Raw genomic sequence first — 115,343 nt, 5'->3', positions numbered from 1 at the left:
CGCCGATTTCCCGTCGCCTGACGCTGACGGAACTGACCGAGCGCACCTGCAAGTGGCCGGTTGGCGATCCGCTGAAGGACGACTTCCATTTCTGCGGTTGTGAAGCGCTGGAATCTTCGCCCTATTGCAAGTTCCATGCGAAACTCGCCTACCAGCCGGTGAGCGAGCGCCGTAAGGCTTGAGTGTTGCGGCACGCATTTCAACACTCAAAATTACGGGCCTTCGGGCCCGTTTTTTTATGACGAAAAACAGGCCGGCTCCGCGGTCAGCTTGATGACAGCGCGCCGAACCCTTGCCACTCCCTCGTGATTGGGCGTCACCCTTCGATTTTGGTTTCAACTGGCTGCCGATCCTCCGTCAAGACGGAGAATGGCATCGAGTTTTGTGGATGTTGATATAGAAAAAGCCCGAAACCGTTTCCGATTTCGGGCCTGCTTTTTTGCGGCACCATGTTGCCAGCGAAACTATCGGCTCCGCTTCGCTCAGGCTTCCATCGAATATCCGGCACCACGCACGGTGCGGATAACATCCTGCATGTGCGAAAAATTCAGAGCCTTGCGCAGACGGCCGACATGCACATCGACAGTGCGCTCATCGACATAGATATCGTGACCCCAGACGCCATCCAGCAATTGCGAGCGGGAAAACACCCGGCCCGGCGATGTCATCAGGAACTCCAGCAGGCGGAATTCCGTCGGGCCGAGGCGAACTTCGCGGCTTTTGCGGTGAACGCGATGGGTTTCGCGATCGAGTTCGATATCGCCGCATTTCAGCACCGATGACAGAACCTCGGGCCGGGCCCGGCGCAGCATGGCCTTGACGCGGGCCATGAGTTCCGGCGTCGAAAACGGCTTGACGACATAATCATCGGCACCGGTGGCAAGACCGCGAACCCGCTCACTTTCCTCTCCGCGCGCCGTCAGCATGATGATGGGCAGGCGTTCGGTTTCCGGCCGCATTCTCAATCGCCTGCAGAGTTCGATACCGGACACACCGGGCAGCATCCAATCCAGGATGAGAAGATCCGGAATACGCTCCTGCAGCCTGATTTCCGCCTCGTCGCCACGGGGTATCGTGTCGACGTCGTATCCCTCAGCCTCGAGATTGTAACGAAGCAGGACGCTCAACGCTTCCTCGTCTTCCACAACTGCAATCTTGGGCACCATATATTGAACTCCGCAAGCTTCTGCTTGTCTGTTACTCGGTCACCGAACCGAGGGTGTTGGAACTGTCGTCCTTCGGACGCTCGCCCTCCGGCTGGCTGCCGGTGGTCATGTAATAGATCGTCTCGGCAATATTCGTGGCGTGGTCGCCGATGCGCTCGATGTTCTTGGCGCAGAACAGAAGATGCGTGCAGGTGGTGATGTTGCGCGGATCTTCCATCATGTAGGTCAGAAGCTCCCGGAAGAGCGACGTGTACATCGCGTCGATTTCCTCGTCGCGCTCGCGAATGGCATTGGCCTTCTCGGCGGAACGGGTGGAATAGACGTCGAGGACTTCCTTGAGCTGCACCAGCGCCAGCTCCGACAGATGTTCGATGCCGCGGGCGAGCTTGCGCGGCACGCCGGTTCCGGCAACCGCGATGACGCGCTTTGCGGTGTTCTTGCCGAGATCGCCGACGCGTTCCAGATCGGCGGCGATGCGCAGGGTGCCGATGATCTCGCGAAGGTCGGCCGCCACAGGTTGGCGTCTGGCGATGGTGACGATGGCCTTGTCGCCGATTTCGCGTTCGGCATGGTCGAGAATTGTATCGTCGGAAATGACCTTCTGCGCGAGTGCCGCATCGGAATTGACGAGGGCACGCACGGCGTCGCCGCACATCTGCTCGGCAAGACCGCCCATTTCGGCGATGCGGCGCGTCAGAAACTTCAATTCGTCGTCATAGGCGGACAGGATATGCGAATGGGTCGTTGTCTGTGTCACGGTCTAGTCCTCCGGCTTGGCCTGCATGCGCGTACCCGGAAGCGGGCACGGCAGAGGCACCAGTCTTGTTCGGTTTCGAGAAAGCGCCGGCCGGGGATCAGCCGAAGCGGCCCATGATGTAATCCTGCGTGCGCTGGTCGTCCGGATTGGTGAACATCTTGTCCGTTTCATTTTCTTCGACAAGATGACCAAGATGGAACATGGCCGTACGCTGCGAAACACGCGCCGCCTGCTGCATGGAGTGCGTGACGATGACGATCGTGTAGTTGGTGCGCAGTTCGTGGATCAGTTCCTCGACCTTTGCGGTCGCGATCGGATCGAGCGCCGAGCAGGGTTCGTCCATCAGGATGACTTCCGGGCTGACGGCAACCGCGCGCGCGATGCACAGACGCTGCTGCTGACCACCGGAGAGACCCGTGCCGGACTCCAGCAGGCGATCCTTCACCTCGTTCCAGAGACCCGCCTTCTGCAGGCTCTGCTCGACGATCTGGTCCATATCCGCCTTGTTGCGGGCGAGACCATGGATGCGCGGGCCGTAGGCGATGTTTTCATAGATGGTCTTGGGAAACGGGTTCGGCTTCTGGAACACCATGCCGACGCGGGCGCGCAATTCGACGACGTCGATCGCCTGATCGTAGATATCGTCCGTGTCGAGCGTGATCTTGCCGGTGACCCGGCAACCGTCGATCGTGTCGTTCATGCGGTTCAAGGTGCGCAGGAAAGTGGATTTACCGCAACCGGACGGGCCGATAAGCGCAGTCACCGTGTTTTCACGGACGTTGAGGTTCACGTCGTAAAGCGCGCGCTTTTCGCCGTAATAAACCGAAACGTCCTTGCCGATCATCTTGTATGAGACTTCATTCATTTTCTTGTCCAGCGCCTTTTCAACTGCTGCTTCCGACAACATGTTCATTGCTCTAGCTCCCTCTACCAGCGCCGCTCAAAGCGGCGACGCAACAGGATTGCGCCAACATTCATGACGATGAGGAACAGAAGCAGGATGATGATAGCGCCAGATGTCCTCTCGACAAAGGCGCGTTCGGCTTCGTTCGCCCACATGTAAATCTGCACCGGCAGAGCCGTGGACGGATCCATTGGCGTTGTCGGATAATTCGCAACGAATGCCACCATGCCGATCAGAAGCAGCGGCGCCGTTTCGCCCAATGCGTGGGCGAGGCCGATGATGGTGCCGGTCAGAATGCCGGGCATGGCGAGCGGCAGGACGTGGTGGAAGATCGTCTGCATCTTGGATGCGCCCAGACCGAGTGCGGCAGCGCGGATCGACGGCGGCACGGCCTTCAATGCGGCACGGGTCGCGATGATGATCGTCGGCAGCGTCATCAGCGTCAGGACAAGGCCGCCAACCAGAGAGGCGGAGCGCGGAAAGCCCATGAAGTTGATGAAAACGGAAAGGCCGAGCAGACCGTAGACGATCGAAGGAACTGCCGCCAGATTGTTGATGTTCACCTCGATGAGATCCGTCAGGCGGTTCTTAGGGGCAAATTCTTCAAGATAGATGGAGGCTGCGACGCCGATCGGCAGCGACAGCACAAGCACGATCAGCATCATGTAAAAGGAGCCGATCAGCGCCACGCCGACACCCGCCGCTTCCGGACGGCTCGAATTGCCGTTGACGAAGATGCCGGTATTGAAATGCTTGCCGAGCTGGCCGCTTTCGGCGAGCTGGTTCATCCAGCCGAGCTGCTGGTTCGAGATACGGCGGTTGGCTTCATCCACCGTCATGTCCACCTGGCCCTTGAAGGCACTGTCGACATCACCAGACGCCAGAAGCGTGACGGTGCGCGTGGTGCCGATAATGGCCGGATCGGCAACGACGATATCGCGCAGCTGTGTGCGAACGCTGTCCGAGATCATGGTGTTGACGGCGCGAAGACCGGCACGGTCCGTCGGCGCAACGCCAAGAACCTTGGCGACGGCATCGCGAGCGAGGACGGGATAATTGGCCGTCATCAGCTTGGCAGGATTTGCGGCCCGCTCATTCTTCGGATCGATGATCAGTTCGGAAAACTCGACCGGAACGGTGATCATCGTCTGCTGGAAGGCGGTGTAACCCTTGGAGACGACCGACCAGAGCAGCAGGAAGAGGAACAGGAGGCCAAAGGAAATCGCTGCCATGCCATAGGCACGGAAACGGCGTTCGGCGGCGTAGCGGCGCTTGATGCCGATATCACGACGTGCGGCCTTGTTGGTGCCGGCAGCGCCGGCTGCGGGAGAAACGATGTCGGTCATTCATATTGCTCCCGGTATTTGCGCACGATGTAAAGCGCGTAGATATTCAGGCAAAGCGTGATGGCAAAAAGCGTGATGCCCAGCGCGAAGGCAACCAGCGTTTGCGGCGAGGTGAATTCAAGGTCGCCGGTCAGCTGACTGACGATCTTGACCGTTACGGTGGTCATCGGTTCGAAGGGGTTGAGTTGCAGGCGGGCGGCAACGCCGGCCGCGAGAACCACGATCATGGTTTCGCCGATCGCACGCGATGCCGTCATCAGCACGGCGCCGACGATGCCGGGAAGAGCGGCGGGAACGATGACCTTCTTGATGGTTTCAGACCGCGTGGCGCCGAGACCGAGCGAACCGTCACGCAGAGAGCGCGGCACGGCGGTGATGATGTCATCCGACAGCGACGAGACATAGGGGATCAGCATGATGCCCATGACGAAGCCGGCGGTGATGACGCTCTGCGCCTGGATGAAGTTGGCGTAATTACCCGTCGCCAGACCGTTGATCTGCGTGGAAATGTCTCTGAGGAACGGACCAACCGTCGTCAGCGCGAAGAAGCCGTAGACGATGGTGGGAATGCCGGCGAGCACCTCGAGCAGCGGCTTTGCCACGGAGCGAAGGCGTGGCGAGGCGTATTCCGACATGTAGATCGCCGAAAACAGGCCGACCGGGACCGCCACCAGCATGGCGACGAAACCGATGTAAAGCGTGCCGGCGAGCAGCGGGATCAGGCCGAACTGGCCGGACGAGTCCGTTGCACCCGCCGCCGCGAAACGCGGATCCCATACCGTTCCGAAGAAGAACTGGTGTGCCGGAACCATGGTGAAGAACTGGATGGCTTCCGTCAGCATCGACAGGACGATGCCGATGGTCGTCAGAATGGCAATGGAGGAGGCAACGAGCAGGGCCGCGAGAATGACCTTCTCGACCCTGTTGCGCGCCCGGAAGCGCGGAGCGATCGAACGCAGCGCATAAGCTGCACCGCCGAAAGCGGCCAGCAGCACGATTGCGATCATCGCAATACGGCTGGTGGACGTCATCGCGTTCAGCGTCTGGGCGGCATCGACCATGTAGCGCTCGGGATCGCCGGCGATGGCAACGCCCTTCGACGCCAGAAGCGGCCGCACTGTGGCGGCATCCGCATCAACCTGCGCCGTTTCCTCCGCCGTCAGCCGCTGCAGACCTCGGGCGATCGACGTTACCATACCATATGTCAGGCTCTGCTGCGCTTCGGATTGAGCGCGCACATCTTCAGGAAATTCAGCGCGCACGGAAGACGTAATGATCAGCGGGCTGATGACAAGCCAGGCGCAGAGAATGAGCGCCGCGGGCAGCACCGCCCAGACCACCGCGTAGGAACCGTGATAACCGGCACGGGAATGCATGGTGGCGGGGCGCCCGCCAGACAGGGCAACGGCACGGCGGCTGCCGAGCAGATAGCTGCCGATGCCGATCAGCGCCAGTATCAGCAAAAGGATCGATGTGTTCATTAGAGTTCCCTCGGCGTGCCCCAAGAGCACGATGCGATATCGGGCAAATCAAAAAGTCATCAAAACGAGACTGCTGGACCATCCAGAAATGCTTGCCGCCTGACTGTATCAAAGTCCGGCAAGCGTCAAGGTTGATACATCCTATCCATCTGTAATCGATCAACAATTATGTGGACGACGATGAATTGGAACTGTCAACCGGAGACCGTCGCCGAGGCGGAAAGGCAGCGGAGTGGAATGAGGGGCGCGGCAGGCCGCACCCCTCTTTCTGTATTACATCGAAGCGCCGGCAGCGAACTTGGCGCGGATTTCTTCGCGTTCTTTGTCCGGAGCGGCAACGAGGCCGTAGTTGGCGAGCGGGGAATCCGGGCCGATCATTTCGTCAGAAACGAAGAACTCGACATATTCCTTGAGGCCCGGGATAACGCCCAGGTGAGCCTTCTTCACGTAGAAGAACAGCGGGCGAGAAACCGGGTACTTGCCGCTGGCAACGGTTTCGGTGGACGGAACAACGCCCGAAACAGTCGCAACCTTCAGACGGTCAGCATTGTTTTCATAGAATGCGAGGCCGAAAACGCCGAGGCCGGTCTTGTTGGCATCGATACGGGCAAGCGTCTCGGTGTAGTCGCCGTCGATGTCGACTGCGGCGCCGTCCTTACGGACTGCGATGCACTTTGCAGCAGCCTGCTTGGCATCGGGAACCAGCGTCTTGATGGCGTCGGTGGCGCCTGCTTCCTTGCAGCCGTCAGCCATGATCTTCTCTTCGAAGACTTCGCGCGTGCCGTGCTTGGAACCCGGGATGTAAGCAGCGATTGCTACATCAGGAAGTTCCTTGTTGACTTCCGACCACTTCTTGTAGGGGTTGGCAACGAGCTTGCCGTCCTTGACGACTTCAGCGGCGAGAGCGAGGTAGAGATCCTTCGGCTCAAGCTTGATGTCCTTGTTGGATGCGTCCATTGCGAAGACGATACCGTCGTAACCGATCTTCACTTCCTGAACGTCGGCAACGCCAGCAGCCTTACAGGCGGCCAGTTCGTCGGCCTTGATCTTGCGCGAAGCGTTGGCGATGTCGATGGTGCCTTCACCAACGCCGGAGCAGAACGCCTTCAGACCGCCGCCCGTGCCGCCGGACTCAACAACCGGAGCCTTAAAGTTCGGGAAGGTTTCAGCAAAGGTCTCGGCAACGATCTTGGCATAGGGCAGAACAGTGGAAGAACCGGCAACCTGAATCTGGTCGCGAGCAGCGGCGGCGCCAGCGAAGGCGACAGAAGCCACCAGAGCTGCTGCGGAAAATTTTACGATGTTCATTTGTCTCTCCCGTCGTGGGCTTGTTTGTGGACGCAGCCGATTGCGGCAATCGCTCTTAGCATGCGCTCGGCGACCTTTTCTTAACCACCGTAGCCACATCCTTTTATGTCACTTCGGTGAAAGATTTGTGACAATCTAAATTACTGATTTTGCTTATAGAATTTTTCGAAATTAAAGGCCTTATGCCTTTTATGTTAAAATCTGACGGTAAAGTCCGTGCCGTTGCCCAGTTCCGATTTAATGATGAGGCGGGCGCGGTGGCGGGTGAGGATGTGCTTGACGATGGCAAGCCCCAGGCCCGTTCCCTTTTTGGACCGGCTGTCGGCGACGCTGACGCGATAGAACCGCTCCGTCAGGCGCGGCACATGTTCGGCTGGAATGCCCGGGCCCTTGTCGATGACGCTCACCTCCACCGGCTTGCCGGGTTCGGCGCGCAGCCAGACATCCACGACCTTGCCTTCCTGCCCATATTTGCAAGCATTTTCAACGAGGTTCTGGAATACCTGCACCAGCTCGTCACGATCGCCCTGCACTTCCGCCGGCCGGTCGGGCAGATGCAGGATGATATCGACATCGAGCTCGTCGGCGAGCGGCAGCAGCGCATCGCGCACATGGCCGATGACGGGCACGAGATCGACCTTCTGGTCCGGAGCGATATTCGCCCGCAATTCCAGCCTTGAAAGCGACATGAGGTCGTCCACCAGCCTGCTCATGCGGGTTGCCTGATCCAGCATGATGGCGAGGAACCGTTCCTGCGCTTTCGGATCGTTGCGCGCCGGCCCCTGCATTGTCTCGATGAAACCGCGAAGGGAGGCGAGCGGCGTGCGCAATTCATGGCTGGCATTGGCGACGAAGTCGCTGCGCATACGGTCGATGCGGCGAAGCTCTGAAACGTCGCGGAACGACAGGATGTAGAATGGCGGTCCCGCAACTTCCCCCGCATCGGCACGGGCGATACGGACGATGAAGACCCGCTCGGATGGAAACCGCTCGGAATGCTCGACCTGGTTGGGCTGGCCGGTGGTGATGGTTTCGCGAATGACATCCAGCAGACCCGGCGAACGCAGCCGGGCGGAAATATGCGCGCCGGCCGGAAGCTGGCCGAAGGCGCGCTCCGCTGCGCCGTTCTGATACAGCACGCTGGCATTCTTATCGAGGATGAAGACCGGCGTATCCAGGACGGCAAGGCCCGCGCGGACGCCGGAAATGACGTTTTCACCGGGCACTTCCGGCTCATCCGTTTCTACAGCCGCGTTTTCGTCCCTCGCACCCGCCGACCTTTCCCGAACGGCCAGAATGGCGATGATGGCGCAGAGCCACAGGACAGCGGGCATATAGGGTGTGTGAAGCTCCGAGACGGCCACGACGGCAAGCATGCTGACGACCAGAACGGGCAACCAGTTTCGGCGAAGCTTTTTTGCCAAAAGCCTTAATCCGCTATCGCCTTCCATGACTGCCATTTCAGCCCACTTTCCACTTCCACCTGACAGCGCACCGAAACCTCATAGGCCAGCTTCATGACAGAGATTCATCGCCGCGCATTTTCCACAACGTATATGCGCAAAATAGGTGCCGCAATCGCTTGCGCCGTCGCACCCAGGCCAACCCACCCTCTTTCACTTGAATTCTGCCGGTGGATATGAACTCATTGGCGGCGAGTTGCCTTTACACAACAACAGCCGGAGGAAAATATGGACGCGGAAACGAAGAAGCGCTCGGTGGAGCTGACCATTGGCGGCAAGCTGCGCAGCTTCGATATAGACGATCCGGTTCTTCCCGACTGGGTGGAGGAAAACAAGCTTTCCGCCGGTGATTTTCCTTACGACAAAAAGATGAAGCGCGAGGAATACGACGCCGCCCTCGAAGCGCTGCAGGTGGAGCTGGTCAAGGTGCAGTTCTGGCTGCAGGCAACCGGCAAACGGGTGATGGCCGTCTTCGAGGGGCGCGATGCGGCCGGCAAGGGCGGCGCGATCTTTGCGGCCCGCGCTTATCTCAACCCCCGTTATGCCCGTGTCGTGGCGCTGACCAAACCAACGGAAACCGAGCGTGGGCAATGGTATTTCCAGCGTTATATCTCGCATTTTCCGACAGCCGGCGAATTCGTTCTATTTGACCGTTCCTGGTACAACCGCGCCGGGGTGGAGCCGGTCATGGGTTTTTGCACCCCGGAAGAGCACAAGCGCTTCCTCAAGGAAACACCGCGCCTCGAAAAGATGCTGGTCCACGAGGACGTTCACCTGTTCAAGTTCTGGCTCGATATCGGCCGCGAAACGCAGATCGAGCGTTTTCACGATCGTCGCCACAGCCCGCTGAAATGCTGGAAGCTTTCCGACATGGATATAGCCGCATTGACGAAATGGGATGACTATACAGACAAGCGTGACGAGATGCTGGAAAAGACCCACACCGACGCCGCCCCGTGGACGGTGGTGCGGGCCAACGACAAACGCCGGGCGCGGGTGAACCTTATCCGCCACATTCTCAATGCGCTCGACTATGACGGCAAGGACAAGAAGGCGATCGGCGAGATCGATGGCAAGATTTTGGGATCAGGACCCGGATTTCTCAAATAAGATCGGACACGGTGACAAGCGCCCCGAGGCGGCGGCGCTTGTCTCTCTTCTGACTGGCTTCTTACTGGCCGGGCAAAATGCGCACGGAGTAAAGATTGACCGGGCGGCTGTCGCCGTCGATGTCGCTGTTGATGAAGACCTTGCCTGGCGCATTGGGGGCGAGCGAGCGCTCGAAGGTGGCATTCAGCAGCATATCAGCACGCTCGGCCGTGGCCGTGAAGCGGTGGCGCGAGCAATCGCCGAGGGTGGCGAAATCGCAGGCGACGGAAACCTGCGTCTGCCGGTCGCTGGATGATTGCAGCGTGATCGATATGGTTGAGGACTTGCCCGCCATATCCCGCATCACCTCCACGGGAACCTCGATGCTGACCGCGCCATCTTGCGAGACGCTTCTCGACGTCATCTTTATCGCCTTGCCGGCGGGTGTGGCGATATTTTCGACAGTCGCGCGCGGGCCTGCCGATATTCCGGAACTGCCACGCTCCGCATTGAATATCTCGACCCAGTCATCGGAAAAACCACGGCCGGCGGACAGGCTCGGCGCGGGCTCAGCCCCATTGAAGTCCTCTGCCTGCACTTGGGCCGGCGGGTTGGGCACGCTGGTATCGCGCTGCTCCGGCGAGAGCAGCAGGCCGGAGGAATAGACCCACCAGGCACCGAAACCGATAAAGGCCAGAAGCGTCACATATATGAAAAGCCGGGCAAAGAGGCCGCGGCGCTTGCGGCGGCCAACGGCACCTTCCGGACGAAAGGCGAGCGAGGCATCGCCTGCGCTAGAGCCCCGCTTCGTCGGTTTTGCACTGCGCCGACCGGCATTCAGGCTCTCCGCAGCAACGGGAGCGCCCGGCCGCACGTCGCGCGTTTCGCCGCGCAATTCCGGTTCGATAGCCATCTCGCCGTGGTGCTGAGGTTGCGAAACGGGATCGACTGAAGGCTCATCATGGGCCGCACTTTCCGGCAGAGGCGGCCGCAATTGCTGCTCCACCCTGTCCAGAAGACGGTTGCGCTCTTCATTCTCGATGACGTGGATCAGGCCTTCCAGCCGCTGGCGCTGCTGGGCGACAACCTGCGGATCGTCTATGCCCTGCTTGCGCAGACCCGCTTCCAGCGCCTGACGGGATGATTGGTAAATCCGTGCACGAACTTCGGCGTTCGATCTGTCCGATTTTTCCAGAGCATTTCTGATTGCCGTTTCCAGTCCGCTCACGACCGATCCTTGTTCTAGTGCGCCTTGCAAAAAATATGCGGCGTTGCGCCATACATTCACGATTCGGTAACGGCTATGCCGCGCCTCCGCAAGCACCGTTTGTTATAAAGACCGGATTGCTTTGGGGAAAATCAATCCATTGTGGCGCTGCGAACGCAGATTTGAGAGCCCGGCACCGCGCTGTTTTCGCTTTCAATCCGCCGCCGAACGCGATAATGACTTACGTGCGCGTAAACGTAAATCCATGGGAGGAGACATGCTACCGTCCGTGCTGAAAGACAATCTGCGTCTTCCGGTCATAGCGTCACCGCTATTCATTATTTCGCATCCGCAATTGACGCTGGCCCAATGCAAGGCGGGCGTTATCGGCGCTTTTCCGGCCCTGAATGCGCGGCCTGAAAGCCAGCTGGATGAATGGCTGGCAATGATCACCGAGGAGCTGGCCGCCCACAACAAGGCCAACCCCGATCGCCCGGCCGCTCCCTTCGCGGTCAATCAGATCGTGCATATGTCCAACCGGCGGCTGGAACACGATCTCGGCCTCTGCGTCAAATACAAGGTGCCGGTGGTGATTTCCTCGCTCGGTGCGGTACCGGAGGTGAATGCGGCAGTACATTCCTACGGCGGTATCGTGCTGCATGACGTCATCAACGATCGCCACGCCCGCTCCGCCATCCGCAAGGGTGCGGACGGGCTGATCGCGGTGGCAACGGGTGCAGGCGGACATGCAGGCACGCTTTCGCCCTTCGCGCTCGTTCAGGAAATCCGCGAATGGTTCGATGGCCCCCTGCTGCTCGCCGGCGCCATCGCCAATGGCGGCTCCATCCTTGCCACACAGGCCATGGGCGCGGATATGGCTTATATCGGTTCCCCTTTCATCGCGACGCAGGAGGCCCGCGCCTCCGATGGTTACAAGCAGGCGATCGTGGAAGCGCAAGCCAAGGACATCGTCTATTCGAATTATTTCACGGGCGTGCACGGCAACTACCTGAAAAGCTCGATCGTCGCCTCCGGCATGGACCCGGACAACCTGCCCGAAGCCGACCCTTCGAAAATGGATTTTGAAACCGCCACTGGCGGTGCAAAGGCCTGGAAGGATATCTGGGGCGCAGGCCAGGGCATCGGCGCGGTCAAGTCCATCGAGCCGGTGGCAAATCTCGTCGATCGTCTGGCCAATGAATATGAGGACGCCAAAAAGCGCATATGCGGCAAAGCCTGAGGCCGCAGGTAAACAATGGACAGGCAAAGCTTTTTGCGGAATTTTCAAAACCTGCACATTCAAGGCTTGAAATCCATCGGCATTGCCTGTATCAGCCCGCCATGAAGCTGATCCGTAACAAACGGGTCACAATCGGGCCGCTTTAGCTCAGTTGGTAGAGCACGTCATTCGTAATGACGGGGTCACGTGTTCGAGTCACGTAAGCGGCACCATTTTATCTCCCTAAATGACAATTTATACCTCAAGCGGATTTCAGCCGGCGCTGTCGGCTTGTCTGCCGTTATCAGGCGGCCTTCGATCGCAGATGCATTTGAAACCAAACGCTCCGCCACACGTTGACCGGCAAGTTATGGTCAAAAGGAAAGCCTGTTATCGTGGATGTCATTCGTATTCTTATCGCCATCATTCTTCCCCCGGTCGGCGTGTTCCTTCAGGTTGGACTTGGCCTGCATTTCTGGCTGAATATTCTCCTGACGCTGTGCGGCTACGTGCCGGGCATCATTCACGCCATCTGGGTGATCTTGCGCAGGTAACGGTCATGGCAATTGTCTGTGCGCGGCGTCACGGCCGCGCACAAAGGGACGTCCGCAATATTTTAGTACGTGATTAAATTCTTTCGGAGCTGGAACCTCGTCTTCTCCCTCACGTTATGGTGATGACACCAGCCAAGGAGAAAATCATGAACCAGATCATCTACATCGTCGGCCTCGTCGTTATCGTTCTGGCGATCCTGTCGTTTTTCGGCTTCCGCTGATCACCGTTGTCAATTCGATCGCTTGCGCTTATCCTAAGCGGCAGTAACACACGACTGCGTTCATGGGTTGCTCCGCTGTCGAGTGTATTTCGGGATCGCGTTGCTCTGGGAGGTGCACGATGAAGAACGAGAGATGGACAGAACCTGTCGAGGTCAATCTCGAGGCGAACGGCAAGAGTGTCGTCGCCGGCCCCTTTGAGGCCCTGATATTATTGACCGAAGGCTGGCCTAATAAAATACGCGGATTGAGTTTCGTGAGAGCCAGAAGCGCCTGTCGCGCCGCCCTTGATGGACGAAAGTCACCCGAGGAAGCCCGCAAGTGCTTTACCGATGCGGTTTCAGAGATGCAGAAAAATCCGCATTGACGTGCGGCCACGCGAAAAACGGCTCCTGCACGGGAGCCGTTTTTGTATGCGGCATTTCCGGGACTGAAGGAAACCGGAAATGCCTGCTCTATGGTGCTACCAAGCCTTACATCCAGTAGGGCGCGACGCCGTAATAGTCGTAGACCTTGCGGTCCTTGGCGTTCAGCAGGTCGTCGTCATCAAGATTGGCGAAGTGCGGCGCGTTTTCGATCTCTTCCTTGGTGAGATCGATGCGATAGCCGTCCAGCTCGTCGTCGTAATGAAGCTTTTCCCACGGCAGCGGATAATAGTCATCGCCGATGCCCAGAAAGCCGCCGAAGCTCAATACCGCATAGGCGACACGGCCGCCACGCTTCTCCAGAATGATGCGCTGGATCGAGCCGATGTGTTTGCTATCCGCGCCATAAACGCGCGTTCCTTCAACCTTGTCGCTGGCGATAAGGCTCGGCGTGTCCTTGACATAGGGGTCCTGTCCGGCACGGGGTTCCTGATGCAACATGACATCTTCCTCCTTGGTTTTCCTCGTAAATGGTACGTCTGGTAAACCACCGCAGGGACAATTCGTTCCGAAGCTTTTTAAGCCCCGAAACAGGAATTTTTTCGCATAAACATGGAACGAATGGGCACTATTGCCTGATCTTTTGCCAGACCGAAGGGGAAACGCCGACCATCTTGCGGAAGACGCGCGAGAAATGCGCCTGGTCCGAAAAGCCGGCTGCAATGGCGATGTCGGTGAGCGCCATATCCGTTCGCATCATCAGATCCTTGACGCGATCGATGCGAGCCTGCATCTGCCATTGGTGCGGCGGCACGCCTGTCGACGCCTTGAAGGCGTGGCTGAAATGGGATTGCGACAGGTTGGTGAGTTCCGCGAGTTCCTCCAGCCTTATCGAGCGCAGGCAATGTTCGCGAATGTAATCGGTCGCCACCCTCAATTGCCAGGAGGCAAGCTTGCTGCGTTTCCTGACGGGCTCGCGCTTCACCTTGAGGAAATCCGTCAACAGCGCCAGCACGAGGCTTTCGCCGTAAAGATCATGCAAAGGGTCTGGATTATCGCATTCGGCGGCGATCAGCCGCGCTAGCGCAAGCAGGCGTTCATCCTCGAACATCAGATGCGGATCAAGCAGCCCGTGCGGATCGAACCCCTGCACCAGCCGCGCACCCAGCAACCCCGCATCAAAGTGCAGATCGAGATGGCGCACGAAGGAAACATTGCTGAGTTCCGCATGCACATCCAGATCGGCGGGTACGAAGGAAATCCGGTTCGCTTCGGACGAGCCGTAATTGTCTCGGCGGCAGCGGTTCATCATGAACCGGCCACCATCCGCCCCATCCATATCGAGCAGGAAAACGAAACGCGGGTCCTTGCCGACATAACGGCCACCCGCCCTCGGCGCGCAATGCACGTCCCAGAGATCGGCGACGATGCCGTTCCACACCCTTGAGCGCGGGCCGCCGATGACGGCAAAGCCCTCGATCTCGTTTTCCATCCGAACGCGGAAAGCCATGGCCTCTTGATCCCGCAAGGCGCAAGGGCGCCACTATAAACATGATAATATTATTCATGTTTATAGTGGCAAACTATTTTTCCCGCAACTGCCGGCCGCCCATTACCACTTCTTGGCAAGCTTGAAGGTTATCGTGCGGCTGTCACCCCAGCCGCAAACGGAGACCCCGGCGCAGCTCTTGACATATTCCCTGTCGAAAACATTCGCGACATTGACGGAGGCCGTCCAGTCGTTCTTCTCGTAGCGGATCGCGGCATCGAAGACCGCAGCATCCGGCACACGCAGCGTGTTTGCCGCATCCGCCCAGGACTTGCCCTGGTAACGTACGCCGCCGCCAATGCTGAGGCCTTCAAACGTATCATCGGTAAAGGCGTAATCCACCCAAAGCGACGCGGTGTGAGCGGGCACGATCCACGGCGATTTGCCGATCAGGTTGGGATTGGCATCCTTGGTGATATCGAGATCGGTATAGGAATAGGAGGCGATGGTCTTCCAGTTGTCGCTGAGATTGGCCTTTGCCTCCAGCTCGAAACCGGTGGACTCCACCTGTCCGAACTGCCCGCTCGTTGTCACGCCGCCGGCCGTATAGGAAACAATGGCGTTGTCCTTCACCAGCTTGAAGACAGAGGCGGTGATGCTGCCGTCAAAGAAGGTCGGCTCATATTTGATACCGGCCTCGAACTGATGTCCCTCCTCCGGTACGGCGGAGCTGCCATCCGCAAGCGTATCGATGAGCGGATTGAAGAAGGTGGCGGCCGAGACATAGGGCGTCAGGCCGTTGTCGAATTCATAGGCAAGACCGGCGCGACCGCTCAGCGCATCGTCATTGGAGCGGCGCGATACGCCAGCCGGCAGCCTGTTGTTCAGTTCCGTATCGACATAGTCATAGCGGCCGTTCAGCGTGACCAGCCAGCCATCACCGAAACGCAGCTGGTCCTGCGCATAGATGCCGATCTGCTGTTGCGTCACGACGTTGTTGGCGTAGACGAAATTCGTTCCCTGCGTCGAACCGTAGACCGGGTTGAGCGCGCCGATCGCATTCGATCCGCAGCAGGCCTGCACCTGATCCAGCTTGTAATATTTATAGTCGAGGCCAAAGAGCAGAGAATGGCTGACCGCGCCGGTATCGAACTGGCCTTCGACACGATTGTCGACGCCGAAACTGTCCACCTTGGACAGGCCATCATAACCAAAGCGGGTCAGCATATAGTCATTGGTGGTGGCATCGAGGATCGGCTGGCCATTGGCGTCGGCATTCGCCCAACCGCCCGGATAGGGCCCGGTTTCATGCTTGTAGAGGTGGCCGTAGCGGGCATTCTGGCTGATCTTCCAGCCATTGTCGAATTCATGGCTGACTTCGTAACCCACCATTGACTGGTAGACGCGGCCATTATCAAGGTCGGGCTCGCCGTAAAACGCCTTGCGGTCAAGCTTGCCGAACGGTGCGTCAACCACGGTGCCGACATAGGGCAGGAAGCCATTGCCGACATGAACCTGATCCAGCGCCGAGAAATATCCGTACAGCGTGGCGCTCGTCTGCGCATCCGGCTCGAAGGTGATCTGCGGCATGATGAAGCCGCGCAGATCCTCGGAATAGTCGGTGTAATTATCGCCGCCCGAGACCTTGCCGGTGATGCGGTATTTCCACACACCCTCACCGTCGACCTTATCGCCAAGATCAAAACCGAAGAAGGCGTTGCCGAAATTATTGATGCCGATTTCCGTTTCGCGGACCGGCTCGTCCTGCGGACGCTTGCGAACCATCTGCACGATGCCGCCGGGATTGGCACCGCCATAAAGCACCGAAGCCGGTCCCTTCAGCACCTCCACCCGCTCCAGACCGTAGGCGTCCATCTGGAAACCGCCGAAACCGTAGCTGAACAGGTTCAGCCCATCCAGAAACACGCCGGTCTGGGTTGCCTGGAAACCGCGAATGTAAAACCAGTCCGTATCCGGATCCGTGCCAAAAGGCTCCGCCGTCACGCCGGGCGTGTAGCGCAGAACCTCGTCGATTTTGGTCACAGCGCCGCGATCGTCCATTTCCCTGCGACCGATGACCGACACGGATTGTGGAATATCCTTCGTTTCCGTATCGGTTTTCGATCCCGTCGCGCTTTTTTTCGCGACATATCCCCGGACCGGACCCGTGGCGTTTTCCGTGCCCTGCCCCTCGACTGTGATCTCACGCAGAACCGTCGTCTGCTGCGCTTGACCCACCACCGGCGCCATCAAAACAATGGCAGCCGTTCCCAGAGCCAGGCGGCCCAAAAACATCTCATGCAAATTTTTCAAGATATGCCCCGAAACAGATCACGGCCGACGTTTATATACGGCAGGCCGCAGCACCTCAATTAAGCTGAGTATTTACATCATGATTAAGGCGGGATGCTTGTCGTTTTCTGGGGGGATTTGAAGCTTATTGGCTTCTCGCTCAGTTTTGCGCCCGTCATTTATGGGGTCAGGCGTAGATGTCAGCCCTTGCGCCGCCCAATCCTTGCAAGCTGCATGACCGGAAGGATGCCGATGACGACGATCGCCAGTGCCGCGATTGCCGCTTCCTCGTAAGTACCGCGCGCCGCTTCACCATAAAGATGGGTTGCGAAAGTCTCGAAATTAAGCGGCCGCAACAGGAGCGTGGCCGGAAGTTCCTTGACGCAATCAACGAAGATCAGCAAAGCGGCGGCCGCCAGCGATGCCTTTGAAAGCGGCAGATGGATCTGTCGGAATGTCTGTGTTGCCGATCGTCCAAGCGTTCGCGAAGCGTGATCGAAGGATTGCGGGATGCGGCTCAGACCGGCATCGACGCTGCCCGCCGCAATGGTGAGGAAACGCGCCGAATAGGCGTAAATCAGGGCGGCACCACTGCCGATGAAAATGAGGCCGGTGGATATGCCGAACCACTCGCGCATGGTCTGGTCAACGAATCTGTCAAAGCCGCCAAGCGCGATCAGCACGCCAATGGCAATGACCGTGCCGGGAGCAGCGTAACCCACCGTGGAAAGCCGATAGGACCAGAGCGAGAGGCGTCCCGGAGCAAGGCGCATCGCGTAAGCCACCGCAAGACCGAGGACGAGGGTGATCGCCGTCGCCAGTCCTGCGAAGAGGATGGTATTCAGAGCCTCCTCAGTGAAACGGGACGACAGGCCGCTGAACCGGAACCGCTTCCATGCCTCGATCACCAGATAGCTCGCCGGCGCCACGAAACCGATCACGACCGGCAGGCTGCCGAGAGCAAGAGCGCCAAAGGCTTTCAGGCCGGTAAGCCGCACCGGCTCCAGCTCCCTGCTTTTCTGCGCCGAGACCGCATAACGCTGCTTGCGCCGCGCCCATCGCTCGAACGCCACAAGCGCGACCACGATGAACAGCATGGAAAGCGCGATCTGCGCCGCACCCGGCAAGTCTGATTTCGTGACCCAGGTGGTGTAGACCGAAACGGTGAGCGTGCGGACACCGAGAAATTCCGATGCGCCGATATCGTTCAGCGCCTCCATCAACGCAAGGCTGATGCCGACCGCGATCGCAGGGCGCGCCAGCGGCACGGCGACCTTGAAGAAAGCCGCACGTCTGGAAACACCCAGCGTGCGGGCCGCCTCGAGCAGGTTGCCCGCCTGCGTCAGGAACATGGCGCGGACTGGAATATAGACATAGGGAAACAGCACGAAGCCGAGCAGGACGATGCAGCCCGTCATCGACCTTATATCCGGCAGGCGGAATTCGCGCGGGCTGGAATAACCGAGCAGCCAACGGAGCGCGCCCTGTACGGGCCCGATCGGATGCAGAATATCGAGATAGGCGTAAGCGACGATATAGGTCGGCATCGCCAGCGGCAGCAGCAGCGCCCATTCGAGTATTTTCCGTCCGGGAAAATCATAGGCGGTGACAAGCCAGGCCGCATATGTGCCGACAATACCAGCCAGCAGCCCGACGCCTGCAAGAAGGGTCACGGTGTCCGGCAAAGCCGTCAGAATGACGCTTGCGCCGAGATGCGCCCACAGGCCCCGAGAACCCTGCACGGCCTGCGAGACAAGCGCCAGAACCGGCACCATGGCGCCACAGACCGCAGCCAGGGACAGGCACAGCCACCAGAAGGAGGATGAAAACCGTGTTCCTGCGCGGGACGTCAAAGGCTGGGCGGCGTCTGGATTCATGAGCTTCTTGAAAATACAGGGAAAGGCGCCCGCGGCTGCGAGCGCCTTTCACCTCTGTTGCCAATTGGCCTTTACTTGTCGAAACCGACCTTGTCGACCAGTTCGCTCGCCTGCTTGCGATGCGATACGATTTCCGTCAGCGACTTGTTGTCGACCTTCAGGTCACCGAAGGAAGCGACGATCTCATTGAGAGCCGCACCCTGCTTGACCGGATATTCATAGTTGGCTTCGGCGTAGATCTTCTGGGCTTCGTCCGAGACGAGGTATTCGAGAAGCTTGACGGCTTCTGCCTTGTTCGGAGCGTTCTTGGCCACGGCAGCGCCAGTGATGTTGACCTGCGTGCCACCGTTCTTGAATGTCGGCAGAACGACCTTGATGGCATCGCCCCACTTCACCTGCTCCTCGCCGCCCTTGCCCGAGCGCATCAGGCCGACGTAATAGGAGTTGGCAATGCCGATATCGCAAATGCCGCCGAGGATGTCCTTGGCAACGTCACGGTCGCCACCGCCTGCCTTGCGGGCCAGGTTTTCCTTGACGCCGGCAAGCCATTTTTCAGTGTCGGCGGCGCCATAGTGGGCGATGTAGTCAGCAAAAAGCGCGGTGTTGTAAGGATGCTGGCCGGCGCGAATGCAGACCTTGCCCTTCCACTTCGCATCCGCCAGATCTTCATAGTTGAAGGAGGCGAGGTCGAGATCCTTCGCCGCATAAAGAACGCGGGCGCGCATGGAAAGCGCGAACCAATGGCCCTTGGCGTCGCGAAGTTCAGCCGGGATGGACTTGCTAAGGGTTTCGGATTCGACCGGCTGGGTAACGCCCTTTTCGGCGAGATCGACAAGGTTGCCGGCATCCACGGTCATCAGAACGTCGGCCGGCGAGCTTGCGCCTTCGCTCAGAACGCGCTCGGCAAGACCATCCTTGAGGAACACGGTGTTGACCTTAACGCCGCTCGAAGCCGTGAAGGATTCCAGCAGAGGCTGGATAAGGCCCGGTTCTCGGGTGGTGTAGATGTTCAGTTCCGCAGCGCTGACCGATCCGGCTGCAAAAGCAACGGTGCTGGCAAGCAGGGCAATTTTGGAAAATTTCGTCATATGTCGTCTCCCTCTCCGATGGCGGCAATATGGGGGAGCAAACATCATACCTGATGGAGTAAATCAAGTTTTATTTGGCCGTTTTCAGACGGAACTTGATCACCAAGAGTTGAAAATGGGGCGTAAACAAACATGCAAATCCGCTCATTCAACCTCAAGTAAATATCAGAACGCCCTTCGGATCAATGCCGAAACGCACGGCCGTGGTCTTGGTCGGCGTACGCTGCATCGTTCTGACGCGCAAATCCGCCGGCAGGCCGGGCACGGCTATACCAAGCTGCTCGATCTCACCGAGAAAAACACGGCTCGATATTTCGCCGGCGATCCCCTCTTTCGCGGTGCTGTCCTCAATGATCGAAATCGCGTTGGGACGCACATAGGCGACGGCGGCAAGGCCTTCCGGCAGATCGGAAGCATCGCCCAGGGGCCCGAGCGGTGTTTCGACGCGCCCGTGCCTGACGTGGCCTTCGATCTTGTTGAAGGCGCAGAAAAAATCGGCGGCGTAGCGGGTTTTGGGATTATCGTGAATTTCGTAACCCGTACCGCTCTGCACGATCCGCCCACGCTGCATCAGCACCACACGGTCACCCGCCGAAAGCGCCTCTTCCGGATCGTGGGTGACCATGATCGCCGTCGTGCCGAGTTCCCGCAGAAGACCAAGCGTTTCCTCACGGACATTGTCTCGCAGACCCCGGTCCAGATTGGAAAAGGGCTCGTCCATCAACAACAGGCCCGGTTGCGGTGCAAGGGCGCGGGCAAGTGCCACACGCTGCTGCTCACCGCCCGAAAGCGTATGCGGATAGCGCTTCGCAAGCTCCTGCAGGTGGACATGTTCGATCATTTCGCCAGCGCGGCGACGCGCCTCCGCCTTTGGCAGCGACCTCAGGCCGAACATTACATTCTGTTCGACGGTAAGATGCGGGAAAAGCGCATAATCCTGAAAGACAAAGCCGATATTGCGCTTTTCCGGCTCGACGAAAACACCCGAACCGGCAACGAGAGAGCCGTTCAGGGAAACGTTGCCGTGGTCCGGCGTCTCCACGCCCGCAACAATGCGCAGCAAGGTCGATTTTCCACAGCCGGACCGTCCCACCAGACAAATGATTTCGCCGCGTTCGACGGACAGATCGATATCGGACAAAACGTCCGTATCACCGAATCTTTTGCCCACCGATTTCAGTTCAAGCGCTGCGCTGCCTGCCATTTCCAATCCTGCCCTGCTCTACGAATTATGTTGATCGCTCAAATCAGGATTAAAGTCAAAAAACCGGGGCAAAATGCGGTTTCCTTTCACGAGGCCGCGAGATGTTGGGCAGCAATATTGACGTTTACGTTAGAGTTAAATAGGCTTTGCCAACACGATGGACGTCACGGGATTACGCGTCTATCATTCGTCACCGGGGAGCGGGAGGAGCGGTCGATCCGGTGACGCCATACGTGGTTCCCTCAATCCGGCCCTAGTGCCGGCAGATGCGGGAACCTCGTGACGATCAAGGCAGCCTAAAGCGCCCTTCACGCGTTCCGTCGAACGCCCGGCGCATAGAAGACTCTGGGAGGAGAAGCATGAGTGAATTGTCCCTGGGACAACCGGAAAATGTCAGCGTCCAGAAGCGCTGGCTGTCATCCTATCCGCAGGGCGTCCCTGCCGAAATCCCCGCATCCGCCTATTCCTCCCTTGTCGAACTTCTCGAAAAGAGCTGCTTGCAGTTTGCCGACCGCAAAGCCTTTTCCAGCATGGGAAAATCCCTGACTTATAGGGAACTGGATATTGAAACCCGCGCCGTTGCCGCATGGCTGCAATCCAGAGGACTGGAAAAAGGCGACCGCGTTGCCGTGATGATGCCGAATATCCTGCAGAACCCCGTCGCCGTTTACGGGATCTTGCGCGCGGGCATGATCGTGGTGAACGTCAATCCGCTCTATACGCCGCGCGAACTGGAACATCAGCTGAAGGACTCCGGCGCGAAGGCACTTTTCGTGCTGGAGAATTTTGCGCATGTGGCGCAGCAGGCGGTGCCGAAAACCGCTGTCCGTCACGTGGTTGTTGCCGCCATGGGCGATCTGCTAGGCCTCAAGGGACATATCGTCAATCTTGTGGTCCGCAAGGTGAAGAAGCTCGTGCCCGCCTATGCCATCCCCGGCTCCATCAGTTTTAAGGCCGTGCTGAAGGAAGGGCAGGAACTTCCGCTGAAGCCCGCCAGCCTCAACGCGCAGGACATCGCCTTCCTGCAATATACCGGCGGAACCACCGGCATTTCCAAAGGCGCTATCCTTACCCATGCCAATCTTCTGGCCAACAAAGCCCAGATCAGCCTCTGGCTGGACGCCGCCTTCAGCGGCAAGGACCGGCCCGAGGTTCTCAATTTCATCTGCGCGCTGCCGCTCTGCCATATCTTCGCGCTGACGGTGAATTCGCTGATGGGCATTGCGCTGGGTGGCCATAATCTGCTGATCGCCAATCCGCGCGACATTCCCGGCTTCGTCAAGGAGCTGTCGCACTATCGCCCGCATATTTTCCCCGGCATCAACACGCTGTTCAACGCGATGATGAACAATGAGGATTTTCGCAAGCTCGACCTGTCGTCACTGATCCTCGTGCTTGGCGGCGGCATGGCTGTGCAACGGCCAGTGGCCGAACGCTGGCTCTCCATGGTCGGTTGCCCGATTGCGGAAGGTTACGGTCTTTCCGAAACCTCGCCCGTCGCCACCGTCAACCGCCTCGACGCCACGGAATTCAGCGGCACCATCGGCCTGCCGATCTCCTCGACCGAAATCGACATTCGCGATGAAGAGGGTAACAGCCTGCCTTCCGGCGAAGTCGGCGAAATCTGCATTCGCGGGCCGCAGGTCATGGCCGGGTACTGGCAGAGGCCGGATGAAACCGCCAAAGCGATGACAACAGACGGCTTCTTCCGCTCCGGCGACATGGGTTTCATGGATGATCGCGGTTACACCAAGATCGTCGACCGCAAGAAGGACATGATCCTCGTTTCCGGTTTCAACGTCTATCCGAACGAGGTCGAGGAAGTGGCCGCCAGCCACCCCGGCGTCCTGGAATGCGCCGCAATCGGCGTTCCGGACGAACATTCCGGCGAAACCGTCAAGCTCTTCGTCGTCAAGAAGGACCAGTCGCTGACGGAGGCAGAACTCAAGGCCTTCTGCGCCAAGAACCTTACAAACTACAAACGGCCGAAGATCATCGAGTTCCGCACCGAACTGCCGAAATCCAATGTCGGCAAGATTTTACGGCGCGAACTGCGCAATCTGAACTGAAGGACAAGAGCCGGGCGACCGGCTCTTTTCTTTTGTCCAGGCCATTTTCTTTTATCGAAGTCGCCTTGATTTGGCCGCCTGAAAAAGAATAGTTTCCTCATCCTTCCACGGAAGCCGAGGAGCACAAGATGCAGGCCACCATCGAAAAACTGAAAGCAACGGCGAGCAGCACAGCCGCAACCGATCTTCGCGCCGCGTTTGCGGCCGACGACAAGAGATTCAGCCGTTTCAGCGCCAAATTCGATGACCTGCTGATGGATTATTCCAAATGCGCTGTTAACGAGGAGATCGTGACGCTTCTCGAACAGCTCGCGCGCGACGGCGGCGTCGCAGCCAAGCGCGAGGAGATGTTTTCCGGCAAGGCGATCAACTTCACCGAAGATCGCGCCGTGCTGCACACCGCCCTGCGCAACCGCTCCAACACGCCGGTTCTCGTTGATGGCAAGGACGTGATGCCGGATGTAAATGCCGTGCTTGCGGCAATGGGCAAATTTGCCGATGCCATTCGCTCCGGTTCTCTGAAAGGTGCGACCGGCAAAAAGATTACTGATGTCATCAATATCGGCATCGGCGGCTCCGATCTCGGCCCGGTCATGGCGACGCTGGCCCTTGCTCCCTTCCATGACGGTCCGCGTGCGCATTTCGTCTCCAACATCGACGGCGCGCATATTGCCGACACGCTGAAGCTCGTTGATCCCGAGACCTCGCTCTTCATCGTCGCGTCGAAGACATTCACCACCATCGAAACCATGACGAATGCCGCCACCGCGCGCCGCTTCATCGCCGAAAAGCTGGGTGAAGAGGCGGTAAAGCACCATTTCGCCGCCGTTTCGACCGCGCTGGATAAGGTCGCCGCCTTCGGCATTGAAAGCGACCGCATCTTCGGTTTCTGGGACTGGGTCGGCGGACGTTATTCGATCTGGTCGGCCATCGGCCTGCCGCTGATGATCGCCATCGGACCGGACAATTTCGGCAAGTTCCTGGATGGCGCGCACGCCATGGACAGGCACTTCCGCGAAGCGCCGATCCGCGAAAACCTGCCGATGATGCTCGGCCTCATCGGTTTTTATCACCGCAACGTGCTGAAATATCCAACGCGGGCGATCCTGCCCTATGACCAGCGCCTGTCGCGTTTCCCCGCTTATCTGCAGCAGCTGGACATGGAATCGAACGGCAAGGGCGTCACCATCGACGGCACGCCCGTCGAAGGCCAGTCCGGCCCGGTTGTCTGGGGCGAGCCCGGCACCAACGGCCAGCACGCCTTCTACCAGCTCATCCACCAGGGCACGAGCGTCATTCCGGCAGAATTCATGATCGCCGCCAACGGTTTTGAGCCCGAACTGCGCCATCAGCACCAACTTCTCATCGCCAATTGCCTGGCGCAGTCGGAAGCTCTGATGAAGGGCCGCACGCTGGCCGAGGCGAAAGCTCAGCTCACCTCCAAGGGCATGGAAGACAAACTCGCCGATTTCATCGCGCCGCACCGCGTTTTCACCGGCAACCGTCCGTCCATCACCTTCGTCTACGACAAGCTGACGCCCTTTGCGCTTGGCCGCCTGATCGCGCTTTACGAACACCGCGTCTTCGTGGAAGGCGTGCTGTTCCGCATCAACTCCTTCGACCAGTGGGGCGTGGAGCTTGGCAAGGAACTGGCGACCGGCCTGCTTCCCGTCGTTGAAGGCAAGGAAAGTGCTGCCAGCCATGACAGCTCGACACAGGGTCTGGTGAAGGCGCTGGCGGGACTGGCGGGGTAACATCTTCGCGCCAGCCACCTTCTCCGGCTGAGAATAAAGCCAAAACAGCCACTTCCGTCATCCTCGGGCTTGACCCGAGGATGACGTCGCGTTTGAGGCGAAGTCATCAATACACGCGCTTGGACTTAAACCAGCGACCTAGAAGCAAAGCGTGCGCTCAAATATAAAGCGCCGCCATCTTGCGCCACGCCCCTGCCCGATGCGCACGCCCGTCCCAGATATGCATCTGATGGCCCACCTGCTTGTCCGCAAGCACCCGGCTCAGATGATGATTATTGTCGAGAAACGGGTCGGCATCGCCGATGGTGAAGACCATATCCATACGACGCAGGTGATCAAGCCGCCATGGGCAGGCAAGGCCGGGCAGGAAATGGCTCGGCATGTGGAAATAGACATCGTCATCGTAATAACCGTCGAACAGATCACCGAAGGATTCCACCTTCATCGTCAGATCATAACGACCGGAAAAGGCGACGAGCTTGCGGAAAAGATGCGGATGGCGAAAGACGAGGCTGGCGGCCTGAAAGGCACCGAGGCTGCAACCCTGCACGATCGTGTCACTATTCGGGTTTTTCTCGGCCATCAGCGGCAGCACTTCGTTCAGAATATACTCTTCGAAAGCGGCATGCCGGCGAATGCGATCGGCGGGATGATGCCCGGCCGCATAGAAGGTCTCTCTGGCCAGCCCCTCTATACAATAGAGCTGAAGTCGACCCGCCTCCAACTTGTCGGCCAGACTACCGACAAGGCCCAGTTCCTCATATTCGAAGAAGCGCCCGTCCCGGGTGGGAAACATCAGCACCTTGGCGCCAGAGTGTCCGAATATTAACAGCTCCATGTCGCGATGGAGCCTTTGACTATACCAGCGGAGATATTCGCGTTTCATGGCACCTTGAAAAACCGTCTGACCTTGTCCTTATGGACCGCATCTTGCGATGCGCTGTCAGGGTAATCGAAATGGCCGGCGTCGAGGATGAAGATTTCATTAAATTTTGATTGCGGCACCGCATTGGCCACCGCAAACTGGCAGGGCGGCGCCACTGCCGGATCGAAAAGAGCGGGTACGACCAGCATCGGCACTTTTATGCGCGACGCGGCACAGGCGGCGTCGAACAGGCGCAGCGTCTCGAGCACATTGGCATGGGTCTTCTGATAGGTCTGGACCGCATCCGCGCTGCCGACGGTGGGCAGCGTCAGCCAGAACGGCCGGTGTCCGAATGTCGGCACCACCAGATGGCCCCGGTCAATGCGCTCGTCATATGGGATCGCCAGGGCACCAATGCCGCCGCCGAAGCTGATGCCGCTATATCCCACCTGCCCTTCCAGCCAGGGATAAAGCGTGACAAGAATGGAAACGGCGATCCACAGATCATCGACACAGCCGCCGATGATATAGTCGTCTTTCCTGTCGATGTTGTAGAGGACATGAAGGGCGGGATCGGACGAAATCGGCGGGCAGGCGCTCAGGGAAATGCCGCGAAAGCAGGGAAACAGCACGGCAGTTTCTTCCACCGGCACATCGAAATCGGGCTCTCCGCGCCCGCCATAACCGTGGCCGACGACGAGGCCGCGACGCACCTGCCCCTCACGCGGCAGAAGCATCCATCCGCCGATGCGGAAGCCACCAGTCGAGGTGTAGGTAATATCGAGAACATGCCAGCGGGGATGGCTGAGCCTGCTCTTGCGCAGCACCGGCCGCGGATCCGTGGCGAGTGCACGGCGATAGCGCTTCTTCCAGAAATCATCGAAGCCGGGCGGCGCTTCAGGCGGGGTAATCGCCAGCAGCTGCTCGCGCTGCATGCCATAGGTCGGGTCGAAATCGAAAGGATGGGTTGTCGGAACGCTCATGCGATGCTTGTTTCGTGAAAAACCGGCGGACACAAGCTTCTTGATATCCAAATAACGGTTTTTTACGGCCCTTGCGCCGCCAAGAGTGTTGAACCACCTTTTCAAAGCGGTTCAACCCTGCCCTTTACAATCCGATTTCATGCGCGAAAGGCGGGTTCGCGCCTGCTCGCGACACGGTGACCGCAGCAGCCTTTGCGCCAAGCGCCAAAGCCTTTCTGATCTGCTCTTCCGTCAGCGAAGCGACCTGCGCCTTCGTCAGAAGCCCCTGCATTTTCAGCGAAGCGAGAATGCCGGCGTCGAAGGTGTCGCCAGCACCCACCGTATCGACCACTTCCACCCGCTCGGAAGCCACTTCCACCTTGAAATTGGCGGAATAACCAACGGCACCCTTGGCTCCACGGGTGACGACGACGAGTTTTGCGCCATGATGCAACCAGTGGCGTGCGAGCGTCTCCTCGTCGCCTTCCACTCCAAACCATTCAAGGTCTTCATCGGAGAATTTTACGATGTCAGACTTCGCCGCCATACGCAGGATGCGGGCCATATGCGCCTGCTTGTCCTTGATGAAACCGGGGCGGATATTCGGATCGAGCGAAATGACGCGGCTTTGATGCTCGCGCATCAGCAGCGCCTCATAGGTACTGCCGCAGGGTTCCGGAATGAGGCTGATGGCGCCGAAATGCAACGCTTCGCAATCCGCACCCAGTGCCGGAAGCTCGGCCTCGGTGATCATCCGGCCGGCGGTGTTCTCGTCATAAAAGGCGTAGGTCGCGTGGCCATCGATGAGCTTGACGAAAGCGATGGTGGTCGGCCGCGAAAGCGTTGCGCAATAGCTGAAGTCGACATTGCTCGCGCGCAGGGTTTCCCGCAGGATATCGCCCATCATGTCGTCGGAAAGACCCGTGAAGAATGCGGACGGGACGCCGAGACGGCCGAGTGCAATTGCCGTGTTGAAGACCGCTCCACCTGCATAGGGGGCAAAACCCGCCTCACCCAGCGTCGTCTGCCGGGGCAGCATGTCGATCAGGGCTTCACCACAACACAGGATCATTACGGTCCTCCTCAAACAGCAAATCAAATGGACTTAAATCGATTTAGACGAAGATCGATCGGAAGGCCAGCCACAAAGCCGGGCTGGCCGCATCCGAAATCAGGATTGCGGCAATTCGCTGACACCGCCGTGTTTCGCCGACCATGGCAACGGGTTATCGAGGAAGGCCTCTACGCCAGATAGCGTCTTTTCATCGAACAGTTTTTCAGCGCGGGCGACAGCCAGAACATCGCGCCAGGTGGTCAGGTAATGCAGCTTGACATTGCCGTTGGCGAAGCGCGCTTCAGCCTCTTCGAAGATGCCGTAATAAAACAGTGCGATGCCGTGATCGACGATACCGCCTGCCGCGCGGATGGCGTCGATAAAGGTAAACATCGAGCCGCCGGCCGTCGTCAGATCCTCGATGACGAGAACGCGCGCGCCTTCCGGCATATGACCTTCGATCTGGGCGTTGCGGCCATGGCCCTTCGGCTTCTTGCGGCAATAGATCATCGGCAGGCCAAGGCGCTCGGCGAGGAAAGCGGCGAAAGGAATGCCAGCTGTTTCCCCCCCTGCCACACAGTCGAATTTCTCGAAGCCGGCCTCGCGCATCACCGCCGCTGCGGCAAAATCCATCGCAGCGGAGCGAATGCGCGGGAAGGAGATGAGCTTGCGCATGTCGATATAAACAGGGCTCTTCATGCCGGACGCGAAGGTGTAGGGGCTTTCGGAATTGAAATGGACCGCCTTGATTTCCCACAACATCTTCGCAACCAGCTCTGCAACAACGGCGCGGTCAGTGAATGTGAAATGGTTCATAGGCGTTCTCCTTTTTCGGCCTTGGTTTATCGCTCCGAAAACCGGGGCCGGTTTTCGGAAAGCACAACATCTCGGTTCAGCATTGCAGGCATCCGCAGGCGGCACCGTAATTTATGGGCGGATGCCTGTGGATCATAACAAAACCGCCGGCATTGCCGGCGGTCAAAAAAATCAGCTCACGTCCCAATGAAGCGGGAACATCGGATCAAATACGGTCACCGGCCCGGCGCCCGTCTCGATCTTCTCGGGAAACGACACCGACTCCTCGCGCTTCACCAGCGTGATCGTCTCCTCGTTCGGCGCCAGCCCGTACCAGGCGGGACCGTTGAGGGAAGCGAAGGCTTCCAGCTTGTCGAGGGCGTTTTCCTGCTCGAAGACATGGGCAAGACAGCTCATGGTATTGATCGAGGTATAGATGCCGGCGCAGCCGCAGGCGCATTCCTTCAGCGGATCCACATGCGGGGCGGAATCCGTGCCGAGGAAGAAGCGGGCATCGCCCGAAGTCGCGGCCGCCCGCAGCGCCAGCCGGTGCTCTTCGCGCTTGGCGACGGGCAGGCAATAATAATGCGGCTTGATACCGCCGACCAGAATGGCGTTGCGGTTGATGATGAGATGATGGGTGGTGATGGAACCGGCCAGATTGGCCCTGGACGACCTGATGTAGTCGACGCCATCGCGGGTGGTGATGTGCTCCATCGTCACCTTGAGCTCAGGCAGACGCTGGCGCAGAGGCTCCAGAACCGTATCGATGAACGCCTTCTCGCGGTCGAAAATATCGACTTCCGGCGTCGTCACCTCACCATGCACGCAAAGCGGCAGGCCGATCTTCGCCATGCGTTCCAGCACCGGCATGGCCTTGTTGAAATCGCGCACGCCGCCATGCGAATTAGTGGTCGCGCCGGCCGGATAGAGCTTGACGGCGGTGATGAGGCCACTTTTTTTGCCCTCTTCCACGTCGTCAGCCTGCGTGTCCTCCGTTAGATAAAGCGTCATCAGCGGCTCAAAGCGATCGCCCGCCGGGATGGCCTTGACGATGCGGTCGCGATAGGCGCGGGCATCGGCCGTGGTGACGACGGGCGGCACGAGGTTCGGCATGATGATGGCGCGGGCGAAATGGCGGCTCGTATCCCCGATCACGCCTTCCAGCATGGCGCCATCACGCAGGTGCAGATGCCAGTCATCAGGGCGGCGAAGGGTGAGCGACTTCATCGGGATACCTCGGAGCATGACGGAATTGGCGCCCGCTTAGCATCTTTCGTCACAGGAAAACAGCCGCCGAGGGGCATCGGGCGGCTGTAAATGTCATTTTTTTGAAGCGAACCTCAGATGCCGCCCGCTTCCGGGCCCCACACATCCGTCATGGCAAAGCCATCGGCAAAGGGATCGAAGGGATCAAGACCCACCTGGTGCAGGCCGAAGGTGAAACCACGCCCGGCAATGGTGGGAATGACTGCCGGACGGCCCGCGACTTCCGTTACGGCGGAAAGGCCGACATCGAATTCCGAACCGATAATCGAACGAGACTTGTACTCGTCTCCCACCTTTACCTTGCCGCGCGCGTAAAGCGTTGCAAGATTGGCGGAATTGCCGGTGCCGCAGGGCGAGCGATCCGCCCGGCCCGGCCACATGGTCGTGCAAGTGCGGATGGAACCGTCCGCATCCACATCGCGGAACATCACATAGGCCACACCGGAAATGGCAGGGATTTCGGGGTGGACGACGGCCATTTCGCGGTTGACCAGGTCTTTCAGGATCATGCCCGCCGCCACCAGCTTCGCGGCATTGGCCTTGTCGATGGTCAAGCCAATCTGACGCACATCGACCAGCGCGTAAAAGATTCCGCCATAGGAAATGTCCATCGTCACCTTGCCCCATTCGGGCGTGTCGATAGTCACATCCAGCTCATGCACGAAGGACGGCACCATGGTCAGCCTGACCTTTTCGCAACGCCCGTCGCGGCAGGTGGCAGTGGCTTTCACCAGACCGGCGGCCGTCTCCAGGATGATGACGGTTTCCGGCTCCTGCATCTCCACCATGCCGCTTTCCAGAAGCGCTGTCGTGGCGCAGATGGAATTGGAACCGGAGCTGGCATGCGCCTGATCAGGCTGGAGAATGACGAAAGCGGCATGCGCATCCGGATGCTTCGGCGGCAGGAGAAGATTGACCGACCCCATGGGTGTGCCACGCGGCTCCAGCGTCAGGAAGCGGCGCAAGGCCTCGCCTTTCGGATCGGTGTTCATCCAGTGAAGCTGCTCTGCGACGGTATTGCCGGGAATTTTCGGCGCACCACCGGTAACAACACGGCCGATTTCGCCTTCGCAATGGACATCGAGAAGCTGCAGGGTGCGTTTCCAACGCATGGGATATTACTCCGGAAGTTGAGCTGTTAACCGGACCATACAGATAAAAATACAAGCTGTATACAAATCTGAGGAGGTGAGATGGCGAAAACCCTAGGCGTTTTTCGCAATCCCATTCTTAGTCACGATCTAGCGGTTACGGCATTCCGACCGGTTGCGATTGGCGGCGGCTTCGCAATTCACTCGCGATGACTGAAGCGCCTGATCGTCCACCACGGAACCGGCCGTATCTCCCACCGACCCGACGGTGTTTTCAACGGAGCGGCCGAGCCTTTCCACCTGCCTGCTGTAATTCTCACGCGTGCGCGGATCGAACACCGCAATCGGTGCGCTGACCACGACACTCGCGGCCGTTCCAACCGTTTGCGCAGCGCCGATGCTAACGGCACCCAGCGCCTCGCCCAGACCGACATCGGAATCCGTCACCGTCTGCCCGGCGATGAGGCGGTCGCCGATCAGGCGCACAACCTCCGGGCTTTCGGCAAATTTGCCATGGTTCAACCGGTCGCCGGATTGCAGCTTGGTCAAATCCAGAACGGTAATCCCGGCTTTTTCAAGCTGGCTGCGATAGGGCTCGACCGATGGGTCGATCTGGCCCAGCCGGTCGACATTGCCGGAGATGCGCCGCGACAGGCTGAGTGCGCGGTCATCCTGCGAAACGAACAGAGTGAATTTCGGCGGCGTCTTGCCAAGGCTTGTAAATTGCCGGCTGAACACGTCCACATCGAGATCCGGTGCGGCCAGAATGACATTGCTGATCTTCGGATCGACCCGACCGTTGCGGATTGCCATCTGGCGCAGCGCTTCCACCGCAAGCCATGTGCCCATCGAGTGCGCCATGACGGTGACTTCGCTGATGGACCTGTCCTTCGCAAGCCGGGTCAGCATTTCCTCAAGCGCATCGCGCGAGTAATTGGTGCTTTCCTTGTCGTAATTATAGTCGAAAATGCTCGCCCGCGATGGCCAGGTGAAGACGACCGGGACGACATCCGTGCCGGAATCATGGACGATCTGGGCAAAGCGATAGACGGATTCTTCGTAACGATTATTGAAACCGTGCACGAAAACCAGCACCCGCCGGTCCTTCTGGATGTGTTTGCTGATCCAGCTTCTTGTTTCGGCTTCGGAGCGAATTGGCTCCACCGCCACCGTGGTGAAATCCTTCAGCGGGTTGGGCGGCAGCTTTTTGGGCCATTGCACCTGTCCGACCTTGCGGTTTGCATTGGGCGGAATGGAGATGGTGACGGCATCGACCTTCAGGCCCGTTCCGCGCTCGCCGCCGAAAAGCACGGCGGCGTTTTCCGATGGAGCGCGCGTCGTGGCAACCAGCAGATTGACAGGCGTTGTTCCCGCCACGGTCTGCCCGGTCGGCGTCATGACCCCGATGGGACGCCCGCCGCACCCGGCAAGCAGGGCGACAATGGCGATTACGGCCACGAAGCGGATGGGCATCACGTCACTCTCCTACAACCCAGAGGCAGCCCGATAACAGCCGGGGGAGACGTTTTTCTACCGAAGGCGGAACCGCTGCGCCAGCAACCATCGCGTAATCATTGCCAGTTTCCGCCCCGGTGTGTCCAAACGGACCCAATCCGCCCTCTCACGGTAAACAGACAAGCATCGCGATGGAAATGCACGGGCCTTATCGCTGCGGCAGCATTGTGCCCTTCTCACGAAGGGCATTGTGCCATGACAGCGCCTCTTCGATGAGGTGCGGCGTATGACCGCCGCGTGCTACCGCACGCTGGTAATAATCCGTCAGCGCATCGCGATAATGCGGATGCACGCAATTGGCGATGATGACAGCCGCGCGTTCGCGTGGAGCGAGACCGCGCAGATCAGCCAGCCCGATTTCCGTGACGAGAATATCCACATCGTGCTCTGTATGGTCGACATGGCTGACCATGGGCACGACGCTGGAAATGGCGCCGCCCTTGGCGATCGACTTGGTGACGAAGATGGACATATAGGCGTTGCGGGCAAAATCGCCCGAACCGCCGATGCCGTTCATCATATGCGTGCCGCCGACATGGGTGGAATTGACGTTTCCGTAAATATCGAATTCCAGCGCCGTATTGATGCCGATGATACCGAGGCGGCGGATGACTTCCGGATGGTTGCTGACCTCCTGCGGACGCAGGATCAGCCTGCTCTTGTAATCTGCCAGTCGCGGCATGACCCGTTCATTCATGGCGGAGGAGAGCGTGATCGACGAACCGGAGGCGAAAACCAGCTTGCCTGCGTCAAAAAGCTCAAAGGTCGAGTCCTGCAGGACCTCGGAATACATTTTGAGATCGTGAAACGGCGTATCGATGAAACCATGCATCACGGCATTGGCGATGGTGCCAATGCCGGCCTGGAGCGGCTGGAGTTCATGGGTCATGCGGCCATGACGCACCTCATTCAGCAGAAATTCGGTGAGATGACCGGCAATGGCCTTGGTCTCGTCATCCGGCGGCAGCACCGTTGAAAAACTGTCGCTCTTGTCGCTCAGGACGATGGCGGCGATTTTTTCCGGCGGCACCGAGATGAACGGCAGGCCAACACGGCTATCCGTCGCCACCACCGGAATGGGCATGCGGGTCGGGCGTTTGGCGGGAATGAAAATGTCGTGCAACCCCTCCAGCACCTCAGGCTGCGACAGGTTGATCTCGACGATGACCTTGTCGGCCAGAATGGCGAAGCTTGCCGAATTGCCGACGGATGTCGTGGGCACGATGCCGCCATCCGCCGTAATCGCCACCGCTTCGACGATGGCGATATCCACCCCGTGGATCTGGCCGCCGCGCAATTGCTCGACCGTTTCGGAAAGATGCTGGTCGATGAACATCACCCTGCCGTCATTGATCGCCTTGCGCAAAGCCGGATCGGACTGGAACGGCATGCGGCGCGCCAGCATACCGGCCTCGACCATGGTCTTGTCGAGATCGTTGCCGAGGGAAGCGCCGGTCATCAGGGTGATTTTCATGGGGTTCGTCTTGGCGCGTTCGGCCAGCGCCAGCGGCACCGCCTTCGCTTCGCCGGCCCGCGTAAAACCGCTCATGCCCACCGTCATGCCATCCTGAATGAGACTGGCGGCCTCTTCGGCGCTCACGATCCTGTTCAAGAGGGATGCGTTGCGGATACGCTTTTCAAGCATGCACTTCTCCATGATCTGCACTCACGATGGCACGTCACCAGACTTGCCACATCTCCGGTGACTATGGCGCGTACTTTCAACGATGAAACTGACATAGATCAAGGGTGCGACAGGGACTATGCCCTTGACGCATCAAATCCTGCTCAACAGACCGCAAGTGGCGCATCGGCGCGACAGGCTGCGGGATATTGACAGCATTCACAGCATTCTGGACGAACGATGCCTGCCAAGCGTCGCCGCCGACAATAGGTGATGAGGCGCATTGACCGCCTCATCACATCGGGGAGAACTGTCTCGGCTATTGCCCGGTTTCAGGGGCCTTCACAGACGAGGGCCTGACCGAGCACAATCTGCCCTACCTCGGCATCATAGGCACGCAAGCCAAAAGCACCTAGATTGATGACCCGATAACAGGGGTTGCCGCCCGTCCACAGCGGTTCGAGAGCTTCAACATCGGTGATGAACCGATGTGAACAGGCCTGACCGGAACTATAGGCAATGCCTTCCGCGCTGGTGCCCGCCATCGGGACGTGAATGTGACCAAAAACAATATGACGCACGCCGGCCTGATGGGCGGCGAGGCGACGCATGACCACGCCGTCGTCATGCATGCCGATGTTTTCGAAATGCCTGATGCCGCAATCCATGGGTGGGTGATGGATAAAAACCGTCACCGGCAGCTCGCCAGCGCTCTCAAGCGTATTGTCCAGCCATGTCAGACGATCCGCGCCATACATCCCGCCGATCACATCGGGCTCATGGCTGTCAAGAAACAGCAGGCGGCCGAAGTCCGTATCGATGAAGGATTGGATATAGCCGTTGTCATCCCGGGGTTGTTCCGGAAAGGCCGCCGTAAATTCCGGACGGCGATCGTGGTTGCCGAGCATCAACAGCACCGGCAAGGATACGGGCGCGAGAATGTCACGCAGCAGTTCATAGGCCTCGGGTTCACCGTGATTGCAGAGATCGCCCGTCATGACCAGAAGGTCGGCATTGGCGTGTTTTTCGACAATATCGGCAATCGCCGCGCGCAGCTGCTTTTCAGGGTCCACGCCGTTCACCGCAATGCCCGGCGGCACAAGATGGGTATCAGTGATCTGGATGATCTTCATCGTCGGTCTTTCTGCGCAAAATGGCTGCGGGAACGAATTTCCCCGCAGCCTCTTCGATGGTTTTTCTTATTTCATCAGGGCGTTGGTCTGCTCGACGATCTGCTTGAGCCCGGCTTCCGGCGTCACTTCGCCGCGCATTACGGTGCCGATGATGTCGCGCTGTGTGCGCCAGATGCGGACGGATTCACCACCCGGATAAGCGCCCCAGGGCAAGGACCGGTCAGCCTGCAGCGAAGCGGTCTTTACGTTCGGGTTCTCGGCGTAATAAGGAGCCAGGAAGTCAGGGCCGGTTGCGAGCTTGTTCGTCGGCAGGTAGCCAGTGATGCGAACGATGGTGTTCTGCGCCTCGGGACCGGTGATCCACTTCAGGTATTTCCAGGCAGCATCCTGCTTGGCCTTTTCCTGCGTCAGGATGACGGCAGAGTTGCCGCCCGTCGGAACGCCGCCCTTTTCCTTGTTGTCGAGCGGGAAGGTCGCCGTCTTCAGCTTGAAGCGGTCGCCAACCAGGCCCTGGATCGTCTGCACGTGAGCCGGGGTCGAGAAGATGAAGCCGGTGAGACCTGCACCGAACTGCTGGCGGGACTGGTCCCAGTCGAGCAGGTTCTGGCCGCCTTCGGTCACGAACTGGCGCGCCATCTTCAGAGCGTTGAGGCCGATTTCATTGTCGAAGGCAACAGTCTTCGTCTTGTCATCAACGAGCTTGCCGCCCTGTTCGAAGACGAGCGCCTGCCACAACCAGTCGTCACCCCAGCCATTGATGTCATAGCTCATGCCGGCCAGCTTCGGGTCGAGAGCCTTGATCTTCTTGGCAAGAGCAATGAGTTCCGGGAAGGTCGTCGGCATCTTGTCCGGGTCGCCACCAGCCTTGGTCACGAGTTCGGAGTTGATGTAGATGATCGGCGAGGACGCGTTGACCGGCAGACCATACTGCTTGCCGTCGATCTGGCCGAGTGCCGCCATCTTCGGGCTGTAGTTCTTGTCGAGGAAAGCCTGACCGCCTTCAGCCTGGATGAACGGGCCGAGATCGGTGATCTGGTTGCGGGGCGCCAGCGCGTGAACGAGTTCCGCCGTCAGGTTGTAGCCCGAGAAATAAACGTCCGGCAGATTGCCGGTGACGGCTGAGCGCAGCACCTGCTGCTGGCCCTGGTTGTAACCTTCTGCCGGAGCGAGGAAATTGATCTTCACATCAGGGTTCTTCTTCATGAATTCATCGGCCAGCGGCTGATGGAACTTCGTGAAGCCCGGCAGGTTGTAGAGAACGTTGAGCGTGATTTCGTTGGCCAGAACCGGCTTTGCGAAGCCCGCAAAAGCCATGCCGAGTGCCAGACCGCTCATCACAGCGCGTCGGTTGATTTTCATGTCAGTCTCCAAAAATGGGTTGGGAGTAGGAGGAGGGTGAACGGCGTCACTTGACGCCGGTCATGGTAATACCGGCGATGAAATGCCGCCGTGCGAGGAGGAAGCACAGCACCATCGGCGCGGTAATGAGTGTGGCGCCCGCCATCAGCGCGCCGTAGTTCGCGCCGGATTCGATATCCGCGAAGAACATCATGCCGAGAGGCGGAGGGGCCAATCTGGTGTCCGAAATAACGATCATCGGCCAATAGAGATCGTTCCAGTGCGCCACCAGCGAAAAGACTGAAAATGCAGCCAGCGAGGGAAGAGAGCCGCGCAGAACCAGTCCCCAGCAGATTTCCATCTCGGAGAAGCCATCCATGCGCGCCGCCTCGATGATTTCATCGGGATAGCTGCGGAAAGACTGGTTGAACATGAAGATGGCAAAGACCGACAGGAAGAACGGCATCATCATCGCGAAGTAGGTATTCAGCAACTGCGCCTTCGCCAGACCGACGAACAGCGGCAGCGCCAGCGCCTGGATGGGCACGGAGAGCGCGGCGACGATCAGCGCCAGCAACAGCTTGCGCCCTGGAAAACGAAGCTTCGCCAGCGCATAGGCCGCAGGAACCGACGTCAGGATCTGCACGAACAGGATGCCGAAACATACGATGACGCCGTTCAGCATGAAGCGTGCCATGGGCACCTGGCCCGCTGCACGGGAGTAACTCTCAACGGCGTCGAACTTCTCGGGGATCGGCCAGAATGAGACGCTGAAAATCTCAGACGGTGAGCGGATGGAGGTCAATAGCATCCAGTAGAACGGCAGAAGCATGACGAAAGCACCGAGCGCGAGCACAAGATGCGGGAAGTATTTGCGGAACCCGAACATCAGTAGTGCACCTTCCGGTCCATATGCAGCGTCTGGCCGATCGACAGGATCAACACGATCGCGAGAAAAATCAGGGTCAGCGCTGCGGCATAACCCGTGTTCGAATATTCAAAACCTTCAAGATAAAGAACATAAAGCAGGGTTTCCGAACCGAAGCGGCCCTTGGTCAGCACGGCGACCGTCTCGAACACCTTGAAGGCCGAAATGGAGGTGGTGACCACCACGAACATCGTCGTCGGTCCGAGCATCGGCCAGGTCACCGTCAGGAACCGGTCTAGCGGATTCTTGGCGCCGTCGAGCCGTGCGGCCTCATGCAGATCCTTCGAGATGGCGGTGAGGCCTGCAAGGAAAAGCACCATGTTGAAACCCAGAACCTGCCAGACGCCTATCAACGCCATGGTGGGAATGAGCAGAACGGGATTGGAGAGGAAGGCGACGGGTTCAAAACCCAGCCATTTGATCGCCGCATTCACCGGGCCAAGCGAAGGATGCAGCAGGAACTGCCACACGGTCGCCATGGCGACCAGCGTTGCGGTGACGGGAAGAAAATAGGCCACTTCCCAGAAAGCCCGGCTGCGTTTGCGATTGTAAACGAGAAGGGCGACGCCGAGCGCCAGAAACACGCCGAAGGGAATGACGATGATGGCGTAGATGGCGGTATTCATCAGTGCGCGCAGGAAGACCGGGTCCCCAAACGCCTTGATGAAATTTCCAAGACCAACGAATTGCGTGGAAAGCGCACCAAGCTGGTAATCGGTAACGGAAAAACCGGCCAGAACAAGCATCGGAATGATATAGATCGCCAACAGCAGCAGGCTTGCCGGCGCTGCAAACATCAGGCCGCGCCAGATCATGCGCCGCTCCGCCTTTGACAGGCGGGACCGGGCCTTTGCAGGCGCGGGCGTGGAGAAATCGGCCGCCGTCATGCCGGCACCCGTTCACGCACCGTCGTTTTGCGGCGCAGGCCGTCGGCGGCGAAGAGATGGACACGTTCCGGCGCAAAACCGAGGTTCATCACGCCATCCGCGTCGGCACCCAGCGCCTCTCCCGCGCCCTGGCGCAAGGTGACGGCCACTGTCTCATCGCTCAGAAGGCGGCAGTTAACGAAACGGTCAGCCCCGTGAGTTTCGGTGCGCACCACACGCACCGAGAAACCTTCGGCACCCGGACGCAAATCTTCGGCGCGAAGGCCAAGCGTCGCCGGACCGGCATCGCGGCCCGACGCATCCACGCCAAGATCGCGTCCGAAAGCCGTTACCTTGCCCTGCGCATCGATTTCGACCGGCAGCAGATTGATCGACGGCGTGCCGATAAAGCGCGCGACCGTCAGTGTCGCCGGCTTGCGGTAAAGCTCATCCGGCGTGCCGAGCTGTTCGATGCGGCCTTCCGACATCAGCGCGATGCGGTCGGACATGGTCATGGCCTCGATCTGGTCATGCGTGACGTAGATGAAGGTCGCCCCCAGCCGGCGGTGCAGCCCCGCGAGTTCCTCACGCATATGGGCGCGAAGCTTGGCATCAAGGTTGGAGAGCGGCTCGTCCATCAGGAAGGCGGCCGGGGAGCGCACCAGCGCCCGGGCAAGCGCCACGCGCTGGCGCTGGCCACCGGAAAGCTGCGCCGGCTTGCGGTCCAGCAGATGCGCGATCTGCAGGGTCTCTGCCGCCTGTTCGACGGCGGCATCGATCTGCCTGAGCGTTTCGGCCGGGGCCACAAACCGCCCGATCAACGGCAGGCGCGCTGCAAAGGGCAGACGTCGCATCCTGAGCGGCGTTGCGATGTTCTGGCGGACATTCATGTGCGGATAAAGCGCGTAGGACTGGAATACCATTGCCAGATTGCGGTCGCTCGGATCGAGCTCCGTCACATCCTGACCACCGATCGAAACCGAGCCGCGATCTGGCGTTTCCAGTCCTGCGATGATGCGCAGAAGTGTTGACTTGCCGCAGCCCGACATGCCGACGAGGGATAAAAACTCTCCGGGACGGATGGAGAGTTCGATCTCTTTCAGAACATCGTCAGCCCCGAAGCCTTTGCCGATACCCGAAAGTTCAAGAGATTGTGGCGTCATTCTGCGCTCCTTTTCTGGAGCGCATATGCTTATATTGTATGACAATATGACGAAGGTTTGCGGAAAGTTCGGTGACACCGGAAGGCCCGGCAATCTCGGCTCGTCGGCAAGCCCCGCGATATCGACCTTCATAAAAAACCACTAATATGAGGGGGTGGTCTCTCATGTCCGGATATGAGGCCTATTCACCGGCCTTCGCTGCGCCCGCGGCGCCGTTGTTTCAAGCGGCAGCCAGAATCACATGGGCCTGAATTTTGGCGGCAACCTCACCGCTGCCATGCCTTGCTTCAATCGCAGATGCGGCGCAGTCTGTCGCCGCGTCGAGCTTTCCCGGCGCTCTCGTTTCGATTTCAGTTCGAAGAACAGTTCCGCGACAATAGGCGACGGCGGGAATGCGCGGTGACGATGCACGGCTTTGTGCTGCTATCGTCTCAATCACCACGCGGGAAAAACCGGCACTTTCCAGCTCGCTGCAAATCAAGGCCGTATCGTGATAGCCGTGCGGGGTGCGGGCCATGAAGCGTGGCGGATCGTCTGGAAACAGGCGCGCAAGGGCATTCGTTACGTCATCTGCGAAGTGATTTTCTTCGATGCGATCCCACACGTTGAATAAATAATGTCCGCCGGGTTTCAGCACTCTCCTTGCTTCGCGGTAGGCGGCAAGGCGGTCGGTGAAAAACATCGCGCCGAACTGGCAGAAGACAAGGTCGAACGCCGCATTCTCAAATGGCAGCACCTGGGCATCTGCCTGACGCCAATGAATGCGATTGTCAGGCGTCTGTCGCGCCGCGGCGAAATCAAGCATCGGCTGGTTGAGGTCGGTCACGACATAGTGTGCGGCGGGCGGCAGTTTAGGTGCCAGCTCACGGGTGACGACCCCGGTGCCTGCGGCGATCTCCAGAACATCGATCGGCATCAATGACGCCGCACGCCGTGCCAGATCACGGGCGAACGGCTCGAAAATCAACGGCACCATGTAGCGGTCGTAGTTTTCCGGAATGGAGCCGGCAAATACCTTGTCCGTTTCCAGCATGGCTTTCACCTGAGGTCATCCAATGACCCGGGGACTTTAACACATATTGGGGAGGTTCGGGAATCTGTTCCGCCTTGCCGGCTTTCAAGACAGCGACAAGGATGCCGGTCTCAAGCGCATGATAAAATCATGGAGCGCACGGAGCGTATCATTTTATTTTTAAGGGAAGAGAAATGGCGCACCCGAAGAGCGTTTCGCATCAAACTTACGCCCATTAGAAATCCGTAAATTACCAAGATATTTCAATTGCTTAATAAGCTTCCAGTCTTTGGTTCGATGTGTTTGTGTGGACCTCATGCAGCCCTGAATGTGGACCGCAGCGACCAATGCTAATGTGCAATTCTATTAAGCGCAACAGTTGATAGATCGTATGCGGCTTGACAGTTTACCGTCCTCACTCTCATTCGACTTTGAAGTGGGAGAGATTGATGAAATTTGCGATGGTTGACGGGGACCGACACGAAGCTAAGCCGGGGCTTAAAGGGCTATGTCAGGCATGTGGTCTGCCTATGACACCGAAATGCGGTCAGCAGCGAGTTCATCACTGGGCTCATCGAACTGCCAACTGCGACCCGTGGTGGGAGAGGGAAACCCAGTGGCATCGTGATTGGAAAAACGCGTTCCCACAAGATTGCCAAGAAGTGAGGTTCGTGAGCAGTGATGGGGAGGTCCATATTGCTGACGTAAGGACGCCGAGCGGGACCGTGCTGGAGTTCCAGCACTCACACCTCCCTTTCCACGAAAGGCGGTCCCGAGAAATCTTCTATGGGGATATGGTGTGGATAGTAGACGGATCGAAAAACGGGAAAGACTTGGGACGGTTCATGGGGTTGCTCGCCGCAAACATTCCAGACTATGGGGATGCAATCGGCTGGCGTCTTCCTCTACGCCGTTTCGGATTGGTGGATGACTGGGTATCTTCCCCGTGCCCGGTCTATCTCGACTTCGGCAATGCAGAATTTCCGGGAAAGGGCCTCCCGCCCGTCGCATTGCTTTGGCGCCTTAAGAAAGCACCTAGCGGACGCATTATTGTCACACCGTTCTCCCGACAGAATATTATCGGCCATTACGCGCTTTCCACGCCGCTGGAAGGCTTCGATCCCCATCCTCGCCCTGCCTATTGGTCGCGGGACTATCGCACAATGGATTAGTTTAGTGGTTACGCACGAAGCCGCAAGGTATCCCATCATGTGCGCAACTCCGAAAGCAGTTTTTACGACGAGCGCAACTTAGCTGGATCATGCTGCATTAAAAAGTTCAGGACCAACCGCTCGCAATAGATTTCCGCTAAGTCGGATTGGGGCAGGACGGCCAAGGCGGCGCTGTTGGGGTCGCCTGACATAAAGTCTAGCAGCTTTTCCTTCGGCGTCTTTGAGTAGGTTTTCAGTAGCCATTCAAAGAATTCTAGGGGGTCTTCTATGCCGCTCCCGTTGCGGTTTTCCTCACCAAGAAACAACGAACCGTACCGTTTATAGTCCTCTAGTTGTTCCGGGGTAAGCGGTTGCCGCAGGATCAAATTTTTACCGTCAAGTGTCGTTACTCCTATCATTGCCTCACCTGCAACTTCATCCACTGCACCAGCGGTCACGGTTGCGATGGTCCCGCCGTTGTCTCCTATGTCAGTAAACTGATACGTTTCACCCACTTTGATGTTTAGGCCGCTCGCGTCCGACCGGAGCGAACCGTCGAAAGTGTCAGGAAAGACCGGATACTCGCGAAGGGCATCCATGATCTCGTAGCCGTCGATATGCTTTCGCTTTAGGCGATACGCTTCTCTTAGGGTGCGCGGTGTCGGCTTGCTGAAATCTGGAATGCCGAGGCCATAAGCTAGGGCGTGACGAGCGATATGCGTTTCATCCAGATAGCGGTGGAATGGGAGATTTGTCACAAAGACATATGCCGTCTCATGTGCCTTCAAATCTCTTTCCCGTGCGTCCAACCGTTTTATTGCTTTTTCGAACCAATCGGGCATCGCGTCCCCGTCGCGTATCTCCGCGTTCAGATCGATGAATATTAACCTCTTGTCTGCCGCTGGCTTGCTTAGAGCGCCGTTCAAATGGGCCGTTAGGTTGCGCGTGGCATCGCGGTCGGAGGGCTTTGCGCCGTCGTGATTGGTCTTGCCCAAGACACCCTCAACGGCCCGCATCTTTGCCTCTACCCAGTATTTTTGCCCCGTGGTTTTCGAGATCGCAGAGAACTCACAATGCTTTGTGGTGTTGTCGGCCTCATCTTCCAGCTCTAGCCGGAAACCCGCACGAAGAAGCGCACCCGCGACGATCAGTTCGTAATATGTGATTAGGCATGGAATAAGGACCCCGCACATGGGGTGATCGGCGTCCAAACGGGACCCCCATCTGCAATGGGGTTACAACAGCCTCCGGTTTCATCGGAGGCTTTTTGTTCGGATGCTTATTGTGGAAACAATTCTGAAGATACGGCGGCTAGCCCATGTTCAGGGCAAGTCGATCAAGGCGATCTGCCGGGAGTTGGGCATATCGCGGAAAGTGGTGCGGAAGGTTTTGCGCACCGATGAGACGGAGTTCAAATACGAACGGACCCGTCAACCTCAGCCGAAGCTCGGCCCCTGGCGCGGTCAGCTCGATGGAATGCTCCTCGCCAATGAGGCCAAATCTTCTCGCGAACGGCTGACACTGATCCGGATATTCGAGGACTTGCGCGACCTCGGCTACGAGGGCGGTTACGACACAGTCCGGCGTTACGCCCGAACATGGGCGAAGGAGCGCGGGTCCGTGACGGCGCAAGCCTATGTGCCGCTCTATTACGCGCCGGGCGAGGCCTACCAGTTCGACTGGAGCCACGAGATTGTCGTGCTGAACGGCGTGACGACGACGGTGAAGGTTGCGCATATCCGGCTCTGCCACAGCCGGATGATGTATGTGAGAGCCTATCCGCGCGAGACGCAAGAGATGGTCTTCGACGCCCATGACAGGGCGTTCGCTTTCTTCGGCGGGGCCTGCACGCGCGGCATCTATGATAATATGAAGACCGCGGTGGAGACGGTCTTCGTCGGCAAGGAACGGCAATACAATCGCCGCTTCCTACAGATGTGCAGCCATTACCTGATCGAACCGGTGGCCTGCACGCCGGCGTCGGGGTGGGAGAAAGGCCAGGTCGAGAACCAGGTCAATCTGGTGCGCGAACGCTTCTTCACGCCGCGACTGCGCTTCAAATCCTACGATGAACTGAATGGCTGGTTGCTGGACAAGTGCATCAGTTACGCCCGCGCTCATAAGCACGTCGATCAGACGGAGCGCACGATCTGGGAGGTGTTCGATGCGGAGCGGCCGCACCTGGTCGGCTATCCCGGCAAATTCGACGGCTTCCACGCTGTGCAGGCCTCGATCGGCAAGACCTGCCTCGTGCGTTTCGACAACAACAAATACTCGGTACTGTCTACGGCAGTCGGCCGCCCTGCCGAGATACATGCCTATGCAGATCGCATCGTCATCCGGCAGGATGGCGTGGAAATCGGCCAACACGATCGCTGCTTCGGCCGTGGCGAGACGATCTATAATCCCTGGCATTACGTGCCGGTCCTGACCCGCAAACCGGGAGCACTGCGCAACGGTGCGCCGTTCCACGACTGGGTTTTGCCCGCCGCCATGGAGAAGGTGCGCCGCCGGCTGAAGGCAATGCATGACGGCGACCGGCAGATGGTGTCGATCCTCGAATGCGTGGGCCTGGACGGGCTCCCCGCCGTCGAAGCGGCCTGCCAGGAGGCGATCGATCAGGGCGTGTTCTCGGCCGCCGTCATCATCAACATTCTGGCCCGCAAGCGTGATCCGCAGCCGGCCGCCATCCTTTCCATCCCCGATGCGCTTCGCCTGACCCATGAGCCTCTGGCCGACTGCGCCCGTTACGACAGCCTGAGGAGGGCAAGCTGATATGGAACGATCCCAAATCCTCGACATGATGGGCACGCTGAAGCTGTTCGGCATGCGTAGCGCCTATGACGAGATCATGGCCTCCGGCATCAAGCGACAGCACGAACCGCCGCGCATCGTCGGTGACCTGCTTCAGTCGGAGATCGCCGAGAAGCAAGCGCGCTCCATCAAATACCAAATCACCGTCGCCAAACTGCCGCTGGCCAAGGACATCGACGACTTCGACTTCACCGACACGCCGGTCAACGAAGGCCTGGTGCGCCAACTCGCAACCGGGGCCTTCCTCGCCGAGCAGCACAATATCGTTCTGGTCGGCGGAACCGGCACGGGAAAGTCTCACCTGTCCATCGCCCTTGCTCGTGCTCTGATCCGCAATGGCGCACGCGGCCGCTTCTTCAACGTCGTCGACCTCGTCAATCGGCTCGAGACGGAGGCACGTAGCGGCAAACAGGGACGGCTGGCCGACTTCATCACCAGGCTCGACTTCGTCATCATGGACGAACTGGGCTATCTCCCATTTGCCCAGGCGGGCGGCCAGCTCCTCTTCCACCTCATCAGCAGGCTCTACGAGCGGACGTCCATCATCGTCACGACGAACCTGGCCTTCGGCGAGTGGCCGGCCGTATTCGGCGACGCCAAGATGACCGCCGCTCTGCTCGACAGGCTCACCCACCATTGCGAGATCGTGGAAACCGGGAACGAATCCTGGCGCTTTAAAAACCGCTCTCAAAGCTCACATGAGGATTTCGTCGTCAAGATCAATCATCGTTTCATAGCGTGCCCCTTCGATTTCGTATCGAACCCATGGTCTGAGCCACCTTGCTTGACGCGGCACGTTTCCTTCACCGGTTCAAACTCACATACGGTCGCCGTTTTGTCCGGCAGCACCATTATCCCGCTTGCGTAGCGGCAAGGCTCAGGAGAACGGGACCAATCTAAAGCGCGGCATTTGAAGCCCGACTTCGAGGCGGTTCGCTCACCTGGATCCGCCAGGAGTGATCAGTCCTGGAAGATTGTGTGTTCGGCAATTTTTTGGTTGTCAGGCGGTCTTCATGACAGCCCCCTCGATGAGAACACCCGCAGTGACAAATTTCCACAGTGCGATAAGGAGTTTGCGCGCCAAGGCAACTATCGCGGCTTTCTTTAAGCGTCCACCATTCGACTGAACCCGATCCACAAACCAACGGCTGAGCGCTGATGCTGGCTGATTGCGTAGCCACAGCCACGATAGTTGGATCATCGTAGTGCGCAGCCGAGGGTTCCCTGCCTTTGAGACACCCTGCTCGTGGTCGATGGTCCCGCTCATCCATGGGGTTGGTGTCAAACCGGCATAGGCGGCAATCTGCCGCCTATTATCAAAATGCCGGGACAGGGCTTCGGTCCAAAGAACGGCGGCAAATTCAGCGCCAACACCCTTCAAGGACAGCAGCATCGCTGCGGGCGAGGTTGCCTCAACCGCTGGCTGGTCCTCCATCGATAGAAGAGAATTACGCTCGCTCTCCACTGCAGCGATCTGCTCTAGCAGCAACTCGAGACGGTCGAGTTCCCGATTGATTTGAGCCTTCAAGTGTTTCGGTAACTCACGCCCATCTCCAGTCTGAAGCTCCTCCAGCCGCTGACGGCGATCTTTACGGAGCGGCTGATAGCCGCTGACGCCTTGAGTAAAGAGTAGCCCCTTCACGCGATTGACATGCCTGACCCGCTCAGCAATCAAAACTTTGCGTTCCCGGCAAATCCGACGCCGATCTTCGTCACTCGGATCTGGCGCTCTGACCATCGCACATACGCGTGGCTCGCCGCGCTTGAACGCGAGCAATGTGCGCGTCAGAGCCTCTCCATCGATCTTGTCGGTCTTAGCACGCCGACGTCGACGGGAAGTCGCGATCGAAGCTGCGTCGACGACGTAACTCTCGATGCCGTGAGCCTCCAGCACGCGGTGTATCCAGAAGCCGTCCAATCCTGCCTCCTGGATCGTTACGATGGGAAATAATTTCCCTGTTCTCAATCGCGCCTTCTGCTGTAGCTGCTCAAATCGTTCCAGCAACTCGGCTACATTGCCACCGGCCACTACATGCTTCGACATCTTCTCGCCGCTGCCTGGCGACAACGAAGTGATCAACCAGGTCGATCGGCTCAGTTCCAATGACACAAAAATTGCGCCAAGATCGATGCGGACAGCGGTCGGTTGAATGGATGCAGGTTCCATAAACTGCTCCTCCTGAGCGAGTGTTTAGATGCAACCTCACTCTGCCAGAGCGGCGGCCGCTGTTCACTCCTCATGGGATCTAAAGCCGAAAAGACAAACAACCCGCGCCCGCAGGCCCTTGCGCTAAATGGAGAGCCCCGGGCCTACGCGCGCTGACCCGATGCAACTAGAGGCAGGGGTCCCTTTTGGGAGCCGATAAGGGGTCCCGTTACGACGCCGATTGACACCTTGAAGGGTAACGACGAGGTAGCAAGGGCGTTGCTTGAGGGGACGAGAACGGGTGCAGATGGACGCACGATGCCGCCCCTAGTCAAGATTGCGGGTTATACCGACAAGGCGATCCGCCTCATGGATCAGGCCAGCGACATGCGCCGGAAAGAGGCCCGGAAGAATGGACTCGACAGCTTCGTTGCGGATGACGCCTTGGTCGCACAGGGCGCATTTACCCAAGCCGAAGCAGACAAGCGGAAGGGCTCCGGTCTATATACCGATGTCGAGCTTTCGAACATGGTCAGCACGTCCACCAACAATCGCGTTTCAGCGGAGGCGAAGTGGCAAGCCGCTCAGCAAAAGCGTCAGGTCCGGGCCGCGTCCGAACAGGAAGAAGATCGCGTCTATGCTCAAGCTTATGGGGCAATGTCCCGGATGGGCGGCATCAACAAGCTTCGGGATATAGAGATTTCTAGCGCATCCGGGGAAGGAACGAGGACCGTGACCCGGCAGCAGCAAATTGATGCGGTCATTGAAATGAGGGAAAGCGATTTCGAAACGATGCAGGAAGAGCTTGTCTCTAAGGGCACCGATCCAGAAGCCGCTCGGGCGCAAGTCAACCGCCTCCGGGTGGATTGGTATGCTGGCAACAAGATCGACAATCGGGCGTGGATCAACACCCTGAACGGGATCGCGGGTCGCGCCACCGCCGACACGTTGCTCCAGAAAGGAGAGGTTACAGCCTATCTCAAGGACAGTGCAAAGCTCTATCGCGACCTCAAAGCCGTCAATCCGGCTTACCTGTCCACGTTCCTGACCGATGCGAAGTCAAGGGAGTTCTTGGAAACTTACGACAACGCGGTGTCCAATCGCAGGATGACGGAAGACGATGCACTGCTTTATGCCGCGCATGTCACGGCTCAGCCGGAAAACTTGAAGGCAAGAAACATGATCCCGATAGCCGACGCCGACCGGCTTGCGGATAAGACCTTGCGAGGGCTTGGATTGGATGCCCGGTCATGGAACCGACAGCCAATCCTGTCCCGCATCGCCAGCATGTCCGCGAATGGGGCCACGGAACGGGAGATAAAAGACACCCTTGAGGCCGACATTCTCGACTCAGCGGTGCCGATCAATGGGGTTCTTGTTCCTGATCACCGCGATCTACCCGACGATTTTCCAGAGCTAATGCGACAGGAGCTTTCCAAACGGTTCCCGGAGATAGCAAAGCGGTACGGCATCAGGGACGAAAGCGACTTGTTCATCTTCGCGGACGGCAGCGAGGGCCGTTGGTATATCGGCAGCAAGTCGCATGGGGGTATGCCGGTCAATGTCGACAGCCCGATCACTCCTCAGTCTTTGGAGGCGCATCGAGAACAGCGCCGTGCAGAGCAGGAGGAGCAGGTTAGAAAGCTTGCCCTGTCGCGAGACGCCGAACGGGCCGAACTCAGGGCTCAATACGACGCCTCGATCACGGAAGACCGAGATCGCATTCAGTGGTGGAGGGATCAAGTCCCCAAGCGTCAGAAGCTGTCGAAATCTCTTGCCGAAGGTATTGCGGACAGGCTCCAGCGAAACCTTGATGAGCGACTGGCGAGGGATGCCGAGAAGATCAGGTTGACGCCCGCCGAACGAGCCGAGAAGCGGAACCGGGCACTTCGGAAGCAAGCCGAGGACAATGCCCGCAATCTCGGGTTCTCTGGTGATATGATCCGCTGATAGAAAGGGGCCTCGCCGGGAGACTGGCGGGGCGTCGCGCTTTCGCTCTCAAAAGGAGCCTACTTCGACCGCCGATTTGCAAGGCGTATCGAGGTCAGGCCCGCAAGCGATCTTCATCGTTGAGTTTAGGGCCCTGTCGGAAGACCCATAGCCGCCTTGAGCGCCGCTAGGGAAGCCTCAAGTCTCGCGTCCGGGCCCCCATACCGCTCACTCATGCCGCCGCTGGAATGGCCGAGGACAAGATTGCGGTCGAACTCATCAACCCGCGCCCGGATCAACCTATCCTCCATCGTATGCCGCAAGGAATGGACAGTGATCTTGGGATCGGTCGTCACCTTGCGAATATGCTTCATCAGCGCATTGGAGGCGTGAGTTGCATCCTTCTTTCCTCTGCCCTTGCCGCCCTTGGTTTTCAGGACACCGGCGTATTGTTCAAAGAGATAAGGGCCCTCTCCAGCGGCCTCCACTGCTTCTCTGGCAGCTTTCAAGGCGTCACCTATCAACGGCACCCGACGAGCCGACCCTTGGTTCTTGACCCGCCTATGCTCCCGGAAACCAACGTCTAGGTACGGTATAGCGGCGTCCAGCTTCACGTCGTCAACCAACAGCGCGGCGACTTCCGCCAACCTGCATCCAGTCCCCTCAAGCATCCGCCATAGTTGCCACAGGTCAGGCCCCGCATGGGTTGCCATCGCGCCATTGAGTGCGGGAAGCATGTCCTCCGGGATCGGATGCCGCTCATCCACGGCCAACGTCTCCTTCTTGACGGTAAGGCCGTTGAATGGGTTTCCGACATTGCTCATGTCGTTCTCGCGGAGGCCGAGGTTCACCATAGAGCGAATATCAGCGATGTATCTCTTCACTGTATTCGGCTTCATGTCGAGGTCGCGGAGCATGTGGTCCCGAACTTCACGGGCTTCATCGCGTGTCAGCTTGTCAAGCGGCCTATTTGCCTCGACAGCATGAGACAGGATGCCCATGACACGCTCAAGCCGGAGCGTTCGCTTGTCTTCGTTTATGTCGTCCTTGACCTTCTCTTTGAGGTAGAGCCTCTTAGCGTCTTCAATAGTCGGGACAGGACGAGGAAGTTTCCCCTTGTTCGCCAGCAGATTTACGGCCTGACGCTCAACAGGATCGCTGACACCCCGAGACAACGCGCTCTCACGAACCACATCAGCGGCTTCCTGATCGGCTCCGGTCAACTCCCGCCCCCCGATATAAACCCGCATGTCAGCCAGTTCAGCGGCCCTCAGTTCCGCTAGACGGTGCGCCTCAAGTGCTGTCATGTCTCCAGCGGAACCGGGCGCACTCTTCCGCGCCTCGATGACCACCCGCTCAAATTCGGCATTGACCTTGGGATAGTTTCGCAGGGCTTCGCGTTGAGTTTCACCTAAAAGACGCTTGAACTCACTCTTCCCGACGACCGCCGAAACATCCTTCGGCATCCTGCGTCGATAGTGGAACGTCCCCGCTTTGGTGATGACGATATGCTTCAAGGCAAGCCCCATTGTGTACCTTCCGTGGATCCGTTTGTGGACCGGAAAGATTATGAAAGCCTTGAAACTATTGGGACTTAACGGTTTTCAGAAGAGAAATGGCGCACCCGAAGAGATTCGAACTCCTGACCCCCAGATTCGTAGTCTGGTGCTCTATCCAGCTGAGCTACGGGTGCGTGCCGTTCCGGTCGTTTCCGGTGGCGTGGCGATCCTCTAAAACGTCCTCATTCCGATTGCAAGCGATTTCGTTTCGAAATTGTCATTTTTCCGCAGCAATTCACGTATCATATTGATTATAAAAGAAATTCCATGGAGCCTGTTTTAATGGCGCTCCTGCTCGTCCATATTCACGCTGATGCGGCGATCGCATCAGCCTGCCCCGGAGTGCGATGTTCAGGCGGTTCTTGCCGCGTGTACGGAGGCTGCACGGTCGGCGATCTCTATGCGGAACTGGGTCCCCGGACCGGGCTTCTCAACAAGCGCGATCGTGCCGCCATGGGCAAGCACCAGTTCCCGCGCAATGACGAGGCCGAGGCCGGTGCCGCCGGAACGGGCCGAGCCCCTGAAAGCGGAGAACAGGTTCTCTTTTGCCTTGCGCGGCATTCCCGGTCCGTTGTCATCTATGACGATGCTGACAACGCTGCCGGCCCTCTGGGCCGAGATCGAAAGATAGCGGGGTGCCGCGTTGGCGACATCCGATTGCAGAGCCTGAACGGCATTGCGACAGAGATTGTGGATCACCCGGAACAGCTGCTCGGCATCCGCATCGACCGTCAGATCGGTGGGCACGCTGTCCTGAAACTCGATACCGCTTTCCGGCTCGAGCGCCAGAATGTCACGCACATCCCGCACCAGAAGGCTTAAATGCACCGTCTTGCGTTTCGGCGCGCCCTCCGTCGCCTGCCCATAGGCCAGAACTTCGCCCGTATAGGCCACTGCGCGGTCGATGGTGCGCAGCAGTTTTGGCGCGAAACTTCTGACCATCGGGTCCTTTGCGTCCACCAGGCGGTCAGACATCAGCTGCGCGGATGACAGGATGTTGCGCATGTCATGGTTGATCTTCGAGACGGCGAGGCCGAGATCCACGAGGTTCTTCTGCTGCCTGAGCGTTTTCTGCAATTCGGTCTGCATGTCGGCCAGGTGCCGGCCCGCAACCGCCAGTTCATCGGTTCCGTCCTCGGCCACGAAAATCCGCTCCGGATTGCCGGGGTCTTCGGAGAAATGCTGCATGCCGAGTGTCAGGCGACGGATGGGCCGGATCATGATGCGGTTGATGGAGACGAAAATGAGCCCGGCGGTGATCAGCGACAGGACGATGGAAATCAGGAAAACGTTTCGGGCATAGGCAAGCATAGCTGCCCGCAGCTTGTTTTCGCCCAGCACCAGTTCGATGATGGTGTCGCTGTCACCGACAACGTCGAAAACCCGGATGACGCGGTTGCCGCCGAACAGCAATGTGGAGAAGGCATCCCGCACCGCCGCCAGCTGCGAGACATCGGAAAGATCATATTGCTCATCCACCCCAGGCGGCGTTTCGGCCACGGCGAGGAGGCGCGAGGTGCCGTCCTTGCGCAGTGCAATGAGCTTCGCGCCGGTCGCCATCAGCGTGTCGTTCTGCACGCTTCGCGGCAATTCCGCCTGCAGGCCGTCAATCACCGCGCCGGCAGCGGCGGCCGTGTTCAGCCGATCGCGCAGCCAGGAAAGGCGCATGTTGGCGACCGAGGGCACGAAGATCAGCACCTCGGCGATCATCACGAAAATGACCGTCAGCAACAGCAGGCGCCCCGAAAGACCTGCGGTCAATCCCGGCATGCAGTGCACCGGATTGTCCTCCGTGCGGTCCAAGCTGTCTACGCCTTTAGAAAACACCGGGCCCTGATCCTGTATGCGCGCCGCCGCTTCGGTTGAACGGCTCGGTTTATATGCACGTATAATAATAGGACCTAACTGATTTTTTTCCAATGCGCTGCAAAACAAACGTTTTCATCGCACGAAAAACAAACGCCGCCCGGGCGGGCGGCGTTCGAAACGGAGCTAGTCTGGCGAGAACCGGTGAACCGGGTCCACTCAGAACTCCTGCCAGTCTCCCTGTGCCGGTGCGGCGGCCGACTGGGCATTGAGGGCGCGGCCAACGCTGTTCATCAATTTGCGCGCCGGGGAGGTCACCGGCGCTGTTCTGGCGGAAACCGCCATGGGCCGCATCGGCTGTTCCGTGCGGGGCCGGACGTGAACGTCTTCAACGCCCACCTTGAAGCGCGAGACCAGCGTCACAAGATGCTCCGCCTCGCCGCTCAGCTTGTGGGTTGCGGCCGATGTCTCCTCGACCATGGCGGCATTACGCTGCGTCACCTGGTCCATCTGGTTGATTGCCGTGTTTACTTCGTGCAGCCCGGTGGACTGTTCCCGCGCAGCAGTAGCGATCGAATGGATGTGATCGTTGATTGCCAGAACACGCGTCTCGATCTCGCTCAACGCGCTGCCGGTTCTTTGCACCAGCGATACGCCCCGGCCGACTTCTTCACCGGATTTGGTGATCAGCGCCTTGATGTCCTTGGCGGCCGTCGCCGAGCGTTGCGCCAGTTCACGCACTTCCTGCGCGACGACAGCAAAACCTTTGCCCGCCTCGCCCGCACGGGCCGCCTCGACGCCCGCATTCAGCGCCAGAAGGTTGGTCTGGAAGGCGATCTCGTCAATGACATTGATGATCTGGCTGATTTCGCGCGACGCATGCTCGATGCGATCCATGGCGGAGACGGCATCGCGCACGACATTGGCGGATTCCTCCGTCTTCTGCTTGGTCTCGGCCACCATGGTGCTGGCTTCCTGCGCGCGATCGGTCGAATTGCGAACGACGGCGGTGATCTCGTCCAGCGCAGCGGAGGTTTCCTCGAGCGCAGCCGCCTGTTGTTCCGTCCGCTTGGACAGGTCATCGGCCGCCGAGCGCAGTTCGTTGGCGTTGCCGCTGATGCCTTCCGTGCTGCTGCGCACTTCCCGCATCGTTTCGCGCAGCTTGGCCAGCGTCTCGTTCACGTTCGCCTGGAGTTCGGCAAAGACACCGCGGAAATCGCCGTCCATCTTTTCAGTCAGATCGCCCCGCGCCAGACCTTCGATGACGCGGCTGGTCTCGGAGACGCCATTGTCCACCCCGGTGAGCAGGGCATTGATGGTCGCCGCGAAACGATTGAGGTTTTCGTCACCATAATCCTTGCTGATGCGGCGGCTGAAATCGCCCCCCGCTGCCGCGTCGACGACGACGGCCATGCCGGCCTGCAGGTCATCGCTCTTGGCGCGCATGGCGGCTTCCTGGGCATTCATGCGGCGAACTTCGCGGCCATTCTTCTTGAAGACCTCGACTGCCGCTGCCATTTCGCCGATTTCATCATTCTGGCCGAGATAAGGCACATCTGCGTCCAGATTTCCGTCCGCAACGGCGTTCATAACCTCTGAAACCTTGCGGATCGGCGCGCTCAGCTGCCGCGTTCCGATATAGAGACCAAACGCCGCACCGGCCAATATGCCGCTGCCCGTGACGATGATGACAAGCCAGAAGGTGGTTGTTACAAAATCGTCTATGCCGGCTCTGACGGCCTCAAGCCCGGCGATGTCATTCTTCACGACGGCATCGATTTCGGCCTGATAGGCTTTGCGGTTGGCCCGGTTCGCCTCGTTGTTGCCCTGCTGGTTGGCGGCCTGCGGGCCGGCTTCGCGGGCAAGCCGCGCGGTTTCCAGGCGGAAGGCCTTGAACTCCTTGAAGCGACTGGAAAGATTGTCGAAGGCCGCCTTCTGTTCCGCCGGAACGAGAGGTGTCCATGTCGCGATCAGCTTTTCCATGGCGTCGAGGTTTTTCACGATGCCGTCGGCAAAAGGCGCCGCCTTTTCGATATCGGGCGCAGCGTAGACACCGCGCGCCTCCATAACGACCGCGGTGACAAGACGGTTGAGCGCCTCGCCCTTATAGGCGCGTTCCGCTGCCTTTTCGTATCCGATCGTGCGCACCTGAAATTCGCTGACCGCGTATATGGACAGCCCGCCAATGGTACAGGCCACAAGGCTCATCAGCCCGACAAGAAGATTAATACGACCGCGAATTCTCAACTTCGTTCCCCCAACAAAAGCCAGCCGCGTGATAAAAATGGGAAGCTGGCATAACTTTTCGCATCACAACATTTATCAATGCCGCGTTAAGAAAGAATTTCGGATTTTACCGATTGCGCGTAGGAATCGCCCCCTATTGGCGGCCAGCGAGGGACATGGCCGTGCGTTTTCCGCAAAAGGTGAAGCGCGAAAACCCCTTCGGCAATTGACTTTGTTCGGCCTATGCCCTTATAAGCCGCGCACGCTCGGCCATTGAAAGCTCGCCCAGGCGGGGTTAGCCGTGCAAAAAACGAAACGCTCTTGCAAATAGTTGCAAATTCAAGAAGGGCCGCACACCGCGGTATTAAATAAATGTCGAAGCGTACCTACCAACCGTCCAAGCTTGTTCGCAAGCGTCGTCATGGTTTCCGTGCCCGCATGGCTACCGCCGGCGGCCGCAAGGTTCTCGCAGCCCGCCGTGCGCGCGGCCGCGCACGTCTGTCGGCTTAATTGCCGCCTCTGTGGCCCGATGAAAGTCGCGGGCACGTGAGTGAGACAAAAAAACGACCCGGCCGGCTTAAAAACCGGTCGGAGTTCCTTGCCGTTCAGGCGGGGGAAAAACGGCGGGGGAGCACCTTTCTTCTGGAAGTGCTTGACCGGAAGACCCCGGAGGCCGAACCTCGGGTCGGTTTTACCGTAACGAAAAGACAAGGCAACGCGGTCGAGCGAAATCGCATGCGCCGCCGTCTCAGGGAAGCCGTCAGGCTTTCTGCCGGGGCCGCAATGAAGCCCGGCCATGACTATGTGATTGTCGCCCGCAGGGATGTGCTCGATACGGCCTTCCCGAAAATTCAGTCTCTCCTTATCGAGCGAATTGAAGGAACGGCGAAACCGAAACGGTCCCAGGAGACCCGCTCCAGGAAAGAATGATGGAAAAGAACCGCAATTACTTCATCGCGATAGCCCTATCGGTTGTCATCGTCCTAGCCTGGCAATTCCTGTACATGAATCCGCGCATCGAGCAGCAGCGTCGCGCCGAAGAGGCCCGCCAGGCGCAGCAGCAGCAGACGACGCAGCAACAGCCGGCACCGGGTGCAGCACCCGGCGTGGCCGTGGAAGGCGCACCGCCCGCATCCTCCCCGCAGGCCGCCGCTACGGCGACGCGGGAAGAAGCGATCGCAAAGACCCAGCGCGTTGCCATCGACACCAACGCCATTGCCGGCTCGATCAATCTGACCGGCGCCCGCTTCGACGACATCCGGCTCAAGGACTACCATGAGACCGTCGATGACTCGAGCCCGATCATCACACTGTTCTCGCCCTCCGACACCAAGGACGGTTACTTCACCGAACTCGGTTATGTCGCTGCACAGGAAGTCGGCGGCGTTCCCGGTCCGACGACCGTCTGGACGCTGGCAAGCGGTGACAAGCTGACGGAAACCACGCCGGTTACCCTCACCTATACCAATGCCAAGGGCGTGATTTTCTCCCGTACGGTTTCGATCGACGATCACTACATGATCTCGGTCGCCGACAAGGTCGAGAACCCCGGGCAGGCGGCGATCTCGTTCGCCACCTATGGCCGCGTGACACGCAACAACAAGCCGGCGGTTCCCCCGGTCTTCGTCATCCATGAAGGTTTTCTCGGCGTCTCGGGCAGCGATGGCAGCCTGACGGAAGAGAAGTACAAGGATGTCGAGGAAGCACCGGTAACGGTTGCCAAGGCGACCGGCGGCTGGCTCGGCATCACCGACAAATATTGGGCAGCGGCCATCGTTCCGCCGCAGACGACGCCGTTCGAAACACGCTATTCGCATATACAGGGCAATCAGCCGAGCTATCAGGCCGATTTCAAGAGCGATCCGATGACGGTCGAACCCGGCCAGTCCATCGAGATGAAGAGCCTTGTCTTCGCCGGTGCGAAGGAAGTGCCGCTGGTTGACCGCTACGAGACCGAATATTCCATTCCGAAGTTCGACCTTCTCATCGACTGGGGCTGGTTCTACTTCATCACCAAGCCGATGTTCAAAATGATGGATTTCTTCTTCCGTTATTTTGGCAATTTCGGCGTGGCCATCCTGCTCACCACCATCGTCGTCAAGGCTCTCTTCTTCCCGCTCGCCAGCAAGCAATATGCTTCCATGGCGAACATGAAGCGCGTGCAGCCGAAGATGGAGGAGCTGAAGGCCAAGCATGGCGATGACCGCATGGCCATGCAGCAGGCGATGATGCAGCTCTACAAGGAAGAGAAGATCAACCCGGTTGCCGGCTGCTGGCCGATGCTGCTCCAGATTCCGGTCTTCTTCGCGCTCTACAAGGTCATCTACGTCACCATCGAAATGCGGCATGCACCGTTCTTCGGCTGGATTCACGACCTTTCCGCGCCCGATCCGACGTCGCTGTTCAACCTGTTCGGCCTTCTGCCCTATGACGTGCCGCACTTCCTGATGATCGGTGTCTGGCCGCTGGTCATGGGCATCACGATGTTCCTGCAGATGCGCATGAACCCGACGCCGCCCGATCCGACACAGGCGATGATTTTCACCTGGATGCCGCTGATCTTCACCTTCATGCTGGCTTCCTTCCCGGCCGGTCTGGTTATCTACTGGGCATGGAACAACACGCTGTCGATCTCGCAGCAGGCCCTCATCATGAAGCGTCACGGTGCCAAGATCGAACTGTTCGATAATCTCAAAGGGCTGTTCAAGCGAAAGCCGGTGCAATCGAAATGAGTGACACCGGCACGGCAACCGAAAAGCCCCTTTTCGGGCGACCCTGGATATTCATTCGCGGCGTTCCCGCAATGAAGTTCCTGCCGCCCGAAGGCCCGCCGGAGATTGCCTTCGCTGGACGTTCGAATGTTGGCAAGTCCTCGCTCATCAATGCGCTGGTGGGCCACAAGGGACTTGCCCGCACGTCCAACACGCCCGGACGCACGCAGGAACTGAACTACTTCGTTCCCGAAGGTTATTCCGGTGAAGCAGGCGACCTGCCCCCGATGGCGCTGGTCGACATGCCGGGCTACGGTTATGCGCAGGCGCCCAAGGATCATGTCGATGCCTGGACGAAGCTCGTCTTCGATTATCTGCGCGGCCGTGCGACGCTGAAACGCGTTTATGTGCTGATCGATTCCCGCCACGGCATAAAAAAGAACGACGAGGAGGTTCTGAGCCTGCTCGACAAGGCGGCCGTTTCCTATCAGGTCGTGCTGACGAAGACAGACAAGATCAAGGATGTCGGCGTTCCCCGGCTGATCAACGAAACGTTGGAGAAAATCCGCAAGCGCCCTGCCGCCTATCCGGAAGTTCTCGCCACGTCCTCGGAAAAATCCTTCGGGCTCGATAGCCTGCGCGCGGAAATCGTACGAACGGTTTCTCTCTAAAAGGCCGCAGGCCTTCAGGCGATCGTGAAAAGCAGGACGGCGGTCCAGAGCATCGCCGTCAATGCCAGAAGACGCCAGAAGCGCACGGAATGCCAGACCTCAGACACCATGGCGGTGAACATGCTGCCATTGCGCAGCGGCTGGGCCTTGAAGGGCAGACCGGATCGGGCCGGATCCCGATCAAGCAGCGCGGCGACGGTCGCCCTTTCGCGATATTCGGTTTCCGCCAGATTGTCGCGCCAGCGCCTGACCATGGCAGCGAACTGACGGTCGCGCTTGATCCGCTTTGCAAGCTCCGCCATGCTTTCCGGCGGCAGGGCACCCAGCACATATTCGCCAGCGAGCACTTCGTCCCGCAAACCGCTTTGCTTGTCTCGATCCGGTGCCGTCATAGGTCTTCAAACTCCTCGGTCGTTCAGGCCAGAATCGCTTTCGCGACGCATCACGACTTTGCAGTCGCCCTGCTGAATAACCCCTCCCCTGCTCCCCACAAGGCTGGTCCGATTGCTGCTTTATGTCAATCTTATTACGCGCTCTGAAGCGGCCAAAAGCGGAATTTTACTACGGGCCGACACAATATGGCCCGGAGGTTATTTCATTCGTCGAAAGCTGACATTCACCTGTCCTTGCCAACGCTTGGACATGGCCAATCCGTGCATCCTGCACTGCAAAAATCGATTCCGATTTTTGCGCCGATGCTGTAGAGCGATGAAAGGCTCTTCAGGGCCGCAACCACAGACCGAGGTTTTTAGATGACTGCTTCCGAAAGCGAAACTCAGGCGCGGCTGCTCGCACAGGCTCTGCCCTTCATGCAGAAATACGAGAACAAGACCATCGTTGTAAAATACGGTGGCCACGCCATGGGGGATTCGACACTCGGAAAGGCTTTCGCGGAAGATATCGCCCTGTTGAAGCAGTCCGGCATCAATCCCATCGTCGTGCACGGCGGCGGCCCGCAGATCGGTGCGATGCTGACGAAGATGGGCATCGAATCGAAGTTCGAAAGCGGCCTGCGCGTCACCGACGCCAAGACCGTCGAGATCGTCGAGATGGTTCTGGCCGGCTCCATCAACAAGGAGATCGTCGCGCTCATCAACCAGACGGGCGAATGGGCCATCGGCCTTTGCGGCAAGGACGGCAACATGGTCTTCGCCGAAAAGGCGAAAAAGACCGTGATCGATCCAGACAGCAATATCGAGCGTGTTCTCGATCTCGGCTTTGTCGGTGAAGTGGTCGAAGTCGACCGGACCCTGCTCGACCTGCTCGCCAAGTCGGAGATGATCCCGGTCATCGCTCCCGTCGCTCCCGGTCGCGACGGTGCCACCTACAATATCAATGCCGACACCTTTGCCGGCGCCATTGCCGGTGCGCTCAACGCCACCCGCCTCCTGTTCCTCACCGATGTGCCCGGTGTGCTCGACAAGAACAAGGAACTCATCAAGGAGCTGACGGTCTCCCAGGCGCGCGCGCTTATCAAGGACGGCACAATTTCCGGCGGCATGATCCCGAAGGTCGAGACCTGCATCGAGGCCATCAAGGCCGGCGTTCAGGGCGTGGTGATCCTCAATGGCAAGACCGCCCATTCCGTCCTTCTGGAAATCTTCACGGAAGGCGCCGGCACGCTTATCGTGCCCTGATAGAGCTCATGTGGCGGATGGGCGAGCCTGTCCGCCACAGGCGGCTTTTTCAGCCGAATGCCAGAAGCGACAATACGCCGACGACGATCAGCAGGCAGCCGGCGATTTCAAGCCGGTTGATCTTCTCCTTGAAGAACAAAACGGTCGAGGCGAAGGCGAAAAGCATTTCCACCTGCGCCAGCGCCTTGACCACGGCGGCCTGTTGCAAGGTCATCGCCGTGAACCAGCCGAATGACGCCGTGGCGCCGACGAAACCGACCGCAAGCGACGGTTTCCACGCCCTGGCGATGCGGGGCAGCTCATCCCTCTGCCGCCAGACAATCCACAGGAACATCGACAGGGTCTGCGTCACGATGACGACGACGAGGGTAAAGCCGGCCTGCATCATGGCATCCGGGGCGGGCAGGCTGGGTGCCAGCGCCAGCGAGGCGGAGCGATAGGCCACCGATGAGAGGCCGAAGAACGCGCCCGAGGCGAGGCCGATGCCCGCCGTGCGGCTGAAGATCGAGGTCAGAATGGAAGCGGGCGTCACTTCCGTGCGCGCCACCGAAATCAGCATGACGCCGGCCACCGAAACTGCGATTGCCGCCAATGTTCCGCCATTGACACTTTCACCGACGAAAATCAGCGCAAACAATGCCGCCTGCGCCGGCTCAGTCCGGGAATAGGCCGTGCCGACCGCAAAATTGCGGAAGGAAAACAGGTGCACCAGCAGGAAGGTGGCGGCAATCTGCGCCATGGCCCCGACCATCGCCCAGATTGCAAAGGACATGTTCGGCACCGGCAGCGGCCGGCCAAGCACGCCATAGAGAAAGCCGAGATAGGCGAGAGCAAAAGGCATACCGAACACGAAGCGCACGAAGGTTGCGCCCGTGGTCCCCATCATGCCCTTGAGGTGCTTTTGCAGGGTCGAGCGCAGGTTCTGCAAGAACGCGCTTGCGAAGGTTATGCCTATCCAGAGTTCCATGCCTTGGCGGTATCATGCGCTGGAGGCTGAGGCCAAGCCCGATTTTCCCGTCTGTCGTCGTCTTTTCGATTTTCTTCGCCATTCGAAACGGGCATAAAGCAGCCCATGGACACAAAGCCGAAAAACCTGCCCGAGACCGCCGATTTCGCCCATGTGAGCGAATGGGTCTTCGATCTCGACAACACGCTCTATCCGCATCACGTCAATCTGTTTTCCCAGATCGACCGCAACATGACGGCCTATGTGGCGGAGCTTCTAAAGCTCGACCACGATGAGGCACGCGCCTTGCAGAAGCGCTATTACCATGAGCATGGCACCACGCTTCAGGGCCTTATGATCCACTACGGCATCAGTCCGGACGAGTTCCTGGAACGCGCGCACGCCATCGATTATTCGGCGCTGAAGCCGCATCCGGAACTCGGTGAGGCGATCAAGGCGCTGCCGGGCCGCAAATTCATCCTGACCAATGGCAGCGTCAAACATGCGCAGGCCGCCGCCGGTGCACTTGGCATTCTCGATCATTTCGAGGACATCTTCGATATCGTCGCCGCCGGCTACCTGCCAAAGCCGGCAAGTGCGACCTATGAGAAGTTCGCGGCGCTGGCAAAACTCGACACCAAAAAAGCCGCCATGTTCGAGGACCTGCCGCGCAATCTTGCGGCACCCAAGGCTCTCGGCATGAAGACCGTGCTCCTCGTGCCGTCGAACCTCGAAGGCGTCATCATGGAACGCTGGGAAATTCCCGTCGAGACGGATGCGCATATCGATTACATCACCGACGATCTGACGGGCTTCCTGACGAGAACCATCGCCGGCTGAACCTCATTACGGAATACGGGCAGCAAACATTACCGAAGCTTCATCCACCTTACGGATCTTTAAGTGGTGAGGCACGGTGGAGGTCACTATCTTTTCTTCAGGGACACCAAAGAAAGGTAATGACGATGACCACACGAAAAATCGCCCTCTCTGCTCTTGGCGCAGCCCTTGTGCTCAGCACGGCCGCGACGGCCAGTTTTGCCGCACCCGGCAAAGGCGCCAAGGATCGCATGCCGATCCGCCAGGAGGCTGCTTTCGTCCACCTGCTGAAGGTTGCCGACACGAACAAGGACGGCAAGATTTCCAAGGAGGAATTCGCCGCCCGTCAGGACGCGCTTTTCACCGAGATCGACAAGGACAAGGACGGTTCGATCACGCCGAAGGAGATGCGCGAGTATCGCCAGGCGAAAATGGAGGCTTTCCGCGCCGCCAATCCACGTCCCGAGCGTGAGGATGCCAAGGCTGAAGACGGCAAGGCCCCCGAAGGCAAGCGCGCCGAAAGACACGCTGACCGTGAACATGGCGGCCGTCCCGGCCATCAGGGCTGGGGCAAGCATGGCGGCAAGGGTGCGGGCTTGGGGATGCTTCGCTGGGCCGATACCGACGAGAACGGTCAGGTCAGCAAGGCCGAATTCACCGCAGCCGGTGAAAAAATGTTCGAACGGCTGGACAAGAACAAGGACGGCGTCATCTCGATCGACGACATGCCCGACCGCCCATTCCTTTGATCCGCTAAAGAAAAAGCCCGCTCAAAAGCGGGCTTTTTTCTTCAATGCAGGCTGACGGTCTTGAGATCGTCTTCAGCAGCCTTGAAAAACGTACTGGAGCGGTTGTCCGTCAGGAGGATTGGCGTACCATCCGCGCCAAACAGCGCCCAGAGATCCAGTTGCGGATCGAGATCAGGCGCTTCCGGGAAACATCGGCTGACGTCTTCCGCACGGATCTTGCGGATATATCCCACTTCTCCCTCGCCAATATGAGCGAGCTGGGACCGGGTGAGACGCGCATGCGCTTCTTTCAAAAGCATATTTCAGCCTCCTTCTTCACGCCGAGCGATTCATGTCCGATTCCGGCGTTCACGTTCTACTCTGAGACGGAAATATTAATTTTCTTCACCACGTTTGAAATTTCAGGCCGCACCAGATCGATGGAAAGAAGGCCGTTGCGCATGCGCGCTTCCCGGACCTGCATGCCATCTGCAAGCACGAAGACCCGCTGGAATTGCCGGGCAGCGATACCCCGGTAGAGAAAATCCCGCTTTTCCTGCTCCTGCTGGCGACCACGAATGACAAGCTGGTTGTCAGCCGTCGTCACATCCAGATCATCCTCCGAAAAACCCGCAACTGCAATGGTAATACGCAGGCGTTCCGGCACCTCTTGCCCGCCGGGCAGGCGCTCAATATTGTAGGGAGGATAGCCGTCATTGGCCTTCGCCATACGCTCCAGCGTTTTTTCCATGGCATCAAAACCCAGCAAAAGCGGGTGGGTGAATGGCGTCATGCGGCTCATATCGTCTCTGTCCTTGCAACCAAGCGACGTTTCGCGGTCCCGCTTCCGGCAACCTCACCGGTTAATTCTACCGGCTCAAGCAATATGGGAAGCGAAACCGCAATGCGCAAGGCGGAAGCACCCGGCAAAGGGGCGCACAGGAATGAGGCTTGACAAGTGAGCGTCCGCCGCTCGAAAAAAGCGCTCATCTCAACGGCGGGCAAGACATGGCAGAACGCAGAAAAATCATCATCGACACCGATCCGGGCCAGGACGACGCGGCGGCAATCATGCTTGCTTTCGCAAGCCCGGAGGAAATCGACATCCTCGGACTGTGCGCCGTTGCCGGCAACGTTCCGCTGAAACTGACCAGCCGCAACATCCGCATCATCTGCGAATTGTGCGGACGCACCGAAATTCCCGTCTATGAGGGTGCCGAGCGGCCGCTGGTGCGCAAACCCATCACCGCCGAGCATGTTCACGGCAGCACCGGCCTCGACGGTCCGGTTCTCGATGAGCCGACGATGGAGGCGCAAAAGCAGCATGCGGTCGATTTCATCATCGAAACGCTGTTGCGGGAGCCTGCCGGCACCGTGACGCTCTGCACGCTCGGCGCGCTGACCAATGTGGCGCTGGCATTGCAGAAAGCCCCCGAAATCGCCGGACGCGTCAAGGAACTGGTGATGATGGGTGGCGGCTTCTTCGAAGGCGGCAACATCACGCCAGCCGCGGAATTCAACATCTATGTCGATCCGCAGGCTGCCGATATCGTCTTCCGTTCCGGCATGCCCATCGTGGTGATGCCGCTCGACGTGACCCACCAGTTGCTGACGACCAAGGCACGTGTCAGCCGCATTCGCGATATCGGCACACGCCCGGCAATCGCCATGGCGGAAATGCTGGAATTCTTCGAACGCTTCGACATCGAGAAATACGGTTCGGACGGCGGGCCGCTGCATGACCCATCCGTCATTGCCTATCTCGTCAAGCCCGAGCTGTTTCAGGGTCGCGACTGCAATGTCGAAATCGAGGTCAATTCCGAACTGACCATGGGCATGACCGTGGTGGACTGGTGGCACGTGACGGAACGTCCCGCCAATGCCCGCGTGATGCGCAATGTGGATGCGGACGGCTTCTTCGAATTGCTGACCGAGCGTTTTGCCCGGCTCTGACCAGAACCCAGACAGGGGAAAAGGGCCGCTGGAAAAACCAGCGGCCCTTTTCATTTAAAGCGGAAGGTACCCGTCAGAATTCAGTCCAGTCATCCTGCGCCAGCGCGTTTGCGCCGCTGGTTCTTGCACGGGAACGCGGTGCGGCAGCGGGCGCCGGAGCGACGGGTGCGCGCATTGCCGCTGCAGTGGCGCGCAATTGCTGGGTTGAATGACCGCCGGACACGGAAAAGCCCGCGACGAGCGATTTCAGCGTTCCGGCCTCACCATTCAGCGTCACGCTGGCCGCCGTGGTTTCTTCCACCATTGCCGCATTCTGCTGGGTGACCTGATCCATCTGGGTGACGGCGGAATTGATTTCCTTCAGACCGACGGCCTGCTCGCTGGCGGAAGCGGAAATCTGCCTGATCAGCTGGTTGATCTGCAAAACCTGATCGGCGATCTTTTTCATCGTCTCGCCGGCCTTGCCGACCAGCTGGACGCCTTCGCCCACCTGACGCGCGGAGGTATTGATCAGGCCCTTGATTTCCTTCGCCGCATTGGCGGAGCGTTGCGCCAGTTCACGCACTTCCTGTGCGACGACGGCGAAGCCCTTGCCGGCATCACCCGCGCGGGCGGCTTCCACGCCGGCATTCAGCGCCAGAAGATTGGTCTGGAAGGCGATCTCGTCGATGACACCGATGATGCGGGAGATTTCCGCCGAGGATTGCGCGATGCCTTCCATGGAATTCACCGCCTGCTGCACGACCTCGCCAGACTTGCCGGCGTCATCACAGGCATGGCTGACGGCGCCAGCCGCCTGTGCCGCATTTTCCGCGCTGGAATTGACCTGCGCGGTCAGCTGGTTGAGAGCGGCTGCGGTTTCTTCCAGGCTTGCGGCCTGCTGTTCGGTACGGTGCGAAAGATCGCTCGCCGCGCGGGTAATCTCGCCGGTGCCGTTGCCGATGCTGACAACCGTTGCATTGACCGTGGAGACGGTTTCCTCAAGGCTTGCGAGCGCCGAGTTGAAGTCACTACGCAGCTTTGCGTATTCACCGGGGAACTCGTCGTTGATCCGGTAAGTCAGGTTGCCCTGCGAGAGTGCATTGAGGCCGGCGCCGAGAACGCCTACGATGTGCTGCTGCATGCGGCTGTTCTCAGTGCGCTCGAACTCGGACCGCTGACGCTCCGTTTCCGCATTGCCGCGCTGGACAGCAGCTTCCGCTTCCATTTCGCGGATACCGGCGAGCTTTGCCCTGAAACCTTCCAGTGCGGTTGCGACGGCGCCCGTTTCATCCCTGCGGTCCTGACCGGAAACCGGAACGTCGTAGCGACCTTCACTCAGCGTCCTGACGTCGGAGACGAGCGAGGCGAGCGGGTTGCCGACGAAATAGCGGACAGCAAAATAAAGTGCGGTGATGACGGCAGCGAGAATGACGATTGCGCCGATGATCATCAGATAGGTCTGTTCCTCAACCGGCGCGTTCAGCGCCTGATGGGGAATATCCACCAGAACCACCCAGGTGGCATTCAGGCCCGGAACCGTGAATGGGTAGACGAGGCGGTTATAGGGCGCATCGCTATCAAGACCGAGATTTTCAATGAGACCCTGCTTGCCGGAGGTGATCGCCGCCTGAACGGTGCTCGCACCATCTCCGTCATAGGCCTTCATGTTCTGCTCGGGCGTCGGCGGCACCAGCCACTGACCGCCCTGGGACACCAGCGTCACACGGCCGGTCTCGAAGGGACGCAGCGCCTGCAGCTTCTGCGACAGCGAGGCGAGCGAAATATCGACGCCCGCCACGCCAATCATCTTGCCATCCGACATGACGGGATAGGCAAGCGAGGTCATGGTCGTGGGCACTTCGGTGCCTTCGGCGAGATAGGGCTGGGTAATGGCGCCCTTGCCGGACTTGGCGGCAAGCGAATACCATTCAGCAGCATAGTCGTTCTTGAAGGTCGAGAACTGGATGTCGCCCTTCTGGGTCTTCGACCAGTAGGGTGCGAAGGCGCCGTTTTCATTGGTGCCGAGATCGAGCCTGCCGGCGATCTCCGTGCTCTGTCCGTCGAAAAGGCCGAGCTGCTCGCAGAACCAGCTTCCGAAAGCGAAGGCATTCTGTTCGACATTGGCCTTGAGAATATTGACGATGCCGGGGCGATCCATCGACTTGGCCTGATGCGCGCGGCCAATGACACCGGCCATGGAGCGCGCGGCGCTGCCGAGTTCACCCACATCGGCGGCGATGACGTTGGCGATGGCGCGCGCCTCGGTATTGGCCTGATCCATGGTCAGCGCGTGGACGCGTTCGCTGGTCTTGGAAATGAGGAAGGAATTCGATGCGACGAGAACCGTGGTGATTGCACAGCCGGTTACGAGGATCAGCTTGGTCGCAAGCGACTTCACTTTGAGATTGAACATTTTGGCCTCGATCAAATCGCCAGCCAGAACGACTGACGTCAACGGATGAAAAATCTCCGTCATGGAGGCCCGCCCGCATGGGCAGTGCGCTGCAGCGCGACGAGGGAAAACTAGAATATCTTTGCTAATTAAGCCCTAAAACCGCCGCGCCGCATCAAGCTAAAATTCAATGTTCATAATGTTCGGAAATGACCCGCCAGGCATCATCAGCCGTTTCAGCGAAATGCAGCAGATTCATATCCTCTGGCGCGATGGTGCCGAAATCCGCCAGAAACTCGAAATTGATCACGGATCGCCAGAATTTCTCGCCGAACAGGATGAGCGGAATGGGCTCCATGCGCTTCGTCTGGATCAGGGTCAGCGCTTCGAAAAGTTCATCGAGCGTGCCGAAGCCGCCGGGGAAGATCACCACGGCCTTTGCCCGCATCAGGAAATGCATCTTGCGGATGGCGAAATAGTGGAAGTTGAAGCTCAATTCCGGCGTGACATAGGGGTTCGGCGCCTGCTCGTGCGGCAGGACGATGTTAAGGCCGATTGACGGGCCTCCGACATCGGCAGCGCCGCGGTTGCCCGCTTCCATGACACCGGGACCGCCACCGGTGACCACGACATATTCGAGGTGATCTGATTTGGCGGCATATTCGGTGCAAAGCCGGGCGAACTTGCGAGCCTCGTCATAATAGACCGAGGATTGCTCCAGATTGCGCTTCTGCGTCTCGTTGCGCGCCGCCCAGGCCTCGCCGCCCGGTTCGGGAATGCGGGCGCCGCCGAACATGACGACGGTGGATTTGATCCCGCGTTCGGTGAGCGCCATTTCCGTCTTCAGAAGTTCCAATTGAAGTCTGACGGGGCGCAACTCCTCGCGGCAGAGGAAATCCATATCCACATAGGCAAGCCGGTAGGACGGGGAATCCGACTGCGGCGTCTTTTCAACGACTTCGGCCTGCTGCTTGTCGACAGCACTACGCTTCAACGGGTCCCAGACCCCGTCCTTGCGCCGCAATTTGCCGTTTTTCGGTCGTGTCATTTCCATGCCTTTCGTCTGACGCGCCAAATCACCCAAATCACATTGACGCCTTTCCAACACTCCCTTAGATCAAATGGCCAAAGCCTTCCAGCGGCGCGGGACCATCCGTGACCATGAACACACGCGACATTCAAGGAATTTTCCATGAGCCTTACGGATCTCACCTCCCTCGAAACCATCATCGAAACCGCCTTCGACAACCGCGACGGTGTGAATGTATCGACGAAGGGCGAGGTTCGCGACGCGGTGAACACATCTCTTCAACTTCTCGACAGCGGCAAGGTTCGCGTCGCCGAAAAGCAGGCGGATGGAAACTGGAAGGTGAACCAGTGGCTGAAAAAGGCCGTGCTCCTCTCCTTCCGTCTGAATGACATGGAGATCGTTACCGGCGGACCGGGCGAATCCACCTGGTGGGACAAGGTGCCGTCGAAATTCGAAAACTGGGGTGAAAACCAGTTCCGCGCCGCCGGCTTCCGTGCCGTGCCGAACGCCGTGGTGCGCCGCTCCGCCTATGTCGCCAAGAACGTGGTGCTGATGCCGTCCTTCGTCAATCTCGGCGCTTATGTCGATGAAGGCACGATGGTCGACACCTGGGCAACCGTCGGTTCCTGCGCGCAGATCGGCAAGAACGTCCATCTTTCGGGCGGTGTCGGTATTGGCGGCGTTCTGGAGCCGCTCCAGGCCGGCCCGACCATCATCGAGGATAATTGCTTCATAGGCGCCCGTTCGGAAGTCGTCGAAGGCTGCATCGTGCGCGAGGGCGCCGTTCTCGGCATGGGCGTCTTCATCGGCAAGTCGACCAAGATCGTCGACCGCGCCACCGGCGAGATCACCTATGGCGAAGTGCCGCCCTATTCCGTCGTCGTTGCCGGCACCATGCCGGGCAAGCCTTTCCCGAACGGCGAGCCGGGCCCGAGCCTCTATTGCGCCGTCATCGTCAAGCGCGTCGATGAAAAGACCCGCTCCAAGACCGGCATCAACGAGCTTCTGCGCGACTGATAAAAAGCTGCTGACATGACCACGACCGATCCCGTTGCCAATCTCGCCGCCCTCATCCGTTGCCCTTCGGTGACGCCCGCCGAAGGTGGCGCGCTGTCGCTGCTCGACACCCTGCTTTCGCCGCTCGGCTTTGCGGTGGAAAAAATGGTGGCTAGTGAAGCGGGGACCCCGGACGTGGAAAACCTCTACGCCCGGCTCGGCACGGAAGGTCCGCATCTGATGTTTGCAGGCCATACGGACGTCGTACCGGTGGGCGACGAGGCCGCGTGGAGCCATCCGCCCTTTGCGGCTGAAATCGCCGGCGGTGAAATGTTTGGCCGTGGTGCTGTTGATATGAAGGGCGGCATCGCCTGTTTCGTTGCCGCCATTGCCCGCCACATCGAAAAACATGGAAAGCCTGAGGGCTCCGTTTCCTTTCTGATCACCGGCGATGAGGAAGGCCCGTCGATCAACGGCACCTCCAAGCTTCTGGAATGGGCCGCCGCCAGGGGCGAGCAATGGGATGCCTGCGTGGTAGGTGAGCCCACCAATCCCGACCAGCTGGGCGACATGATCAAGATCGGCCGCCGGGGATCACTGTCCGGCCGCATCACGGTGCACGGCGTGCAGGGGCATGCCGCCTACCCGCATCTCGCCGACAATCCCATTCGCGGGCTGTTGCAACTGACGCACGCGCTGATGCATCCGCCTTTCGATCGTGGCACGGATGATTTTCAGCCTTCCAATCTGGAAGTGACAACTGTCGATACCGGCAACGCCGCCACCAATGTCATTCCGGCACGGGCGACGGCCGCCTTCAATATCCGCTTCAACGACAGCTGGACGGTGGAAAGCCTGCGCGCGGAAATCATCCGCCGCCTCGATGCAGCCGCAGCCGAAGGCGAGCTTCGTCCCGACCGCGCACCGGTCAAATACGACATCGTCTGGGCAGACCGCCCGGCCCATGTTTTCCTGACGCGGAACAATGCTCTCATCTCGTCGCTCTCCGGCGCCGTGGAAGCCGTGACAGCCAGGGAACCCAGGCTTTCGACCACAGGCGGCACATCGGATGCCCGCTTCATCAAGGATTATTGCCCGGTGGTGGAATTCGGCCTCGTCGGACAGACCATGCACATGGTCGATGAGCGCGTGGCTGTCGCCGATCTCGAGACGCTGACGCGCATCTACGAAACCTTTATCGAACGCTGGTTCGCCCATGCCGACGGCAAGTGAAATAAGGCTCTATCTGAAGGGCCTCTGGCTGTTGCTGCTCGGCGACCATACCGGCGCGCGTTATCTGGACCTGTCCGAGCGCGGCATGTGGCGATCCTTCTATTCCGCGCTGTGGTGCCTGCCCGCCATGCTGGTATCCTGGCTATGGCTGCGGGCCGCATTTCTCGCCAGCTATCCGCCTGGCACCGGGACGGGGTTCATATTTTTCTTCCGCCTCGCCATGGTCGAGGCCATCTGCTGGATCGTGCCGCTGCTTTTGATCGGTATGCTGCTGTTCGCCTTCGGCGCACGGGAAAAATTCGTGCCCCTCGTCACCACCATGAACTGGCTGTCGCTGCCGTTTTCCTATGCCTATGCAGCTCTGATCCTGATCGCATTTTTCCTGCCGCCTTTGCAGGGGCTGATCGCCGTCCTCTGGCTGGCACTGCTTTTGTCGCTGGTCTTCGCCTTTTCGCGGATCGTGAGGTTCTTCATTCGCGACCAGTCGCTGCTCGTCTCGGCGATCGTCATGACCCTGCTGGTGCCGGGCATGCTTCTTTCCGAAGCGCTGCAGCGTTTTCTCGGCGTTTATCCGGCCTGAGAAGCGAGAAACACCTCTTTTCAGTCCGTGTCTTCGACTGTTTCGACTTTTGAATATACACGCGGCGGAATGACGTCGGGATAATCGACCTGCATGAAATAAAGACCGTCCGGTGGCGCCACGGGGCCGCAAGCCTTGCGATCCCGCGCCTCCAGCGCCGCGCGCACGTCCTCCGGCGTCATGGTGCCCTCGCCCGCGAGTTTCAGCGTACCCGCAAAAGAACGGATCTGGTTGTGCAGAAAACTCTGGGCAGTGGCGCGTATCTCGATGAGATCACCGTTGCGCGTGACATCCAGCCGGTCGAGCGTTCTGACCGGGCTGTTCGCCTGACAATGGACCGAGCGGAAGGTGGTGAAATCGTGCCGGCCGACGAGCATCTGGGCCGCTTCATGCATGCGCTCGTGATCCATGTCCTTCGACACCCACCATGCGCGCTTGTGCTCCAGCGCCAGCCGGGATTTGCGGCAAATGATGCGGTAGAGATAATGGCGGCGCAGCGCGGAGAAGCGGGCGTCGAAATCCTCGGTTACCGCTGCTACATCCAGCACTGACACGGCCTCTTTCGCCATGGCCAGATGCGCGTTCAATGCATTGCGCAGCTTGTACGGGTCCCACGCCCGGGAAAGATCGGCATGGATGACCTGCCCCACGGCATGCACGCCGGAATCGGTGCGGCCCGCGCCGCGAATGGAGATGCTCTCTCCTGTCAGCGACCGGACAGCGGCTTCAAGCGCACCCTGAACAGAGGGGCCGTTATCCTGTCTCTGCCAGCCGAAGTAAGGCGTGCCGTCATATTCGACGGTCATGCGGAAACGCGGCATCAGCCGAGCCTCGTTGTGGCCGGAACGGGTGTGCCGCGAACGAAATCGGCAGCGGACAGCGGTTTGCCACCTGCCTTCTGGAGGCGGGTGAGCCGCACGGCGCCACTGCCGCAGGCGACGGTCAGGGCGTCATCGAGCACCGCGCCCGCCTCCCCCATGCCGCTCGCCAGTTCGGACGCCAGAACCTTCACGCGCTCCGCCTTGCCGCCAATTTCCATTTCGAGCCATGCGCCGGGAAAAGGCGAAAGGCCGCGAATGTGGTTATGCACATCCTGTGCGGGCCGGGAAAAATCAATCCGGGTCTCACCCTTGTCGATCTTGGAAGCGTATACCACGCCCTCTTCCGCCTGAGTGGTGAGAGGAAGGTCGTCTGCTTCCAGTTTGTCCATCGCCTGCCGCATCAGCCGCGCGCCGGCAAGCATCAGGCTGTCATGCAACTCGCCGGCGGTCATATTCTCGCCGATCTGGATCTTTGCGGTCAGCGCGACAGGGCCGGTATCCAGCCCCTTTTCCATTTTCATGACCATCATGCCGGTCTCGGTATCGCCGGCCATGATTGCCCGTTGAATGGGGGCCGCACCGCGCCAGCGCGGCAGCAACGAGGCGTGACCGTTATAACAGCCAAGACGCGTGCCGGAGAGGATCGCCTCGGGCAATAGCAGCCCATAAGCGACAACAACCGCCACATCGGCGTTGAACTCCCGGAATTCCTGCCGGTCTTCCTCAGCCTTGAAATTCACCGGCGTCAGCACGGGCAGGCCCAGCAGTTCAGCCGCCTGATGCACCGGCGATTTCTGCAGATCAAGGCCACGGCGGCCGCCGGGACGCGGCGGCTGCGTATAAACGGCAACGACCTCGTGACCCGCTTCCACCAGTGCGCGCAACGTGGGGACGGAAAACTCCGGTGTGCCCATGAAGATGATGCGAAGAGCCATCGTCGCCCCCTGTCCTTTTTGCCGTTTCGTCTCCAAACAGGGAGGGATCAGACCTTTGCGCGGGCCGCTTTCGTGAATTTCTTGATGACCATGTCGCGCTTCAGCCGCGAAATATGGTCGATGAACAGAATGCCGTTCAGGTGGTCGATCTCGTGCTGCAGACACGTCGCCAGAAGCCCGTCCGCATCGACGGTCTGCTGTTTGCCGTCGCGGTCCACATATCTCACCGTCAGGGACGCGGGACGCTCCACCTCGGCATAATAATCGGGAATGGACAGGCACCCTTCCTCATAGGTCGAAATATCGTCCGACACTTTGAGGATTTCCGGATTGATGAAGACAACCGGCTTTTTTTCTTCGTCCTCGCGCGAAACATCGATCACCAGCATCCGGCGCGGCACGCCGACCTGAATGGCGGCAAGGCCGATACCCGGCGCATCATACATGGTTTCGAGCATATCGTCGGCAAGGCGCAACACTTCGGCATCCACCTGTTCGATGGGCCTGGATTGCTGGCGCAGCACGGGATCGGGCAAAATGATAAGCGGTTTGATAGTCATGGCTTCCCATAACGTATCTCTTGCGCGGAGGAAATAAAAAACACGCAGGTGAAATCAGCACCTGTCGCCGGTTAGATCGGACTCATTTCCGCCGCAGGAATGTTCTTGTTTTGATCTTACGAATCACTGGAAATCTGATAGATTTAGCCATGAGCATAGATTTCTCCGTTCTCCTCGCTCCAGCATTGCGGGCCGGTTCCGTCGACATCAGCTTCGGCGCGCTTCTCGCGGCTCTGGTTTTCGGCCTGTCCGCCGTCTGGATGACCACGAAAAGCCGTGGAAAAAAAGCGGAGGCCGACGGTGAAATCTCCGATCTCCTGAAAACACAGTCGGAGTTGCACGGCCGGATCGCCGCCATGGCGGAAACGCTCGGCACACGCCAGAACGAGATGGGCCAGACGATAAACCAGCGTCTCGACGGCATGTCGCAGCGGCTGGGCGAAACGCTGACGGAACAGACCCGGTCGACGCACGAAAATCTGAGCCGCCTGCAGGAGCGCTTGGCCGTCATCGATGCCGCGCAGGGCAATATTCAGGATCTGGCGAAGGACGTCGTCGGACTTCAGGCAATCCTTTCCAACAAGCAGACGCGCGGAGCCTTCGGACAGGCGCGCATGGAAACGCTGATCGCCGATGCCCTGCCCGCTGGCGCCTTTCAGCTGCAGCCGACGCTTTCGAACGGCTACCGGCCGGACTGCATCATCAGGATGCCCAACAACGCGCCGTCGCTTGTCATCGACGCCAAATTTCCGCTGGAGGCCTGGAACGCGATCAAGGCTGACGAGTCTCCGGAAGCGAAGCGGGCGGCCACACAGCAATTTCGTCGGGATATGGAAGTCCACATCCGCGATGTGGCGGAAAAATATCTGATCCGTGGTGAAACACAGGATACGGCCTTCATCTTCGTGCCTTCCGAATCGATCTTCGCTGACATCCATCAGCATTTCGAATATCTGGTGCAGCGCGCCCACCGCGCCCGCGTCGTTATCGTGTCACCATCGTTGTTGATGCTGTCGGTTCAGGTCATCCAGTCCGTGCTGAAGGACCAGCGCATGCGCGAGCAGGCGCATCTCATCCAGGGCGAAGTCGCTCTCCTGATGGACGATGTGCGGCGGCTGGACGACCGGACGCGCAAGCTGCAAGCACATTTCGGGCTGGCGCAGAAAGACATCGACATGATGCTGATCTCCTCCGACAAGGTGCTGGCGCGTGGCCAGAAAATCGAGGGTCTCGATTTTTCGCCAACGGAAAAAGAGACCTCGCATGGGGAAATCGAGCAGGCGCGGCGCTTTGCGGAGAACAGGGCGGGAACGACCAAGTTGCGGGTGGTTGACGACGAGTGATCCCCTCGGGCAAAGTCGCCGCCTTATTTACATTGTATACGGACATGCCCCCATGATTACTGTTTTCGGCTCCATCAACATGGATCTCGTCGCCACCGCCAAACGTCTTCCCAAGCCCGGTGAAACCGTGACGGGGGAGAGCTTCGCCACCGCGGCGGGCGGAAAGGGAGCCAATCAGGCGCTTGCCGCACGACGCGCGGGCGCGACAGTCAAAATGGCGGGCGCTGCGGGCGACGATACATTTGCCGCACCGGCACTGACATTGCTGCGTGAGGCCGGCACCGACCTGTCGCTCGTCAAGACTGCACCGGGTCCGACCGGAACGGCCATGATCCTGATCGGTGAAGGCGGGGAAAACATGATCTCGGTCATTCCGGCCGCCAATGGTGAAGTCTCCGCAGCCGATGCCGCAAAGGCGGTGGCGGAGATGTCGGCAGGTGATATTCTGATGCTTCAGTTCGAAGTGCCTGCGCCCGCCATTGAAGCGGCGCTTACGGCCGCCAAGGCGAAACGCATCACCACCGTCATCAATACCGCACCGCTGACCGCCGACGGCCCGCGCCTTGCCGGCCTTGCCGATATCGTCATCGCCAACGAAACCGAGTTCGAACTGCTGATCGGCAAGAGCGGGCTTTCAGGCTCCGAGCGGGAAAACGAAATCAAGGCCCTGCATGATAAGACCGGCCAGACATTGATCGTCACACTTGGCGCGGACGGCGTGGTCGCCATTCGCAACGGCAAGATCTTCAAGGCCTCCGGCCTCAAGATCGAGCCCGTCGACACCGTTGGCGCTGGCGATACCTTCTGCGGTTATCTTGCCGCGAGCCTCGATCAGGGGATGGATTTCGAAAAGGCGCTGAAGCGCGCCGCTGTGGCAGGCTCACTCGCCTGTACGCGCGCCGGCGCCCAGCCTTCCATTCCGGTTGCCGCCGAAGTGGACGCCAACATCTGACGGTTCTAGCCGTTAAGTGCGAATGAAAGTGAGGTAGGCCGAACTGCGGCCTTCTCTTTTCGCCTTGTTCTCATAGCGCGTGCCCGGCCAGGTGGCATAGGGTGTGCGCCAGTCCTCGGCGCTTTGCGCTGTCCACTCGAAACCGCCATGGCGCGCGCAGTGCTGCAGCGTCCAGTTGATGTAGGTATCGATATCGGAGGCGAAGCAGAACTTGCCGCCGGGTTTCAGCACGCGATGGAAACGGGCAAGGTTGACGTCGGAAACGAAGCGTCGCTTCCAGTGCTTCTTCTTGGGCCAGGGATCGGGATAGAGAAGATCGATGTGATCGATCGATCCATCCGGCAGCCAGTCGAGCAATTGCGTCGCGTCATCGTCGTAAAGGCGGATATTCATCAACTCGCCTTCACGCACGGTCGCCAGCAGCTTGGCCATGGAATTGACGAAGGGTTCGACGCCGATGAAGCCGGTCTCGGGGTTTTCGACAGCACGATGGGCGAGATGTTCGCCGCCGCCGAAACCGATCTCCAGACGGACCGATTTCACATCCGCCGGAAAGAGGGCGACGAGATTTTTGGGCGGGGCGCTTTCCAGGTCGATTTTCAGCAAGGGCAGCAGATTTTCTATCGTGTCGACTTGCTGATTGCGCAGGGGCTTGCCCTTGCGTCTGCCAAAAAACGCTTCCGTCGCGCGCGAACGCCGTTCTTCCGTCATGTCATACTCTCAAGAACAAATAGACTTAACCCGCACAGCGCCACATGAGGCGCTGTGCGGGTTACAAAAGGTTGGTGACGGTATCTCTCAATCGCCGTCAAATGACAAGGGTTAGGCGCTCAAAGCTTCCTTGAGCGGCTTCACCAGATCGAGCTTCTCCCAGGAGAAGGAGCCGTCACGGCCAGCCTTGCGGCCGAAATGGCCGTAGGAGGACGTCTTGGCATAGATCGGCTTGTTGAGATCGAGATGACGGCGAATGCCCGACGGCGACAGGTCCATGACCTTGCGGATGGCGCCTTCGACCTGATCTTCGCTGACCTTGCCGGTGCCGTGCAGATCGACATAGATCGACAAAGGCTGGGCGATACCGATCGCGTAAGCGATCTGGATGGTGCAACGATCGGCAAAGCCGGCGGCCACAACGTTCTTGGCGAGATAGCGCGCAGCATAGGCAGCGGAACGGTCGACCTTGGTCGTGTCCTTGCCGGAGAATGCACCGCCACCGTGGGGGGCAGCACCGCCATAGGTGTCGACAATGATCTTGCGGCCGGTCAGGCCTGCATCGCCGTCGGGACCACCGATGACGAACTTGCCGGTCGGGTTGATGTACCACTGGCAATCGTCAGCGATCTTCAGGTCGCCCAGAGCCTCGCGGATATAGGGCTCGACGACGGCGCGCACCTTCTTCGAGTCCCAGCTTGCATCGAGATGCTGCGTGGACAGAACGATGGATACGGCTTCCGAAGCCTTGCCGTCGACGTAACGAACAGTCACCTGGCTCTTGGCGTCCGGTCCGAGTTTAGCAGCTTCGCCTTCACCGCTTTTGCGGGCGGTTGCGAGCAACTGCAGGATACGGTGAGAATAATAGATCGGCGCCGGCATCAGGTCCGGCGTTTCCTTGCAGGCGTAACCGAACATGATGCCCTGGTCGCCTGCACCTTCGTCGCCCTGCTTGTCGGAAGCATTGTCCACGCCCTGCGCGATGTCCGCCGACTGCGGATGCAGGAGAACGTCGATCTTGGCCGTCTTCCAGTGAAAACCATCCTGCTCGTAGCCGATGTCACGGATCGCCTTGCGGGCGGCGGACTTGAATTTCGAAGGGTTGATGACCGGATGGCCAGCGGCGTCCTTCAGGACCTTGCCGTCCTTGTCCTTCTTCAGCAGGGTGTCGGGAACCCGCACCTCACCGGCGATAACGACGCGGTTGGTGGTCGCAAGCGTTTCGCATGCGATGCGCACGGTCCAGGGGTCAACACCCGTCTTGGTCGCTTCACGGTAAATGAGATCCACGATTTCATCGGAAATACGATCACAAACCTTGTCCGGATGACCCTCGGCCACGGACTCGCTGGTGAACAGATAATTGGCACGCATGCGGGATTCCCCTCAAAGAACGGTCTTGGAGTTTGTTAGTCATTTCGGCCATGAAAAACAAGGACACAACCACATAAATATATCTTTATGTGAGAATTCCTTTCCAATTCGGCACAAAAAAACGGCCCTTGCGGACCGTTGAGTGCCCGGCATCCCGTGCCGGAAATTTACTGCGCAGCGCGGCCTACTCCGCATCTCCCTCGGCGGCGAGCGCCTTGACGAGATCGACGAGACGACGGCGAACCTTTGGGTCGGCAATCTTCACAAATGCGCGGTTCAGCTGCAGACCTTCCGCCGACGACAGGAAATCCACCACGTAGTTGGAGCTGGATGCTTCCGCCATGCCGGGCGCGCCGCCAACCTGATCGCCAGGTGCGTCTTCGAAGAAGAAGGAAACGGGTACGTTCAAAATCCCCGATATGTTCTGCAGGCGGCTGGCGCCGACACGGTTCGTGCCCTTTTCGTACTTCTGGATTTGCTGAAAGGTAATTCCGAGACTTTCACCCAGCTTTTCCTGGCTCATGCCAAGCATGGTTCTGCGAAGGCGAATTCGGCTTCCGACATGAATGTCGATGGGGTTAGGCTTTTTCTTATTCTCGGTCATCATGCGGTCCTGACACTCGGAAAGGGTTGATATCTCGCTTCATTACTCATTCGAAAAAATGAGCCGGCATTTCGACAGCGTCCAAACTTGTTTTACGACTGACGTATTCACTATGCAATTGTGGGGGTTGCTGGTCAATTCTGGCGCCGCGCAAAACTCCAGGCAGTCGATACCGCAACCATCAAAAGGATTGAAAAAATCAACCAGAAATACGTCCGATGTGTGTCGTAAGTAAATGCGTCGTTTGACCCACCACTCAAAGTGGCGTCAACAATTCCGATCCGGCCGTAGTCCAACCCGGCAATAATGCGGCCATAGGGGTCAATGACGGCGGAAATCCCGGTATTTGCCCCGCGAATCACCGGCACTCCCGTCTCAACGGCGCGCACTCTGGCCTGTAGGAAATGCTGGTAAGGGCCGGGTGTATCGCCGAACCAGCCATCATTCGTCACGTTCAGGATGGCTGCCGACCCTGCCAGACCCGGCGTCATCTCGCCCGGAAAAATGATCTCGTAACAGATCAGCGGATAGAAGGTCTTACCGGAAGGAAGGGTCAGAGGCGTGCGTGAAGAGGCGGCCGAGAAGCCTCCGGGCAGGCTGATGACATTGTCGATGCCGAATTCCCGCAGGATGCCTTCAAAGGGAACGTACTCGCCAAAGGGTGTCAGATGGACCTTGTCGGTCGCCCCGATGATCTCGCCCTGACTGTCGATCGCATAGACCGAATTATAATAGCGCGGCGGCCGGCCGGCTCCCTGATCTTCCATTCTGACGGCGCCGGTGAACAGCACCTGCCCATCTTCGAGTGTCTTGGCGATTTCCGCCAGAGCATCCGGGTTCTGTGTCAGGATAAAAGGCACGGAGGTTTCCGGCCAGACGACGATGTCCGGTCGTTTTTTTCCTTCACTTGGCGGCAGAGCTGTCAGCCGCAGATGCTCTGCGAAAATCTCCGCCCGGTCATCATTCAGCATTTTGCGGGACTGGTCGATCGACGGCTGCACGATCCTGACAGTCAGCGCATCCGCCGGCGGTTCGGCCGGTGCCTGAAGGCGGTAGAAGCCATAACCGAAATGACCGGCAAGCAGCAGACCCGCCAGGACCAGGCCGGGCCACATGCCTTTTTTCGTACCAATCAGGGCGGGGGCCGCAAAGATGAAGACGGCAAGCGTGGTCACTGCAAAAAGGCCGAGCAGATGCGCCGACTGCATCATGATCGGCACGGGCATGATGCCGTAACCGATGGCATTCCAGGGAAAGCCCGTCGCAAGAAAGCTGCGCAGCCATTCCGAAAAGCCGAATGCGGCGGCGAGTGCAGCAATGCGACCGACACCATCCGACCAGAAGACATTGGCGGCTGCGACCGCAAAACCGTAAAACAGTGCCAGAAAAGCCGGGAGGCCGAGGATGGCGAGCGGCAGCGCCCAGGCGAACTCATCGGCTTCCAGCAGAAGCGCATTGCCCAGCCACCACAGGCCCGCCACGAAATAGCCCAGCCCAAAACACCAGCCGATGCCGAACGCCGGCATGACACGGCTGAAAATGCCGCCGCCCGGCTTGCCGGTGCAGCCATCCACAAGCCAGACAAGCAGGGTAAAAGACAAAAACAGTGCCGCGAAAAAGCCGAACGGAGGCAAGGCCAGTGCCCCGACCGCGCCTGCGGCAACCGCCATTGCTGCGCGGCTCATGCCACCGGCCAGCATTACCCTGCCTGCAAGACGCTCCATACAATCTCCGTTTTATGCGCGTCCGGAAAAGCCCGTTCCGGCAAGGCCGCACAAAGGAATTTTCCCTCAAATTCGACGTAAAGGAAAAAAGATTCGCAGTCCACAGGGGGGATGGCGGCCAAAGCATCTCGTGGCGTTTTCGCCAGTCATCAAGGGCTTTCAAACCTGTTTGATTGAGGCATTCAAAGGTGGCGGCGACGGGGACCCTCCCCGTCGGCCCTCCTCAGTCGGCGTTCTGCTGGTGCGTGATGAGGCGGACATCCGGCGCCGGCAGCGCAATCACCTCATTGGCTTCGCCAGGCGCACGGTCATCCTGACCTTCCGAACCGTGATCACGGACAATCCTGACACCCTTGATACGCCTTGTATCCGCATCGAGGATCTGGAATTCGAAACCGGGCACGGCCCTGACAACCTCGCCCTTGGCCGGAATGCGGCCGAGCGCGAAGAAGATAAGACCGCCGAGTGTATCGATTTCTTCCAGATGCTCACGCACATCGAATTCGGGGCCAATTGCCTCGGCAAGTTCCGTGAGTTCGGCGCGGGCATCGGCCACGAGCACATCGGCAGAGACACGCGAAAACATCGCTTCGTCCTTGTCATGCTCGTCATCGATATCGCCCACGACCATCTCGACGATGTCCTCATGGCTGACGAGGCCGTCCGTGCCGCCATATTCGTCGATCACGAGGGCGAGCTGCGTCCGCTGCGCCTGCATGGTCTTCAAGAGATCGGAGGCCAGCATCGAGGGTGGCGCAAAAAGAATTTTACGCACCAGCCCGGCATCGGCAACCGTCTGTTCCAGATCGACCCGCGCAAGGTCGAAATTCGGTCGCGGCGAACGCGGTGCCTTCGTCTCGCCATAGGCGACGCTTCGCGATCCGGCGCGGCGTTTGTTGCGGGCCTGCTTGGCCACATAGGCCAGGAGATCGCGGATATGGATCATGCCCTTGGGGTCATCCAGCGTCTCTTCGTAGACCGGCATGCGGGAACGCCCCGTTTCTTCGAAGAGGATCAGCGCATCGCCGATCGTCATATTCTGATCGAGACCGTCAATATCGACCCGCGGGATCATGATATCTTCGACCCGAACCTCCCGGAAACGCAGGATATTGTTCAGCATCGCCCGCTCTTCGGGCGAAAAGGCGGCACCGATTTCAGTGTCGGCCATCAGCGCGTCGGTCAAATCTTCGCGCAGGCGCTCGCCCTGTGACGGTTTCAGCAACCGTCCGATGCGCGACCAGATCGTCGATCTCGGCTTTGCAGTGAGGTCTTGACGTAAGTGACTACTGCCCTCTTCCGAGGAGGACTGCTCGCCGTTTTCTCTGCCCTCATTGGCAGGTCGTGCAGAATGTTCGTTCATGGCTCCAGACAATATTTAAAGCGGTTCCTGTCCCGCGTAAGGATCAGATAGGCCAAGCACCGCCAAAATGCGAGTCTCAAGCGACTCCATTTCTTCCGCTTCCTCCTCGTCCATGTGGTCATAACCGAACAAATGCAGGAACCCATGAACGAGAAGATGGGTCAGATGATCCCCGAAACTCTTCTCAAGTTCAAGAGCCTCGCGTTCAACCGTCTCACGGGCAATGACGATATCACCCAGCATCGGGCCGGGCATTCCACCCGGTTCCAGCGGAAAAGCAGGAAAAGACAAGACGTTGGTTGCCTTGTCCTTGTCGCGCCACTCGGCGTTGATTTCCCGAATATTTTCGTCGTCGGTAAACACCAGCGACAGTTCCACCGGTATTTTCGGGAAGGGTTGCTCCTCTTCCCGCTTCAGAACATCAACCGCCGCATCCAGCGCCTTGGTGGCGAAGGCATGAAGGTCCTCTTCCGAGGACCAACCTTCGGTCTCGACGCTGATTTGAATATCCAGAACTGTCATTGTTTTGCGTCAGCTGCCCTTCGCGAGGCTTTCATCCGGCACCGCCGTGTGGGATTCGTAAGCCCTGACGATCCGCGCCACCATCGGATGACGCACGACGTCGACATCCTTGAAGCGGACGACGGACACGCCTTCCACATCGGTGAGGATTTGCAGGGCTTCGACAAGGCCGGACTTCACGCCGCGCGGAAGGTCCACCTGGCTTGGGTCACCGGTCACGATCATGCGGCCGTTCTCGCCGAGACGGGTCAGGAACATTTTCATCTGCATCGTCGTCGTATTCTGGGCTTCGTCCAGAATAACGGCGGCGTTGGCAAGTGTGCGGCCGCGCATGAAGGCGAGCGGGGCAATTTCGATGACGCCCGCCTGAATGGCGCGCTCCACCTTGTCACCCGGCATCATGTCATAAAGCGCGTCGTAAAGCGGGCGCAGATAGGGATCGACCTTTTCCTTCATGTCGCCTGGCAGGAAGCCCAGGCGTTCGCCCGCTTCCACCGCCGGACGCGACAGGATGATACGGTCGACCGCGCCGCGCTCCAGCAGCTGCGCCGCATGCGCCACAGCCAGATAGGTCTTGCCGGTGCCGGCAGGGCCGACGCCGAAAACAAGCTCGGACTGTTCCAGCGCCCGCATATACACATCCTGCGTCGGCGTGCGGGCAGCGATGGTCTTCTTGCGGGTGGAAATCTGCGCCATGGAAATCTTCGCCTTGCGTTCCATGGTCGGCAAGGTCAGCTGGTCGTCTGCGGCCATGGCCATGCGGATCGCGCCTTCCACGTCGGAAACCTCGGCGGTTCCGCCCTTGAGCAGGCGCTCATAAAGGAAATCAAGCGCGCGGCGGGCCTGATTGGTGGCAACGACATCGCCGGTGATGGCAACGGAATTGCCGCGCGGACGTGCATCGATGTTGAGGCGTTGTTCCAAGAGCTTCAGGTTCTGATCGAACTGACCGAATAGCTCTCCCGCTATCCTGTTATTCTCGAACGTGAGGACGAAGTGATTGGCGTCGGTCGCGGCTTGGCGTGGCTGGCGCGATGAAGGTGATACCAATTCATGTGCGTTCAAGCGGTCAGGCTCCTGTCCCAATCAGTGTCGGCTCCTCACTCTAACTCTCTGCCACCTCGGCAAACAAGCTGTTTGGACCCGTTGCGGTGATTCGTACATTAACAATGTCACCGATTTTCAAAGTCTTTGCATCAAGATTCACGGATTGCAGCCAGGGAGAGCGACCTATCAACTGTTCAGGCATGCGGCCGGGCTTTTCCAGCAACACATCCATGGTTTTTCCGACCAGCGATTCCGCAAATTCCTTCTGCTGCCGCAGCAGCAGGGCCTGCAATCTTTCCAGCCGCTCGGCCTTCACCTCTTCCGCAACCTGATCCGTGAGATCGGCGCCCGGCGTGCCGGGACGGGTGGAATATTTGAAGGAGAAGGCCTGTGCGTATTTCACCTGCTCGACAATCGCCATCGTATCTTCGAAATCACGATCCGTCTCGCCGGGGAAGCCGACAATAAAATCCCCCGACATGGCGATATCAGGGCGGGCGGCGCGGATTTTTTCGATAAGCTGGATATATTCCTCGCCCGTATGGCGGCGGTTCATCGCCTTCAGGATGCGGTCCGAGCCTGATTGCACCGGCAGATGCAGATAGGGCATCAGGATCCGCAGATCGCGATGGGCGCCAATCAGGCGATCATCCATGTCTCGCGGGTGGCTGGTGGTATAACGCAGCCGCGCGAGGCCGGAGATTTCCGCCAGCCGGTAAAGCAGTTCGGCGAGGCCCCATTTTTCGCCCTTCGGGCCTTCGCCCTGCCAGGCGTTGACGTTCTGGCCAAGCAGCGTGATCTCGCGCACGCCGGCATCCACCAGCTTCATCGCCTCATCGACGATCTGGCGCACGGGACGGGAAACTTCCGAACCACGCGTATAGGGCACAACACAGAAGGTGCAGAACTTGTCGCAGCCTTCCTGCACCGTCAGAAACGCGGTCACGCCGCGCGTGCGCAGCGTCGCCTTCTCGGCCACCGGCAGATGCTCGAACTTGTCCTCGACGGCATATTCGGTCTCGATGACGCGTTCACCACCGCGCACCCGCTTCAAGGCGTCCGGTAGGCGGTGATAGGTCTGGGGGCCGATGACGACATCGACAGCGGGCGCACGGCGAAGGATTTCCTCGCCTTCCGCCTGCGCCACACAGCCGGCAACACCGATCATGAATTCGCGGCCCTGCTCTTCGCGCGATTTTTTCATGTCGCGCAGGCGTCCAAGCGCCGAATAGACCTTTTCAGCCGCCTTTTCACGGATGTGACAGGTATTCAGCAGAACCAGATCCGCCTCGCCCATATCCTCGGTCTGAACGTAACCATCCTTCGCCAGCGCATCGCTCATGCGGACGGAATCGTAAACGTTCATCTGACAGCCATAGGTCTTGATAAAAACCTTGCGGGTGTTCGAACCCTCGCGGGTGATCATTTCGGGAGCGTCGAGGCTGATGGTTTCCTGGGTCATGGCGGCTATCTAGTGTTTTTCCCGGCCAGATTAAACAGAAAAATGCCGGAAAAGCTATGCTCCCGCTATTTCCGCCAGCCACCGCGCAGGCTGAAGGCCAGCATGGAACGGATTGAAGCGGCGATATCGGTCGCAAGGCGCTTGCGGTTATCCGTGTTGTGAAACGGAACGCTGTCACCGAATGTCACGTCGACGTCGATGGCGCCCGCTTTGATGATGCCGAGCAGATGCGGCACCAGGGTTATGCTGCCCGGCCAGGCCGCAATGACCCGGTGATAACGTCCCATGGCCATGCCGTGCACCCGCGTATAGGCGATCGCGACCGGCTGCACGTAAACAAGCTTGCCCGGAACCTGCTCGGCCGCGGTGGAGGCGGCGCCGAACAGCGAGGATTTGACGGCAAGCATGCGGTTGCCATCCGAGGTGGTGCCTTCGGGAAACAGGACAACGATCTCGCCATCGGCCATGCGGGCGGCAATCTCGCCCACCTGCTCGCCCGTGCTGCGCTTCTGTTCACGCTGGACGAAGATGCTTTTCTGCAGCCTGGCAAGCCAGCCGAAAACCGGCCAGTCCCTCACCTCCGTCTTGGCGATGAACACGACATCGGCAATGCCGCCGAGAACGAGAATGTCTTTCCAGGAGGCGTGGTTGACCGCCAGCATCAGCGGTTTTGCCCGTTCCACCTCTCCGTGGACATGGACGCGGATGCCGAGAACATGGCAGGCGATGCGGTGCCAGACGCGCGGAATGCGGCGGCGAAGCCGCCAGTCGAAGGCGAGGCCCAGGAGTTGCAGCGGCAGCAATATGAGCGTGACGATCAGGAGAACGACCGCAATATAGGCTGTCCGGAGCCACATCATGATTGAAACGCCCGTCTGTTCACCGGCGTCTCAGCGTTCGCCGGGCTTCAACGGCACGCCGTAAAGTTCCAGCCGATGATCGACGAGCTTGAAGCCGTGTTCCCGGGCGATCTTTTCCTGAAGGGCCTCGATCTCAGGCGAATGAAACTCGATGACGACGCCGTTTTTCAGGTCGATCAGATGATCGTGGTGTTCCTCGGGCACCGTCTCGTAACGCGAGCGGCCATCACGAAAATCGTGACGCTCGATGATGCCGGCATCCTCGAACAGCTTCACCGTTCTGTAGACGGTGGAAATTGATATGCGCGGATCCACGGCGGAGGAGCGGCGGTAAAGCTCCTCGACATCGGGATGGTCGGCGGATTCCTGCAGGACACGGGCGATGACGCGGCGTTGATCCGTCATCCGCATGCCGCGCTCGGCACAAAGCTCCTCCAGCGTTTTCGAAAGGTCTATCACGTCTTCTGGCCTTTTGAGTCTTCCGGTTGGTTTCTGCGGCTTTCGCCGAAAAATGCCTGTCGAACGGGAACTAGCGAAGATCGCGGCGCATGACAAGCGCCGTCGACTTCGTTCCATCCTTGGCCGTGTAATAGGCCTTGCGCTCCGCAACCGTTTTAAAGCCGAGCTTTTTGTAGAGCCCGAGCGCGGAGGCGTTGCTGTTGTCCACCTCGAGGAACATGGTTTCCGCGCCACGCATCATCGCCTCACGGACGGCCGATTGCATCAGACGCCAGCCGAGACCGGAGCGCGCAAACTTGTCGGCCACGGCAACGGTCAGGATTTCCGCCTCGCCCGCCACTTCACGCGCGAGCACGAAACCGCCGAGCGGCCTGCTGAAAAACGCGTTCGTCTGACGGGCGACAGCACCGAAAACCGACCCTTGCGTCAAAAGCCCGGAAAACTCCCCATCATTCCAGGGACGCGGAAAGCGCAGCGCATGCAGTTCCGCCACGCCGGCGCAATCCTCATGCTGCATCGGCACGATCTCGAAATAGGGCTTCCAGCTCAGGTATTCGTCAAACATAACAGCAATCGGGCATCACAGGAATCATTGGCACGTATTGACGAATGCCCTATCAGGCAACGTCCTGGCGTGCCAGCGCAAAACCGGTTTGCGGCCGGGCATCCGGCCCCCGCAGATAAAGCGGTGCGGGTTTCTTCTGGCCCGCCGGCTTGCGTGCGCCGACGCGCGCAACGGTGGCGATCGGGAAGTGATCCGGCCCGGAGCCCGCCTCGGATCCTGCAAAAAGAGGGGCGGCGGAACCGATAATGACGCCGCCGAAACCCGAGAGAACCGATTTGGCATCGTCCAGCGACAGGAGTACCGCCTCGCCAAGCGGCGATCCATCCACTGCAAATGTCTGGAGATAGGTTTCGCCGCGTTTGGCATCCAGCCCGACAGCGACAGGCCGACCGGGATTTTCCAACAGATGGTGCAAGGCGAGTGTCTCAAGCGTGGTCACGCCGACGGCCTCAATGCCGAGCGACAATGCAAAGCCGCGCGCGGCGGCAACGCCGACGCGGATACCGGTGAAGGAGCCTGGACCGATCGTCACCGCTATGCGCTCCACCTTTTGCAGCGGCAGATGCGCTTGGTGCAAGGCACCGTCGATCACGGCCATCAGCCGCTCGGCATGTCCCTTGCCGATCGTTTCGCATATTTCTCCAAGCACCGTGTCGGAGGCACTGTCATAAACGCAGGCAGAACAGTCCACGCCTGATGTGTCGAGTGAAAGAACAATCATGGCGTGGCCTGGCTTAGAAATGTCATACCGCTTCGACTTCGCGCACTTCCGGCACGAAATGGCGAAGCAGGTTCTGAACGCCATGCTTCAGCGTGGCCGTGGAGGACGGGCAACCCGAGCAGGCACCCTTCATGTTCAGGAACACCGTGCCGTCGCGGAAGCCGCGGAAGGTGATGTCGCCGCCATCCTGCGCAACGGCGGGGCGAACGCGGGTATCCAGCAGTTCCTTGATGGTGGCGACGATGGTTTCGTCACCCTCTTCGAAGAACTCACCTTCTTCATCCGACACTTCGGCGGCAATCGCGGTGCCCATGATCGGGCGGCCGGACATGAAATGTTCCATGATCGAGCCCAGAATGGCGGGCTTCAGGTGCTGCCATTCAGCGCCATCCTTGGTGACGGTGATGAAATCGAAGCCGAAATAAACGCCGGTGACACCTGGAATGGTGAAAAGGCGCTCTGCCAGCGGCGAGGCCTGCGCCTGCGCGGGGTTGAGGAACTCCGCCGTGCCGCTTTCCAGCACCACCTTTCCGGGCAGGAACTTCAGCGTCGTGGGGTTCGGCGTGGCTTCCGTCTGAATGAACATCGTCTTCTCCTTCGAGGTCGCCGTTCACGCCCCGTAATTTAGAATTCTTCCAAAAAATACGCCCGGCGAAGCTTCACTTCAAGCCCTGACATGATAATTACATTCAAGAAATCGTCAGCCCCTAGATCTTGCCCCAAGATCAGATCAGCAGAGTGCGTCGATTTCCTCATCCGTCAGCGTATCCGGCAACACGGTGACGGGAATCGGGAAGGCTGCACCGCGCCCGGCGATAGAGGAAACGAGCGGTCCCGGCCCTTCCTTCGTCGAACCCGCCGCCAGCACCAGAATCGCGATATCGCGGTCTTCCTCGATCAGCCCATGGATCTGCTCGGTGGCGCTACCTTCGCGGATCACGGCTTCCGGCTCGATGCCGATTGTTTCACGCACCTTCTGGGCGATCTTGGCGAGGGTGGCTTCCGCTTCCTCGCGCGCTTCTGCCCGCATGATCTGCTCGACACCCAGCCATTGCTGGAAATCGCCTTCCGGTATCACATAGAGCAGAACCAGCCCGCCATTGGAGTTCTTGGCGCGACGACCGGCGTAGTGCACGGCCCTTTCGCATTCCGGTGTGTCATCGATAACAGCGAGAAACTTGCGACGATGCCCTTCCAGACGCGACAGCCGTGTTGAAACCATTCCGCACTCCCTCAATCCGCCGTGATCCGAGAAACCGCCCGACGGTTCGGGCGGAGATTATATCAAATCAAGGCAGGCGCAAACCGCCTGCCGTCGTTCGCAGGCGGTGCGTGGTCAGCGCAGGAAGCCGATGATGTCGCGCACCTCGTTCATCGTCTTCTCAGCGATCGCGCGAGCCCGTTCGCCACCCTGGCTGAGGATGGCATCGATATGGGTCGGGTCGTCGAGAAGGCGACGCATCTCATTGTTCACAGGCGCCAGCACATTGACGGCAAGCTCAACGAGAGCCGGCTTGAAGGCAGAAAACTGCTGCCCGCCGAATTCGGAAAGAACATCCCCCTTCGTCTTGTCGGAGAGCGCGGCATAGATGCCAACGAGGTTTTCAGCCTCGGGCCGTCCCTTCAGGCCTTCGACTTCGCTCGGCAACGCATCCGGATCTGTCTTTGCCTTCTTGATCTTTCTGGAGATGGCATCGACATCGTCCATCAGGTTGATGCGCGACAGGTCGGATGGATCGGACTTCGACATCTTTTTGGTGCCGTCCTTCAACGACATCACGCGCGGGGCCGGACCGCCGATCAGCGGCTCCACCATCGGGAAATAGGCATGCACCGGCTCGTCGCCCACCGTGATGTCGAGCCCGAGACCCGCCTTGCGGATATGATCGCCGAAATCGATGTTGAATTTCTGGGCGATGTCGCGGGCGAGTTCCAGATGCTGTTTCTGGTCGTCGCCAACGGGCACGTGGGTAGCGCGATAAACGAGAATGTCGGCGGCCATCAGGCTTGGATAGGCCAGCAGTCCAAGCGAGACCTGCTCGGCATTCTTGCCGGACTTGTCCTTGAACTGGGTCATGCGCTCCATCCAGCCGATGCGCGCCACGCAGTTGAACACCCATGCCAGTTCCGCATGCTGCGGCACGGCCGACTGGTTGAAGACGATATGCTTTACGGGGTCGATGCCCGACGCAATGAAGGCGGCGGCGATGGAGCGGGTCTGCGCCTTCAGGTCGGAGTGAACGAGCTGGGCGGTGATGGCGTGCATATCGACCACGCAATAGATGCAGTCGTTATCTTCCTGCAGCGCCACGAACTTGCGGATCGCGCCGAGATAATTGCCGAGATGCAGATTGCCGGTCGGCTGGACGCCCGAGAAAACCAGCGGCTTGAATGCGTTCATTGTCGTCCTCGAAAAGGCTTGTGGAGGGCCCCGCCCCATGGTTGGATTTGCACGCGCGCTTATGCACCCGCAGCCCCTCGCAATCAAGCGGTTTCAGGGCATCTTAGCCGCGCGGTTCCAGAAGATCCCAGCGATTTCCATAAGGGTCGGAAAAGACTGCGACAGAACCGTAAGCCTCATGGCGCGGTTCTTCCAGAAAGCGCACGCCGCGCGCAAGCATGGTCTCATAGTCGCTTTGGAAATTGTCGGTGTGGAGGAAAAATCCGACCCTTCCACCCGTCTGGTTGCCGACGGCAAACCGCTGTGGTTCACCATCCGCCTGGGCAAGCAGCAGGGCGCCGCCTTCAGTCCCTTGCGGCTTCACCACCACCCACCGCTTGCCATCGCCAAGCGGTTGATCGGAAAGGCACTCGAACCCGAGAGCCTCGCAATAAAATGCCTTTGCCCGATCGTAATCATCCACAACAAGGGTGACGAGAGCGATGCGCCGGTTTTCAGCAAAGGACATCAGCCAGCCTCCGTTTCGACGCTCTTCTTGCCGCGCTTGCGGATGGCTCTCTTCACCATGCCGATATCAGCGCCGCCGGACACGAAGGCGAGCGCGAAATAGACCAGCATGGCTGCGAAGACGAGAGCCATGATCGTTCCTGCCCGCACAAAAATCGACGAGGCGGAAGACAGCTCGAAGCTCAGATAGGTCAGCGCATAGTGCACGAAGCCGGCCATGAGGGCAGAGGCCAGAAGCAATCGCGGAATGCGGGTCAGCAGCGGAATATCCACCTGCCAGTGCCCGCGCCACAGGAGCATGCCGAACAGCAGGGCGGCATTCACCCAGCCGGCGGTTATTTCAGCGATGGCGATGCCCGGACCGCCAAGGCGCGGGAAGAGCGTCAGCGCGAGCGAGACGTTTACCACCACGGAAATTGCCGCAAAGATCATCGGCGTGCGGGTATCCTCGCGGGCGAAGAAACCGGGAATAAATGCTTTGATCAGCACGAAAGCCGGCAAGCCAAGACCGTAGATGCCGAGGATCTGCGCAACGGTGATGGTGGCCGAAGGCGAGAAATTGCCGCGCTCGTAGAGAAAACGTACGATGGGCTCGGCCATGACGAGAAGGGCGGCCGCTGCGGGCAATGTCAGGAACAGCACGAATTCGACCGAACGGTTCTGCAGGCTTCCCGCCTCGACCATATGTCCGCCGCGCAAAGCCCGCGCCAGTTCCGGCAGAAGCACGGTAGCGACGGCGATGCCGACGACACCGAGCGGTAGCTGGTAAATCCGGTCCGCATAGGCGAGCGAGGAGATCACACCTTCGCCGGCAGAGGCGATATTGGTGTTGATCAGCAGATTGATCTGGGTGATGCCACCGGTTATCGCCGCCGGCAGGGCGAGGACCAGAAGCCGCTGGACGTTCTTCGTCAGCCTGGGCCTGCGCAAACCGATCCGCATGCCGGCATTGCGCACCGCGATCCAGACGATGGCAAGCTGCACCAGACCCGCAACCATCACTCCCCAAGACAGGGCAAAGCCCACCTGCAGAGGGTCGTAGTTCTTCCACCATGCCAAGGCGAGCACGCCGATGAGGATGATATTGAGGAAAACCGGCGCGATCGCGGCGGCGAAATAACGGTGCAGCGAATTCAGCATGCCGCCCATCATCGCCGCCAGCGACATGCAGGCGAGATAGGGGAACATGATGGTGGCGAGACGGACGGTGTTGTCGAACTTCACCGGGTCTTCCAGAAAGCCCGGCGCAATCACGGTACGTACGATGAACGGCATCGACAGTTCCATCAGGATCGTCAGGGCCAGAAGCACGGTAAAGAGAACGCCGAAAACCTCTTCGGAAAAGCGTCTTGCGCCTTCCATGCCATTCGCCTCGATTTCCTTGGCGAAAAGCGGCACGAAGGCCGAGTTGAACGCGCCTTCGGCAAAGAGACGCCGGAAGGTGTTCGGGAAACGGAAGGCGGCGTTGAAGGCATCGGCCACCGGGCCTGTGCCAACGGCGGCCGCCATCAGGGTCTCGCGGACAAAACCGAAGATGCGGCTGCCGAGCGTGGCCGTGCCGACGGTGGCGAACTTGCCGATCAGGCTCATGATCTCAAGCCTTTGCCGTGCGCGCAGCCGGCAGCGCCGCCACGTCTGGGTGGGCGATGATGCCGTTCGGCATGCGGTCGCGCAATTCGTCTTCCTGCTCGCTCATCACGGCCTTGAGGCGCGTGGCAATGCTGGCCTGCCGGTTGTCGTTCGTCACCTTCTGGCCGAAGAGATCCGTCACATAGAAGGTGTCGATGACCTTTTCGCCGAAGGTGGTGATGCGGGCGGAATGAATATCCAGCGACAGATCGGCGATCACTGCCGTCATATCCGCAAGAAGTCCGGGCCGGTCGAGGCACTCGACCTCTATGACGGTGAACTTGTTCGAAAGCCCGTTGGAAATGATGACGGAGGGCGGAATGGTGAAGGCGCTTTTCTTCCTGCGACTCTTGGTGCGGGTAGCGATCATTTCCGGCAGGCGCTGCTTGCCGGACAGAACCTCCTCGATGAGCTTGCCGACATTGTTGCCGCGTCGTGTCTCATCCTCGTCGATCGGGAACTCGCGGTTGATCAGGATCGTATCCAATGCACGCCCGTCGGATGTGGTGAAGATCTGCGCGTCGGCGATGTTGGCGCCGGCCGCCGCACAAGCGCCAGTGATGATCGAGAGCAGGCGCGGATGGTCTGGCGCCAGCACGGTGATTTCGGTGATGGCGTGGAAGGAATGGGTGCGCACCATGGTCGACAGCGCCTTTTCCTGCTTGTCGGCCTCGCGGATGAAGCGGGTGTGGCGCACCTGATCTTCCAGCGCGACCGTCAGCAGATAGGGCTCATAATGCAGCTTGGTGTATTTGCGCCGCGCCTTCTGACCCCAGTCGTCAAGCGCATCGTAAAGCGCCTGGCGGGCAATCTGCGCGCGCTCCTTGCGGGAGACTTCCGAAAAACCGCCTGACAGCAGCAGCTCGGTCTCGTAATAAAGCGAACGCAGCAGCTGCCCCTTCCAGCCGTTCCAGACGCCCGGACCAACCGCGCGGATATCGCAGACCGTGAGGATCAGCAGCATCTTCAGCCGCTCCATGGACTGCACCTTGTCGGCGAAATCGGTGATGGTCTTGCGGTCATGCAGATCGCGCGTCTGAGCGACCATGGACATCAGAAGGTGCTGCTCGATCAGCCAGACGACGGTTTCCGTCTGCTTGCCGGTCAGCCGAAAACGCTGGCAGAGCTTGCGAGCCACGCGCGCGCCGGCAATCGAGTGGTCTTCCTGCCGACCTTTGGCGACATCGTGCAGCAGGACGGCGACATAAAGCGCCTCGCGCTCCTCAACGCTCGGCATCAGCTGGTTGGCGAGCGGATGGGCATCGACGGCCGTGCCCTTGTCCACTTCCGAGAGCACGCCGACGGAGCGGATCAGATGTTCATCCACGGTATAGTGATGATACATGTTGAACTGCATCATCGCGACGATCTTGCCGAATTCGGGGATGAACTTGCCGAGCACACCGGCCTCGTTCATGCGTCTCAGCGTCAAGGCCGGGTCGCGCCGCGAGGTGAGGATCGACAGGAAAAGCCGGTTCGCCTCATCGTTTTCGCGTAGCTCGTCATTGATGAGCGACAGCGAGCGGGTGACCACACGCAGCGCATCCGGATGCAGTTCGAGATTGTTGATATCCGCGATATGGAAAAGCCGGATCAGGTTAACCGGATCGTTCTTGAACACATCCGGCTTGGCAAGCGCAATGCGCCCCCGATCTTCCACGAATTCCACCGAACCTGGAATCTTGCGGACGCGATGGGCGAAGCGGCTGAGAACCCCCGACAGGCCCGGCACGTCCTTCGCCTGCCGATCTTCCAGCGCGGCGCAGACGATGCGCGTCAGGTCGCCAACATCCTTCGCCACGAGGAAATAGTGCTTCATGAAACGCTCGACGGCGGAAAGGCCCGGGCGCGGCTGATAATTCAGGGCATCGGCAATCTCACGCTGGATGTCGAAGGAAAGACGTTCCTCCGCCTTGCCGGTGATGAAATGCATCTGGCAGCGTACGGCCCAGAGAAAATCATCGGCCTTTTCGAACAGCCTGAGCTCACGCCGCGACAGGACGCCAAGCTTGACGAGATCGGCGGTATCGCGGACGTGGTAATAATATTTGGCGATCCAGAACAGCGTGTGCAGGTCGCGCAGACCACCCTTGCCTTCCTTGACGTTCGGCTCCACCAGATAGCGCGTATCGCCCGCCTTGCGGTGGCGCTGGTCACGCTCGGCGAGCTTGGCGGCGATGAATTCCGGGCCGGTGCCGGTGACGACTTCCGACTCGAAACGTTTCTCGAGATCGTCGGTCAGAGATTTCTTGCCGCAGATCGCCCTCACTTCCAGAATGGCGGTGCGGATCGTCATATCGGATTTGGACAGGCGGATAGACTCATCCACCGTGCGGGTGGCGTGGCCGACCTTGAAGCCGAGATCCCAGAGGAGATAAAGCACGAACTCCACGGCCTTGTGCATATCCGGCGTATTCTTGGCCGGCAGCAGGAACAGGAGGTCGATATCCGATCCCGGCGCCAGCGTGCCACGACCATAACCGCCGACCGCCGCGACGGCGATCTGCGGCGCGTCTTTCGGATAGACATATTGGCAGGTCAGATCATAAAGCGTCTCGATCAGCCGGTCCTGAAGCCAGGAGATGCGTCTGGCGCAATCGATGCCGCCACCCTCGGATTTCAGCAGCTCGCGTGCTTTTTCCCGGCCTTCCGTGCTGGCCTTGCGAAAGATCGGCAGCAGATCGGATCTGACATCGGCGATGCGCTTGCCGTCTTCCTTGAAGATGATGTCGCATTCGCGCTTCAGCGCCGATACATCGAGAATTGCGGAAAAATCCAGGTCCTTGATGGCCATCTATGCCGGTATCCATGTCCTGTGGGAAATCCCACCGCTTGCGATGGGAGTGTCCTATAGCGAGTTTCAAAGGCGATGGACAGGCAGTCTATCCTCTTAAGCCTTGCCAAGTTCTTTCTTTAACGCATAGAGCGCGTCCAATGCCTCACGCGGCGTCATTTCGTCCGGGTTGAACCCCTTTAGAGCTTCTTCCACCTTCGATGGTCCAGCCTTGCGGGTTTCCTCACGGCGAACCGCGATCTGGAACAGCGGCAGATCGTCGATCAGCTGGCTGGCCGGGTTCTTGCGGTCGGCATCTTCGAGCTTCGTCAGCACTTCGCGGGCACGCTCGACCACCGATGCCGGCAAGCCCGCAAGCCGTGCCACCTGGATGCCGTAAGAGCGGTCCGCAGCACCCGGTCCGACTTCGTGCAGGAAGATGACGTCACCTTCCCACTCCTTCACCCGCATCGTGGCATTGGAAAGGCGGCCGAGTTTTTCCGACAGCACGGTGAGCTCGTGGAAATGGGTGGCGAAGAGACCACGGCAGCGATTGACCTCATGGAGATGCTCGACCGCCGCCCAGGCGATGGAAAGACCGTCAAACGTCGCCGTGCCACGGCCGATCTCATCCAGAATGACCAGCGAGCGATCCGTCGCCTGATTGAGAATGGCGGCGGTTTCCACCATTTCCACCATGAAGGTCGAGCGACCGCGCGCCAGATCGTCCGATGCGCCAACACGGGAAAACAGCCGGTCGACGACACCGATATGCGCGGCTTCTGCCGGGACGAAGGAGCCGATCTGCGCAAGGATGGCGATCAGCGCATTCTGGCGCAGGAAGGTCGATTTACCGCCCATGTTCGGGCCGGTGAGCAACCAGATCGCGCCGTTTTTGCCGCCCTCGGTAGCCGACAGATCGCAATTATTGGCGATGAACGGTCCCGCCGACTGGCGTCGCAGGGCCTGTTCCACCACCGGATGACGCCCGCCGCGGATCGCAAAGGTCATGGAGGCATCGACGATCGGTCGGCAATAGGCCTGCTCCGTGGCCAGATAGGCAAGGCTGGAGGCGACATCGATGGTGGCAAGTGCCGCCGCGCCGGCCTTGATCGCTTCCGCCTGCTGCACCACGGCCTCGACCATGCGCGCGAAGGCCTCCAGCTCCATCGTCAAAGCCTGTGCGGCGGCATTGGCGATGCGGCTTTCGAGATCGGCAAGCTCGGTGGTGGTGAAGCGCATGGCGCCCGCCATGGTCTGGCGGTGGATGAAGCGTGCCTTGGCTTCATCGGTCGCCATCATTACATCGGCGTTGCCCGCCGTCACCTCGATGAAATAACCCAGCACGTTGTTGTGCTTGATCTTCAGCGACTTGATGCCGGTCTCATCGGCGTATTTCAATTGCAGACCGGCGATCACACGACGCGACTGGTCGCGTAGCGCCCGCACCTCGTCGAGTTCAGGGTTGGCGCCTTCGCGCAGAAAACCGCCATCGCGCTTCAGAAGCGGCAGATCGTCAGCCAGCATCGAGCCGAGCATCGCCTCAAGAGCGCCCGGCAGGGCTTTCAAATCCTTGAGAGCCATCGCCAGCTCATCCGGCAGCAGCCCATCATCAAGAATGGCTGCAATTTTTTCGGCCGAAACCAGCCCCTGCCGGATAGCGCCGAGATCACGCGGGCCACCGCGTTCCAGCGCAAGGCGGGAAAGTGCGCGCGGCATATCCGCGACATGTTTCAGGGCGTCGCGCAGGCCATCGCAGAGGGAGACGTCATCGATGAGATAGGCGACGGCGTCGAGCCGGGCGTTTATTTTTTCCGGGTCGGTCAAGGGCGACATCAGGCGCTCGGCCAGAAGTCGCGCGCCGCCGCCGGTTACCGTGCGGTTCAAGGCATGCAGCAGCGATCCGTCTCTTTCGCCTGATAGCGTCTTCACCAGTTCAAGATTGGCGCGGGTGGCGGGGTCGATGAAAAGGGTCGAAGCCGCACTTTCACGCTCCGGTGCGCCGAGAGGCGGGCGCTCGGCGATCTGGGTCTTTTCGACATAGGCCACGGCCGCAGCGGCAGCCGCCATTTCCACGCGTGAAAACGTGCCGAAACCATCCAGCGTCGAGACGTTGAAATAACGCGCGATGCGCCCTTCCGCCGTGGCGCTGTCGAAGAGGATGGCCGGTTGCGGCACGGCCACACGGCCCAGCACGTCGAAGACCGGTCTCAGCTCTTCGTCGTGAAACAGGCTGTCGGCGACGATCAGCTCGCGCGGGTCGATACGCCAGATATCGGCGAGAAGCCGTGTCAGCGTTGTCTCCGCCAGACGGAAGACACCGGTGGAAATATCGATCCAGGCCAGCGCGAACTGCGCCTCGGCGCTGCCGCGAATACGGGCAAGCGCCATCAGATAGTTGGATTCCGTCGGTGAGAGCAGTTTTTCTTCGGTCAGGGTGCCGGGCGTGACAAGCCGCACCACATCACGCCTGACCACGGATTTCGAACCGCGCTTCTTTGCCTCGGCGGGGTCTTCCACCTGCTCGCAGACAGCGACGCGATAACCGCGCAGGATGAGCTTCTGCAGATAATCATCGGCCGCATGAACCGGAACACCGCACATCGGGATATCGTGCCCCATATGCTGGCCGCGTTTCGTCAGCGTAATGCCCAGTGAACGGGAGGCTTCGACCGCATCGTCAAAGAACAATTCGTAAAAATCGCCCATGCGGTAGAACAGCAGCGAACCGGGATTGTTCGCCTTGATCTCGATATATTGCTCCATCATCGGAGTGGCCGAAGCGCGGCTCTCCTCCGTAATCAGGGAAGCGGTGGTCAAAACGTCCGTCAATGGCTTGCCGATGTCATGTCGTGTTGCGGAAAAGGAGCGCCGACACTAGCGGTAATGGCAGCCCCGACACAACACGCGCGGGACCGCTGCCCACAGGAACATCCCGCCCCGCCCGCGTCAAAACCCGGTCAGCCGTTGATGCGCTCGGGCTCGCCGCCATAATAACTGATGTAACGGCCGGCGATGGACGATACCGGCAGGACCACCAGGACGTCGGTGGTGTTGAAGGCATGATCAACGACCGCGCCGGAGCCGAACATGGCGCCGAGACGCATATAGCCCTTGATCAGTGGCGGCATGGCATTCAGCGCCTTGCGGGCGTTGAGCGCCTCTGCCGGCACGAGGTCCATCTCATGGTAAAGCTCGGGAAGCGCAGACGCCGCCCACTCGCCCTTCGCGACGCAATTATGGTGCAGGAAGGACAGCGCAAGCGCGTGGGCTTCCGGCTGCACGCCGGGGAAGGAGGCGCAACCGATCATCGCGTCCATGCGGTGTTTCACGGCATAGGCCCAGTTGCCCTGCCACAGAAGCTCGACCGTGCGCTTGGTGCGATATTCCGGCAGCACGCAGGAGCGGCCAAGCTCCATGAAACGCTTGCCCGGATGGCGTGCGACCAGTCCCGCGATATCGAATTCGCTTGCGGAATAAAAACCGTTATTGGCGAGTGCCGTTTCCTGACGCAGCAGACGGTAGGTGCCGACGATCTGGTCTTCGCTGTCGCCTTCAATCGCCTTGTCGAGCACGAGCAGATGGTCGCAGACACTGTCCCAGGCATCGATATCGCGCTTGCGGCGCATCGCTTCTGCCGGAAGGCGCGCCTTCATTTCCTCGACAAAGACCCGGTAACGCACGGATTGTGCGGCATCGATCTCACGCTCATTTCTTGCGAGCCGTGTTTCAAGTGTGCCGATACGACCGAAAAGACCCTCATTATCCTGCACAGTCTCAGGACGGGGGTGAATGACAACATTGTTTTCACAAATGTCGTGATTGAGTATTTCGGCAACCATGGGGAATCGCTCCGCCACCAAAGAATTTTCCTGTCATAAATCACTAATTGACGACAGAATAGTGACAAAATGCAGCCAGATCGAGTCTGTTAAATTATGATGGCAACAGGCGTTTCGCCTCCAGCAGGCGGCGGATTTCCTCGACCAGCCGCCTTGGGTCGGCAGGCTTGGTCAAAACCTTCGCCGCACCGGCCTTCAGCAGGATTTCGGCGGTCGCGGCGCTTGCATCGCCGCTCAGCACGATAACGGGAATATTTCCCTCAGCCTTCAGCGTCAGGAGAAGGTCAGGCAACACCTCGAGCCCCTCGCCACCCGGCATATTGAGATCGGAGATGATGAGATGTGGCAGGTGGGGAACCCCCGGCGCCACCGACTGAAGCAATGCCTGAAAATCGTCAACGGTGCGGACGATAAAACCGCTTTTTTCCAGAACGGCACGGATGATGCGCGCATTGACGGCGTCGTCCTCGGCCACGAGGATATCAATGCCGCTTGCCCCTTCGCTCACCCGCGACGAAAATCCCACATCGGGGTGGTTGTCGTTGATGGCATCGCGCCGCTCTATTCCACGCAGGCGACCGCACAGGACGTCGATCAGTGACTTTTCCCGCAGCGGCCGGATCAGCCACGCATCAAAGGACACATGCATCGTCGAAGGCCGCTCTTCGGGACTGACCATAAGCGTGCGACGAACATTCTGTTGCGGCCAATCCTTCAAATCGTCCCTGAACAGAGCCGAAATGCGCTGATCGACGATGATATCGGTGAGGCCGGCGGTTGCGCCGTCCATTTTGTCCTGCAGCCTTTGCAGATCCTCCGGCTGATGGATGAGAGTACATTTGCCGCCGAAAGCCTCTATCGCCTCCATCGTCACCGCTGCCGCGACGCCCTTCGGGGCGATGAGCAGGACATTCGTGTGCTGAAGGCAATGACGCCGGCCCTGGTCCGGCATTCCGGCAGGCGCGCTGCCGGGGCGGAAAGCAAGCTTGAAGGTGCTGCCTTTGCCCTTTCGGCTCGACACCGTGAGGCTGCCGCCGAATTCCCGCACGATGCGGGCTGAAATGGCAAGACCGAGCCCGGTGCCTGCACTTCTCTGAGACATCGGGCCTGCCTGCTCGAACTCACCGAAAATACGGGCCTGTTCCGCCGCACTCATACCGGGGCCGGTATCTTCGACGGTGATCAGCAATTCACCCTCGACCATATGCGCCCGGATGACCACTCCACCTTCCCGGGTGAATTTGACGGCGTTTCCGAGGAGGTTGAACAGGACCTGGCGCAGCCTTGCCGGATCGAAATCCAGATAATCGGGCACATCGGGCGTGACGAAAGAGGTGATTTCGATGCCTTTTTCATGGGCGCGATGCGCCAGCATTTCCACGATGCTCTCGATCAGCCGCCGCAGGTTTTCCGCACGCGGATTGAGCTTGAAACGGCCCGCCTCCATGGTCGAATAGTCCAGCAGGTCCTCGACCAGCTGCACAAGCGACTGGCCGGACTGTTTCATGCCATCGAGATAATTCCGCTGCTCTTCATTGAGCTTCGTCTGCGACAGAAGATGGTTCATGCCAAGCATGCCTGACAGCGGCAGGCGGATTTCGTGGCTTACGGTGGCCAGCAGCCGCGCTTTTTCGGCATCGGCCTTTTCGGCGCGCAACCGGGCGTCCTCCCTTTCGCCAAGCGCCAGACGCTCTTCGGTCACGTCCCTTGCGATGCTGCTGATGAGAAGACGGCTGCTTGCGAGATCGCGGGTCACGGCATCATGCCAGGAGAAAATCCGCTGCCCGAAAGGGGTCGCGATTTCCACGTCATAAACGTGAGCCTTGCCGCCCGGCCGGAAAGCGATGCCTATTTCCTCGCAGCTCAGCCCTTCGGGAGCAAAACACCCCGTCATTTCACGAAAGACGGTGTTCGCCTCGACGATACGCCGGTCCATATTGCGGATCACGACTATATCGCCCATGGCTTCCTGCATCCCGGCAATCAGCGAACGGTTCTGCGTTTGCCGCAGACGGACATCCGAGGAATCGGCTGGCAGTTCGTCGGGAAGAGGTGAAGATTTGCTGAACAGCGCGTAGAACAGAAGACCGACGAGCACGGCGGCGAAGAAGGATGCCAGCGCGACGGTGACAGCATAGGGCACCGCAAGCGCAATCAGGGCCGCAGAGAACGCACCCACCGACAATGAAACGGCGACATGGAGGGCGATCGACCTGGCGTCGACCTCATGGCGCTCAACGGCTTTGTGAGATGTGGTGTCGGCACGATCCGCCGGCTGCGCTGCCGGGGCAGCCAGGCCGAGGCCATCTGAAACTCTTTCCCGAAGTCTTGCCGGTTCGCTCATAGACAACCGCTACCACGGCAGCGGTTTTGATATGTTTGGCTGAAACCCTAAAATTTTACTTTTTAGCTGCCCGAGCGTGCAGAAACTCATCCAGAATGACGCAACCCGCTCCGATGGTTATGAAAGTGTCGGCAAGATTGAAGACCGCGAAGGACCATGTGTCTGTGTGAAACAGGATATAGTCGATGACGTGACCGTAGAAAAAGCGGTCGAGAAGATTGCCGGCCGCGCCCGCGATGATGAAGGCGAAGCCGAGATGGGCGAAGGTTCGGTCCGCCGCCGTCTTGCGCCAGAGCCACAGGACGAAGACCACGATGACGAGCCGCATGCTGACGATGAACCAGCCATGCATGTCCGACAGCATCGAAAATGCGACGCCGAGATTATAGGTGCGATAAAGCGCCAGAAACGGAACGACCGGCACCATCTCCTGCAGCGGCAGATAGGCTTCGACCAGTTGCTTGACGATCTGGTCCAGCACAAGGGCAGCAACGATCAGCGCGAAAGCCGGGCCAAATTTCGAAAACAACGCCGCTTTGGCCATTACTTCACCGGTGTCAGTTCGAGGAGATGTCGCCGCGCCTCGAAAAGCATGACGGCGGTTGCGATGGCGAGATTGAGGCTGTCGGCACGGCCCTGCTGCGGAATGCGCGCCAGCTGATCGGCCTTGCCTGCCAGTTCCGGCGGCAGGCCCGATTGTTCGTTGCCCATCAAAAGCACGACCGGCTTTCCGGCATAGTCGATCTTTCGATAATCGACCGAGCCGGCGAGATGGGTGGCGACGACGCTGACATTGGCCGATTTTTTCCAGGAGAGGAATTCCTCGACCGAAGCGCGGGCAACAGGCGTGGCGAAAACCGAACCCATGGTGGCGCGAACCGTTTCCAGCGAAAAGGGATCGGTGCAATCGCCAACCAGAATGACGCCCGAAGCGCCTGCCGCATCAGCCGTGCGGATGATGGTGCCGAGATTACCGGGATCGCGGACCCGGTCGAGCGCGATATAGGTCTCTCCCTTTTCCGGGCGAATATCCTTCAGCGGTTTCCATTTCTGCTCGAAAATGCCGACGACCATCTGCGGATTGTCGCGGCGGGTGATCGAGGCGATAACCTTTTCGCTGACTTCCAGCACCAGACCGCCAGAGGCGACCGTCTTCACCGCCGCCTGCTCCACCAGCGGCTTGCCTTTGGCGGCCTTGGCATAAACCAGCGTCTTGATCGTCCAGCCCAGTTCAAGCGCGTCGATGACCAGCTTTAAGCCTTCCGCCATGAAGGTGCCGGTCTCTTCCCTGCCCTTTTTCTGGGTGAGCGCCTTGATATCCTTGATGATGGGATTGGCAAGGCTGGTCACTTCCTTGACCTGGCCAACCCGGCGCGTGGTGTTTTCGCGCATGTCGTTCGTCATTTCGGCTCCCAGCGGCTGAACAGCGATGTGGAAAGCACCCGTCCCGGCGTCTTGCCGTCAAGCCCGGCCTCGCGAATGACGAGTTCGCCGGATGCCACGACGCCACCGGCGCCACGCATGGTTTCGCGCATCAACTCATGCATCGAATAGAAGCTTGCACGGATGGAATAGGCCGTCAGCACCAGGCCGAGCGCCCTGGGCGACAGGATTTCGCGGCAGATATCCAGCATCAGCGGCAGATGATCGAACAATTGCCAGATCTCACCATGAGTGCCGCGACCGAATTTCGGCGGGTCGGTGAGGATGATGTCGTAGGTGCTGCCGCGGCGCTCCTCACGCTGGATGAATTTCATCGCGTCTTCGCAAATCCAACGGATCGGCGCCTGTTCGAGCCCGGCAAGCGCCTGGTTCTCCTTCGCCCAGCCGATCGCCTTCTTGGAGGCGTCGACATGGGTGACTTCAGCCCCCGCAGCCGCCGCAACCAAGGAGGCGACGCCGGTGTAACCAAACAGGTTCAGCACCTTCAGCGGCCGGTCGGCGGTCTCGACGGCATTTTTCAGCCATTCCCAATGGACGATCTGTTCCGGGAAGACGCCGACGTGACGGAAGGCCGTGAAACGACCAAGAAAATCGACCCCAAGAAGGGAGAGAGGCCAGGTCTCACCGAGCGCTTCCTTTGGAAAACGCCAGCGGCCCATGCCGTCCTCATCGGTATCGCCGGTGAAAATGGCGTCGGCATTCTGCCATACGCGGTCGGGAACCGACGGTTGCCACAGCGCCTGCGCCTCGGGACGAACGACGCGGTAATCGCCATATTGTTCGAGCTTCAGGCCGTTGCCGCTGTCGATCAGGTGAAAATCGCCGGCACCACTCGATTCCAGAATGACCGGAACCTGTTCTGCGGGACGTTCGCCGGTGCGAGGCTTGAGAGGCCGCTCGGGCGCCTGCTCAACGGCTGTCGCCGGAATGGCCTTTCTCTTCGGCGCAGGTTTCGGCACGCTGCGCACCGCATCCGGCTCGCGCTTTTTCGGTGCCGTATCCGCCCGCCGTGCCGGCTTTGCGGCATGAACCTGTTTTTTTTCGCTCCCGGCACGCGCACGATTGCCCGGCCGGCTGTCTTTTTTCTTCAATGGAAATCTTTCCGCTTCTGCCCGCGTCTTATCGCGCAGCAAATAGCATTCCACGCGCCGCTCGCCTAGAGCCGGAACGAATGTCGGCTACATCACTTTGCCGGGAGTTGGCCCGCATTTGGAACATGTCCGGTCGCGGCGGCTTTCTGCCGGTTCGCCTCGTCATGCCAGCGAACGGCCTCTTTCGCCTCGATACGGGCGCGCTTGCGGTGCTTGCCCTGCGCAAACCACGTGGCCGAAGATCCCAGAAGCACGCCGAAAATGACCGCCAGAAACAGGAATACGAAAAACGGCGCGGTGAAGGACAGAACACCGTCTTCGGGCCTGAACGGATTGAGCGCCAACGTCACGGCCTGACGATTGGCCACGCACAGGATGACGAGGATAATCGCCAGCGGAAGCAGGATGATGAGGTTGATGATTTTTTTCGACATCCGAGAATACTCCATCGCTGCGGGGTTCCGCCGGCTCCGTTTCCGTCGCCAAACGGCAAGAACGATCAATCGTCCTCTTCGTCACCCATTCCAGGGTTCAGGCGCTCGCGCAGTTCCTTGCCCGTCTTGAAGAAAGGCACCCATTTTTCCTCGACGAAAACCGACTCACCCGTGCGCGGGTTCCGGCCGGATCGCGAAGGACGGTTTTTCACCGAAAATGCGCCGAAACCACGAAGCTCGACACGATTTCCTGCCGCCAGGGCATCGGTGATTTCATCCAGCACCGCATTGACGATGTTTTCCACGTCGCGGTGATAAAGGTGCGGGTTACGCGCAGCAACGATCTGCACCAGTTCAGACTTGATCACGGTTGCCCCCTGAAAGAATTGGATTTTTAACGCGGATCAACCTGCCAAACGGAAACAAGACCGTCAAGAAACAACTTGTCCGCACCGAGCTGGCCGGAGCCCGCAAAGGGAATTAAATCGTCATATCCCAGAAACTTCGCTATTTGCGCAACACTGAAAAGCGAAAAAGGCGAACGGGACGATGGCGCGCGCCATTCGACGATCGGCAAATCCTTGGCGACGCCGCGTGTTTCGAAATAGCCGCGAATTTCCTTCTCGCCACCCAGCGTGTCGACCAGCTTGTTGGCGAGCGCCTGCCTGCCGGTGAAAATCGATCCGTCCGCGAGTTTCAGCACATCCTCGCGCGGCAGCTTGCGACGATCGGCCACAAGGTCGACGAACCAGCCGTAGCTGTCCATCACCATGGCGCGGATCATCGTCTTTGCCTCTTCGGGCGCCTCATGGAAGGGCGAAGGTTCGGCCTTCAATGGAGAAGACTTGATTTCCTGCAGCGAGACGCCCAGCTTTTCCATCAGCTGGCCAACCTGCGGATATTGAAAGATCACGCCGATCGAGCCGGTGATCGAGGTTTCCCCGGCGACGATGGTATCGCCGGCCGACGCGATCATATATCCGGCGGAAGCCGCCAGCGTGCGGACATCCGACACGACCGGCTTCTTTTCCGCAACGCCGCGAATGGCCTTGAAGATGCGCTCACCGCCATAGGTGGTGCCGCCGGGCGAGGAAATAGAAACGATCAGGCCTTTGACATTGTCGCTCTTGGCAATCTTGTCGAGCCGCTCCAGAAGTTCGGTATTGTCCTGGATCAGACCGGAAATCTCGACACGGGCAATATGGGGCTTGGCGCTTTGCTGCGGCTCGGTCCATAAAAACCGGTAAAGGCCGAAAATGCCGGCGACGAGCAGGAGAACGGCGGCAATCCGCCAGAAAGTCAGCTTGCGGCGCAAACGCCTGCGATCCGCTATCGCCATATTATCCATCGAGAACCTCTGCCATCCGGCCTTTGAAGCGACATAAGCATCACGGCCATATGGTTCTTCTAACGCGAAGCCGCAAGGAAACAATAAGGAAACCAGAATTACGATAAAATTCGCATTTCCCTTGCACCTTTCCAGACAAAAACCATATTGGCAGGACAAAGCACTCATGCCAAAGACATTAAGATAAACATATAAGCTTCAGTTGCGCGCCAAAATGGTGCCCAGGAAGTTTTCCGGATCCACTCTTATGCTTGAAAGACTCCGCGAACCAGCGCCAGCATTTCCGCTGCCCAATGACCAGAACGGCGCTTACGAGCGCGCGCTCAGGCATTCTGCGCGCGTGAAACGGCTGAAAATCATCCTGCCGCTCGGCGCAGCGGTCATTTCGCTTGCCTTCATCGCTGTTTCGCTGATCCGAACCTGGGCGCCTGACGAGGTTTCGCTGGAAAGTGCAAGGATCGAGGACGGCAAGATCGTAATGGAAAAACCCGCCGTTGCGGGCCGCAACGAGAAGGGGATCGACTATTCCATGAACGCCGACCGTGCGTTGCAGGACATCGCCAACCCCAACCTGATGACGCTTGAGAAGGTTCTGGCCGCCGTGCCGGTGAACGATGGTATCGCCCAGGTGATCGCCCAGGAAGGCATCTTCGACCGGGCCACCAATAAGCTGAAGATGACCGCACCTTTTGACATCAATCTCAGCAATGGCATACAAGCGAAGTTCCAGTCTGCGGACGTCGATCTGAAAGCCGGAAAAATGAGCAGCCAGGAGCCCGTTTCAATCAAAACAAACGACGGCTCGATTGTTGCGCAATCGATTGATATCGCCGATAATGGCAAGACGATTACATTTTCGGGGCAGGTACGGGCACGTATCGCTGCATCCAATATCAAAAATGAAGGCAAGTGAGAGCCCGGTCCAGATGATGCAAATTTCCCGTCCCGTTTCCATTGGCAGATCCGCCGGCCTTACAGCTGCTGGTCTTTTTTTCTCGTGTCTTGCAACTGTGGCTTTTGCCCAGAACACCACCAGCAATATGCAGGGCGTGAAGCTTTCCGGCGATCAGCCGATCGCGATTGAAAGCGATCAGCTCGAAATCCGGGATCAGGAGCGCAAGGCCTATTTCACCGGCAATGTGAAAGTGGTGCAGGGCACGACTACCCTTCAGGCCGGCAAGATGACCGTGAACTACAAGGGGCAAGGTTCGTCGCTCACCAGCGGTGATGCCAACATCGAAAAAATCTTCGTGGACAATAACGTCTATCTGACGTCCGAAACCCAGAAGGCCACGGCCGATCACGGCGAGTTCGACATGGCGGCGCAGACCTTCATCCTCACGGGCAAGCAGGTCGTGCTGTCCGAGGGCACGAATGTGTTCACCGGCTGCAAGCTGACTGTGTTGATGAATACGGGACAGGCCAAGCTCGAAAGCTGCGGCGGTCCCGTCCGGATCATGCTCGATCCAAAATCGCAGAAAAAACAGTAGTCTCACCTCGTGAAGATACCCTCGATCTCAAAAATATTTGGCGGTGGACGCGACCGGTCCGCGGACGCGCCCTCACCGGCCGACAAGGCTCGCTATGAAGGCACGCTCATCGCGCATGGTCTGACCAAGACCTACAATACGCGCCGGGTCGTCAATGGCGTGTCATTGGTCGTGCGCCGCGGCGAGGCAGTTGGGCTGCTCGGTCCGAACGGCGCGGGCAAAACCACCTGTTTTTACATGATCACAGGCCTCGTGCCGGTGGATTCCGGCAAGATCGCCATCAATGGTAACGATGTGACCGGCATGCCGATGTACAGGCGCGCGCGCCTCGGCGTCGGTTATCTGCCGCAGGAAGCCTCTATCTTCCGTGGACTGACGGTCGAGGAAAACATCCGCGCCGTACTGGAAGTACACGAGCCTGACAGCGCCAAGCGCAACCGCAAGCTTGATGAATTGCTGGAAGAGTTCCACATTGCGCAGCTGCGCAAGTCGCCCGCTGTCGCGCTGTCGGGTGGTGAACGCCGCCGTCTGGAAATCGCCCGCGCTCTGGCGACTGATCCGACCTTCATGCTTCTGGACGAACCCTTTGCGGGCGTCGATCCGATTTCCGTCAGCGACATCCAGAATCTCGTCCGGCATTTGACCGCACGCGGGATCGGCGTTCTCATTACGGACCACAATGTTCGCGAAACGCTCGGCCTCATCGACCGCGCCTACATCATCCATGCCGGTGAGGTTCTGACCCATGGCCGCGCAGACGATATCGTCAACAATCCGGACGTGCGTCGGCTCTATCTCGGCAATAATTTTAGCCTGTAAGCTTCGGGCGCGAAAGATTCTTCATCGCGCCCCGCCCTGACGCTTGACCAAACATAATAAAAAAGCAATTTTTGGGCCAAGTTCTCTTGCCCTCGCAAAATTTATGAAAACTGTGGCAATGGAGAAGCTGTAAGGGGAGTTTCGCGTCCGCCATGGCATTATCTGCCAGCCTTTTGCTGCGTCAAAACCAGTCTCTCGTGATGACACCGCAACTGATGCAGTCCATCCAGCTGCTTCAGATGACGCATTTCGAACTGACGCAGTTTATCGCGCAGGAGGTTGAACGCAATCCGCTGCTCGAAATTGCGGCAAACGATGGCGATTTGGGCGGCGACAGCCCTGCGGATGCAGAGAATTTCGGCGATGCCGACAGCGAGGCCTCCGACAAATCCGCAACGGTAACGGCCGATAGCGACGACTGGTATGGCGAGCGCGCCGCCAATCTTGGCGAACAGCTCGATACCAGCTTCGAAAACGTCTTTCCCGACGATGGCGAACCCCGAAAGGCCGATGCCCCCGAGCTGGCAAGCCAATGGAAATCCATGCCCGGGCAGGAGTCCGGCGAAAGTTACGATCTCGACGATTTCGTTGCCGCGAGACAAAGCCTCGGTGACCATCTCAATCAGCAATTGCCGCTTGCCATATCCTCCCCGGAGGACAGGATGATAGCCGATGCGCTGATCGGCCAGCTCGACGAAACGGGATATATCGCGACGGATGCCGTCGATGATGTCGCGGAACGGCTGGGAGCTACTCCGTCGGCAGTGGAGCAGGTTTTGAAGACCCTTCAGGGTTTCGACCCTCCGGGCGTATTTTCCCGTTCGCTGAGCGAGTGTCTGGCGATCCAGCTTGCGCAGAAGGACCGCCTCGATCCGGCCATGCGGGCGCTTGTCGACAATCTGGAGCTCCTGGCCAAACGGGACTTCGCGGCCCTGAAAAAACTCTGTGGCGTCGATGAAGAGGATCTTCTCGACATGCTGGCGGAAATCCGCACGCTCAATCCGCGCCCCGGTGCCGGCTACGATTCGATGGTCTCGGAGACAATCGTCCCTGATATCATTGTTCGCCCCTCCTCGGCAGGCGGTTGGCTTGTCGAGATCAATCCCGAGACCCTGCCGCGCGTGCTCATCAACCAGACCTATTTCGCCGAAGTCTCGCGGCACAAGACCCGTCAGGGTGAGGATCAGGATTTTCTGGCTGAGTGCATGCAGACGGCCCACTGGCTGACCCGCAGCCTCGACCAGCGCGCCCGCACAATCATGAAGGTGGCCACCGAAATCGTTCGCCAGCAGGACGCCTTTCTTGTCAACGGCGTGGATCACCTGAGGCCGCTGAACCTCAAGACCGTGGCCGACGCCATCAAGATGCATGAATCCACCGTCAGCCGCGTGACGTCGAAAAAATACATGCTGACACCGCGCGGGCTGTTCGAGCTGAAATATTTCTTCAGCGTATCGATCAGCTCCGTGGAAGGCGGCGACAGCCATTCGGCGGAGGCGGTGCGCCACCGCATCAAGGGCATGATCGCGCAGGAGGCTGCCGACGCCGTGCTTTCCGACGACGATATCGTCGACAATCTAAAAAAGAGCGGCATCGATCTCGCCCGCCGCACCGTCGCCAAATATCGTGAGGCGATGAACATCCCCTCCTCCGTGCAGAGGCGTCGGGAAAAGAAGGCGCAGGCAAGAGCCTCCGCCTACTGAGCGGCGAAAACGATCACGTTTTCAGGGCTTGGCTGCCCCACCCCGGCTGCACCATTGACTCTTGTCACGCCAGGGGCTAGAAGCCCGCCGCACACGTAAGCAAGGTCATTTGTAACGGATTCATCTCCACCGTCCATGGGCGTAAAATTCGAATGGGGGCTTTTTAAGGTCTTCGAAACGCTTGGATGCGCGCTCGGCTTGACGTAAGCTGGTACTCGCAAATCACTACAAAAAGGAAAATTTCCATGAGTGTGCGTGTATCTGGTAAACATATGGAGATCGGTGAATCTTTCCGTCAGCGGATTGAGGACAATATAGGTCTGGCAGTTACCAAATACTTCGATGGGGGGTATTCAGGCCAAGTGACCGTGGAGAAGTCGGGATCGCGTTTTGCCGCCGATTGCAAGCTGCATCTCGATACGGGCGTTGTATTGCATGCGGCGGGTCAGGCAAATGATCCGCAAGCGAGTTTCGATGCCGCCGCAGAGCGGATTGAAAAGCGCCTGCGTCGTTACAAGCGCAAGCTGAAAGACCATCATAGCGGCGCAAATGGCGTGATGCCGGAAATCGCCTATACGGTGATGGATGCTATTCCCGATGAGGATCACGAGGTCCCTGAAGATTACGCACCCACCATCGTGGCAGAGAGTTCGAAACAGATAAAGACAATGTCCGTTGCCAGCGCCGTGATGGCGCTCGACATGACGGATGAACCGGTTCTGCTCTTCCGCAGCCCGGGCAAGGAATATCTCAACATCGTCTACCGACGTCATGACGGCAATATCGGCTGGATCGACGCGGAAACGATCAAGAGCTGAACAGTCTGACAGGACTGTGGGAGGCAGAGCGCGAAAGCGTATCTGCCTCCCACATCGTCTCGATGGCATGAAGGAAAAAGAGAATGGCGTTGGCAGATTTGCTGCAACAAGATGCGATTATTCCCGCCCTCAAGGTGAATTCCAAAAAGCAATTGCTTCAGGAGCTGGCCGCAAAGGCAGCCAGAATTACCGGAGTCTCGGAACGGGAAGTTTTCGACGTCATCCTCCAGCGTGAAAAGCTCGGCTCTACCGGCGTCGGGCACGGCATTGCCATTCCGCACGGCAAGCTCAGCAGCATTCACCAGATCACAGGCGTTTTCGCACGCCTTGAAACCCCGGTCGATTTCGAAGCGCTGGACGATCAGCCGGTCGATCTGGTTTTCCTGCTGCTCGCGCCCGAGGGCGCCGGCGCGGATCACCTGAAGGCGCTTTCCAGAATTGCGCGCGCCCTGCGCGACCCCGAACTGGTAGCCAAGCTGCGCGCCACCGATTCCGACACGGCAATCTACGCCTTCCTCAATCAGGAACAGGCGACGGCGGCCTGATAGCCACTTTTCTGCTGGCCTCAGTTTTCATGACATAAAAAACGCGCCCTGAAGGCGCGTTTTTTATTGGGGTAAGAAGAGAATGCCTCAGGCATCCTTTTCATTGAGAGAAGAGGTGCCCGGCTCAGCCGATGCGGATATCTCAACTTTCGGGCCGCCCTTGGCGACGCCAACCATGGCGGGACGCAGCACGCGATCACCGATGGTAAAGCCGGCCTGAACCACCTGAAGGACCGTGTTGTTCGGCACCGCCGGGTTGGGGATTTCGAACATGGCCTGGTGGAAATTCGGGTCGAATTTCTGACCCTCGGCATCGATCTTCTTCACGCCGTGGCGCTCCAGCGTCGACAACATCGAGCGCTCGGTCATCTCCACGCCCTCGATCAGACCGTTGAGGCCGGCTTCGCCATTGGTCTTGAGTTCATCCGGAATGGCCTCGAGAGCGCGGCGAAGATTGTCGGAAACGGCCAGCATGTCACGTGCGAAACCGGCGAGCGAATAGGACTTAGCATCCTTGACGTCGCGTTCGGTACGGCGGCGAAGATTGTCCATTTCCGCTGCGAGACGCAGGAACTTGTCGCGCAGATCGGCATTTTCGGCCTTGAGCAGTTCGACCGGATCGGGTTCGGCGGCTTCGGCAGGTCCTTCCCCGGCAAGCGCGGGTTCGACAAACTCTTCGGCGACGTCCGCGTCAGGTCCGGGCTTTTTTGTATCGTCGGTCATGACGTTCTCCAGATTTGAATGTTGTTGGTTGCGCCCGATATCGAGCTTTGACGGGCAAAAATCAAGGCTTGCGGCGAAAAGCTTGCCGCATTCTCTGACCTTGCGGCTTTGTCCTATCTCTGCTTGCGGGAAAGGCGGGCCATGATCTGCGCTGTATAGTCAACCATAGGTACGATACGGGCGTAATTGAGCCTGGTGGGACCGATGACGCCGACCGCACCCACGACACGGTTTTCCTCATCGCGGTAGGGCGCGACGATCAGCGATGAACCGGACAATGAAAAGAGCTTGTTTTCCGAACCGATGAAAATCCTGACCCCAGAGCCGCTTTCCGCAAGATTTAGGATCTCGATGAGATTTTCCTTGCGCTCCAGATCGTCGAAGAGCAAGCGCACGCGATCGATATCTTCCTCGCCGGCGAGACCCTCGAGCAGGTTGGAGCGTCCGCGAACGATGAGGCGGCCGAGCTTGCCATCCTCATTGTCACCTGCCCAGACGGCCAGGCCGCGCTCGATCAGATCCTGCGCCAGCGTGCCCAATTCCGATTGCAGTTCTGCCTGCTGCCTCTGGAACTGGGTTCGCAGCTCCTGCAGCGTCTGACCGGACAGGTGGGCATTGATGAAATTCGCCGCCTCGATCAATTGTGATGACGAAATGCCGGCGGGCAATTCGATGATGCGGTTTTCGACCTGGTTGTGATCGCCGACCAGCACGGCGAGCGCCTTGGTGGGCTCCAGCCGGATGAATTCCACATGTTTGAGGATGACGTCGTTCTTGGCCGTCAGCACAAGGCCCGCACCGCGCGACATGCCTGATAGCATGCGGCTCGCCTCCGTGAGCAACCCTTCCAGAGATTGCTCGTGGCCGGCGACCGGGCCGATCTGCCGGTCAATGTTCGCCCGTTCTTCTGCGGGCAGATCGCCCACCTGCATGAAGGCGTCAACGAAGAAACGCAGCCCCGTCTGGGTGGGCAGGCGCCCGGCACTGATATGCGGCGAATAGATGAGGCCGAGTTCCTCAAGGTCGCTCATGACGTTGCGGACGGAGGCGGGTGAAAGCGACATCGGCAGCAGCCGCGACAGGCTGCGCGATCCCAAAGGTTCGCCGGTGTCGAGATAGCCTTCGACGATGCGCCGGAAAATCTCCCGCGACCGTTCATCCAGCAGCGATGCCTGATCTTTTGAAAGTGGTGCTGAAAAGCCCATCTCGTCCGTTCTTTGTCATCCAAATCCTGTTTGCATCAATATAATGCGTCGCACCGCTGGGACAAAATGGAAATTGGCTTTGCAAATGCGCGGGCCTCGCCTTAGAAGGCAGGAACCAACATGGAGAGTGGATCATATGCGGCCTTCAGGCAGAAAAACCGATCAGATGCGCAAGGTTTCCTTCGAGCGTAATTTCTCGAAACATGCGGAAGGCTCCTGTCTGGTCAAGTTCGGTGACACGCATGTGCTCGTCACCGCAAGCCTTGAGGAAAAGACGCCGCCGTGGCTGCGCAACAGCGGCAAGGGCTGGGTCACCGCCGAGTACGGCATGCTACCACGTTCCACCCATGAACGCATGAAGCGCGAAGCCGCCGCCGGCAAGCAGGGTGGGCGCACGCAGGAAATCCAGCGCCTCATCGGCCGCTCGCTCCGCGCCGTCGTTGATCTGCAGGCACTCGGTGAGCGCCAGATCAGCATCGACTGCGACGTCATTCAGGCCGATGGCGGCACACGCACCGCCTCGATCACCGGCGCATGGATTGCTCTCCACGACTGCCTGAAGTGGATGGAAACCCGCAACATGATCAAGGTCGAAAAGGTCCTCAAGGATCACATCGCGGCGATCTCCTGCGGCATCTTCGCAAAACAACCGGTCATCGATCTCGATTATCTGGAAGACTCTTCCGCCGAGACCGACGCGAATTTCGTCATCACCGGCTCCGGCGGCATCGTCGAGGTTCAGGGAACGGCGGAAGGCGCCCCCTTCTCCGAAGAGGAATTCCTGACGCTGCTCGGCCTTGCAAAGGCAGGCTGCAGCGAGCTGGTCGCCCTTCAGAAACAGGCGATTGCCTGAGCCGACAGGAAAACGTCATGCGCAAGCTCGATACCAGAACGATCGTCGTCGCGAGCCACAACAAGGGCAAGATCGCCGAAATTGCCGATCTCATCGGACCTTTCGGCTTTTCCGCCAAATCGGCTGCCGAGCTGAATTTCGAAGAGCCGGACGAGACGGGCACCACCTTTGAGGAAAATGCCGCCATCAAGGCGCTTGCCTCCGCAAAGGCGTCCGGCCTGCCTGCTCTTTCCGACGATTCCGGTCTGGTGATCGACGCGCTGGATGGCGCGCCCGGCGTCTATACCGCCAACTGGGCGGAGACGGCCGACGGCACGCGCGACTTCGCGATGGCCATGCGGAAGGTCGAGAATGCCCTTGCCGAACGCGGCGCATCCAACCCGGAAGATCGCACAGGCCGCTTCGTCAGCGTGTTGTGCCTTGCCTGGCCCGACGGGCATGTCGAATATTTTCGCGGCGAGGTTGAAGGCAATGTGGTGTGGCCGCCGCGCGGGACGAGCGGTTTCGGTTATGACCCCGTCTTCAAGCCTGAAGGATATGACACCACATTTGGCGAGATGACGGCGGATGAAAAACACGGCTGGAAGCCGGGTGACGCGGTAGCGCTGTCACACCGCGCCCGCGCCTTTAAAAAATTCGTAGAAACCTGCCTGGAGGCATGAACCCGATGGTCGGGGAGCATCATTTTTCTGCCCCCGGCGCATCGCTTCTGCCGGACACGGGCGATCCCGGCTTCGGGATCTATCTGCACTGGCCCTTCTGTGCGGCCAAGTGTCCCTATTGCGATTTCAACAGCCATGTCCGCCACCGTCCGGTGGATCAGGAACGGTTTACGGCTGCCTTTCTGCGTGAAATGGAACATATGCGGGCGCTCAGCGGCCCGCGGGTCGTCACCAGCATCTTCATGGGCGGTGGCACGCCATCGCTGATGGACCCGCAGACGGTGGGCGCAGTTCTTGATGGCGTCTCGCGCTTCTGGCATGTGCCGGATGGTATCGAGATCACCATGGAGGCCAACCCTTCAAGCGTCGAGGCGGAACGTTTTCGCGGTTACCGGGCGGCGGGCGTCAATCGCGTCTCGCTTGGTGTGCAGGCGCTGAACGATCGGGATCTGAAATTCCTCGGCCGTCTGCATGATGTTGCCGATGCGCTGAAAGCCATCCGGCTGGCACGGGAAATCTTCCCGCGCATGTCCTTTGATCTCATCTATGCCCGTCCGAACCAGACGGTGGCCGAATGGGACGCCGAACTGAAGGAGGCGGTTTCCTATGCCGTCGACCATCTGTCGCTCTACCAGTTGACGATTGAGGAAGGCACGCCCTTTTACGGGCTGCACAAGGCTGGCAAGCTCATCGTGCCGGATGGCGAACATTCGGCCGTGCTTTATGAAGCGACGCAGGAAATCACCGAGCGTTACGGCATGCCGGCCTATGAGGTTTCCAACCATGCCCGGCCCGGCGCGGAAAGCCGCCATAACCTCACCTATTGGCGTTATGGCGATTATGCCGGCATCGGCCCCGGCGCCCATGGCCGCCTGACCAAGGGTGCCTCCAAGCTCGCGACCGCCACCGAGCGCCACCCGGAAACCTGGCTCGAGACCGTCGAGCGGGAAGGCCACGGCATGGTCGATCAGGAAATGCTCGGCGTGGATGAGCAGGCCGACGAATTGCTGCTGATGGGCCTTCGCCTGCGCGAGGGTATCGATCTCGCCCGCTGGAGCGATCTGTCTGGCCGCGACCTCGACCCGGAAAAGGAAGAATTCCTTCTGCAGCACGGTTTCGTGGAAAGGCTCGGCAATTCCCGCCTGCGCTGCACGCCTTCCGGCATGCTCATTCTGGATGCGGTAGTGGCCGACCTCGCCTGCTGATTGGCGGCATTGAGCGACCCGAAAAGCCAATAAAAAAGCGGCCCAGTGGGCCGCTTGAGGGTATAACAAAATCCGAAAACCTTCTTTGCGTCATGCTCGGGCCTGTCCCGAGCGTCCGCAGCCGCATGACTTTCCGAAACGTGGTTGGATCCTCGGGATGAGCCCGAGGATGACATCGCCTATTGCGGGATGATGGCCAACAGACTGAAGCGGCCCGAGGGCCGCTTTTATTACGCGTTGTTCTCGTTGATCAGGCGCTTCAGCAACTCAACCTCATGGCCGAGCTTGGTGTCGCCGGAAATCAATTCCTCGATCTTGCGCACCGCATGCAGAACCGTGGTGTGATCGCGACCGCCGAAACGGCGACCGATCTCCGGGAAGGAACGCGGCGTCAGCATCTTGGCCAGATACATGGCGATCTGACGCGGCTTGACGATGACGCGGGTACGACGGTTGGACACCAGCTCCTGCCGCGACACATTATAGTGCTTGGCGACGATGCGCTGAATATCCTCAATGCGCACGCGTTTGGCCTCACCGCTTCCGACGAGGTGCGACAGCAGCTCATCGACGCGGTCAACCGAGAGGTTCGGCTCGAATGAGCGACGGAACATCAGCTGGTTGAAGGCGCCTTCAAGCTCACGCCCGCTTGCCGTCACGCTTTTGGCAACATGGGTCAGGATTTCGTCGGAAATCTCGAAAGACGGATCGTCCTGACGCGCCGAACCCATGCGACGGTTGAGCATTTCGTAGCGCATGTCGTAATCGGGACCTTCGATCTCGATCGCCATGCCGCCCTGAAGACGCGAACGGACGCGCGGATCGAGCGATTCCAGCTCCCATGGTGCACGGTCAGCCGCGACCACGACCTGCTTGGCGCTGTCGAGCAGCATGTTCAGCAGGTGGCAGAATTCGTGCTGGATCATCTTGCCCTGCAGGAACTGCATGTCGTCGATGACGAGCAGGTCGATATTGCGCAGCGTGTCCTTCAGCGTCAGCGCATCATTATCGCGGATCGCGGTTGCGAAACGCCACATGAAATATTCGGCCGTCAGATAGACCACGCGCGGGTTGCGCGGGCTGTCGATGGCGGCATTCGCAATCGCCTGCAGAAGGTGCGTCTTGCCAAGGCCGACGCCCGCATGGATGAACAGCGGATTGAAGCGCACGGCACCGGCACCCGCTTCCGCGATCGTCTTTGCCGCCGCAAGGGCTACACGGTTGGACGAGCCTTCGACAAAGGTGTCGAAGGTAAAGCGTGTATCAAGCGGCGAACCGAACAGCGGACCGGAGCTTCCCTGACGCAGGGTAGCCTGGGCTGCCGCAGGCTGTGCGGACGGCGTTGTCGCGGGCTGCGACGGAATGAAGGACTTGTTGCGAACCGTGCCCACGTCCTGCACGGGCTGCACCCTCTCCTCGACCTGCGCGGGACGGACCGGGCGGCTGGCGGAGCGGACAAGAATTTCCACCTTCAGCACATCCGGGTCCTCGCTCTGCACGAGGTTGGTGATCAGATCCATATAACGGTTGTTGATCCAGGACTTCAGAAAGGTCGTCGGAACGGTAAAACGGACGACGCTTTTCGAAACGGAATGGAGTTTGAGCCTTGCAAACCAGCTTGCATAGACCTCGGGACCAACCTGTGCCTTAAGCCGCGCGCTAAAACGTTCAAACAGCGCATCGTGCTTCATTGCCGATTTGTCCCCTGCC

Annotated in this window: 103 protein-coding genes, 2 tRNA genes and 2 pseudogenes (1 of these 107 running past the window's edge); 34 read left to right on the top strand and 73 right to left on the bottom strand. The window is 59.2% G+C overall.

Annotated elements, in window-relative coordinates; all coding sequences use genetic code 11:
* Positions 1-182, top strand: partial view of a GcrA family cell cycle regulator gene (locus JZY08_RS00535; RefSeq protein ID WP_035241558.1) — the 3' end only. It extends 352 nt beyond the left edge of the window; only the last 182 of its 534 coding nucleotides appear in the window; its start codon lies beyond the left edge, outside the window; its stop codon occupies positions 180-182.
* Between the two features lie 300 nt (positions 183-482).
* Here the strand turns inward: JZY08_RS00535 and phoB are convergent, their stop codons facing one another.
* The 7 genes from phoB to phoR form a co-directional block, all read right to left on the bottom strand.
* Entirely contained in the window at positions 483-1,166 is a 684-nt protein-coding gene (gene phoB, locus JZY08_RS00530) for a phosphate regulon transcriptional regulator PhoB (protein ID WP_003493692.1), read from the bottom strand.
* Positions 1,167-1,197: 31 nt separating this feature from the next.
* Positions 1,198-1,923 (bottom strand): phosphate signaling complex protein PhoU, encoded by a 726-nt coding sequence (gene phoU, locus JZY08_RS00525; RefSeq protein WP_003493688.1) that lies wholly within the window; start codon positions 1,921-1,923, stop codon positions 1,198-1,200.
* 97 nt (positions 1,924-2,020) lie between these two features.
* Entirely contained in the window at positions 2,021-2,836 is an 816-nt protein-coding gene (pstB, locus tag JZY08_RS00520; RefSeq protein ID WP_003493686.1) for a phosphate ABC transporter ATP-binding protein PstB, read from the bottom strand.
* Positions 2,837-2,850: 14 nt separating this feature from the next.
* Entirely contained in the window at positions 2,851-4,173 is a 1,323-nt protein-coding gene (gene pstA / locus JZY08_RS00515) for a phosphate ABC transporter permease PstA (protein WP_003493684.1), read from the bottom strand.
* A complete protein-coding gene (gene pstC / locus JZY08_RS00510; RefSeq protein ID WP_216330631.1) occupies positions 4,170-5,654 on the bottom strand; it encodes a phosphate ABC transporter permease subunit PstC in 1,485 nt (494 codons plus the stop codon). Before pstC ends, pstA begins: the two co-directional genes overlap by 4 nt.
* A 273-nt stretch (positions 5,655-5,927) precedes the next feature.
* Positions 5,928-6,962, bottom strand: coding sequence for a substrate-binding domain-containing protein (locus JZY08_RS00505; RefSeq protein WP_216330630.1), 1,035 nt, complete (start codon positions 6,960-6,962; stop codon positions 5,928-5,930).
* Between the two features lie 194 nt (positions 6,963-7,156).
* Positions 7,157-8,422 carry a phosphate regulon sensor histidine kinase PhoR gene (gene phoR / locus JZY08_RS00500; RefSeq protein WP_082183664.1) on the bottom strand — a complete coding sequence of 422 codons (1,266 nt, stop codon included), beginning with the start codon at positions 8,420-8,422 and terminating at the stop codon, positions 7,157-7,159.
* A 231-nt stretch (positions 8,423-8,653) separates the two neighbouring features.
* Between phoR and ppk2 the strand changes: the two genes are divergently transcribed.
* Positions 8,654-9,535, top strand: coding sequence for a polyphosphate kinase 2 (gene ppk2, locus JZY08_RS00495; RefSeq protein WP_137037046.1), 882 nt, complete (start codon positions 8,654-8,656; stop codon positions 9,533-9,535).
* A gap of 61 nt (positions 9,536-9,596) precedes the next feature.
* Here ppk2 and JZY08_RS00490 read toward each other — a convergent pair whose 3' ends face one another.
* Complete coding sequence (locus JZY08_RS00490) at positions 9,597-10,742, bottom strand: hypothetical protein (RefSeq protein WP_137037045.1); 1,146 nt, start codon at positions 10,740-10,742, stop codon at positions 9,597-9,599.
* 256 nt (positions 10,743-10,998) lie between these two features.
* Between JZY08_RS00490 and JZY08_RS00485 the strand changes: the two genes are divergently transcribed.
* From JZY08_RS00485 to JZY08_RS00470, 4 genes are all read left to right on the top strand, one after another.
* Positions 10,999-11,961, top strand: coding sequence for a nitronate monooxygenase family protein (locus JZY08_RS00485; RefSeq protein ID WP_216330629.1), 963 nt, complete (start codon positions 10,999-11,001; stop codon positions 11,959-11,961).
* Positions 11,962-12,097: 136 nt separating this feature from the next.
* Positions 12,098-12,173, top strand: a tRNA-Thr gene (locus tag JZY08_RS00480).
* A 162-nt stretch (positions 12,174-12,335) separates the two neighbouring features.
* Positions 12,336-12,494 (top strand): YqaE/Pmp3 family membrane protein, encoded by a 159-nt coding sequence (locus tag JZY08_RS00475; protein WP_020811433.1) that lies wholly within the window; start codon positions 12,336-12,338, stop codon positions 12,492-12,494.
* Between the two features lie 340 nt (positions 12,495-12,834).
* Positions 12,835-13,080: a DUF982 domain-containing protein gene (locus JZY08_RS00470; RefSeq protein WP_082183658.1), complete on the top strand. Its 246-nt coding sequence runs from the start codon at positions 12,835-12,837 to the stop codon at positions 13,078-13,080.
* Positions 13,081-13,186: 106 nt separating this feature from the next.
* On the opposite strand, the gene JZY08_RS00465 is transcribed toward JZY08_RS00470, so the two are convergent.
* From JZY08_RS00465 to JZY08_RS00440, 6 genes are all read right to left on the bottom strand, one after another.
* A complete protein-coding gene (locus tag JZY08_RS00465; RefSeq protein ID WP_216330628.1) occupies positions 13,187-13,579 on the bottom strand; it encodes a PRC-barrel domain-containing protein in 393 nt (130 codons plus the stop codon).
* Positions 13,580-13,706: 127 nt separating this feature from the next.
* A complete protein-coding gene (locus JZY08_RS00460) occupies positions 13,707-14,588 on the bottom strand; it encodes an AraC family transcriptional regulator (protein ID WP_035241552.1) in 882 nt (293 codons plus the stop codon).
* A 102-nt stretch (positions 14,589-14,690) separates the two neighbouring features.
* Entirely contained in the window at positions 14,691-16,862 is a 2,172-nt protein-coding gene (locus JZY08_RS00455; RefSeq protein ID WP_253204073.1) for a TonB-dependent siderophore receptor, read from the bottom strand.
* 197 nt (positions 16,863-17,059) lie between these two features.
* A complete protein-coding gene (locus JZY08_RS00450) occupies positions 17,060-18,634 on the bottom strand; it encodes an iron ABC transporter permease (protein WP_253204072.1) in 1,575 nt (524 codons plus the stop codon).
* A 173-nt stretch (positions 18,635-18,807) separates the two neighbouring features.
* Entirely contained in the window at positions 18,808-19,824 is a 1,017-nt protein-coding gene (locus JZY08_RS00445; RefSeq protein WP_137037035.1) for an extracellular solute-binding protein, read from the bottom strand.
* A 154-nt stretch (positions 19,825-19,978) separates the two neighbouring features.
* Entirely contained in the window at positions 19,979-21,028 is a 1,050-nt protein-coding gene (locus JZY08_RS00440; RefSeq protein WP_082183653.1) for an ABC transporter ATP-binding protein, read from the bottom strand.
* Positions 21,029-21,387: 359 nt separating this feature from the next.
* Here JZY08_RS00440 and JZY08_RS00435 point away from each other — a divergent pair, with 359 nt between their 5' ends.
* Positions 21,388-23,097, top strand: coding sequence for a long-chain fatty acid--CoA ligase (locus tag JZY08_RS00435; protein WP_216330625.1), 1,710 nt, complete (start codon positions 21,388-21,390; stop codon positions 23,095-23,097).
* Positions 23,098-23,225: 128 nt separating this feature from the next.
* Positions 23,226-24,851, top strand: a complete 1,626-nt coding sequence (pgi, locus tag JZY08_RS00430; protein ID WP_216330624.1) for a glucose-6-phosphate isomerase — start codon at positions 23,226-23,228, stop codon at positions 24,849-24,851.
* Between the two features lie 157 nt (positions 24,852-25,008).
* Here the strand turns inward: pgi and JZY08_RS00425 are convergent, their stop codons facing one another.
* From JZY08_RS00425 to JZY08_RS00360, 14 genes are all read right to left on the bottom strand, one after another.
* Positions 25,009-25,737: an alpha/beta hydrolase-fold protein gene (locus JZY08_RS00425; RefSeq protein WP_216330623.1), complete on the bottom strand. Its 729-nt coding sequence runs from the start codon at positions 25,735-25,737 to the stop codon at positions 25,009-25,011.
* Positions 25,734-26,699 (bottom strand): acetylxylan esterase, encoded by a 966-nt coding sequence (locus tag JZY08_RS00420; RefSeq protein WP_216330622.1) that lies wholly within the window; start codon positions 26,697-26,699, stop codon positions 25,734-25,736. The genes JZY08_RS00425 and JZY08_RS00420 overlap by 4 nt, the downstream gene beginning before the upstream one ends.
* A gap of 124 nt (positions 26,700-26,823) precedes the next feature.
* A complete protein-coding gene (locus JZY08_RS00415; protein WP_082183650.1) occupies positions 26,824-27,750 on the bottom strand; it encodes a carbohydrate kinase in 927 nt (308 codons plus the stop codon).
* A 99-nt stretch (positions 27,751-27,849) separates the two neighbouring features.
* Entirely contained in the window at positions 27,850-28,548 is a 699-nt protein-coding gene (locus JZY08_RS00410; RefSeq protein ID WP_003493644.1) for an orotate phosphoribosyltransferase, read from the bottom strand.
* A 171-nt stretch (positions 28,549-28,719) separates the two neighbouring features.
* Positions 28,720-29,757, bottom strand: coding sequence for a dihydroorotase (gene pyrC, locus JZY08_RS00405; RefSeq protein WP_216330621.1), 1,038 nt, complete (start codon positions 29,755-29,757; stop codon positions 28,720-28,722).
* 113 nt (positions 29,758-29,870) lie between these two features.
* Positions 29,871-30,908: a 4-hydroxyproline epimerase gene (locus tag JZY08_RS00400; RefSeq protein ID WP_216330620.1), complete on the bottom strand. Its 1,038-nt coding sequence runs from the start codon at positions 30,906-30,908 to the stop codon at positions 29,871-29,873.
* A 129-nt stretch (positions 30,909-31,037) separates the two neighbouring features.
* Positions 31,038-32,360, bottom strand: coding sequence for an alpha/beta hydrolase (locus JZY08_RS00395; RefSeq protein ID WP_216331476.1), 1,323 nt, complete (start codon positions 32,358-32,360; stop codon positions 31,038-31,040).
* A 190-nt stretch (positions 32,361-32,550) separates the two neighbouring features.
* On the bottom strand, positions 32,551-34,047 hold the full coding sequence (locus JZY08_RS00390) for an acetyl-CoA hydrolase/transferase family protein (RefSeq protein ID WP_216330619.1): 1,497 nt from the start codon (positions 34,045-34,047) through the stop codon (positions 32,551-32,553).
* Positions 34,048-34,358: 311 nt separating this feature from the next.
* Positions 34,359-35,159 (bottom strand): phosphodiesterase, encoded by an 801-nt coding sequence (locus tag JZY08_RS00385; RefSeq protein WP_216330618.1) that lies wholly within the window; start codon positions 35,157-35,159, stop codon positions 34,359-34,361.
* Between the two features lie 66 nt (positions 35,160-35,225).
* Positions 35,226-36,518 (bottom strand): ABC transporter substrate-binding protein, encoded by a 1,293-nt coding sequence (locus tag JZY08_RS00380; RefSeq protein ID WP_035241546.1) that lies wholly within the window; start codon positions 36,516-36,518, stop codon positions 35,226-35,228.
* Positions 36,519-36,564: 46 nt separating this feature from the next.
* Positions 36,565-37,386: a carbohydrate ABC transporter permease gene (locus JZY08_RS00375; protein WP_216330617.1), complete on the bottom strand. Its 822-nt coding sequence runs from the start codon at positions 37,384-37,386 to the stop codon at positions 36,565-36,567.
* A complete protein-coding gene (locus JZY08_RS00370; protein ID WP_216330616.1) occupies positions 37,386-38,312 on the bottom strand; it encodes a carbohydrate ABC transporter permease in 927 nt (308 codons plus the stop codon). The genes JZY08_RS00375 and JZY08_RS00370 overlap by 1 nt, the downstream gene beginning before the upstream one ends.
* Positions 38,309-39,454, bottom strand: a complete 1,146-nt coding sequence (locus JZY08_RS00365; protein WP_216330615.1) for an ABC transporter ATP-binding protein — start codon at positions 39,452-39,454, stop codon at positions 38,309-38,311. Before JZY08_RS00365 ends, JZY08_RS00370 begins: the two co-directional genes overlap by 4 nt.
* A 220-nt stretch (positions 39,455-39,674) precedes the next feature.
* Positions 39,675-40,487 (bottom strand): class I SAM-dependent methyltransferase, encoded by an 813-nt coding sequence (locus tag JZY08_RS00360; protein ID WP_216330614.1) that lies wholly within the window; start codon positions 40,485-40,487, stop codon positions 39,675-39,677.
* A gap of 824 nt (positions 40,488-41,311) precedes the next feature.
* Here JZY08_RS00360 and JZY08_RS00355 point away from each other — a divergent pair.
* Complete coding sequence (locus JZY08_RS00355) at positions 41,312-41,638, top strand: hypothetical protein (protein WP_216330613.1); 327 nt, start codon at positions 41,312-41,314, stop codon at positions 41,636-41,638.
* A gap of 62 nt (positions 41,639-41,700) precedes the next feature.
* On the opposite strand, the gene JZY08_RS00350 is transcribed toward JZY08_RS00355, so the two are convergent.
* Positions 41,701-42,828 carry a hypothetical protein gene (locus JZY08_RS00350; protein ID WP_216330612.1) on the bottom strand — a complete coding sequence of 376 codons (1,128 nt, stop codon included), beginning with the start codon at positions 42,826-42,828 and terminating at the stop codon, positions 41,701-41,703.
* 64 nt (positions 42,829-42,892) lie between these two features.
* Here JZY08_RS00350 and istA point away from each other — a divergent pair.
* Positions 42,893-44,452, top strand: a pseudogene (istA, locus tag JZY08_RS00345) (IS21 family transposase).
* Complete coding sequence (istB, locus tag JZY08_RS00340) at positions 44,394-45,299, top strand: IS21-like element helper ATPase IstB (RefSeq protein WP_246669768.1); 906 nt, start codon at positions 44,394-44,396, stop codon at positions 45,297-45,299. The pseudogene istA and the gene istB overlap by 59 nt, the downstream one beginning before the upstream one ends.
* A gap of 132 nt (positions 45,300-45,431) precedes the next feature.
* On the opposite strand, the gene JZY08_RS00335 is transcribed toward istB, so the two are convergent.
* On the bottom strand, positions 45,432-46,598 hold the full coding sequence (locus JZY08_RS00335) for an IS110 family transposase (protein WP_072495381.1): 1,167 nt from the start codon (positions 46,596-46,598) through the stop codon (positions 45,432-45,434).
* A gap of 297 nt (positions 46,599-46,895) precedes the next feature.
* Here JZY08_RS00335 and JZY08_RS00330 point away from each other — a divergent pair, with 297 nt between their 5' ends.
* On the top strand, positions 46,896-48,527 hold the full coding sequence (locus JZY08_RS00330; RefSeq protein ID WP_216330611.1) for a hypothetical protein: 1,632 nt from the start codon (positions 46,896-46,898) through the stop codon (positions 48,525-48,527).
* A 260-nt stretch (positions 48,528-48,787) separates the two neighbouring features.
* On the opposite strand, the pseudogene JZY08_RS27765 reads toward JZY08_RS00330, so the two are convergent.
* The 4 genes and pseudogenes from JZY08_RS27765 to JZY08_RS00310 form a co-directional block, all read right to left on the bottom strand.
* Positions 48,788-50,035 (bottom strand): annotated as a pseudogene (locus tag JZY08_RS27765) (tyrosine-type recombinase/integrase); the annotation flags it as partial.
* A gap of 87 nt (positions 50,036-50,122) precedes the next feature.
* A tRNA-Arg gene (locus tag JZY08_RS00320) sits at positions 50,123-50,199 on the bottom strand.
* A gap of 217 nt (positions 50,200-50,416) precedes the next feature.
* Positions 50,417-51,835 (bottom strand): HAMP domain-containing sensor histidine kinase, encoded by a 1,419-nt coding sequence (locus JZY08_RS00315; protein ID WP_035241540.1) that lies wholly within the window; start codon positions 51,833-51,835, stop codon positions 50,417-50,419.
* 255 nt (positions 51,836-52,090) lie between these two features.
* Complete coding sequence (locus JZY08_RS00310; RefSeq protein ID WP_035241537.1) at positions 52,091-54,118, bottom strand: methyl-accepting chemotaxis protein; 2,028 nt, start codon at positions 54,116-54,118, stop codon at positions 52,091-52,093.
* 351 nt (positions 54,119-54,469) lie between these two features.
* Between JZY08_RS00310 and rpmH the strand changes: the two genes are divergently transcribed.
* Genes rpmH through yihA form a run of 4 tightly spaced genes read left to right on the top strand, consistent with a single transcriptional unit; the run spans position 54,470 to position 57,479 of the window.
* Positions 54,470-54,607 (top strand): 50S ribosomal protein L34, encoded by a 138-nt coding sequence (rpmH, locus tag JZY08_RS00305; protein ID WP_003493611.1) that lies wholly within the window; start codon positions 54,470-54,472, stop codon positions 54,605-54,607.
* A 36-nt stretch (positions 54,608-54,643) separates the two neighbouring features.
* The gene (gene rnpA / locus JZY08_RS00300) at positions 54,644-55,027 is read left to right on the top strand and encodes a ribonuclease P protein component (protein ID WP_003493608.1); all 384 of its coding nucleotides are present in this window, start codon (positions 54,644-54,646) and stop codon (positions 55,025-55,027) included.
* Positions 55,027-56,829, top strand: coding sequence for a membrane protein insertase YidC (yidC, locus tag JZY08_RS00295; protein ID WP_137037010.1), 1,803 nt, complete (start codon positions 55,027-55,029; stop codon positions 56,827-56,829). Before rnpA ends, yidC begins: the two co-directional genes overlap by 1 nt.
* On the top strand, positions 56,826-57,479 hold the full coding sequence (yihA, locus tag JZY08_RS00290; RefSeq protein ID WP_003493602.1) for a ribosome biogenesis GTP-binding protein YihA/YsxC: 654 nt from the start codon (positions 56,826-56,828) through the stop codon (positions 57,477-57,479). The genes yidC and yihA overlap by 4 nt, the downstream gene beginning before the upstream one ends.
* 14 nt (positions 57,480-57,493) lie before the next feature.
* Here the strand turns inward: yihA and JZY08_RS00285 are convergent, their stop codons facing one another.
* Positions 57,494-57,871 carry a hypothetical protein gene (locus tag JZY08_RS00285; protein ID WP_137037008.1) on the bottom strand — a complete coding sequence of 126 codons (378 nt, stop codon included), beginning with the start codon at positions 57,869-57,871 and terminating at the stop codon, positions 57,494-57,496.
* Between the two features lie 360 nt (positions 57,872-58,231).
* On the opposite strand from JZY08_RS00285, the gene argB reads away from it, so the two are divergent.
* Positions 58,232-59,116, top strand: coding sequence for an acetylglutamate kinase (gene argB, locus JZY08_RS00280; protein ID WP_003493597.1), 885 nt, complete (start codon positions 58,232-58,234; stop codon positions 59,114-59,116).
* Positions 59,117-59,165: 49 nt separating this feature from the next.
* Here argB and JZY08_RS00275 read toward each other — a convergent pair whose 3' ends face one another.
* The gene (locus JZY08_RS00275) at positions 59,166-60,083 is read right to left on the bottom strand and encodes a DMT family transporter (RefSeq protein ID WP_216330609.1); all 918 of its coding nucleotides are present in this window, start codon (positions 60,081-60,083) and stop codon (positions 59,166-59,168) included.
* Between the two features lie 105 nt (positions 60,084-60,188).
* Between JZY08_RS00275 and JZY08_RS00270 the strand changes: the two genes are divergently transcribed.
* Together JZY08_RS00270 and JZY08_RS00265 are read left to right on the top strand one after the other, a co-directional pair.
* Positions 60,189-60,902 (top strand): pyrimidine 5'-nucleotidase, encoded by a 714-nt coding sequence (locus JZY08_RS00270; protein WP_082183621.1) that lies wholly within the window; start codon positions 60,189-60,191, stop codon positions 60,900-60,902.
* 119 nt (positions 60,903-61,021) lie between these two features.
* Positions 61,022-61,630: an EF-hand domain-containing protein gene (locus JZY08_RS00265; protein ID WP_082183620.1), complete on the top strand. Its 609-nt coding sequence runs from the start codon at positions 61,022-61,024 to the stop codon at positions 61,628-61,630.
* Positions 61,631-61,671: 41 nt separating this feature from the next.
* Here JZY08_RS00265 and JZY08_RS00260 read toward each other — a convergent pair whose 3' ends face one another.
* Both JZY08_RS00260 and JZY08_RS00255 read right to left on the bottom strand, forming a co-directional pair.
* Positions 61,672-61,929: a DUF1150 family protein gene (locus JZY08_RS00260; protein ID WP_003493591.1), complete on the bottom strand. Its 258-nt coding sequence runs from the start codon at positions 61,927-61,929 to the stop codon at positions 61,672-61,674.
* 56 nt (positions 61,930-61,985) lie between these two features.
* On the bottom strand, positions 61,986-62,411 hold the full coding sequence (locus JZY08_RS00255; protein WP_216330608.1) for an Hsp20 family protein: 426 nt from the start codon (positions 62,409-62,411) through the stop codon (positions 61,986-61,988).
* A 206-nt stretch (positions 62,412-62,617) separates the two neighbouring features.
* Between JZY08_RS00255 and JZY08_RS00250 the strand changes: the two genes are divergently transcribed.
* Entirely contained in the window at positions 62,618-63,562 is a 945-nt protein-coding gene (locus JZY08_RS00250) for a nucleoside hydrolase (protein ID WP_216330607.1), read from the top strand.
* 73 nt (positions 63,563-63,635) lie between these two features.
* On the opposite strand, the gene JZY08_RS00245 is transcribed toward JZY08_RS00250, so the two are convergent.
* Positions 63,636-65,957, bottom strand: a complete 2,322-nt coding sequence (locus tag JZY08_RS00245; RefSeq protein ID WP_216331475.1) for a methyl-accepting chemotaxis protein — start codon at positions 65,955-65,957, stop codon at positions 63,636-63,638.
* Positions 65,958-66,123: 166 nt separating this feature from the next.
* Positions 66,124-66,984: an LOG family protein gene (locus tag JZY08_RS00240; RefSeq protein ID WP_216330606.1), complete on the bottom strand. Its 861-nt coding sequence runs from the start codon at positions 66,982-66,984 to the stop codon at positions 66,124-66,126.
* A gap of 144 nt (positions 66,985-67,128) precedes the next feature.
* Here JZY08_RS00240 and dapD point away from each other — a divergent pair, with 144 nt between their 5' ends.
* Genes dapD through JZY08_RS00225 form a run of 3 tightly spaced genes read left to right on the top strand, consistent with a single transcriptional unit; the run spans position 67,129 to position 69,775 of the window.
* A complete protein-coding gene (gene dapD, locus JZY08_RS00235; protein WP_003493576.1) occupies positions 67,129-67,983 on the top strand; it encodes a 2,3,4,5-tetrahydropyridine-2,6-dicarboxylate N-succinyltransferase in 855 nt (284 codons plus the stop codon).
* A gap of 15 nt (positions 67,984-67,998) precedes the next feature.
* A complete protein-coding gene (gene dapE / locus JZY08_RS00230; RefSeq protein ID WP_216330605.1) occupies positions 67,999-69,195 on the top strand; it encodes a succinyl-diaminopimelate desuccinylase in 1,197 nt (398 codons plus the stop codon).
* Entirely contained in the window at positions 69,179-69,775 is a 597-nt protein-coding gene (locus JZY08_RS00225) for a hypothetical protein (RefSeq protein WP_216330604.1), read from the top strand. The genes dapE and JZY08_RS00225 overlap by 17 nt, the downstream gene beginning before the upstream one ends.
* A 20-nt stretch (positions 69,776-69,795) precedes the next feature.
* Here the strand turns inward: JZY08_RS00225 and truA are convergent, their stop codons facing one another.
* The 3 genes from truA to def are packed head-to-tail and all read right to left on the bottom strand — an operon-like array spanning position 69,796 to position 72,091.
* Positions 69,796-70,596 (bottom strand): tRNA pseudouridine(38-40) synthase TruA, encoded by an 801-nt coding sequence (truA, locus tag JZY08_RS00220; protein WP_216330603.1) that lies wholly within the window; start codon positions 70,594-70,596, stop codon positions 69,796-69,798.
* Positions 70,596-71,531 carry a methionyl-tRNA formyltransferase gene (fmt, locus tag JZY08_RS00215; RefSeq protein WP_216330602.1) on the bottom strand — a complete coding sequence of 312 codons (936 nt, stop codon included), beginning with the start codon at positions 71,529-71,531 and terminating at the stop codon, positions 70,596-70,598. The genes truA and fmt overlap by 1 nt, the downstream gene beginning before the upstream one ends.
* A 47-nt stretch (positions 71,532-71,578) precedes the next feature.
* Positions 71,579-72,091 (bottom strand): peptide deformylase, encoded by a 513-nt coding sequence (def, locus tag JZY08_RS00210; protein ID WP_003493564.1) that lies wholly within the window; start codon positions 72,089-72,091, stop codon positions 71,579-71,581.
* A gap of 149 nt (positions 72,092-72,240) precedes the next feature.
* On the opposite strand from def, the gene JZY08_RS00205 reads away from it, so the two are divergent.
* Both JZY08_RS00205 and JZY08_RS00200 read left to right on the top strand, forming a co-directional pair.
* Complete coding sequence (locus tag JZY08_RS00205; RefSeq protein ID WP_216330601.1) at positions 72,241-73,434, top strand: DNA recombination protein RmuC; 1,194 nt, start codon at positions 72,241-72,243, stop codon at positions 73,432-73,434.
* Positions 73,435-73,486: 52 nt separating this feature from the next.
* Positions 73,487-74,386, top strand: a complete 900-nt coding sequence (locus JZY08_RS00200) for a ribokinase (RefSeq protein WP_216330600.1) — start codon at positions 73,487-73,489, stop codon at positions 74,384-74,386.
* Positions 74,387-74,398: 12 nt separating this feature from the next.
* Here JZY08_RS00200 and trmB read toward each other — a convergent pair whose 3' ends face one another.
* The 27 genes from trmB to sppA all read right to left on the bottom strand — a co-directional run bounded on the left by trmB (position 74,399) and on the right by sppA (position 103,610).
* Positions 74,399-75,097, bottom strand: coding sequence for a tRNA (guanosine(46)-N7)-methyltransferase TrmB (trmB, locus tag JZY08_RS00195; protein WP_216330599.1), 699 nt, complete (start codon positions 75,095-75,097; stop codon positions 74,399-74,401).
* A 111-nt stretch (positions 75,098-75,208) separates the two neighbouring features.
* A complete protein-coding gene (gene metK / locus JZY08_RS00190) occupies positions 75,209-76,471 on the bottom strand; it encodes a methionine adenosyltransferase (protein ID WP_003493555.1) in 1,263 nt (420 codons plus the stop codon).
* A gap of 184 nt (positions 76,472-76,655) precedes the next feature.
* Positions 76,656-77,075 (bottom strand): helix-turn-helix domain-containing protein, encoded by a 420-nt coding sequence (locus JZY08_RS00185; RefSeq protein WP_035241980.1) that lies wholly within the window; start codon positions 77,073-77,075, stop codon positions 76,656-76,658.
* 134 nt (positions 77,076-77,209) lie between these two features.
* A complete protein-coding gene (gene lnt, locus JZY08_RS00180) occupies positions 77,210-78,799 on the bottom strand; it encodes an apolipoprotein N-acyltransferase (RefSeq protein WP_216330598.1) in 1,590 nt (529 codons plus the stop codon).
* A gap of 223 nt (positions 78,800-79,022) precedes the next feature.
* Positions 79,023-80,162 (bottom strand): hemolysin family protein, encoded by a 1,140-nt coding sequence (locus JZY08_RS00175; RefSeq protein ID WP_082183606.1) that lies wholly within the window; start codon positions 80,160-80,162, stop codon positions 79,023-79,025.
* Between the two features lie 15 nt (positions 80,163-80,177).
* A complete protein-coding gene (gene ybeY / locus JZY08_RS00170) occupies positions 80,178-80,684 on the bottom strand; it encodes an rRNA maturation RNase YbeY (RefSeq protein WP_082183604.1) in 507 nt (168 codons plus the stop codon).
* A 9-nt stretch (positions 80,685-80,693) separates the two neighbouring features.
* Positions 80,694-81,749, bottom strand: a complete 1,056-nt coding sequence (locus tag JZY08_RS00165; RefSeq protein WP_216330597.1) for a PhoH family protein — start codon at positions 81,747-81,749, stop codon at positions 80,694-80,696.
* Positions 81,750-81,789: 40 nt separating this feature from the next.
* Positions 81,790-83,193: a tRNA (N6-isopentenyl adenosine(37)-C2)-methylthiotransferase MiaB gene (gene miaB / locus JZY08_RS00160; protein WP_216330596.1), complete on the bottom strand. Its 1,404-nt coding sequence runs from the start codon at positions 83,191-83,193 to the stop codon at positions 81,790-81,792.
* Between the two features lie 65 nt (positions 83,194-83,258).
* Complete coding sequence (locus tag JZY08_RS00155) at positions 83,259-84,053, bottom strand: 1-acyl-sn-glycerol-3-phosphate acyltransferase (protein WP_216330595.1); 795 nt, start codon at positions 84,051-84,053, stop codon at positions 83,259-83,261.
* 30 nt (positions 84,054-84,083) lie between these two features.
* Positions 84,084-84,512 carry a Fur family transcriptional regulator gene (locus JZY08_RS00150; protein WP_003493538.1) on the bottom strand — a complete coding sequence of 143 codons (429 nt, stop codon included), beginning with the start codon at positions 84,510-84,512 and terminating at the stop codon, positions 84,084-84,086.
* Between the two features lie 70 nt (positions 84,513-84,582).
* Positions 84,583-85,077: a GNAT family N-acetyltransferase gene (locus JZY08_RS00145; protein WP_003493536.1), complete on the bottom strand. Its 495-nt coding sequence runs from the start codon at positions 85,075-85,077 to the stop codon at positions 84,583-84,585.
* Positions 85,078-85,129: 52 nt separating this feature from the next.
* Positions 85,130-85,798, bottom strand: a complete 669-nt coding sequence (gene tsaB, locus JZY08_RS00140; RefSeq protein ID WP_216330594.1) for a tRNA (adenosine(37)-N6)-threonylcarbamoyltransferase complex dimerization subunit type 1 TsaB — start codon at positions 85,796-85,798, stop codon at positions 85,130-85,132.
* 22 nt (positions 85,799-85,820) lie between these two features.
* Positions 85,821-86,384 (bottom strand): NifU family protein, encoded by a 564-nt coding sequence (locus JZY08_RS00135; RefSeq protein WP_003493531.1) that lies wholly within the window; start codon positions 86,382-86,384, stop codon positions 85,821-85,823.
* A 144-nt stretch (positions 86,385-86,528) separates the two neighbouring features.
* Complete coding sequence (locus tag JZY08_RS00130) at positions 86,529-87,020, bottom strand: universal stress protein (protein ID WP_003493529.1); 492 nt, start codon at positions 87,018-87,020, stop codon at positions 86,529-86,531.
* 114 nt (positions 87,021-87,134) lie between these two features.
* Positions 87,135-88,199, bottom strand: coding sequence for a tryptophan--tRNA ligase (gene trpS, locus JZY08_RS00125; protein ID WP_216330593.1), 1,065 nt, complete (start codon positions 88,197-88,199; stop codon positions 87,135-87,137).
* 103 nt (positions 88,200-88,302) lie between these two features.
* Positions 88,303-88,707, bottom strand: coding sequence for a VOC family protein (locus JZY08_RS00120; protein ID WP_216330592.1), 405 nt, complete (start codon positions 88,705-88,707; stop codon positions 88,303-88,305).
* On the bottom strand, positions 88,707-90,296 hold the full coding sequence (gene murJ / locus JZY08_RS00115) for a murein biosynthesis integral membrane protein MurJ (RefSeq protein WP_003493523.1): 1,590 nt from the start codon (positions 90,294-90,296) through the stop codon (positions 88,707-88,709). The genes JZY08_RS00120 and murJ overlap by 1 nt, the downstream gene beginning before the upstream one ends.
* A 4-nt stretch (positions 90,297-90,300) precedes the next feature.
* Positions 90,301-93,129, bottom strand: coding sequence for a [protein-PII] uridylyltransferase (locus JZY08_RS00110; protein WP_003493521.1), 2,829 nt, complete (start codon positions 93,127-93,129; stop codon positions 90,301-90,303).
* A gap of 96 nt (positions 93,130-93,225) precedes the next feature.
* A complete protein-coding gene (mutS, locus tag JZY08_RS00105) occupies positions 93,226-95,940 on the bottom strand; it encodes a DNA mismatch repair protein MutS (protein WP_216330591.1) in 2,715 nt (904 codons plus the stop codon).
* A gap of 128 nt (positions 95,941-96,068) precedes the next feature.
* A complete protein-coding gene (locus tag JZY08_RS00100; RefSeq protein WP_003493518.1) occupies positions 96,069-96,950 on the bottom strand; it encodes a GNAT family N-acetyltransferase in 882 nt (293 codons plus the stop codon).
* 94 nt (positions 96,951-97,044) lie between these two features.
* A complete protein-coding gene (locus tag JZY08_RS00095) occupies positions 97,045-99,294 on the bottom strand; it encodes an ATP-binding protein (protein ID WP_216330590.1) in 2,250 nt (749 codons plus the stop codon).
* Between the two features lie 55 nt (positions 99,295-99,349).
* On the bottom strand, positions 99,350-99,838 hold the full coding sequence (gene lspA / locus JZY08_RS00090) for a signal peptidase II (RefSeq protein ID WP_003493513.1): 489 nt from the start codon (positions 99,836-99,838) through the stop codon (positions 99,350-99,352).
* Positions 99,838-100,698 carry an RNA methyltransferase gene (locus JZY08_RS00085; protein ID WP_082183579.1) on the bottom strand — a complete coding sequence of 287 codons (861 nt, stop codon included), beginning with the start codon at positions 100,696-100,698 and terminating at the stop codon, positions 99,838-99,840. Before JZY08_RS00085 ends, lspA begins: the two co-directional genes overlap by 1 nt.
* The gene (locus JZY08_RS00080) at positions 100,695-101,828 is read right to left on the bottom strand and encodes a class I SAM-dependent methyltransferase (RefSeq protein WP_216330589.1); all 1,134 of its coding nucleotides are present in this window, start codon (positions 101,826-101,828) and stop codon (positions 100,695-100,697) included. The genes JZY08_RS00085 and JZY08_RS00080 overlap by 4 nt, the downstream gene beginning before the upstream one ends.
* Before the next feature lie 92 nt (positions 101,829-101,920).
* Positions 101,921-102,262, bottom strand: coding sequence for a LapA family protein (locus tag JZY08_RS00075; RefSeq protein WP_003493507.1), 342 nt, complete (start codon positions 102,260-102,262; stop codon positions 101,921-101,923).
* Between the two features lie 65 nt (positions 102,263-102,327).
* The gene (locus tag JZY08_RS00070; RefSeq protein WP_003493505.1) at positions 102,328-102,630 is read right to left on the bottom strand and encodes an integration host factor subunit beta; all 303 of its coding nucleotides are present in this window, start codon (positions 102,628-102,630) and stop codon (positions 102,328-102,330) included.
* A 26-nt stretch (positions 102,631-102,656) separates the two neighbouring features.
* Complete coding sequence (gene sppA, locus JZY08_RS00065) at positions 102,657-103,610, bottom strand: signal peptide peptidase SppA (RefSeq protein ID WP_035241976.1); 954 nt, start codon at positions 103,608-103,610, stop codon at positions 102,657-102,659.
* A gap of 247 nt (positions 103,611-103,857) precedes the next feature.
* On the opposite strand from sppA, the gene lptC reads away from it, so the two are divergent.
* The 6 genes from lptC to ptsN all read left to right on the top strand — a co-directional run bounded on the left by lptC (position 103,858) and on the right by ptsN (position 108,985).
* A complete protein-coding gene (gene lptC / locus JZY08_RS00060; protein WP_035241521.1) occupies positions 103,858-104,523 on the top strand; it encodes an LPS export ABC transporter periplasmic protein LptC in 666 nt (221 codons plus the stop codon).
* 16 nt (positions 104,524-104,539) lie between these two features.
* Complete coding sequence (locus JZY08_RS00055; protein ID WP_175414387.1) at positions 104,540-105,100, top strand: LptA/OstA family protein; 561 nt, start codon at positions 104,540-104,542, stop codon at positions 105,098-105,100.
* 9 nt (positions 105,101-105,109) lie between these two features.
* Positions 105,110-105,919 carry an LPS export ABC transporter ATP-binding protein gene (gene lptB, locus JZY08_RS00050; RefSeq protein ID WP_003493493.1) on the top strand — a complete coding sequence of 270 codons (810 nt, stop codon included), beginning with the start codon at positions 105,110-105,112 and terminating at the stop codon, positions 105,917-105,919.
* A 152-nt stretch (positions 105,920-106,071) separates the two neighbouring features.
* Positions 106,072-107,622, top strand: coding sequence for an RNA polymerase factor sigma-54 (gene rpoN, locus JZY08_RS00045; RefSeq protein ID WP_216330588.1), 1,551 nt, complete (start codon positions 106,072-106,074; stop codon positions 107,620-107,622).
* 245 nt (positions 107,623-107,867) lie between these two features.
* Entirely contained in the window at positions 107,868-108,440 is a 573-nt protein-coding gene (raiA, locus tag JZY08_RS00040; protein WP_035219244.1) for a ribosome-associated translation inhibitor RaiA, read from the top strand.
* 83 nt (positions 108,441-108,523) lie between these two features.
* Positions 108,524-108,985 carry a PTS IIA-like nitrogen regulatory protein PtsN gene (gene ptsN / locus JZY08_RS00035; RefSeq protein ID WP_003493488.1) on the top strand — a complete coding sequence of 154 codons (462 nt, stop codon included), beginning with the start codon at positions 108,524-108,526 and terminating at the stop codon, positions 108,983-108,985.
* Positions 108,986-109,072: 87 nt separating this feature from the next.
* Here ptsN and grpE read toward each other — a convergent pair whose 3' ends face one another.
* Both grpE and hrcA read right to left on the bottom strand, forming a co-directional pair.
* Entirely contained in the window at positions 109,073-109,708 is a 636-nt protein-coding gene (grpE, locus tag JZY08_RS00030) for a nucleotide exchange factor GrpE (RefSeq protein ID WP_216330587.1), read from the bottom strand.
* Positions 109,709-109,821: 113 nt separating this feature from the next.
* Positions 109,822-110,913 (bottom strand): heat-inducible transcriptional repressor HrcA, encoded by a 1,092-nt coding sequence (gene hrcA, locus JZY08_RS00025; protein WP_003493483.1) that lies wholly within the window; start codon positions 110,911-110,913, stop codon positions 109,822-109,824.
* 136 nt (positions 110,914-111,049) lie between these two features.
* On the opposite strand from hrcA, the gene rph reads away from it, so the two are divergent.
* The 3 genes from rph to hemW are packed head-to-tail and all read left to right on the top strand — an operon-like array spanning position 111,050 to position 113,633.
* On the top strand, positions 111,050-111,766 hold the full coding sequence (rph, locus tag JZY08_RS00020) for a ribonuclease PH (RefSeq protein ID WP_046799315.1): 717 nt from the start codon (positions 111,050-111,052) through the stop codon (positions 111,764-111,766).
* A gap of 17 nt (positions 111,767-111,783) precedes the next feature.
* Positions 111,784-112,428 (top strand): RdgB/HAM1 family non-canonical purine NTP pyrophosphatase, encoded by a 645-nt coding sequence (rdgB, locus tag JZY08_RS00015; RefSeq protein WP_216330586.1) that lies wholly within the window; start codon positions 111,784-111,786, stop codon positions 112,426-112,428.
* 5 nt (positions 112,429-112,433) lie between these two features.
* Positions 112,434-113,633 carry a radical SAM family heme chaperone HemW gene (gene hemW, locus JZY08_RS00010; RefSeq protein WP_137038558.1) on the top strand — a complete coding sequence of 400 codons (1,200 nt, stop codon included), beginning with the start codon at positions 112,434-112,436 and terminating at the stop codon, positions 113,631-113,633.
* Positions 113,634-113,863: 230 nt separating this feature from the next.
* Here the strand turns inward: hemW and dnaA are convergent, their stop codons facing one another.
* Positions 113,864-115,324, bottom strand: a complete 1,461-nt coding sequence (gene dnaA, locus JZY08_RS00005) for a chromosomal replication initiator protein DnaA (protein WP_216330585.1) — start codon at positions 115,322-115,324, stop codon at positions 113,864-113,866.
* Positions 115,325-115,343: the final 19 nt, after the last annotated feature.

Source organism: Rhizobium sp. X9, from assembly GCF_018873185.1.
GTDB lineage: Bacteria > Pseudomonadota > Alphaproteobacteria > Rhizobiales > Rhizobiaceae > Agrobacterium > Agrobacterium oryzihabitans.
This window is presented reverse-complemented; position numbering and strand designations above follow the sequence as displayed.

What these genes read in the sequence shown, in the direction of transcription:
- phoB (WP_003493692.1), bottom strand. Translation starts at nt 1,166, where the DNA reads ATGGTGCCCAAGATTGCAGTTGTGGAAGACGAGGAAGCGTTGAGCGTC.
- pstB (WP_003493686.1), bottom strand. Translation starts at nt 2,836, where the DNA reads ATGAACATGTTGTCGGAAGCAGCAGTTGAAAAGGCGCTGGACAAGAAA.
- pstA (WP_003493684.1), bottom strand. Translation starts at nt 4,173, where the DNA reads ATGACCGACATCGTTTCTCCCGCAGCCGGCGCTGCCGGCACCAACAAG.
- pstC (WP_216330631.1), bottom strand. Translation starts at nt 5,654, where the DNA reads ATGAACACATCGATCCTTTTGCTGATACTGGCGCTGATCGGCATCGGC.
- JZY08_RS00505 (WP_216330630.1), bottom strand. Translation starts at nt 6,962, where the DNA reads ATGAACATCGTAAAATTTTCCGCAGCAGCTCTGGTGGCTTCTGTCGCC.
- phoR (WP_082183664.1), bottom strand. Translation starts at nt 8,422, where the DNA reads ATGGCAGTCATGGAAGGCGATAGCGGATTAAGGCTTTTGGCAAAAAAG.
- ppk2 (WP_137037046.1), top strand. Translation starts at nt 8,654, where the DNA reads ATGGACGCGGAAACGAAGAAGCGCTCGGTGGAGCTGACCATTGGCGGC.
- JZY08_RS00485 (WP_216330629.1), top strand. Translation starts at nt 10,999, where the DNA reads ATGCTACCGTCCGTGCTGAAAGACAATCTGCGTCTTCCGGTCATAGCG.
- JZY08_RS00470 (WP_082183658.1), top strand. Translation starts at nt 12,835, where the DNA reads ATGAAGAACGAGAGATGGACAGAACCTGTCGAGGTCAATCTCGAGGCG.
- JZY08_RS00465 (WP_216330628.1), bottom strand. Translation starts at nt 13,579, where the DNA reads ATGTTGCATCAGGAACCCCGTGCCGGACAGGACCCCTATGTCAAGGAC.
- JZY08_RS00460 (WP_035241552.1), bottom strand. Translation starts at nt 14,588, where the DNA reads ATGGCTTTCCGCGTTCGGATGGAAAACGAGATCGAGGGCTTTGCCGTC.
- JZY08_RS00455 (WP_253204073.1), bottom strand. Translation starts at nt 16,862, where the DNA reads ATGTTTTTGGGCCGCCTGGCTCTGGGAACGGCTGCCATTGTTTTGATG.
- JZY08_RS00450 (WP_253204072.1), bottom strand. Translation starts at nt 18,634, where the DNA reads ATGGTGCCGGTTCTGGCGCTTGTCTCGCAGGCCGTGCAGGGTTCTCGG.
- JZY08_RS00445 (WP_137037035.1), bottom strand. Translation starts at nt 19,824, where the DNA reads ATGACGAAATTTTCCAAAATTGCCCTGCTTGCCAGCACCGTTGCTTTT.
- JZY08_RS00440 (WP_082183653.1), bottom strand. Translation starts at nt 21,028, where the DNA reads ATGGCAGGCAGCGCAGCGCTTGAACTGAAATCGGTGGGCAAAAGATTC.
- JZY08_RS00435 (WP_216330625.1), top strand. Translation starts at nt 21,388, where the DNA reads ATGAGTGAATTGTCCCTGGGACAACCGGAAAATGTCAGCGTCCAGAAG.
- pgi (WP_216330624.1), top strand. Translation starts at nt 23,226, where the DNA reads ATGCAGGCCACCATCGAAAAACTGAAAGCAACGGCGAGCAGCACAGCC.
- JZY08_RS00425 (WP_216330623.1), bottom strand. Translation starts at nt 25,737, where the DNA reads ATGAAACGCGAATATCTCCGCTGGTATAGTCAAAGGCTCCATCGCGAC.
- JZY08_RS00420 (WP_216330622.1), bottom strand. Translation starts at nt 26,699, where the DNA reads ATGAGCGTTCCGACAACCCATCCTTTCGATTTCGACCCGACCTATGGC.
- JZY08_RS00415 (WP_082183650.1), bottom strand. Translation starts at nt 27,750, where the DNA reads ATGATCCTGTGTTGTGGTGAAGCCCTGATCGACATGCTGCCCCGGCAG.
- JZY08_RS00410 (WP_003493644.1), bottom strand. Translation starts at nt 28,548, where the DNA reads ATGAACCATTTCACATTCACTGACCGCGCCGTTGTTGCAGAGCTGGTT.
- pyrC (WP_216330621.1), bottom strand. Translation starts at nt 29,757, where the DNA reads ATGAAGTCGCTCACCCTTCGCCGCCCTGATGACTGGCATCTGCACCTG.
- JZY08_RS00400 (WP_216330620.1), bottom strand. Translation starts at nt 30,908, where the DNA reads ATGCGTTGGAAACGCACCCTGCAGCTTCTCGATGTCCATTGCGAAGGC.
- JZY08_RS00395 (WP_216331476.1), bottom strand. Translation starts at nt 32,360, where the DNA reads ATGCCCATCCGCTTCGTGGCCGTAATCGCCATTGTCGCCCTGCTTGCC.
- JZY08_RS00390 (WP_216330619.1), bottom strand. Translation starts at nt 34,047, where the DNA reads ATGCTTGAAAAGCGTATCCGCAACGCATCCCTCTTGAACAGGATCGTG.
- JZY08_RS00385 (WP_216330618.1), bottom strand. Translation starts at nt 35,159, where the DNA reads ATGAAGATCATCCAGATCACTGATACCCATCTTGTGCCGCCGGGCATT.
- JZY08_RS00380 (WP_035241546.1), bottom strand. Translation starts at nt 36,518, where the DNA reads ATGAAAATCAACCGACGCGCTGTGATGAGCGGTCTGGCACTCGGCATG.
- JZY08_RS00375 (WP_216330617.1), bottom strand. Translation starts at nt 37,386, where the DNA reads ATGTTCGGGTTCCGCAAATACTTCCCGCATCTTGTGCTCGCGCTCGGT.
- JZY08_RS00370 (WP_216330616.1), bottom strand. Translation starts at nt 38,312, where the DNA reads ATGACGGCGGCCGATTTCTCCACGCCCGCGCCTGCAAAGGCCCGGTCC.
- JZY08_RS00365 (WP_216330615.1), bottom strand. Translation starts at nt 39,454, where the DNA reads ATGACGCCACAATCTCTTGAACTTTCGGGTATCGGCAAAGGCTTCGGG.
- JZY08_RS00360 (WP_216330614.1), bottom strand. Translation starts at nt 40,487, where the DNA reads ATGCTGGAAACGGACAAGGTATTTGCCGGCTCCATTCCGGAAAACTAC.
- JZY08_RS00355 (WP_216330613.1), top strand. Translation starts at nt 41,312, where the DNA reads ATGGGGTTGCTCGCCGCAAACATTCCAGACTATGGGGATGCAATCGGC.
- istB (WP_246669768.1), top strand. Translation starts at nt 44,394, where the DNA reads ATGGAACGATCCCAAATCCTCGACATGATGGGCACGCTGAAGCTGTTC.
- JZY08_RS00335 (WP_072495381.1), bottom strand. Translation starts at nt 46,598, where the DNA reads ATGGAACCTGCATCCATTCAACCGACCGCTGTCCGCATCGATCTTGGC.
- JZY08_RS00330 (WP_216330611.1), top strand. Translation starts at nt 46,896, where the DNA reads ATGCCGCCCCTAGTCAAGATTGCGGGTTATACCGACAAGGCGATCCGC.
- JZY08_RS00315 (WP_035241540.1), bottom strand. Translation starts at nt 51,835, where the DNA reads ATGCCGGGATTGACCGCAGGTCTTTCGGGGCGCCTGCTGTTGCTGACG.
- rpmH (WP_003493611.1), top strand. Translation starts at nt 54,470, where the DNA reads ATGTCGAAGCGTACCTACCAACCGTCCAAGCTTGTTCGCAAGCGTCGT.
- yidC (WP_137037010.1), top strand. Translation starts at nt 55,027, where the DNA reads ATGGAAAAGAACCGCAATTACTTCATCGCGATAGCCCTATCGGTTGTC.
- yihA (WP_003493602.1), top strand. Translation starts at nt 56,826, where the DNA reads ATGAGTGACACCGGCACGGCAACCGAAAAGCCCCTTTTCGGGCGACCC.
- JZY08_RS00285 (WP_137037008.1), bottom strand. Translation starts at nt 57,871, where the DNA reads ATGACGGCACCGGATCGAGACAAGCAAAGCGGTTTGCGGGACGAAGTG.
- argB (WP_003493597.1), top strand. Translation starts at nt 58,232, where the DNA reads ATGACTGCTTCCGAAAGCGAAACTCAGGCGCGGCTGCTCGCACAGGCT.
- JZY08_RS00275 (WP_216330609.1), bottom strand. Translation starts at nt 60,083, where the DNA reads ATGGAACTCTGGATAGGCATAACCTTCGCAAGCGCGTTCTTGCAGAAC.
- JZY08_RS00270 (WP_082183621.1), top strand. Translation starts at nt 60,189, where the DNA reads ATGGACACAAAGCCGAAAAACCTGCCCGAGACCGCCGATTTCGCCCAT.
- JZY08_RS00265 (WP_082183620.1), top strand. Translation starts at nt 61,022, where the DNA reads ATGACGATGACCACACGAAAAATCGCCCTCTCTGCTCTTGGCGCAGCC.
- JZY08_RS00260 (WP_003493591.1), bottom strand. Translation starts at nt 61,929, where the DNA reads ATGCTTTTGAAAGAAGCGCATGCGCGTCTCACCCGGTCCCAGCTCGCT.
- JZY08_RS00255 (WP_216330608.1), bottom strand. Translation starts at nt 62,411, where the DNA reads ATGAGCCGCATGACGCCATTCACCCACCCGCTTTTGCTGGGTTTTGAT.
- JZY08_RS00250 (WP_216330607.1), top strand. Translation starts at nt 62,618, where the DNA reads ATGGCAGAACGCAGAAAAATCATCATCGACACCGATCCGGGCCAGGAC.
- JZY08_RS00245 (WP_216331475.1), bottom strand. Translation starts at nt 65,957, where the DNA reads ATGTTCAATCTCAAAGTGAAGTCGCTTGCGACCAAGCTGATCCTCGTA.
- JZY08_RS00240 (WP_216330606.1), bottom strand. Translation starts at nt 66,984, where the DNA reads ATGACACGACCGAAAAACGGCAAATTGCGGCGCAAGGACGGGGTCTGG.
- dapD (WP_003493576.1), top strand. Translation starts at nt 67,129, where the DNA reads ATGAGCCTTACGGATCTCACCTCCCTCGAAACCATCATCGAAACCGCC.
- dapE (WP_216330605.1), top strand. Translation starts at nt 67,999, where the DNA reads ATGACCACGACCGATCCCGTTGCCAATCTCGCCGCCCTCATCCGTTGC.
- JZY08_RS00225 (WP_216330604.1), top strand. Translation starts at nt 69,179, where the DNA reads ATGCCGACGGCAAGTGAAATAAGGCTCTATCTGAAGGGCCTCTGGCTG.
- truA (WP_216330603.1), bottom strand. Translation starts at nt 70,596, where the DNA reads ATGCCGCGTTTCCGCATGACCGTCGAATATGACGGCACGCCTTACTTC.
- fmt (WP_216330602.1), bottom strand. Translation starts at nt 71,531, where the DNA reads ATGGCTCTTCGCATCATCTTCATGGGCACACCGGAGTTTTCCGTCCCC.
- def (WP_003493564.1), bottom strand. Translation starts at nt 72,091, where the DNA reads ATGACTATCAAACCGCTTATCATTTTGCCCGATCCCGTGCTGCGCCAG.
- JZY08_RS00205 (WP_216330601.1), top strand. Translation starts at nt 72,241, where the DNA reads ATGAGCATAGATTTCTCCGTTCTCCTCGCTCCAGCATTGCGGGCCGGT.
- JZY08_RS00200 (WP_216330600.1), top strand. Translation starts at nt 73,487, where the DNA reads ATGATTACTGTTTTCGGCTCCATCAACATGGATCTCGTCGCCACCGCC.
- trmB (WP_216330599.1), bottom strand. Translation starts at nt 75,097, where the DNA reads ATGACGGAAGAACGGCGTTCGCGCGCGACGGAAGCGTTTTTTGGCAGA.
- metK (WP_003493555.1), bottom strand. Translation starts at nt 76,471, where the DNA reads ATGCGTGCCAATTATCTGTTCACCAGCGAGTCCGTGGCCGAGGGTCAT.
- JZY08_RS00185 (WP_035241980.1), bottom strand. Translation starts at nt 77,075, where the DNA reads ATGACCGAGAATAAGAAAAAGCCTAACCCCATCGACATTCATGTCGGA.
- lnt (WP_216330598.1), bottom strand. Translation starts at nt 78,799, where the DNA reads ATGGAGCGTCTTGCAGGCAGGGTAATGCTGGCCGGTGGCATGAGCCGC.
- JZY08_RS00175 (WP_082183606.1), bottom strand. Translation starts at nt 80,162, where the DNA reads ATGAACGAACATTCTGCACGACCTGCCAATGAGGGCAGAGAAAACGGC.
- ybeY (WP_082183604.1), bottom strand. Translation starts at nt 80,684, where the DNA reads ATGACAGTTCTGGATATTCAAATCAGCGTCGAGACCGAAGGTTGGTCC.
- miaB (WP_216330596.1), bottom strand. Translation starts at nt 83,193, where the DNA reads ATGACCCAGGAAACCATCAGCCTCGACGCTCCCGAAATGATCACCCGC.
- JZY08_RS00155 (WP_216330595.1), bottom strand. Translation starts at nt 84,053, where the DNA reads ATGATGTGGCTCCGGACAGCCTATATTGCGGTCGTTCTCCTGATCGTC.
- JZY08_RS00145 (WP_003493536.1), bottom strand. Translation starts at nt 85,077, where the DNA reads ATGTTTGACGAATACCTGAGCTGGAAGCCCTATTTCGAGATCGTGCCG.
- tsaB (WP_216330594.1), bottom strand. Translation starts at nt 85,798, where the DNA reads ATGATTGTTCTTTCACTCGACACATCAGGCGTGGACTGTTCTGCCTGC.
- JZY08_RS00135 (WP_003493531.1), bottom strand. Translation starts at nt 86,384, where the DNA reads ATGTTCATTCAGACGGAAGCCACGCCGAACCCCACGACGCTGAAGTTC.
- JZY08_RS00130 (WP_003493529.1), bottom strand. Translation starts at nt 87,020, where the DNA reads ATGGTTTCAACACGGCTGTCGCGTCTGGAAGGGCATCGTCGCAAGTTT.
- trpS (WP_216330593.1), bottom strand. Translation starts at nt 88,199, where the DNA reads ATGAACGCATTCAAGCCGCTGGTTTTCTCGGGCGTCCAGCCGACCGGC.
- JZY08_RS00120 (WP_216330592.1), bottom strand. Translation starts at nt 88,707, where the DNA reads ATGTCCTTTGCTGAAAACCGGCGCATCGCTCTCGTCACCCTTGTTGTG.
- murJ (WP_003493523.1), bottom strand. Translation starts at nt 90,296, where the DNA reads ATGAGCCTGATCGGCAAGTTCGCCACCGTCGGCACGGCCACGCTCGGC.
- JZY08_RS00110 (WP_003493521.1), bottom strand. Translation starts at nt 93,129, where the DNA reads ATGGCCATCAAGGACCTGGATTTTTCCGCAATTCTCGATGTATCGGCG.
- JZY08_RS00100 (WP_003493518.1), bottom strand. Translation starts at nt 96,950, where the DNA reads ATGGTTGCCGAAATACTCAATCACGACATTTGTGAAAACAATGTTGTC.
- JZY08_RS00095 (WP_216330590.1), bottom strand. Translation starts at nt 99,294, where the DNA reads ATGAGCGAACCGGCAAGACTTCGGGAAAGAGTTTCAGATGGCCTCGGC.
- lspA (WP_003493513.1), bottom strand. Translation starts at nt 99,838, where the DNA reads ATGGCCAAAGCGGCGTTGTTTTCGAAATTTGGCCCGGCTTTCGCGCTG.
- JZY08_RS00085 (WP_082183579.1), bottom strand. Translation starts at nt 100,698, where the DNA reads ATGACGAACGACATGCGCGAAAACACCACGCGCCGGGTTGGCCAGGTC.
- JZY08_RS00075 (WP_003493507.1), bottom strand. Translation starts at nt 102,262, where the DNA reads ATGTCGAAAAAAATCATCAACCTCATCATCCTGCTTCCGCTGGCGATT.
- sppA (WP_035241976.1), bottom strand. Translation starts at nt 103,610, where the DNA reads ATGGATAATATGGCGATAGCGGATCGCAGGCGTTTGCGCCGCAAGCTG.
- lptC (WP_035241521.1), top strand. Translation starts at nt 103,858, where the DNA reads ATGCTTGAAAGACTCCGCGAACCAGCGCCAGCATTTCCGCTGCCCAAT.
- JZY08_RS00055 (WP_175414387.1), top strand. Translation starts at nt 104,540, where the DNA reads ATGCAAATTTCCCGTCCCGTTTCCATTGGCAGATCCGCCGGCCTTACA.
- rpoN (WP_216330588.1), top strand. Translation starts at nt 106,072, where the DNA reads ATGGCATTATCTGCCAGCCTTTTGCTGCGTCAAAACCAGTCTCTCGTG.
- raiA (WP_035219244.1), top strand. Translation starts at nt 107,868, where the DNA reads ATGAGTGTGCGTGTATCTGGTAAACATATGGAGATCGGTGAATCTTTC.
- ptsN (WP_003493488.1), top strand. Translation starts at nt 108,524, where the DNA reads ATGGCGTTGGCAGATTTGCTGCAACAAGATGCGATTATTCCCGCCCTC.
- grpE (WP_216330587.1), bottom strand. Translation starts at nt 109,708, where the DNA reads ATGACCGACGATACAAAAAAGCCCGGACCTGACGCGGACGTCGCCGAA.
- hrcA (WP_003493483.1), bottom strand. Translation starts at nt 110,913, where the DNA reads ATGGGCTTTTCAGCACCACTTTCAAAAGATCAGGCATCGCTGCTGGAT.
- rph (WP_046799315.1), top strand. Translation starts at nt 111,050, where the DNA reads ATGCGGCCTTCAGGCAGAAAAACCGATCAGATGCGCAAGGTTTCCTTC.
- rdgB (WP_216330586.1), top strand. Translation starts at nt 111,784, where the DNA reads ATGCGCAAGCTCGATACCAGAACGATCGTCGTCGCGAGCCACAACAAG.
- hemW (WP_137038558.1), top strand. Translation starts at nt 112,434, where the DNA reads ATGGTCGGGGAGCATCATTTTTCTGCCCCCGGCGCATCGCTTCTGCCG.
- dnaA (WP_216330585.1), bottom strand. Translation starts at nt 115,324, where the DNA reads ATGAAGCACGATGCGCTGTTTGAACGTTTTAGCGCGCGGCTTAAGGCA.